The organism is Acidovorax sp. Leaf73 (assembly GCF_916855635.1).
Lineage (GTDB): Bacteria > Pseudomonadota > Gammaproteobacteria > Burkholderiales > Burkholderiaceae_C > Acidovorax > Acidovorax facilis.
This window is the reverse complement of sequence record NZ_CAKASI010000002.1, coordinates 56,126-171,468: the sequence shown is the minus strand read 5'-3', so window position 1 is coordinate 171,468 and position 115,343 is coordinate 56,126. Positions and strand designations below refer to the sequence as shown.

The following is a 115,343-nucleotide window of genomic DNA, read 5'->3' as shown; positions in this document are numbered from 1 at the left end:
GCCAGGCTGACCTCCTCCCCACCACCAGCCCACAGCCTCGAAGCTCTCTGGGGCTGCCGCCGCGTGGTTTCAGAAAAATCCGCAGAAAACAGCGACATGCATTGACTTGCCTATTGATATGCATGATGATGCACATCAACGATGCATTTAATGCACTATTATTCCTGTTAGCAGATGGATGGAGACCCCATGACCACACCCGCCCCCACCCGCGTGGACTACCGCACCGATCCCACCCAATACCGCCACTGGGCGCTGGCCGTAGACGGCCCGGTGGCGCGCCTGTCGCTCGACATCGCCGAAGACGGTGGCATCCGCCCCGGCTACAAGCTCAAGCTCAACAGCTATGACCTGGGTGTGGACATCGAGCTACACGACGCACTCAACCGCATCCGCTTCGAGCACCCCACGGTGCGCACAGTCATCGTCACCAGCGCCAAGGACCGCATCTTTTGCTCGGGCGCCAACATCTTCATGCTGGGTGTCTCCAGCCACGCCTGGAAGGTGAACTTCTGCAAATTCACGAACGAGACGCGCAACGGCATCGAGGATTCGTCCAAACACTCGGGCCTGAAGTTCGTCGCCGCCGTGAATGGCGCATGCGCGGGCGGTGGCTACGAGCTGGCCCTGGCCTGCGACGAGATCGTGCTGGTGGACGACCGCTCGTCGGCCGTGTCTTTGCCTGAAGTGCCGCTGCTGGGCGTGCTGCCCGGCACTGGCGGCCTGACCCGCGTGACCGACAAGCGCCATGTGCGCCACGACCTGGCCGACATCTTCTGCACCAGCGTGGAAGGTGTGCGCGGCCAGCGCGCGGTGGACTGGCGCCTGGTGGACCGCATCGCCAAGCCCGCGCAATTTGCCGCCGCCGTCGATGAAACCGCCGCACGCCTGGCCGAAGGCAGCCCCCGCCCCACCAGCGCGCAGGGCGTGGCCCTGACCCGCGTGGAGCGCGAAGAAAGCGCCGACAGCCTGCGCTACGCACACGTCAGCGTGGACATCGACCGCACCCGCCGCACCGCCACGCTCACGCTGAAGGCCCCCACCGGCGCGCAACCCACGGACATCGCTGGCATCGAAGCCGCAGGCGCCGCCTGGTGGCCGCTGGCCCTGGCGCGCCAGCTGGACGACGCCATCCTGAACCTGCGCACCAACGAGCTCGATATTGGCACCTGGCTGCTCAAGACCGAAGGTGATGCCCAAGCCGTGCTGGCCAGCGATGCCGCGCTGATCGCGCACCAGGACCACTGGCTCGTGCGCGAAACCATTGGCGCACTGCGCCGCACCTTTGCGCGGCTGGATGTGTCGTCGCGCAGCCTGTTTGCGCTGGTCGAATCCGGCTCGGCCTTCGCAGGCTCGTTGGCAGAACTGGCGTTTGCGTCCGACCGCACTTACATGCTGGCCCTGCCCGATGATGCCGAGCGCGCACCCAAGATCACGCTCAACGAGTTCAACTTCGGCCTGCTGCCAATGGTGAACGACCAAAGCCGCCTGCAACGCCGCTTTTACGAAGAAGCCACGCCCATGGAGGCAGCCCGCTCGGCCGCCGGCAAGCCACTGGACGCCGATGCCGCGCTTGCGCTGGGCCTGGTCACCGCCGCCCCGGACGACATCGACTGGGACGACGAGATCCGCATCGCCATCGAAGAACGCGCGGCGATGTCGCCCGACTCGCTCACCGGGCTGGAGGCCAATCTGCGCTTTGCCAGCAAGGAGAACATGAACACCCGCATCTTCGGCCGCCTGACCGCCTGGCAAAACTGGATCTTCAACCGCCCCAACGCTGTGGGCGACAAGGGCGCGCTCAAGGTCTACGGCACTGGCCAGAAAGCTGGCTTTGATCTGAACCGCGTCTAGCCCCAACCCCGACCGTTCGGTTTTCCATCCAACGAGGAGACATCCATGAGCACCATCAACTACAGCGAGAAGATCCCCAACAACGTCAACCTCGGCGAAGACCGCACGCTGCAGCGCGCGCTCGAAGGCTGGCAGCCCAACTTCATCAACTGGTGGGACGACGTGGGCCCCGAGGGCTCCACCAACCACGAGGTGTACCTGCGCACCGCCGTGAGCGTGGACCCCAACGGCTGGGCGCAGTTCGGCCACGTGAAGATGCGCGACTACCGCTGGGGCATCTTTTTAAACCCCGGTGACACCAACCGCGAAATACACTTTGGCGACCACAAGGGTGAAAAGGCCTGGCAAGACGTGCCCGGCGAGCACCGCGCCAACCTGCGCCGCATCATCGTGACGCAGGGCGACACCGAGCCCGCCTCGGTCGAGCAGCAGCGCCACCTGGGCCTGACGGCGCCCAGCATGTACGACCTGCGCAACCTGTTCCAGATCAATGTGGAAGAAGGCCGCCACCTGTGGGCCATGGTCTACCTGCTGCACAAGCACTTTGGCCGCGATGGCCGCGAAGAGGCCGAGGCACTGCTGCAGCGCACCTCGGGCGACGTGGACAACCCACGCATCCTGGGCGCGTTCAACGAGAAGACGCCCGACTGGCTGGCGTTCTTCATGTTCACCTACTTCACCGACCGTGACGGCAAGTTCCAGCTGGCAGCGCTGGCCGAGAGTGCCTTCGACCCGCTGGCGCGCACCACCAAGTTCATGCTGACCGAAGAGGCGCACCACATGTTTGTGGGCGAAAGCGGCATCTCGCGCGTGCTCAGCCGCACCGCGCAGGTGATGAACGACCTCAAGACCGACGACCCCGCCCGGGTGCGCGCGGCCGGCGCCATCGACCTGCCTACCATCCAGCGTTACCTGAACTTCCACTACAGCGTGACCATCGACCTGTTCGGTGCCGACCAGTCCAGCAACGCCGCCACGTTCTATAGCTCCGGCCTCAAGGGCCGCTACGAAGAGGGCAAGCGGAGTGACGACCACATCCTCAAGGGCCAGACCTACAAGGTGCTGGAAGTTGTCAACGGCCAGTTGCAGGAGAAGGAAGTGCCCATGCTCAACGCCTTGAACGAGGTGCTGCGCGACGACTTCATCAAGGACTCGATGGCGGGCGTAGGCCGCTGGAACAAGGTGCTGGAAAAGGCCGGCATCCCCACGCGCCTGGCCGTGCCACACAAGGCCTTCAACCGCCAGATCGGGGCGCTGGCGGGCATCAAGATGTCACCCGACGGCCGCGTGGTGAGCGAAGCCGAATGGACAGCCCGCAAGGCCGAGTGGCTGCCCACGCCCGAGGACTTTGCCTTCGTTGCCTCGCTGATGGGGCGCGTGGTGGAGCCCGGCAAGTTTGCGGGCTGGATCGCGCCGCCGGTCATGGGCATCAACCGCCAGCCCGTCGATTTCGAATACGTGCGGTTTGGTTGATCCCCCTGAGCCGCTGCGCGTTTTCCCCCCGAAGGGGACGCCTCCAGCGGCCCGGCAAAGCCGGTTCCGCGGTGGCACTGGCATCAGGTCGCGCCACTGCTTACCGCTGCGCGCAATGGCTCAGGGACATGGCACCGGAACAACTGTTGGAAGAAGAATATGGGCATGACCACCACCACGCTGATCGACAACGGCATCCTGAAGCAGCACCTGATCGACCCCGAGATCTGCATCCGCTGCAACACCTGCGAGGCCACCTGCCCGGTGGGTGCCATCACACACGACGACAACAACTACGTGGTGCGCGCCGATGTGTGCAACGGCTGCATGGCCTGCATCTCGCCCTGCCCCACCGGCTCCATCGACAACTGGCGCACCATGCCGCTGGCGCGCGCTTACAGCATCGAAGAACAGCTCACCTGGGAAGAACTGCCGCCCGAACTCACGCCCGATGAACTGGCTGCCGAGGGTGTGGCAACGTCGACCTGCGATACAAAGCTGCCGTCCGCACCGGCTGCACCGACCACGCCCATGGAGCCGGGTACGCAGGCGTTCCGCTCGGCGCAATACGGCGCCACGGTGCCACCCTGGTCGGCCGCTCACCCCTACACCAACCTGTTCCCCCCGAGGAGCCCCACCACCGCCACCGTGGTTGGCAACTTCAACTGCACCGAGGCGGGCTTTGAGAGCGAGACGCACCACGTGGTGCTCGACTTCGGCAGCATGCAGTTCCCGGTGCTGGAGGGGCAGTCCATCGGCATCATCCCGCCCGGCACCGACGCGCTGGGCAAGGCGCACCACGCGCGCCAGTACTCCATCGCCAGCCCGCGCAATGGCGAGCGGCCCGGCTATAACAACCTGGCGCTCACGGTAAAGCGCGTGACCACCGACCACGACGGCAACGCCGTGCGCGGCATCGCTTCCAACTTCGTGTGCGACCTGAAAGTGGGCGATAAGGTCCAGGTGGTGGGGCCGTTTGGAAGCTCCTTCCTGATGCCCAACCACCCGCGCTCGCACATCGTGATGATCTGCACCGGCACCGGCAGCGCCCCCATGCGCGCGATGACCGAATGGCGTCGGCGCCTGCGCAGCAGCGGCAAGTTTGAAGGCGGCAAGCTCATGCTGTTCTTCGGCGCACGCACGCAGCAGGAGCTGCCGTACTTTGGCCCGCTGCAAAACCTCCCCAAGGATTTCATCGACATCAACCTGGCGTTCTCCCGCACCGCCGGGCAGCCCAAGCGCTATGTGCAAGACCTGATGCGCGAGCGCGCCGCTGACCTGGCAGCGCTGCTGCGCGACGGCAACAGCCACTTCTATGTCTGTGGCCTGAAGAGCATGGAAGAAGGCGTGGTTATGGCCCTGCGCGACATCGCCAGCGAAGCCGGCCTGGAGTGGGACGCTGTGGGCGCCGCACTCCAGCGCGAAGGACGGTTGCACCTGGAGACCTACTGAGCTGCATCGCCGCCGGTCCGTAGGCCGGCGGCACGGGAAGTGCGCTGGTGGTGGTGCGCCTCCAGGTTGGTCGGATTGCGCATCAAATTTTGAGTGCAATAGGGCCCTAGCGCTTGATGGATAATCGCAAACAGCTATTATTTTTATAGCATTTAAGCCATCCACCACGCTCGCAGCAGTTGCGCATAGTCAGGCGAGAAATGACCGGCGCACTTTAGCGCACGCGCCCCGCACTTCCCGCCAGCACAGCCAAAGCGCCACGCTGCACTATCCAGAAGAATCCCACGCACCTTTGCGCGCCTCGCAAGATGCAGAAACCTGGTGTGCGTTTGCTTACGGCAGATGGAAAAAGGACGACCCGCCTATAGGACAGGGACTACAGAAATTGCCCTGGTGCATTTTGAGAATGAATTCACACACGGCCCCCGTGTGCAATTTTTCTTTTCTTTCACCAGGAGATATCAATGTCCAGCAACAACCCTCAAGGCCAGAACCAGCACACCGACAACAACGACTCCCAGCGCAAGAACCAGGGCAGCCGACAGGCCGAGCAAAGCAACGACCCATCCGGCAACCGTCAGCAGGGGCAGAACGACCCTTCGGGCTCCAGCGGCAATCAGGGAAGCCGTGAGCAACATGGCGATTCTTCCCGCCGCACACCCCAGAACCAGCGCTGATCCGTCGAGCGGCGCCTTGCCGTGAGACTGATACAGGCCAAACGGGCGCACGCCAAGCCGCAAGCCGGCGGTGGGGCGTCCGCCTTGTGACCTCGGGCCGCGCTGCCTCCACCTCGGAAGCAGCGCGGCCTTACTTTTTGCCTCTGTTGCGGCCTTCATTCAGCGCGCCACACCACTGCGCTTCGTTTTTCTTTCATTCATTGAGCCAGCACCCTCTGCCATGAACACATCCAAAACGCCCCCTTCCGACGCAGCGGTCCACGCAACGGTCCAGAAGCAGAGGCGGATCCAGACCGAGCAGGACCGCCACGACACACACCAGCCTCCAAAGAGCAAGGCACAACCCACGCAGGGCAAAGGCAGTCCAGCGGCACCGGGGCCGGGTCACGCGGAATCGGCACCTCCGCTGCCCGACCAGCACCTCACCAAACCGGGCCTGGAGGCGGACATGGAACTCAAGCCCCAGTTCGAGGCAGCCCATTACCGGGGCAGCGACAAACTCAAAGGGTTCTCTACCCTGGTCACCGGCGGTGACTCGGGCATTGGCCGCGCGGTGGCCGTGCTGTTTGCCCGCGAGGGCGCGGACGTTGCCATTGCGTACCTGGCGGAACATGAAGATGCCGAGCAGACTCGCCAGCTGGTGGAGGCCGAAGGCGGCCGGTGCATTCTGATCCCCGGCGACGTCAAAGACGCTGCGTACTGCGCGGATGCCGTGCTGCAGGTGGTCACCGCTTTTGGCAAGCTCAATGTGCTGGTCAACAACGCGGCATTCCAGGAGCATGCGGCATCCCTGGAAGATCTGACGGCCGAGCGTTTTGACGAAACGTTCCAGACCAATATCTACGGCTACTTCCACATGGCCAAGGCAGCCCTGCCCCACCTGCACCGGGGTGACTCGATCATCAACACCGGCTCCGTCACCGGGCTGCGCGGCAGCAAGGAACTGATCGACTACTCGGCCACCAAAGGGGGCATCCATGCGTTCACCAAGGCCCTGGCCCACAACCTGGCCGACCAGGGCATCCGAGTGAACGCCGTCGCGCCCGGGCCGGTGTGGACACCCCTCAACCCGGCAGACAAGGCCCCAGAGGACATCGCGAAATTTGGCGCAAAGACCCACCTGGGACGCCCGGCCCAGCCTGAGGAGATTTCACCCGCCTACGTGTTCCTTGCGGCACCATGCTGCTCCAGCTACATCACCGGCACCGTGCTGCCGATCACGGGCAATGCCGGAGACGGCGCGTGAAGAGAGCACCGCCGCGCGTCACGCCAGATCCCGGGTAGCCAGCGGTTCAATCCCGGCCCATTCCTCATCAGTGAACAGGCGCGAGCGGGTATGGAAAGCCTTGCCGGTGCTGCCTTCCAGCGAAAACGTGCCGCCGTGCCCGTCGATCACATCCAGGATGAGCTGCGTGTGCTTCCAGTATTCGTACTGCGATTTACCGATGTAAAACGGCGCACCGCCCACATGCCCCAGCAAGACATCCCCCGCCCCAATGGTCAGATCGGTAGGCAGATAGCAGTTGGCGGCGCTGTTGTCGCAGCAGCCACCCGACTGGTGGAACATCACGCTGCCATGCTGCGCCTGCAGCTGCGCAATCAGCGCAAGCGCTGCGTCGGTGGCGATGACTCTTTCGACCATGGTGCTCTCCTGATGTGCCAACGCAAAAACTGCTGCAGAGCGACTCTGCCGCAGCGCCACCAGCGGTTCACAGGCCGTTCCTGGCTAGGCGTCTCTCCCGCAGACAGTAGCAACGCTACGGCAAGAGAGAGCAACGACGCCAGGGACGGTCTGTGGACCGCCACCCCGATCAGAAGAAGCCGAGTTTGTTTTCTGAGTAGCTCACGAGCAGGTTCTTGGTCTGCTGGTAGTGGTCCAGCATCATCTTGTGCGTCTCGCGCCCGATGCCCGATTCCTTGTACCCACCAAACGCTGCGTGCGCCGGGTACGCGTGGTAGCAGTTGGTCCACACGCGCCCGGCCTTGATCGCGCGGCCCATGCGGTAGGCCACGTTGCCGTTGCGGCTCCACACCCCGGCGCCCAGGCCGTACAGCGTGTCGTTGGCGATCGCCAGGGCCTCGGCCTCGTCCTTGAACGTGGTCACGGCCAGCACGGGGCCGAAGATCTCCTCCTGGAAGATGCGCATCTTGTTGTGGCCCTTGAACAGCGTGGGCTGCACGTAGTAGCCGCCTTCCAGGTCGCCGCCCAGGTGGGCCTGGCCGCCACCGGCCAGCACTTCGGCGCCTTCCTGCTTGCCCAGGTCGAGGTACGACAGGATCTTGGTGAGCTGCTCCTTGCTGGCCTGCGCGCCCATCATGCTGTCGGTGTCGAGCGGGTTCTGGTGCTTGATGGCGGCCACGCGCTTCAAGACACGTTCCATGAACTTGTCGTAGATGGATTCCTGGATCAGCGCACGCGACGGGCAAGTGCAGACCTCGCCCTGGTTGAACGCGAACAGCACCAGGCCTTCGACGGCCTTGTCCAGGAAGGCGTCGTCCTTGTCCATGATGTCGGCGAAGAACACATTGGGGCTCTTGCCACCCAGCTCCAGCGTGGCGGGGATGAGGTTGTTGGCGGCGGCCTGCGCGATCACGCGGCCGGTGCTGGTGGAGCCGGTGAAGGCGATCTTGGCAATGCGCTTGCTGGTGGCCAGCGGCATACCCGCCTCGCGGCCGAAGCCGTTGACGATGTTGAGCACGCCGGGCGGCAGCAGGTCAGCGATCAACTCGGCCAGGATCAGGATGGAGATGGGCGTGGACTCTGCAGGCTTGAGCACCACGCAGTTGCCCGCGCCAATCGCAGGGGCCAGCTTCCAGGCCGCCATCAGGATGGGGAAGTTCCACGGAATGATCTGGCCCACCACGCCCAGCGGCTCCTGGATGTGGTACGCCACGGTGTTCTCGTCGATGTTGGAGAGGGCGCCTTCCTGCGCGCGCACGCAGCCTGCAAAGTAGCGGAAGTGGTCCACGGTGAGCGGGATGTCGGCGTTCAGCGTCTCGCGGATCGCCTTGCCGTTGTCCACGGTTTCGGCATAGGCCAGCAGCTCCAGGTTCTGCTCAATGCGGTCGGCAATTTTCAGCAGGATGTTGCCGCGCGTGGCGGCGTCGGTCTTGCCCCAGGCATCGGCAGCGGCATGCGCGGCGTCCAGCGCCAGCTCGATGTCTTCGGCAGTGGAGCGGGCGGCCTGGGTGTAGACCTTGCCGTTCACGGGCGAGATGACATCGAAATACAGGCCCTTGACCGGGGGCACAAATTGGCCGCCGATGAAGTTGTTGTACTGGGGCTTGTAGGCGATCTTGGCGCCAGCGGCGCCGGGGGCTGCGTAAACGGTCATTTTGTCTGTCTCCGGTGGATTTGTGGACATCTGGTCGGCACACCGCGCCGCCAGATAGAGGACATGACTCAAAACCCGTGCCAACCTGCCCCACCTGCTAAGTGTTTGATTTTTATGGCTTTGTTTGCGCGTCCGCAAGAATGCACAACCCATCGGCCGCTAAGGTGTCCGCTCCAGAACGCGACACCTGTCACGAAATGGAACAGTTGAAGCGGCCCCTCAGCGCTTGCTATTGCCCTGGCCTCTGGCCACCGCCATACTGGCTTTCAAACAGGGCGCGTTCATGACGCCCGGGCAGGAGACAAACACCATGCGATCCACTTCCACATCTGTGGCACTGCGGCAAGCCCGCCAGCACCTGCTGGAATCAGGCCAATGCCCCATCGGCCTCGTGGACGAGCGCCTGGCACGGTCGTGGCAGCGCAGCCTGGACAGCGGCCTGCTGCCCACCGGGCGACTGGGCAACCCCGACAACCTGGAACACCAGGCCTTGCGGCAGTTGCGCGGCCACCACCAAGAGCTGCTGGCGCATTCGCGCCCCGTGATGGAGTACCTGTTTGAGCAGGTACGCGACAGCCAGAGCGTGGTGGTGCTGGCCAGCCCCTGCGGCACGCTGGTGGACACCTGTGGTGACGCCTACTTTCTGGGCAAGGCCGAACGGGTGGCTCTGACCAGCGGCGCCTCGTGGCACGAAAAGCAGCGCGGCACCAACGCCATCGGCACCGCGCTGGCCGAAATGGCGCCCGTGGAAGTGCACGGCGCAGAACATTTTCTGGAGCGCAACGGCTTTCTGACCTGCGCCGCCGCACCCATCCTGTCTGCCACCGGGCAGATACTGGGCATTCTGGACATCTCCAGCGAACACAGCCGGGGCAACCCCCACACGCTGGGGCTGGTCAGCACCGCCGCCCACATGATCGAAAACCGGCTGCTGGTGTCGAGCAGCCAGCGCCATGTCCGCCTGCACCTGCACACGCACCCCGAGGGCATTGGCACCGTGGCCGAAGGCATCGCGCTGGTGTCGGAAGACGGCTGGCTGGTGGGCGGCAACCGCAGTGCGCTGGCGCTGCTGCGCATTTCGGTGGCGCAGCTGGGCAGCATCTCGCTGGACCAGATCCTGAACGTGGACCTGCAAGAGCTTCTGGCGCGCCACCACCGCCGACCCGACGCGCCGCTGTCCTTGCGGCGGCACGATGGCGCCCCGCTTTTTGGGCTGCCAGTGCCCGACAAGCGCACGGTGCGGACCCTGGCGCCATCCGCGCCCGCCCGCCCGCCAGAGGATGCGCTGGCCCAGCTGGACACCGGCGATGCCCGCTGGCGCGCAGCGGCCGCCAAAACACGGCGCATTCTGGGCAAGCCCATCGCCCTGCTCATCCAGGGCGAATCCGGGGTGGGCAAGGAGTGGTTTGCGCGCAGTGCACACCAAAGTGGCCCGCGCCGCGACGGCCCCTTCATTGCCATCAACTGCGCCGCAATGCCCGAGTCGCTGATCGAGTCCGAGCTGTTTGGCTACAGCCCCGGCGCGTTCACCGGCGGCCGGCGCGAGGGGCGCCTGGGCCTGCTGCGCGAAGCCCATGGCGGCACGCTGTTTCTGGATGAGATTGGCGACATGCCACTGGCCCTACAGACGCGGCTGCTGCGCGTGCTGCAGGAGCGGCAGGTGGTTCCACTGGGCAGCGCGCAGCCGGTGGCCGTGGACTTTGCACTCATCTGCGCCTCCAACCGCAAGCTGCGCGAAGAGGCGGAGCAGGGGCGGTTTCGCACCGACCTGTACTACCGGATCAACGGTCTGGCGGTCGAGCTGCCCCCCCTGCGCGAGCGCACCGACTTCGAAGCGCTAAGCCATCGCATGCTCCAGGACATTGAACCCGCCCGCCCCCTGCGCCTGGACCCTTCGTTGACGGCAGCGCTGGAAAAATACCGTTGGCCGGGCAATCTGCGCCAATGCGCCAGCGTGCTGCGCACCGCCTGCGCCATGCTGGACGCGCACGAGGAGATGGTGGAATGGCACCACCTGTCGGATGACTTTCTGGAAGAACTGCAAAGCGCGGATCGTTTTTCCACGCCCTCCACTACGGAGCGCCCTCCGCAAAACCTGGATGAGCTGTCCCAATCGGCCATCCAGCAGGCGCTGGAGAGCTGCCGGGGCAACATGAGCCACGCAGCGCGCACCCTGGGCATCAGCCGCCAGACGCTGTACCGCAAGCTGGCCCTGCGCAAGGAGCGGCTCGCCGCCCCTGATGTGCAGCACTCCGCCCGGGGCTTGTTGTCAGGGCGCTGACGTTCAGGCCAGCATCAGGCGCTGGCCCGCATGCTGCCCCGATTCCAGTGGCTGGGCAACGCCGGAGAGCTTGAACGTTGCGACCGTTTCCACCAACATCCTCGACTGGGTGCTCAGGCTGGAGGCTGCTGCGGCCATCTCCTCCACCAGCGCTGCGTTTTGCTGGGTGGCCTGGTCCATCTGGTTCACCGCCACATTGACCTGATTCACCCCTTCGCTTTGCTCGGTTCCGGCCGCGCTGATTTGCGCCACCGTCTCCGTCACCCGCTCAATGGACGAGACCACCTCTTTCATGGTCTGCCCGGCGGTGCCGACCAGCACGGTGCCAGCCTCAACCCGCTCGACACTCGTGGCAATGAGCGTTTTGATCTCCTTGGCGGCCTCCGCAGAGCGTGCCGCGAGGCTGCGCACCTCCGAGGCCACCACGGCAAAACCCCGTCCCTGCTCACCCGCCCTGGCAGCCTCCACGGCCGCATTCAGGGCCAGGATGTTGGTCTGGAACGCGATCCCGTCAATGACACCGATGATTTCGGAAATCTTCTTGGAGCTTTCGTTGATGCCGCTCATGGTGTCCACCACTTTCGACACCACATCGCCCCCTTGCTTGGCCACCGTGGATGCACTCTGGGCGAGGGCATTGGCCTGGCGTGCATTCTGCGCATTGTTTTGCACCGTGGAATTGAGTTCCTCCATGGCGGCAGCGGTCTGCTCCAGCGCACTGGCCTGGTTCTCCGTCCGGGTGGAAAGGTCGCTGTTGCCGATGGATATCTGCGCGCTGGCCGCCGCCACGGTTTCCGAACCACTGCGCACCTGGCTGACGATGCGGGTCAGCGAGTCCTGCATCACGGCCAGCGCTGCCAGCAGGGGGCTGAATTCATCCTGCGACGCATCCACCACCGCCGTGGTGAGGTCGCCATTGCGCACGCGGTCGGCCACGGCTTGTGACTCGGCAACCCGGCGCAGGAGGGTAGCGCCGATGTGCCACGAAAACAGCAGCAACCCGATAGCCACCACCACGACGGAGCTCACCAGCGCACGCAAGGTCAGCTTGACGTCCCGCCCAATCTCGGCAAGGCTGGCATCGAGCAGCTTGGACTGGTGTTCCTTCTCCTTGGCAAGAACGGCCAGCACCACATTGCGCGTAGGTATCGTGGACGCGACCAGGAAGTCAAACGCTGGCTCCTTCTTTCCTTCCTTGATCAACTGCAGGTTCTGTTCGGCAACCCGCCAGAAAGCTTCCAGTCCTTGGGTCAATTCGGCACTCAGTGCCTTTTCCGATGCCGAATTTACTGCTTGCTGGAAGCCCGCAAGGTCTTTGTCAATCAGGCGCCTTTTCTCGCCGATATCTGCGAGCGTGGCGGCCAGGTCTTCGGGTGTGCGGACCAGGATGGCATGGCGAACCTGCAAGGAAACCCGGGTGACGTTCAACTCCATGGCACTGGCCTGAAGCTGGCGCGGCACCTCTTCCCGAGCCACCAGTTCGGTCTGGTGATTGACCTCACCCAGATAGATCCAGGCCAGTACGGCGATCCCGGCCAGTCCTGCAATCAGCAGGAAGGAAATGGCATGAAGACGTCTGGCAATGCTCATGGTGTCACCTCTGCAAGGAAGAAATCTGCGTTGCGGCGGCGCTCTAGCACTGCCCCCTGGGCTTCGTACCAATTGCGACAATTTGCAACGAACCGGGCATCTTGGCGGATTGAACGCGCTTCTCGAATGCGGGTCAATGGGGCCGCCCCTGCATGGCGGCAAGCGGGTCTTCAGGGGTCACAGGGCGAGGGGCTATGCTTTACCCATGAGCCCCCGCAAGACCTTGTTGATCGTTTACCACTCGATGACGGATGGCACGCGCCAGATGGCAGATGCAGCACGGGCAGGCGCTTGCTCCGACAAGGATGGGGCCGTTCAAGTGCGACTGCTGCATGCCGCACAGGCTGGCGCCGCAGACGTGCTGGGCGCGGATGGGTTCATTTTTGCCACCCCGGAAAACCTTGCAGCCATCAGCGGACAACTCAAGGATTTTTTTGACCGCAGCTACTACGCCGTGCTCGACCACGTCAATGGCCGCCCCTATGCATGCCTGGTCTGCGCGGGCAGCGATGGGCACAACGCGGCCCGGCAGATGGAACGCATTGCGACCGGCTGGCGTCTGCGGGCCATCGCAGAGCCCCTCATTGTCTGCACCCACGCGCAGACGCCAGAAGCGATTCTGGCCAGGAAGAGCATCTGCAGCGATGAACTGGAACGCTGCCGAGCCTTGGGCGAAGCGATGGCGCAGGGTTTGGCGCTGGGCGTTTTTTAGGCGGGCCACTGCGCCCAGAAACCTGGTGGGCTAGGCTCAGCGCACCACCTGAAACGCGGCACGCGCCGCCGAGTCCCGCTCCAGCTGGCGTGCAATATTGCCGCAGACCAGATCACACAAGGCATCGACCGACTCATCGGTCAGCCGGTAGTACACGCTGGTCCCGCGCCCCTCGCGGGCCACAAGGCCGTGTTTGGTCATCAACGACAGATGCCTGGAGACATTGGCCGCCGTGTAGCCACATTGCTGCGCCAGGTCTCCCACGTTTTTCTCTCCGTCCCGCAGCAAATTGAGGATGCGCAGCCGCGTGGGTTCGGCAAGAACCTGGAAGTAGGCAGCGACCTGCTCAAGGGCTTCGGGGGGCATTTCTTTCATCGCGGGATCTCCGTGCATTGGGAACACATGATACATTATTGACTAATTAGCTGATTAGTTAAATAATCAATCTCACAAAGATTCCCTGGAGCCGCCATGAAGTCCCTGACCCTGTTGACCGCAGCGCTTTCCCTGGCCGTGTCCGGCGCCTGGGCGGCCGGCGACACCGCTGCGCAGCCGGTCGCCACCTTTACCGTCAAGCCCGCTGCCGCCCAGCTGGCGAGCAGTGTGGACGCCCAGGTCGAGGCCGTGCGGGACGCCACCCTCTCCGCCCAGGTACAGGGTGCGGTGATCAGCCTCTCTGCCAAGGCGGGCGACCGCGTTACGGCGGGCCAGGAGCTGGCACGCATTGATGCGCTCGCAGCGCAACAGAACGCCGCTGCCAGCGCGGCCCAGGTGGACGCCGCGCGCGCCGCCCAAAACGTCGCGACCAAGGAATACGAGCGCCAAAAGCAGCTGTTCCAGAAGCAGTACATCAGCCAGGCCGCGCTGGACCGGGCAGAGGCCCAGTGGCGCGCCAGCCAGTCGCAGGTGCAGGCCCTGCTGGCGCAGGCAGGTGCGGCCACCACGCAATCGGGCTTCTACGTCATCAAGGCGCCTTTTGCGGGCGTGGTGGGCCATGTGCCCGCCACCCTGGGCGACATGGCAATGCCGGGCAAACCCCTGCTGACCGTGTACGACCCTTCGCTGATGCGCGTTACCGCCCATGTCGGGCAGCAACAGGCCGCCACGCTGCGCGATGGAGGCACTGGCGAGCTGCAGGTCGAAATTCCGGGGGTCTCCGCTTCGCGCATCGCGGTCCCGGCATCCAAAGTGCAGGTGCTGCCCACCGTGGATGCACAAAGCCACACGGTGCAGGTGCGCGTAGAGCTTCCAACCAGCGTGGTGGGCGTGGCACCCGGCATGTTCGCCCGCTTGTGGCTGGACGCTGGCAAGGGCACTACCTCACCGACAGCCGCTGCCGTGGGCCCGCTGCTGGTACCCGCCAGTGTGGTGGTGCGGCGCGCGGAAATGACGGGCGTCTACGTGCTGGACGGCCAGGGCCGGCCGCTGCTGAGGCAGGTGCGCCTGGGGCGGCCCGCTGGCGACATGGTGGAGGTGTTGAGCGGCGTGCGCGCAGGCGACCGCATTGCACTCCAGCCCCAAGCTGCTGCCAAGGTGCGCTGACATGAGCACCCCCAAAAATCCTTCTCCGCTCGGAATCTCCGGGCGCATCGCCGCCTTGTTTCAGGGCGCGCAAATCACACCCTTGCTGGCTGTGGTGGCGTTTTTGCTCGGCGTGTTTGCCGTGCTGGTCACCCCCCGCGAGGAAGAGCCCCAAATCGACGTCACCATGGCCAATGTCATCGTGCCGTTCCCCGGTGCCTCCGTGGCAGATGTGGAGCAAATGATTGCGACGCCCGCCGAACAGGTGCTGTCGCAGATGCAGGGCACGGAGCACGTAACCTCGGTGTCCCGGCCCGGCGTGGCGGTGATGACGGTGCAGTTCAAGGTGGGCGTGCCACGCACCGAGGCGCTGGTGCGCCTGCACGACACCTTGCGCAGCAATGCCGACTGGCTGCCCAAGGGGCTGGGGGCCCTGGACCCGATCATCAAGCCCAAGGGCATCGACGACGTGCCCGTGGTGACGCTCACCCTGCACAGCCGCGACGAAACCTCCGGTGCCTTTGCGCTGGAGCGCGTGGCCCACAGCCTGGAGGCCGAGATCAAGCGCGTGCCCGGCACCCGCGAAGTGCAGACTCTGGGCGGCCCGGGCCGCGCCGTGCTGGTGCGCATGGACACCAACCGCATGGCAGCCACCGGCACCACAGTGGACGACCTGCGCCGCGCCTTGCAGTCGGCCAACATGGGGCTACCCGTGGGCGAGCTGCTGGGCGGCGACCGAACCATTCAGCTGGACAGCGGCCCCGTTCTGGCGCGCGCCGATGAGGTGGCCGACCTCATGGTGGGCGTGCGCTCGGGCAAGCCGGTGTTCCTGAAAGATGTGGCCGATGTTCAGGACGGCGCCTTGCCCGCCAGCCGCTACGTCTGGCATGGGGTTCCACGGCGCACCGCCAGCACCGCCAGTACCAGCGGCGAAGCCCCGCAGAGCGCCGTGGACGAATACCCGGCCGTGACCCTCACGGTGACCAAGAAGGCGGGAGAGAACGCCATCGACGTCGCCAATGCGGTGATGCAGCGGGTCGAACAACTGCACAACACCGTGATTCCCGACGGCGTGGAGGTGACGGAAACCCGCAACTACGGCGCCACCGCCAACGACAAGGCCCAAAAGCTCATCCAGAAGCTGCTGTTCGCCACAGCGTCGGTGGTGGCACTCGTCTTCCTGGCCCTGGGCCGCCGCGAGGCCGCCATCGTGGGCGTGGCCGTGGTGCTGACGCTCACGGTGACGTTGTTTGCGTCCTGGGCTTGGGGCTTCACCCTCAACCGGGTATCGCTGTTTGCGCTGATTTTCTCGATCGGCATCTTGGTGGACGACGCCATTGTGGTGGTGGAGAACATCCACCGCCACCAGCTGCTGCACCCCGGACGCAGCCTCAAGGACATCATCCCCCACGCGGTGGACGAGGTGGGTGGCCCCACCATTTTGGCCACATTCACCGTGATTGCTGCCCTGCTGCCCATGGCGTTTGTGAGCGGCCTCATGGGCCCCTACATGAGCCCCATCCCCATCAACGCCAGCATGGGCATGCTGCTGTCGCTGGCCGTGGCGTTCGTCATCACCCCCTGGCTGGCCCGGCTGTGGATGAAGGAGCACACTGGCCATCCACCAGGGCATACCAGTCCGGTGCACAGTGGGCTCAGCGCTCGCATCGCGCCCACCTTCGAGCGGGTTTTCAGCCCCTTGCTGGATGACACCCAAGGCCGGCGCAATCGCCGCTGGCTGGGGCTGGGCGTGGCGGCACTCATTGCCTTGTCGGTCGCTTTGCCGGTGCTCGGATGGGTGCAGCTCAAGATGCTGCCCTTCGACAACAAGTCCGAGTTTCAGGTGGTGGTGGACATGCCTGCGGGTACGCCAGTTGAGCACACCGCCGCCGTGCTGCACGAGCTGGGCGCACACCTGGCCACCGTGCCCGAGGTGACCGACTACCAGGCCTACGCAGGCCTCTCCGGCCCCATCAACTTCAATGGACTGGTGCGGCAGTACTACCTGCGCTCGGGGGGCGAAGTCGGTGACATCCAGGTCAATCTGGTGGACAAGCAACACCGCAAGGACCAAAGCCACGCCATTGCCATGCGGGTGCGCCCCGCCTTGCAAGAAATCGGCAAGCGCCATGGCGCCAATGTGAAGGTGGTGGAAGTGCCTCCCGGCCCGCCTGTGCTATCGCCCATCGTGGCCGAGGTGTATGGCCCCGAGGCCGATGGCAGGCGCGAAGTGGCGCGTGCTGTGCGCGCCGCGCTGGCCGCTACCGAAGGCATTGTGGACGCCGACGACAGCAGCATTGCCGACGCCCCCCGCAAGCTGCTCATCGTGGACCGGCGCAAGGCGTCCCTGCTGGGCATTCCCCAGCAGGCCATCGTGAGCGCGCTGCATGCGGGGCTGAGCGGCGAAGCCACCACCTGGCTGCGCGACACCAGCAAATACCCGGCGCCCGTGCTTTTGCAATTGCCCGCAGAAAGCCACGGCGACCTGGAGGCACTGTTGCGCCTGACGGTCCGGGGTTCGCAAGGCCAGTTGGTCCCCATCCGCGAGCTGGTCACGGTGAGCGACACCCTGCGCGAACAGCCCGTGTATCACAAGGACCTGTTGCCGGTGAATTTTGTGGTGGCCGACATGGCGGGCCGTGTCGACAGCCCGCTGTACGGCATGTTCCAGGCGCGCAGCGCGATTGCCCGCATCGTGGCGCCTGATGGCGGATCGGTGCAGGAATACTTTGTCCGCCAGCCTGCGGATGCCCTGCGGGGCTACGCCATCAAATGGGATGGCGAATGGCAGATCACGTTTGAGACCTTCCGCGACATGGGCGCTGCCTACGCGGTGGGCCTGATCCTGATCTACCTGCTGGTGGTGGCGCAGTTTGGCTCCTACCTCACGCCACTCATCATCATGGCGCCCATCCCGCTGACCATCATCGGCGTGATGCCCGGCCATGCCTTGCTGGGCGCGCAGTACACGGCCACCAGCATGATCGGAATGATTGCCCTGGCGGGCATCATCGTGCGCAACTCCATCCTGCTGGTGGACTTCATCAACCTGCAGGTGCGCGAGGGCGTACCCCTGAAGACGGCCATCGTCCACTCGGCCATCACCCGTGCACAGCCCATTGTGCTGACGGGGCTGGCGGCCATGATCGGCGCGTTCTTCATCCTGGACGACCCGATTTTCAATGGCCTGGCCATTTCACTGATCTTCGGCATCTTTGTTTCCACCGTGCTCACGCTCGTGGTGATTCCCACCCTGTACTACGCAGCGTACCGGGACCGCAGCGCGCGCAGCAGCACCAACGGTGCCGGTCCCGCCAACCCACCGGACAACAGCCCCTCAGAGGCTTTCGTTCACCACGGAGCGCAGTGAACAGCGCACCGAACGCACTGAACGAACGATCGGGCAACCATCCTTCAACCACAGGAGACAACCATGGCACATGTAGTGATTATTGGAGCGGGTATCGGGGGCATGCCGGCTGCGTACGAAATGCGCAGCAAGCTGCCACGCGAGGATCGGATCACAGTGATCAGCGCGGTGGACTACTTCCAGTTCGTGCCCTCCAACCCCTGGATCGCCGTGGGCTGGCGAAAGCGCGATGACATCGTCCTGCAGATCCGCCCCTTACTGGAGCGCAAGGGCATTGATTTCATCGCCCAACCGGTGAAATCCATCGATGCTCCGGGCAAAACCGTCATGCTGGAGGACGGAAGCACCGTGGCCTATGACTACCTGGTGATCACCACCGGCCCCCGGCTGGCGTTTGAGGAAGTGCCTGGTTCTGGCCCTCTGAACGGGCACACACATTCGGTGTGCTCCGTGGACCACGCCGAGCACTTCTGGCGCGACTACCAAAAGTTTCTGGAAGCCCCCGGCCCCATCGTCATTGGCGCCATGCCAGGCGCGAGCTGTTTTGGCCCGGCCTACGAGTTCGCATTCATCGTTGCAGCGGACCTGCGCAAGCGCAAGCTGCGCCACAAGGCGCCGATCACCTTTGTCACCAGCGAGCCCTACATCGGCCACCTGGGCCTGGGCGGCGTGGGCGACAGCAAGAGCATGCTGGAGAGCGAGCTGCGCAGCCAGGACATCAAGTGGATCCACAACGCGCGCACCACGCGGGTTGAGGCGGGCAAGATGTTTGTCGAACAGCTGGACGACAAAGGCCAGGTGCACCAGCAGCACGAGCTAGGCTTCAAGCTGTCGATGATGCTGCCAGCCTTCAAAGGGGTTGATGCCGTGGCGTCCGTGCCCGGGCTGTGCAACCCGCGCGGGTTCGTGTTGATCGACGAGCACCAGCGCAGCAAGGCCTACCCCCACATCTTCTCGGCTGGGGTCTGCGTTGCGATTCCGCCCGTCGAGGTGACACCCGTGCCCACCGGCGCACCCAAGACGGGTTACATGATCGAGACCATGGTCTCGGCCATCGTGCACAACATTGCCGCTGACATCGCGGGCCAGCCCGCCACCGCCACCGCCACGTGGAACGCCATCTGCCTGGCCGACATGGGGGACACCGGCGCGGCCTTTGTGGCCCTGCCGCAGATGCCGCCGCGCAACGTCAACTGGTTCAAGAAGGGCAAATGGGTGCACCTGGGCAAGATTGCTTTCGAGAAGTACTTCCTGAACAAGATGAAGTCGGGCAATTCCGAGCCCATCTACGAGAAGTACGTGCTCAAGCTCCTGGGCATCACCCGCCTGCACGAGCAAAAGCCCCATTGACCGGCGCGGGACCACGCCCCCACCCCCAGTTTCTATCGTTTCTTAACAAGGAGTTCATCATGACAACCTGGCAAATCGTTCGTTTGGTCGCAGGCACCTTCATCCTGCTTTCTCTGGCGCTGGGCATTCCCGGCAGCCCTGTTTTTGTGAGCCAGTGGTGGCTGGCCTTCACGGCGTTTGTGGGCGTGAACCTGCTTCAGAGCGGGCTCACCAAGTGGTGCCTGATGGAGACCATCTTGCGCAAACTGGGCGTGCGCCCAGGCTGCTAAGGAGGACCACGCCATGCGCAAACTCCTCCTGAGCGCTGCCTTGCTGGCCTGCGGCATGGGTGCAGCCCAGGCGGCAGATTTGCACGAGGCTTGGCTGGCCGCACGGCAGCAACACCCGGACATGGCAGCAGCGACGGCCACACGTGCCGCAGGCGAGGCCCGCCGCGTGCAGGCCAGCCGTTTGTGGAGCCCTTCCGTGACGGCCCAGGCCGCGGCAGGCGCGATGGGCTCACAGACCTCCGCCCAGGGGGCCGCGTTTTCCATGCCAGGGACGCCACAGACCTCTGGGGTGGGTTTTGACACCTCGGTCCGCAGCGGCCCGGGCACACGCTGGGGTGTGGAGGCGCGCATGCCGCTGTACAACCCCGAGCGCAGCGCACAGGGGCGCCAGCTGCTGCTGTCCGCCGATCTGGCAGAACTGCAGGCCGCCTCGGTGCAGCAACAGCTGATGCTGCGAACGGCCCAGCAATACTTCTCGGCCGTGCTGGCGCAGCAGCAGCGCGCGTTGCTACTGCGCCAGCAGGAGGCAACCGATCAGGCTCTCAAAGAGGCGCAGGACCGCTTTGCATTGGGGGACTCGCCGATCACGGATGTGCGCGAAGCCGAGGCGCGCGCGCAGGCCAACGCTGCACTGGTGCAAGCAGCCGATGTTGAGATGCAGATTGCGCGCCAAGCTCTGGCGCAGACCACAGGCTGGAATCCTGCGCAACTGCCCCCCCTGCACCTGCCCGCCTCGTCGGGCAACGAAACCACCGCCTTGCGCGATGGCAAACCCCTCGCGCCCCTGTCTCACTGGCTGGATCTCGCCGCGCGCGACAACCTCCAGGTGCGCACCCAGGCGCAGGCCCTCGCACTGGCCGAGCAAGAGGCAACCAAGGCGGCGCGTTTTGCCAGCACCAAGGTGGACCTGGTGGCCCAGGCGGGTGGCGACCACCTGTCAGGATCAGGCCGGTGGGGCTCGGCCAGCAACTCCGCACGCCAGTACATGGTGGGTGTGCAGATCCAGGTGCCGCTGTACACCGGTGGCCAACTTGATGCGCGCCAGCAGGAACTGCTGCGCATTCAAGACAAGGCACAGGCCGACCTCGACAGCGCCCGGCTTGCCGTCGCCCAGCAGGTACGCACCAGCTGGCTGCACCTGCAGGCTGGGGCCGCCCGGATCCAGGCCCTGGAGTCGGCGCTCAGGTCGGCCCAGGTTCGGCTGCAGGCGACCCAACTGGGTCGCCAGGTGGGCGACCGCACCACACTGGATTTGCTGCAGGCACACAATGACGCGATGCAGTCGCAATCCAACCTGCTGGGGCACCAGACCCGCATGGCGCAAGAACGCCTGCAGTTGATGGCTTTGGCGGGCCAGCTCGACGAGGCCGCGTTGCAAGCGGCCACCGACACAGCGCACATGCTGGCCCCGCCCACACCTTGAACGCCTCCAACCATGCCCTCATCCCTCACCCCGCCAGCGCCATGAACCCCCACCCCGCCCCCACGCTTCCCCTGGTCGTCGATGTCCGTTCGCCCGGCGAATTCGCAGCAGGCCATGTGGCTGGCTCCATCAACCTGCCGCTGGACAGCCTGGCCCAGCAAGCCGCTGCAGCGCTGCCGCACCGCGACCAACCGATGGTGCTTTGCTGCCTTTCGGGCGCTCGCTCGGGCATGGCAGTCCAGTGGTTACGCACGCAAGGCTATAGCCAGGTGTCCAATGGCGGCGGTGTGAGCAGCGTGGCCCTGCAGCTGGGCCGCCCCATCGAACGCGACTGATGGGATCAGGCGCTTGCCACCGCCACACTCGGAGCATTGTGTCCATCGAACCTGCAACAGGAGACCCCCGTGAAGCCCCAGATAGAAGCCTTCTTTGACGACGCGACCTGGACCGTGAGCTACGTGGTGTTTGACGAACCCGGGGGCCACTGCGCACTGGTGGATTCGGTGCTGGACTACGACGCAAAATCAGGCCGCACCCGCACCCATTCTGCGGATCGCCTGGTAGCTTTCGTCCAGAGCAAGGGGTTGACCGTGCAATGGATTCTGGAAACCCATGCCCATGCCGACCACCTGTCCGCCGCGCACTACCTTCGCAGCAAGCTGGGAGGGAAAATCGCCATCGGAGCCGCCATCACCCAGGTGCAAGAGGTGTTCAAAGCCATCTTCCACCTGGAGCCAGAGTTCCACCCGGATGGCCGTCAGTTCGACCACCTGCTGCACGACGAAGAAGTGTTTTCTATTGGCCACCTCGAAGCCAAGGCGCTGGCCGTGCCGGGCCACACCCCTGCGTGCATGGCGTACCAGATCGCAGACGCCGTGTTGGTGGGCGACACCCTGTTCATGCCCGACGTCGGTACCGCGCGCTGCGACTTCCCGGGTGGCAATGCGCACACGCTGTACCAGTCGGTGCGCAAGCTGCTCAGCCTGCCCGCACAGACCCGCCTTTTCATGTGCCACGACTACCCCCCCGCGGAGCGCGCCCCGGCCTGGCAGACCACGGTCGCCGATCAGCGCGCCCACAACATCCACGTGCACGACGGCATGACCGAAGCGGCATTCGTTGAACTGCGCACCCGGCGCGATGCAACGCTCGACATGCCCGTTCTCATCCTGCCCTCGGTGCAGGTCAACATCAGGGCCGGGGCGATGCCCCCGGCAGAAGACAACGGCATGACCTATCTCAAGATTCCCGTGAACGCGCTGTGACACGCTATCCACGAGCCCCCTCAGAAGATCCCGGAGATTTCCATGAGCAACGAACAAGTCACCGTTGAGCTGGTCCAGCAAAAGGACTACCGCTTTGACATCCATTTTGGCGGCACCGTCCCCCACCTGATCGGCGATGAACCCGCCCCGTTGGGCTCGGGCAAGGGCCCATCGCCGGTGCAGCTGCTTTGCGCAGCGGTGGGCAACTGCCTGAGTGACTCCCTGCTGTTTGCGCTGCGCAAATTCAAACAGTCACCGGAGCCCTTGCGCGCCACCGTGGTGGCCCAGGTGGGCCGCAACCCAGAGGGACGCCTGCGTGTGCTGCGCATGGACGCCACCTTGCAACTGGGCGTACCTGCCACACAACTGGAACACCTGGACCGCGTGCTGGGCCAGTTCGAAAGCTATTGCACGGTAACCCAGAGCGTGGGGCAGGGCATTCCCATCGTGCTGAAAGTGCTGGACGCCAACAACGCCGTCCTCAAATGACACCACGGCATATCCACCGTCACACCGTACTAAAGGAAACACCCGATGAAAACAGCCCACGATCTCGTGGCTGCGGCGAAAGCCCAGGTCCATGAAGTCCCCATCGACCAAGCCGATGAAGCCATCCGACTGGCCGATGTGCTCATCGACGTGCGTGAGGCCGATGAGTACCAGGCCGGACACATACCCGGTGCCATCCACGCCTCGCGCGGCGTGCTGGAGTTCAAGCTCAGCAGCACGCCTGCACTCACCTCGCGCGATCTGAAGGTGGTGCTGTACTGCAAGACCAGCGGGAGGGCCGCCTTGGCAGCCTGCGCCATGCGCGACATGGGCTACCTGCAGGTGCAGTCCATCGCAGGCGGCTTTGACGCCTGGGCTGCGGCGGGCAAACCCGTGGCGTCTCCCGAGCCACCGTCTTTCGACTGATTCGGTGGTGCATCAGCCATGCGCCACCTCCTGTGCAAGAAAGGTCCCGCCCCCGGGGCCCATGCGTAACCCAAAGGAATTGTCATGAACGTCAACGTTGGAACCATTGTTCGCGTGCTGCGCATCGTGGCAGGCTTGGTGCTGATTGCCTTGGCTGCCACCAACACTGTGGGATGGTGGGGCTGGTTGGGCGTTGTCCCCTTGGCCACCGGCCTGTTCCGCTTCTGCCCCGCCTACACACTGCTGGGCATCAACACCTGCCCCTTGAAAAAGTAGCCAGACGCGGCAAACGCTGCGCGTGCGGTGCAGGCATTTCCCGTACGTGCAGCACTGAGCACTTGTCTACGATCTAGCCGGAGATCGTGAACAGACGCTTCGACAATTTGGCCCCACACATCAGGCCGGGCCACCAACTGCGCACAACGGGCTGCGGAAGGGCTGGCGCCCCGTGCAAAGATCACCTGCACCACCACCGGCGGGTGCATCACCAAGGCTTTGACTGACGCTGAGCAGTTCCACAGCTCCACGCTTTCCCGGCGTCGCAGGCCCGGGCACCAGAGCTTCTCCCCGTAAAACCCAGTGGGTGAAATACGCCCATGGGCCTCCAATCCCTGCATACCCCCTCCCTGCGAAGCGCTTCTTGGCGTAGCAAATCAATTGTTTCAAATACTGGAACAGTTAGTTTGCGACTGGATAGTTTTTCTCTGAACAGCACCGGCGTACAGTTCAACCCATCGATGAGCCGAACCCGCAAGGCGACTCACCGAACCCGGTTTGAAGTAGTTTTCAGCATCCGCTTTTGGCGCTTTGTTCCGGCTTTTTTTGAGACGCTTTTTATCCAAGGATTTGCACCATGAACACGACTGCCCGTTTCCTCTCTATCGCCGCTGTTGCTGCTTTCGCCTCTTTCGGCGCCCACGCAGATGAAGCCGATGGCTCGCAATTTGCGCTCCAGTTCGACACCAACCGCACCCGTGCTGAAGTGCAAGCGGAAGCCGCCACGGTGGCCCAGACCCGCAGCCAGGAACCCGCTGGCTCGCGCGTGGTGACATACACCTCCACGGCTGACCGGGCTGCAGTGCGTGCCCAGGCAGCCGAAGCCCTGCGCACCGGCAAGATTCCCCACGGCGAATTCAGCGCCATGTAATTGACGCAGTTGCGGGCCTTCCCATGGCGGTGGCACTTCGCGGGTGCTGCTGCCATGGGGAGTGTTTTCCTCACTGTCAGGCAAGCAAACTGGGCTCCCACTGGGAGCCCTTTTTGTTGCTACACCTATGCCTCGGCAAGCAGCTGTCTATCCCTGCGCGTTTTGCGCATCCGGCGCGGGGACCGAGGATGAAGGCGGTTCCCACGGGGCTTCCTTCTTTGCTCTTGCCAGCATCTCCGAATCGCAACGCAATTATTCTGGGCAACTAAAGTCGTAACCCACTGCCAAGCATCCTTGCAGCCCAGGCGCCCTGCTCAACCAAGTGGCTGTCAACCTAAAGTCGCAAGCCCTTCCAAGAGCGCTGCAGCAATCACTCAAATACGGGTTCGATAAGTCAGCGCTTTCCGTTCGACAGTCTCAATTGCGGCCCACAGTGGCAGCTACCCCTACGGCGCTCCTGATCCATCTCACTGCACGCTCACGAACCTCAGGCGAGAACTTGTGCGTCTTCTTCATGGCTCAATCCTCTCAGAGTGTTGAGTCTCCTCAGAACCAGGGACGATTCACGTAGAGTCAATGCGCCCTTCTAAGTCGTGGTCTGCACATGCAGGCGACTGGACTTACAGCGGTGCAAGGCGTTGTAGTACTCCAGGCGCCGGCCGTTGGCGCCATAGGCGATGGATTCGATGCGCAAGAGCGGCTCTGGGGTCTCCAGCTGCAGCAGCCCGCAGGTCTCAGCATCGGGCAGCACGGCGTCAATCCAGCGCTCGGCGCGCACCAGACGCACACCGTACTGGCGGCGCAGCACGTCGTACAGCGAGCGGTCGTCCAGGCGCATGCGGTGCAGGCCGGGTGCCAAGTCGGCGGGCACCACCGTCTCGACCAGCAGGCGCAGCTCGCCGTCCACGCTGCGCAGCCGCTTCAAGGCCACCACCTGGGTATCGTCCGTGAGGCCCAGTGCGCTGATCTCCTGCGGAGTGGGGTCTCGCAGCTGCTGGGACAGGATCTGGGTGCGCACCGAGCGGCCTTTGCGCTCCATTTCGTCGGAGAAGCCGAGCACGGTGGAGACAAAATCCTCGTCGCGCTCGCGCGCCGCGACAAACGCGCCGCGGCCCTTGATCTTGTAGATCAGGTTGTTGCGCACCAGGTCGGCCAGTGCCTCGCGCACAACGATGCGCGAGATGCCGAATTGCTCGCCGAGTTCGGCCTCGGAGGGCAGCTTGGCGCCGATGGCCAGTTCGCCCTGCAGTATCTGCAGACGCAGGGCATCGCGGAACTGCGCCCACAGGGGCGATTCGGAGTTGCGGTCGAGCAGGGGCTGGAGTTCGGTCGGTGCATTCACGTCAGGACGGGCTCAGGGCCGGATGGATGGTCAATGGTGCATGGAAGGCCGGCGCTGCCGCATCGGTATCGGGCGCTGCCGTGGCCAGGCGCACGCCATGGCGTTCGCGCAGCGCGCTGGCGCAATTGTGCAACTCCTGCCGTTCGCGCCCGGCATCCCAGCCCAATGCCTGCCCGGCAATGCCGGCCATTTCGGCCAGCGCCGCGTCCGTGACGAGGCCACGGATGGCCAGCAGCGTGCGGCGGATCACCAGGTCGTCGAGGTGGATCACACCGGTTTCGGTGCACAGCCAGGCCACTTCCGCCACCGAGTAATCGGGGGCATGCTGCAGCGGCTCGTCACCCGCCACCTTGAAATGCTGGGCCATGCGCAAGGCCTGGGAGCCGTAGCGGCGCAGCAGCGCCTGGGCGCGGGCACGCGCCAGGCCAGCATCCTTGGCAATGCGGTCGATGAAGCGCTCGGTCGCCTGCGCGCCCTGTGGCATGTCGGTGCCGCCGCCAATGGGCAACTGCCGGGTCGAGGCGGTGCGCGCTCGCCCCAGCAGGCGCAGCACCTCGTCGGTGGCCTCCTCGGCCAGCGCGCGGAAGGTGGTCCATTTGCCACCCACCAACCCCACCACCGGGATGTCGCGCGATGGCGAGGGTGCATCGATCACCACCGAATGGTCGCGCGAGATCTGCCCTGGTTTGTCGGCGTCCGAGCGTGCCAGCGGCCGCACGCCCACATAGGTGTAGACCACGTCGCGGCGGCCGAAGGCCAGGTTGGGGAACACCTCGCCCAGCACGTCCAGCAGGTAGTCCACCTCGGCCGGCTCGGTGGCGATCTGGTCGGGGTCGTCCACCGGGATGTCGGTGGAGCCCACCAGCACCCGATCCAGAAACGGGTAGACGATGCATACGCGCCCGTCCAGCGCCTCAAAGTAAGCCATGCGCCCGCCCAGCGCGTCGCGCAGCAGGGGGTGGTCGAGCACCAGGTGCGAGCCCTTGGTGCCCATCACGCGCGGCCCCGCGCCGCCCAGCAACTCGGTGCTGCGGTCGAGCCAGGCGCCGCTGGCATTGACCACGGCATCGGCCGTCACCTGCACCACTTCGCCCGTGACTTCGTCGCGCAGCGTGAGGGTCTTGCCCGCACAACCCATCACACGGCAGTGGTTGCTGGCCGCCGAACGCGGCTGGTCGCGGCAGGCGTCGCGCACCAGCTCCAGCACCAGCCATTCGGGGTGGCTGATCCAGGCGTCGAAGAAGGTCGCCGTCCACCGCACGGCCGCGCGAAATAGCAGGCGGTCCGCCGGCTGCACACGGCTGATGTGGTGGTTGGGCATCACGCGCTGGCGACGGCCCAGCAGGTCGTACAGGCGCAGCCCAGCGGCCACGGCGAGCAGGCCGCGCGTGCGCTGGGGCGGCGTGCGGCCCAGGAACTTGAGCGCGCTGCTCATCAGCCCGCCAAAGAAGCTCGACAGCGGCACCACGGTCTTGAGCGGCTGCACCAGGTGCGGGGCGTTTCGCAAGAGCAGGTTGCGCTCGCGCGTGGCCTCGGCCACCAGCGAGAAGCTGCCGCTTTCCAGGTAGCGCAGGCCGCCGTGGATCATGCGCGAAGGCGCGCTGCTGGCACCGGCGCTGAAGTCGCCCTTGTCGACGATGAGGCAGTCCACGCCCTGCAGCGAGAGGTCGCGGAACACGCCCACGCCGTTGATGCCGGCACCCACGATCACGGTGGAGAAGTGGCGGCCGGCCACGGCGGCCGGGCGCACGAAAGGCAATGGTGAAAGCGGGCTCATGGCAAGGCCTCCACGCTCTGCGCGGGTGTGGTGGCAGGGGTGCAGGCAAGCGCTGGCAGTGGCGGGGCAGTGTCTGGCGATGTGCCCGCCAGATGGCCGAAGACAGGGGACATGGTGGCTATCAGTTCGTTGAAGGCGGCGTTGAACTCCGCATGGGCCCGCGCCTGGCTGGCGTCGGGTTCGACCGTGTCGCAGGGCGCGCGCAAGGGGTGGGTATCGATGCCCTGCGACATCGCGGCGTAGATCGCCGCACCGCGCGCACCGGTCTCGTCATCGGCACAGCGCTCCACCGGATGCCCGAGCAGGCCCGCGAGCAGGCGCACCAGGCGCGAGTCGCTGGCACCGCCGCCCAGCACGGTGGAGGCCGACACCGGCAGCCCCCCAGCCGCCAGGCGGGCCGTATGGCGCGCATGCAATGCAGCCACCGCATCGACCACGGCACGCGCCATGTCGCCGCGTGTGTGGTGGCTCTTGAGGCCGACAAAGCCAGCCGACACGCCAGCGCCGCCATTCACGAACGGCAAAAAGCGCAGGCCCCCGGCACCGAACGGCACCGACATCGCCAGATCGACCACGGCCCGCGCATCGGGCAGGCCCAGCACGCCGGCCAGCCAGGCGATGTTGGCCATCGACGAAGGGCTGTTCTCCATGTACAGGCGCCGCTCGCGCGGCCCGAAATTGACGACCGCCACCACGTCGGGACGGGGCCCCACCGCCGGGCCGATGACAGCATTCACGCACCAGGTGCCCAGCACCGACACCGCGCGGCCACGCTCTTCGGCGCGGATGGCCGTCATCGACGCCAGCAGGTCGATGGCGCCCATGGCCACGGGGATGCCCGCAGGCAGGCCATGCGCCTCGGCAGCCGAGGGCTGCAGCCTGCCGATCACCTCGCCGCTAGGCACCAGCGGCCCGAAGGCTTGCGGCGACAGGCCGGCGATGCCCGAGGCCGCAAAGGCCAGCGGCGACCAGGTGCCCGTGGCCACCGAGAGCAGGCCTGCGGTGCTGGCATCGCTGGCGTCGGTGGCGATCTCCCCCGTGAGCAGAAAGCCCACGTAGTCCTTGGCGAACATCAGGCGCTGCAGGGCGCCGCTGCGCAGCGCGCCGCTGCCCAGCAACTCGGCCGCGATCACGGTGGGCTGGCCCGGCCAGGGCTGGCAGCCGACGTCGGCGCGCAATTGCGGGCCATGGCTCTTTGCCAGGGACTCTGCCCGCGCGCCAGCGCGCTGGTCGGTCGAGGCCACGGCGCGGCCGCCGGCCAGTTCATTGCGGGCATCCAGCGCATACAGGCCCGCACCGTGCCCGGTACAGCCGATGGCTTGGACATCGGCCACCCGGTTGCCAAGCTGGTGCGCCACGTCGCGCAGCACGGCGGACAGGGCCAAGCGGATCATGGATGCGCCCACCTCGCAGCCGCCACCGGGCAAGCGGTCGTGCTGCAGGGGCAGGCGGGACAGGGCCACGGTGCGGCCGCTCGCGGCCTCCAGGGCCAGGGCTTTGAGGCTGCTCGACCCGAGGTCGATGCCGATCAGTAGTTGGGTCTTCATGTCATAACAGCTTCCGCCGAACCAGACGGCATATCCAGTAGTGTTTCCCCTAACTATCTGGCGATTCGATCCAAGATTACATTCTACCTGTCATAACAACTGTCGTGACAAAAAGCACCCCATCGCAGCCCTGGAGAAAGCAGCACCCCATGCTGCACCGTTCAACAAGAGGAGACAAAAAAATGAGGCGTAATTTCCTGAAGTCCGCAGCCGCCGCCGGTATCGGCCTGGCCGGCACCAGCGCATTCGCGCAGCAACCCGCAGCAGCCCCCGCTGCAGCGGGCGGCCTGCGCGGCAACCCCAGCGACGTCTACGTGATGAACGTGATGGTCTCGGGCGTGGAATACTGGTTTCCGGTCTACGAAATGATGAAGCAGTTGGGCCGCACGCTGGGCGTGCGCACCCGCTACACCGGCACGCCGGAGTACGACGTGAACAAGCAGCTGGCGTCGTTCGAGCAGGAGCTGGCCCGCAAGCCCGCCGGCATCCTGCTGCACCCCATGAACCCCGACCCGTTCATCGAACCCATCAACCGCGCCGCGGCGATGGGGATCCCGGTGGTCACCTTCGCAGCCGACTCGCCCAACTCCAAGCGCACCTCCTTCATCACCTCGGACAACGAGCGCGAAGGCGCGCAGGCGGCCGATGCGATCGCGGCATCCCTGAACGGCAAGGGCGAGTTCGCCGTGCTGGAGAACCCCGGCCAGGACAACCACGACCGCCGCATCGCCGCCTTCATCAACCGAATGAAGACCAAGCACCCCGGCATGAAGCTGGTAGGCCGCGCCGCGAGCAACCAGGATCCCAACAAGGCCTACCAGGCCGTGCAGAGCCTGGCGCAGGCCAACCCCAACCTGGGCGCCCTGTTCATGCCCGAGGCCAACTCGGCCCTGGGAGCGGCCCAGGCCAAGGTGGAGACCAAGAAGAACATCAAGGTGATGTGCTGCGACGTGAACGCCAAGATCCTGGACATGATCAAGTCCGGCGATGTGTTCGGCGCCATCAACCCCAACCAGGGCATGCAGGGCTACATGGGCATGATGATGCTGTTCCTGGCCAAGAACCCCGGCCTCATCGACCCGATGAACGACGCCAAGCGCAACGGCACCAACCCCATGGCCGTGCCCTTCCTGGACAACGGCCTGGCCGTGGTCAGCAAGGCCAACGCCGACGACTTCTACTGGGACAAGTACCTCGCCCGCCGCGGCACCAAGGGCATCAGCGAGTGAGCACCACCACCATGGGCGCTCCCCTGCTCGCGCTGCGTGGCATCTGCAAGCGCTTCGGCGCTTCGCATGCGCTCTCGGGCGTGGACTTCTCGCTGCAGTCGGGCGAGATCCACGCCCTGTGCGGCGAGAACGGCGCGGGCAAGTCCACGCTGATGAACATCATCGATGGCATCCACCAGCCGGATGCGGGCGAGATCCTGCTCGACGGCCGCGTGGTGACCATCGATGGTCCGGCCCAGGCCATGCGCCTGGGTATCGGCCTGGTGCACCAGGAAATCGCCCTGTGCGCCGACGCCACCGTGGCCGAGAACATCTTCATGCCCGAGATCAATGCCGGCCGGCAGGCATGGATGGACTACGCCGGCCTGAACGCGCGCGCCGCCCGGGTGCTCCAGCGGCTGGGCCAGGACATCGACCCCGCGGCCTGCGTGGGGGACCTGCCCATCTCGAGCCAGCAGCTGATCGAGATCGCCAAGGCGCTCACGCTCGACTGCAAGGTGCTGATCCTCGACGAGCCGACCGCCGCCCTCACCGACAACGAGTCGGCCGCCCTCTTTCGGGTGCTGCACGACCTCAAGGACCAGGGCATAGCCATCATCTACATCAGCCACCGCATGGCCGAGATCTTTGCGCACTGCACGCGCGTGACGGTGCTGCGCGATGGCCGCAACGTGCATTCGGGGCTGCTGGCCGAGCTTGATGCCGACGGCCTGGTGCGCCGCATGGTCGGGCGCGACCTGGGCAACTACTACCCGCCCAAGCAGCAGGACGCAGACCGCGGCGAGCATGTGCTCGAAGTGGGCGACCTGGCCGACGGCGAGCGCGTGCACGGCGTCTCGTTCACCGTGCAGCGCGGCGAGATCCTGGGCATCGCCGGGCTCATGGGCGCCGGGCGCAGCGAGCTGGCGCAGACCTTGTGCGGCCTGCGCCCCGCCACCAGCGGCAGCGTATGCCTCAACGGCAAGCAGCTCTCCATCCGCAAATACAGCGACGCGCTGCGCGAAGGCATTGCCTACCTCAGCGAGGACCGCAAGGCCGCAGGCGTCTACCTGGACCTGCCGATCGCGCAGAACATCGCCTCCATGGCGCTGGTGCGGGTGAGCTCGCGCTTCGGCCTGCTGCAGCGTGCGACCGAGCACCGGCTGGCGCAGGAGCTGGGCGCGCGCCTGAAGCTCAAGTCCGACGGCGTGCAGATCGAGGTGGCCAGCCTTTCGGGCGGCAACCAGCAGAAGGTGGCCATCGCCAAGCTGCTGGCGACCAACCCCGCGGTGCTGCTGATGGATGAGCCCACGCGCGGCGTGGACGTGGGCGCCAAGTCGGAGATCCACCACATCCTGCGCGACCTGGCCTGCCAGGGCGTGGGCGTGGTGGTGATCTCTTCGGAGCTGCCCGAGATCATCGGGCTCTGCGACCGGGCCCTCGTCATCCGCGACGGCCGTGTCGCGGGCGAGGTGCAAGGCGAGGACATGACGGAAGAGGCCCTGCTGCGGCTGGCCTCGGGACTGGAACGACAACAAGAGGAGATGGCATGAATCACCCCGCACAACTGGATGCCGGCAGCGTGGCCGGCCTGCAGCCCCTGCGCGAGAAACCCCAGGGAGGGCCCGGCAAGCCGGGCGGAACCAGGCTGACCAGCATGCGCGAGATGGGCCTTCTGGTCATCATCCTGGTGCTGTGCATCGGCATGAGTTTCGCCTCGCCCTACTTCCTGACCTGGGACAACATCCGCGCCATGCTGCTGTCGTTTTCCATCGAGGGCATCGTGGTCGTGGGCATGACCATCCTGCTCATCGTGGGCGGCATCGATCTGTCGGTGGGCTCGGTGGTGTGCTTTGCGATGGTGGTCACGGGCAAGCTGTTCCTGATGGGGTTCGACCCCTGGACGGCCGGGCTCATCGCGATCGCCGCCAGCGCGCTCATCGGCGCCATGATCGGCGGCTGCGTGGTGCGCATCGGGCTCAACCACTTCATCGCCTCGCTGGCCTTCATGGTCATCGTGCGTGGCCTGTGCCTGGCGCTCACCCAGGGCACGCCGCAGTCGCTGTTCTCGCTGCCGGCCTCGTTCAAGTTCATCGGCCAGGGCACGCTGTTCGGTATTCCGGCGGTGATCCTGATCTTCCTTTTCATCGTGGTGGTCAGCGACTTCGTGCTGCGCCGCGCCAGCCTGCTGCGCCGCGTGTTCTACACCGGCAGCAACGAGAAGGCGGCGCTGTACTCGGGCATCCGCGTGGGCCACGTGAAGTTCTGGGTCACGGTGCTGTGCGCGGCCTCGGCCGGCCTGGCCGGGGTGATCTACACCGCGCGCTTCGGTGCGGCCACGCCGACCTTCGGCGTGGGCATGGAGCTCAACGTGATCGCCGCCGCCGTGATCGGCGGCGCCAGCTTGAAGGGCGGTTCGGGCACGGTGCTCGGCGCCGTGCTGGGCCTGGCCCTGCTATCGGTGGTGACCAGCTCGCTGATCCTGCTGGACGTATCGCCCTACTGGCAGGACGTGATCAAGGGCCTGATCCTGCTGGCCGCCGTGACCATCGACCACCTCATGAACACCCGAAAGACCAAGCGATGAATGCCGTGATGATGAACGCAGCGATGAAGACCACCACCCTGGGCACCTCGGGCATTCAGTGCTCGGCCATTGGCCTGGGCACCTGGGCCATGGGCGGCTGGATGTGGGGTGGGCAGGACAGCGCCGCCGCCACCGAGGCCATCCACGCCTCGCTCGACGCCGGGGTGACGCTGATCGACACCGCGCCAGCCTATGGCCTGGGGGCCTCCGAGCAGCTCGTCGGCGCCGCACTCAAGGGCCGCCGCCACGAGGCGGTGATCGCCACCAAGTGCGGCCTGGTCTGGCATACGCAGCAGGGCACGCACTTCTTCGACGAGGATGGCCACCCCGTGCACCGGCACCTGGGCCGCGCATCGATCTTCCACGAGGCCGAGGAGAGCCTGAAACGCCTGCAGACCGACTACATCGACCTGTACATCACCCACTGGCAGGACAGCACCACGCCAGTCGAAGAGACCATGGACGCCCTGCTCGACCTCAAGAAGCAGGGCAGGATCCGCGCCATCGGCGTGAGCAACGTGGATGCGCCGACCCTGGCCGAGTACCTGCGCCATGGCCCCGTGGATGCCGCGCAGGAGCGCTACAGCCTGATCGACCGCGAGATCGAGCAGACCCTGCTGCCGCTGTGCGGCCGCAACAATGTCGCCATCCTGGGCTATTCCTCGCTGGCACTGGGCCTGCTGGCCGGCCCCATCGACCCGGCGCGCCAGTTCACGGGCGATGACCAGCGCGCCAGCAATCCGCGCTTCAGCGCGGCCAACCGCGCCCGGCTCAAGGCCTTCTTCGACGAGCTGGAGCCCCTGCGCCGACAGTTCGGCTGTTCCTTCGGCCAGTTGATGATTGCCTGGACGCTGGCCAATGGCAGCGTGTCGGTGGCGCTGTGCGGCGCGCGCACGCGGGCGCAGGCCACCGAGAACGCGACTGCAGGCGCGCTGGAGCTGCCCGAGGAGGCCGTACAGCGCATCGACGATGCCGCAAGCGCCCATCTGAAGGCCCTGGCCTGACCCGTATCCATCCCACAACCCAAGGACTTCTTCGTATGTCGAAAGACAAGACCGCACGCCTGAACCGCCTGCTCACCAACGGCCGCTGCCTGGACATCGCGCTCGACCATGGCGTATGCAATGAGCCGAGCTTCCTCAACGGCCTGGAAGACATGCCCCAGGTGATGGACAAGCTCGTGGCCGCCGCGCCCGATGCCATCCAGCTCAACTACGGCCAGGCCGACCTGCTGCAGGACCGCCCGGGCCACAACAAGCCGGCGCTGGTGATGCGCATCGACATGGGCAACCCCTACAACGCCACCGCCCACCGCGTGATGTGGGCCCTGCTGCAGAACGAGCACGACCCGGTGCTGCCGGCTGTGCAGCGCGATGCGGCCTGCGTGGTGGTCAACCTGTTCATGCTGCCCAATGAACCCGACCTGTTCCGCCAGTGCGTGCAGAACATCGCGCGCGTGCGCGCCGACTGCGACCGCTACGGCATGCCGCTGATGATCGAGCCACTGGTGATGCGCCCGCACAGCGAGCAAGGCGGCTACATGGTCGATGGCGACGCCGAGAAAATCGTCACCCTGGTGCGCCTGGCGCGCGAGATGGGTGCCGACATCGTCAAGGCCGACCCGACCACCGACCCCGCCGAATTCCACCGCGTGGTGCAGGCCGCGCGCTGCCCGGTGCTGGTGCGCGGCGGCGGCCGCGAGGACCTGCAACAGGTGTTCGCACGCTCGCGCGTGCTGCTGGACCAGGGTGCCGTGGGCATGGTCTACGGCCGCAACGTGTACCAGCACGCGAAACCATCGGCCGTGGTCGATGCGCTGATGGCCATGATCCACCGCGGCGCCAGCGCGGCCGCCGCCTGGGACATCTACAGCACGGGAACGCACGCATCCTGACGCAGCGAAAGCACCACGCGCAGGAGGCTGCGCGCTGAAGAGCACAGAAAAGAAAAACAGAGAGGGAGCCCAGGAGAAAGAGCCCTGCGGCCGGTGGGGGTGATGCCACCGGCCGGCGTGCCTGCGCGCGCCTTCGAAAGGCTGTCGGAAAGATCGAGGAAGAAGGTTCACCAAGAACCACACACAGGAGACGACGATGAAAATCCGGTATTACCTGATGGCACTGCTGTTGCCGTTCGCCACCTTGCTCACGCATGCGGCGATCACGGGGGTCAACCCCATGACCACCCTCACCACCATGGCGGCTGCGGTCACACAGGCCGCCGAGGTTCCGCTGCCGCTGCAGGGGCCGGGCCTGGGCAATCTCACCTACACCTCGACCGAGCTGTTCAAGCCGGTCTCCATGATCACCCGCGCCTCGGGCGACGTGCCGGCCACCTACCCCGGCCGCAAGGACTACGGGCTGAACGTGGGCATCATGCTCAACGGCTATTTCCTGACCTCCTTCGCACCCGACAGCGGCCTAGGCCCCGGCGGATTTTTGCTCTACGACGTGTCCAACCCGCGCGCCATCGTGCTCGTCAAGAAGATCTACGAGCCCGAGGGCCGTACAAAGGAGTTCCGCGAGGCGCACGCCTTCGGCACGGCCAAGATCAATGGCCGCCAGTACGTGGTGGTGCCCAGCATCAAGGGCATCGAGTTCTGGGACTTCACCGACATCAACAACATCCAGCAGGTCAAGAAGCTGGCGCTGCCCACCGTCAATGGCGGCGACTACGCCAACGTGGCCTGGCAGCTGTGGTGGCAGGCCCCTTACGTCTACGTGGCCTCGGCCAACGACGGCGTCTACATCGTCGATGCCAGCGACCCGGCCAACGCCGTGATCGCAAATCGCGGTGCGGGCAAACCCAACCCCGTTCCCACCGGCGAGCTCGGGGGCTTTCGCGTCGGGCCCATCTTCACCATGGGCAACCACATGGTGCTGACCTCGATGGACAACACCGATGGTTTTGCCAGCCTGGACATCTCCGACCCGCTCAACCCCAAGGTGCTGGACAACGTGGGCTCCAACCCCAACTACTACGCCACCTGCTTCGACGGCAAGAATCTGCATGCTTCGGCGCGCGGTGGCGGCGCCAAGATGTACAGCTACGACCTGTCCGACCGCACGCGGTTCGTGGTGGAGGACAACCGCCTGGTCATCGACGAGCAGCTGTACTGCGGCATGCAGGACCACTACGTGTTCCAGGGCGCGCAGTTCAAGGTGCACAAGGTGGACGTGAGCAACCCACTCAACCATGTCGAGGTGGGCCAGGGCAGCCTGTTCGCCACCAACGACCCCGAGTACTCGCACTCCGACCACGGCCAGGTGGCGCCCATGGGCAACCTGCTGTTCATCGGCAACGACCACGGCTCGGGCAGCGGCTTCATCGTGCACCAGACAACACGCGACACCACACCGCCTGCGGTCAAGCAAACATCGCCCACCCAAGGCGCCAAGCAGCAGGCGCTGACCTCGCGCATCGGCGTAGGTCTGACGGACAGCATCCTGCCCGAGAGCGTGAACGCGAGCACCTTCATCGTGCGCCCTGTCAATGGCAACACTCTGCAAGGTACCTACAGCGTGCAACTGGGCATCATCAATTTCCACCCCGCGCAACCCCTGGCAGCAGGCACCACCTATGAAATCCTGCTCCCCGCAGGCGGCGTGAAAGACTATGCAGGCAATGCCATCGCCAGTCAGTACCGTTCCGTGTTCCACACCGGCAACGCCACCGACATCAGCCTGATGAACCACTGGCCTCTGACCAGCGGGCTTGCCGATGAGATCAGCGCCAACAATGGCACGGCCTCGGCAGCCGACCAGTTCGGCAGCATCGGCCTGAATTTTGCGCAGCGCACCGGCGGCGTGCAGCTCAAGAACGATGGTGTGGCCACCGCCCTGGGTGGCACAGCCTCGCTGGCGTTCTACATGAAGACCACGCAGAACGGTTCGGCCACCGCCTGGACTGCGCCCGGCATCTTCGGGCGCGACCAGTCCGGCGGCGCGGACGACGTGTTCTGGGGCTGGATCGACAACACCGGCCGCATGAACCTCTCGGTGGGCAACGCGGCGGGCAACAACCCCGGCACCCGCTCCACTGCTGCGGTGAACGATGGCAACTGGCACCACGTGGTGATGACGCGCGACGCGGCCTCAGGCGCACAGACGCTGTACATCGACGGCGCCAAGACCAGCTCGACAGGCCTCACCGGCACCAAGGGCCTGTCCAACAAGTTCGCGCTGCTCGGGCAGATCCAGGGCAACGCCGACTTCTTCCGCGGAAGCCTGGCCGATGTGCGCATCTACGGGCGTGTTCTCAGCGATGCCGATGTCGCGCAGCTGCGCTCGCAGGCCATCATAGGCGATGCGGGCGTGAGCGGCGGGCCGCAGCTGGTGAACGGGCAGATGAACTTCGCCCCCACCCGGCTGGGCGGTGGCACGGGCGTCACCTACCGCTGGAACTTCGGCAACGGCACGCAGACCGCCTTCTCGTCCCAGGCCAACACCACCTACAGCTACAACCGCCCCGGCCACTACACCGTGACCCTGACGGTGCGCGACGCAGCGGGCCTGGAGACCTTCTACACCTACAACGTGACGGTGACCTTCCCGACCACGGCCACGGCACCCACGCATTCAAGCAACATCGTCGGCGACGCCAACAGCATCTACACGGTGAACCCGGACAGCGGCACGGTCGCGGCCATCGACGCCACGGCCCTGACCAAGCGCTGGGAAACCCGCGTGGGCGACGAGCCCAAGACCTTGGCACGCGGGCCGGACGGCCGCCTCTGGGTCACCGTGCAGGGCGAGGACAAGCTCGTAGCCTTGAACCCAACCGATGGCAGCATCTCCGCAACCATTGCACTGGCCTACGGCAGCGGCCCTTATGGCGTGGCGTTCACCCCCAACGGCAGCAAGGGACTGCTCTCGCTGGAAAGCAAATCTACCCTGCTCACCTTCGATCCGGCCAACGGCAGCATCACGGGAACACTGGCGCTCGAAGGCGACCTGCGCGGCATTGCAGTGGCGGCAGACTCTCAAACTGCCTACATCACACGCTTCAAGTCGACGATGACGGGCGGCCAGTTGCACAAGGTGAATCTCAATGGCATGCAACTGCTGTCCACCATCGCTCTGCCTGTGGACACGACTACAGTGGACACCGAGAACAGCGCGCGCGGCGTGGCCAACTACCTGAGCCAGGTGGTGATCTCGCCCGATGGCTCGCGCGCAGTGCTGCCGGGCAAGAAGGACAACATTGTGCGCGGGCGCTTCCGCGACGGCAACGACCTGCTGCACGACCAGACGGTGCGCTCCATCCTCTCGCAGGTGGATCTGACCCAGGCCACGCACCTGCTGCCAGAGCAGATCGACTTCGACGACCGGGCCCCCGCGCGCGCCGCCCTCTTCTCCCCGGCGGGTGACTACCTGTTCGTCGCGCAGATGGAGGGTAACAACATCGCCATCGTCGATGCCTACACCCGCGCTGTGCGCGGCGAGATAAAGGCCAGCAGCGCGCCGCACGGTTTGTACCTGGACGCCACACGCAAGCGATTGTTCGTGAACAACTTCCTCGCGCGCTCGGTCACCGTGCACGATGTGGCTGACGTGCTGGCCTCGCGCAGCGCGGCAGCCGTGTTCCTGCAGAACATCGCCACGGTGGCGCAGGAGCCTATGGCAGCGGCCGCTCTGCGCGGCAAGCTGATGTTTTACAACGCCGCAGACCGGCGCATGAGCAAGGACAACTACATGTCTTGCGCGAGCTGCCACGCCGACGGTGGCGACGACGGCATGGTCTGGGATTTCACCCAACGCGGCGAGGGCCTGCGCCGCACCATAAGCCTGCAAGGCCGGCGCGGCACCGGCCACGGCAAGCTGCACTGGAGCGCCAACTTCGACGAGGTGCAGGACTTCGAGAACGACATGCGCAGCGCCTTCGGCGGCACCGGCTTCTTGAGCGACGCGGACTTTTCCGCGACCAGCGACCCACTGGGCACACCCAAGGCCGGCCGCAATGCGCAGCTTGATGACCTGGCCGCCTACCTGGCATCGCTCAACAAGTACCTGCGCAGCCCGGCGCGCGCCGCCGATGGCAGCCTCACGGTGGAGGCTGCGCGCGGGCAGACCCTGTTCGCAAACGCCAACTGCGCCAGTTGCCATGCGGGCGGGACTTTCCAGGATGGACTTCGGCACGATGTGGGCAGCATCCAGCCCTCGTCAGGCAAAGGGGCGAACCAGCCACTGGCCGGTGTGGGCTTTGACACGCCCACCCTGCTGGGCAGCTGGACGGCCAAGTCCTACCTCCACAACGGGCAGAAGGCCAGCGTGCTGGATGTGATCACCGATGGGCACGGCAACGCCGCCGGCTTGCCCGCCGCCGACCAGCAGGCACTGGCTGCCTACGTGCGTTCGCTGGACGCCACGGCCGAGTACACCACCCGCCTGCGCTCCAACCACAGCAACCTGTGCGTCAACATCCGTGGGGCCTCGGCCAATGCTGGTGCAGTGGCCATCCAATGGCCCTGCGGCACGGCCAACAACGAAACCTTCACGGTGCGCAGCGGGGCAGGCGGCTATGTGCAGTTGGTGGCGCGGCACAGCAACCTGTGTCTGGCGCAGGACAGCGCCGCAGCGAGCGGCGCCAGCGTGGTGCAGCTGGCCTGCAGCGCGGGCAACACGGCTCAGTGGTCGCTAGTGAGCTCTACTCTACGCAACCGCGCCTCAGGCGCTTGCCTGGACGTGCCCAACAGTGCGACGGCGCAGGACACTCCCCTTCTGACCTGGACCTGCAACGGCGGCAACAACCAGAACTGGGTTCAATTGCCCTAACCAATCATTGCGCCAGGGACCATGCAACAGCTGTGGAGAGGCAAATAGCAACGCTGCGTGGAACCCGGGCGCTCGCGACGGGCTGTTTTCAGCATCTTGATCGTGAGAATCAACTCTGTACCCTGAAAATCAAAACAGCAAAGATGCCGAGTTCTGGTGCGTATGGTTTCCAAATGGCAAAGGTTGCTTGGGAGTTGGGGAGTTGCTTCAGGCGGATGGTGACCGACGTGATTCAGGTCTGGCTGGGTGTGTTGAATCACCCGACACAGGGGCTGGAGCAGGCGGAACCCATTTTTAGGAGGGCGCTACGGCCCCTGTTTAGAAGCGACTTTCACGCACATCGCGAAACACAGGATGGACCCAACGATCGTTTTGCAGCGGGTGCAGTCGCTCATATCCGCTAGCCGAACTAGCGCTATCTGAGACCAAGCGGTCATCGGGTTCGGACGCCGCGCGCTTGTTCGGTCGGTCGCTTAACAAGACGCTGCACCCATTGTGCACAAAGTCTCCGGGCCCTCGCCGCGGGCGTTCCTGAGTGATCCGTTCCGAGCTGTTGCAATCACTATGTGTTCTTGTTGGTCTTAGTCACAATGGTCTTCTTCGCACGGCCTTTCTTGGTGGCTGCCCGGAAATCTTCCGGCGTCGTCGCATCAATTCCGATGACGCGCAGGTAGCGCGTTCGGTCCTTGGCCTCGAGTTGCTGCGCCTTATCCGTCAGGATCGCCAGGACCTGCTGGAAGTTCAGCTTCTTATTCGTGGCCGGGTCAGTCCACTCGCGCCCCTTGGTCTGCAAGACCAGCACCAGGAAGCCAGTGGTCGCCTTTCGGTGGCGCATGTACTGGCCAACCAGCTGCTTCTCCAACGCGACCAGGTAGTCGGCCAGCGTCCAGCGCTCCGACATCTTCAGTTCGATGGAGGCTCGCCAATCGTCCTTGCTGCACAGGATGTCTCGGCGCTTCGCCTCGGCGGTGTGGGATTCGACGGTCACGGAGTACCGCGCGCGAGCATGATGGTTCAGCTCGCTGGCTAGGAGCTTCTGGAAGTGCGCTTCCAGCGCCATGCCCGCCTTCTCGCCTTCCTCTCCCTTCTTGTTGACTCGCGTGAAGTCGAGCTCACTAAAGAAGCTGCGCAGGCTGTGCTCACCGCGTTCGACGTCGTACTTGACGGCTCGAAGGTCTGCATCCACGGCCATCGCGAACGAGGTCGTACCGGTGACATCCCCACGGAAGTTCTCCTCGAACTTCGGGTAGTTCACCTGCGCCAGGGGCTCCCGAGCGAGCTGCCTCTCACGAAGTTCGAACTGCGTCTTCTTGATGTACTCGATAGTGAAGTCGCCGGCGGGAAGAACCTGCCGGATGCGCTCCAGCGCGCTGTACGCCGCTTGCGACGTAGCAGCGGCGATTCCGCTGATGATTACGCCGCGGAATCGCTCTGCGTTGTCCCGAGCGCCCGGGCTGTAGGAAACGCCCTCCGGCCTGTCCACGTCGTCCTTCGGGTCGACCGCCCACCTCGTCCACAGGTAAAGGTCTTCAAGCGCCAAGATGCCGTGGTCGCTCTCCATGGCAATTCGCCCAGCGATGCCCTCGCGGTCACGACCGAACGCAGCGGCAAGGTCAAAGATGAACGTTTTGACGGCCATCGGGTCCAACGGCCCCCAGGCGTTCACGGCATTGCGCCACCGCAATGGACTTTGAATGAACCAGCGGGTGGCCCAGGTCAGCGCATGTTCGCGCTGCGCCCGCAGGGCCTCATCCACTGGATCAGCCAGGGGCGAACAGTAGGCCGCCTTCATCTTCTGAAGCGCCAGGCGCTCAAAGTCATCTCGCGGGACCTTGCCTGGCACCGACAGCGCCGCCTTGAGCAACCGATTCACCACGTAGTCGCGCGATGGATTCACGCTTGCCAGGTGGGTCCATGCAAGGCCGGCGAGCGCCTCTTGGACCTGTGGAGGTGCGTCAGGAATGGATGCCAGCAGGTCCTCGGCATGCTCCCTAGAAGTGGCGCCGTTCGCTGCCTCGCCCGCGATTGCAACCAACTCAGGAACGGAGACGGCGGGATATGCCTCGACGAGGGGCCAGAACCACTTCGGATAGCCGTTGATTTCGAGGAGCGCATATCGAAGGGCCCGGCGAACTTCCGCGTCGGTGAGGGCGGGGAGCGCCATCCCATCCGCAAGCTCAAGCTTGAGGCCCTGCAGGCCAGCTGCAGTGATGTGGAAAGTCGAGTTCGGCTCGCTCTCTTTGAAGGTCGGGGCTTTGTCGCGCCACAGGCGACTCATGCCTTGTCGGGTAGCCGCAGCAATCTTCGCGCCGGCGGCCTTCTCGAACGCCTCGAAGTCGACCTCACCGTATCTTGACGTGCGATTCGTCTGAAGCAACCACCCGGCGATCCACTCAAGCGCCAGGGTATCCGTTCCGGCAGCCAGGGCGCTCAAGCGCTCGGTGAGCTGCCGCTTCGCCTTGGCGCCGACGGTGAGCTTCTCGCTCTTCGGCTTGACCGGTTTAGGCGTCGGCTGCTGTGCGAAGGCTTGCGCGCGTTGAGCCTGCCACTCCGCGTACACGCGGGTGAGCTGCGCGTCGTTCACTTGAACTACATCCTCGGGCGTGTAGGTGGTGGGTCGGCGAAAGCCAACGACCGCCAGCAGCAGATCGTCGTCATTAAGCTGCCTCTCGAGGGTGGCCCGCAGAACTGCGAGGCGCACGGCCGCATTCGCCTCTACCGCTGACCTCAGCTCCTCGATTGCGCTGCTCTGCAGATAGCGGTCGTGGATGTCACGGGTCACGACCAGGTACAGGCGAGCGACCTTGACCGCCTGGGCGCCATCGGTCCGCACCACCAAGGCTTCGAGAACCGTGGCAACGAGGTCGACGTACTGCTGATCCTCGCGGTTGCGCTTTTGAGTCACCTCCCTCTTCACCATGCGCACAACGAGCCCGCGCGCCAGCTGATACAGCTGGTCGTCCGTTGCATCGGCCAGCATGCTTCCCTTCTCAAGGGAGTAGGAAAGCTGGAACCCGCGCGGCCCGGCCAGGAACTGGTTGTCGACCATCACGGCGACATCACGAGGCGAGAAATAGCTCCATCCCAGTTCTCGCAACAGGAGGCTGACGACGCCTTCGCGCACAGTGGTGCTCACCACCGCAGCGGCGGCGAGAGCAGCAAGATCGGCGGGCCGACGCAATGCAAGGAAGTAGCCGACGTCGCTGCTGTCAGAGAGGACGAGGTCGAACTTGGACCCGTGACGCTTGAGAAGCTTCGCCCGCAACGGCTCGATCTTGCACGCGGTAGCAATGTCGAGCAGGACGTCGCGCGCCCAGTAATTGTCCTGGTACTGGTCGTACAGGCTAGCGATGGTACCGGCCAATCGGTCTGGCCCGGCCTGCCAGAAGTTCTCAGACGTCAACCGGAACATGGTGCGGCCGATGTGGTCGCCCTTTTCCACCAAGCGCTTGATGCTCTCTGTCAAAGCGTCCTGCGCAGCCTTGGTCGGGACGGCCGGATTGCGCAGGTCACCGAAGAACGCCAACGCCTGCGGGTCTTTCTGCACGATGACCTCGCGGCAATGCGCGTTCAGCGTGGCGAGCCATCCCGCCATCGGCAAGAAGGCGCGCTGCACACCTTGCTCGCCGCTGGTCGCAGCCCAGGTGAAGTTCTCGAGGAGCCGCTCCGCCTGATCCGGCGAGTCCACCAAGCCGGCGAGCCGTTTGGCCGCGAGGAACGGCGCGAGCTCATCGGGATAGACCTTGACCTGGTGGAAGCCCGCGTCGATGAAGAGCTGGGAGTTCAAGAGGGCCTTGATGCCTGCCTCGTGAAGCATCGGAGACGCAATTAGCCGGGCTGACAAGGCCGTTTCAGGAATAGCCAGGGTCGCCTCGGGCATCTCGATGTTCACCAGCTGGCACACAACCGACGCTGAGGCCAGGCGCTGAGCCGCACCGGTCAGGACCTCCTGTGCAGGGCTGCCAGCGTCAACGAGCCGATGGTCGGCCCCACGCAGGGTGCCGATGGCGTTCACGACGCGCTCGAACACCTCGGTCAAGGATTCTGGCGGGCTGGCCACCATGTTGATGCGAGCAAGGATGTCCAGGCCGCCCGGGCTGCGGACGAAGCCCGACAAGCCGCGCTCATTGGCAATCTCGATCAGTTGCTTGGCATCCAGCGCTGGGTATCGCCCCGTGAGGTACACGGCAGCCTGGTGGTGTTCCAGATGAGCCATGGAGAACAGGCGCAGCGGCACTGGCTCCGGCGCCTCGGCTTCCACTGCTACGCTGGCCGCACCGCCAGTACCGAGACCACTCGGTCCGCCCGAGCTCCCGATAGTCTTCGGAGCCTGCTTAGAAAGCAGCTCCGAGAGCTTCTCGAAGACGCCTGCAGTGAGGACGGCCGGCCGCGTCGAAATCACCCACCGAACATGCTCGTTCGGCCAGCTCAGTTCGTCGGCAACGTCTCCGACGAGGTGGCTGATGCTCTCGTCCTTGCCGCCGGCGGCGGCCTCGTCCAACGAGTCGACAAACACCGTAATGGGGCCGACTGGCGCAGCCTTCCACACGCGATAGGCGTCGCGGTCATCGCCAGTCAATGCCTTGTCGAGACTGCCGCGATCCGCGAGTTGGCGCAGCGCGATGAACACGGCGGTCTCGCCATTCGCACGCAGTTGCGCCGCCTGCTGGCGCATTTCGGTGGTCTTCCCGAAGTTTGCTGCTGCAACGATGACGCTGCTGCGATTCTCGAGCACTTTGGCCCACGCCACCTGCTTGCCACGTAGCTGCGCAGCGATGAGTTCGTCCTGGTCGTAGCTTTCTCGCTCGACAAAACGTCGATTCAAATCGTAGTAAGCCAATTCGCCCTCCGCTGTTTGTATCTGTTTTATGCGGGAGCAGTTTAGTCACATGCAAACACTCTGAATTGCATCAGCGGCCCACGCGCATCGAGTGCTCGATTTTTCTGTGCAGCGGTCAAACTTGCCGCTGTCCATCGGTTGACCGGTGAGGAAAAAAGCGGTCGCTCGGCCTATCGGCGGCGAGTGACTCCGAGCAGCCTGATTCAGACGTTGACATGACTCGGGTAGAACCGATGCATGGCAGCCCTCTCCATGCCTGCAGCGCAATGGCCCACTGCAGAGTGCTGATACGTGCCAGTCGAGTGCGCCCAATCTCATAGTCAATTGAACGGATTGGTGGCAAGTCTGCCGGACTCAATGATCAGCCAAGCCCCTACCACCTGCCGATGGCAGTCCGAACAGCATGCGACCTAGCGCGTTTCGGTTCTGCAAGGTAGCTTTGTGGGGATCTGATGTTTGTCAGAGGAGGAGGAGCTCCTACGCCGAGCAACTCCGATTGGCACGGGGCCCTGGTCCGGTCGGTCAAGCAGATGTGGCGCGTGTGGTCACGTTGCAGTGGACTCCGTGGTCAAGTGCACCTGGTTTTTGCAGTTGGCTGTGCCGGTGCCGTTCCGGGGGTAGGCGGGCTAGTCCCAAGCTGAGCTTTCTTCATCCTCGATCAAAGCGCAGCGTGTCCTTGGAACCCCTCTTCACCACAATGCGACGAGTTCAGAAGTCAATGCACGACGTATTGGAGTTAGTGATGATCAATTTTTACAGCGAGTGTCCCGTCCACTCTCTCGCAGACTGCAACTTCAAGCTGGTGTTGACCTGTTGCCTGAAACACATCCCAAACGGCATCTGCGATGGAGTTGTGGTGCCCGACTACGAGCTCAAGAAGATGCGTGAAAGTCGGACAGGGGCTATTTTCACTTGGACGAATTTCTATACAAAGCTCTTCACCGCCCGTTCTGCACACCATTTGGACATGGTCGCTCAGCTGCATTTGCTGCTGTTGCATATACCCCCGGACGGATTCCAGACCAGCACCCGGATCCTCCTCGCCGACGACCGATGAGTTTGCATCAACAACTGACTGCATTTTGTATACCCAGCAAATGTCCCCAGAGATCGCTGTTATGGACTTTCGATGTTGTGTGCCAATTGCATCTGTGCTCTGTTCGCAACAAGTGGACGGGAAATGGTTTCTCCGGCAGGCATCGCCAGTTACGCGCCGTAGTCCAGAATAATTCCTTCTGCCGGGAAATCAGAAAAGGGCTCGAAGCTGCAGATATTTTGCTCGCGACGTCGCCCTTGTACATTCGTTTGAATTCTCAGTTTCGGTCAGCACGGGGAGGACGACTTGCCGATGCTCCTGCATTCGACTGTGCAGGCGCAGCAGGGTTGGCAGAGTTGGACGTTGAGCCGGAACTGCCCATATCAGATGAAGATGCAGGAGTCCCGGTGTTGGAGTTTCCTTGAGTACCAGTACTTCCCATGGGTGTGCTCTGAGAGCTTTGCTGGCCTGCCCCAGTGGCTGGGTTTGGATTTGCAGTAGTCGGCGGATTGCTCTGTGCGGTTGCAAGGCTGATGAGGGAAAAGGATGTAAGCACAGCAGCCGCAGCTTTTAGGGATTTCAAGGTAGACATTTGATAGCTCCTATGAAGTAGATCGCTAGCACGATTGCTAGGTACCCTCAGGCTAAAAGACTCCGAGGGTTAAAGCGTCATCCGAGCTCTGCTCGCCTTGTCGGACAGTTGCGTATGCCTGAGAGGCCGGCTATCGATTTGCCGTGTCGAGCTACTAGCGCTGCTGGAGAAATGAGAGCCGAACACCTCATCAGCCTGCGGCGTCTCAGTCAGTACGTACACGACCGCACCACTCACCCTCGCGTCGGATTGGGCGGGGGAGTTGGGTTTAGGTGCGGATCTCCGTATTGAACGAATGGCGCATCAGCTACTTTCGGGGGGGGGCGCCCCGGCGATGGGAGAAGCACAGAACGGCGCGCAACGCCCATGTTCTGCGAGGTCGCCAAGCTCGACTTACGCAAGACTTTTCTTCAGCCGTCGTCGGCGGCCCCTCCACACATCCAACCGGTATCGGCTGGAATGTTTCCGCCCTAACCTTGAAAGGCGGTCTTATCGCTCACTTGCAGATTGTCTTTGCGTCTTGCTACACCGAGTGCTCCTTCTTACACCACATCGCCCTGGGCTCACAAGCCTATAGGAACTGACCTACAAAACGCTCTGTTGCGCCCACCGAACATGAACTTCACACGACCCACCCATGGTGTTCGTGTGCAAATTTTCAACCACTTCACAAGGAGTCAACTATGGGCTACAGAGACAGCGACGATAGCAACTTTTCCCATCACGGCATGGGCAGAGATGCCGATGACACGCGGCTCGGCGAGCGCAGCAACCACCAGGGCTACAGCAGCGATGATCAACGAAGCGGTACCGGCGGTTATCGCCGGGAGTTCGAGACACGCGGCGCCCGCTATGACCAAGAACGCTCGGGTCAAGAGCGCTACGGGCAGCAGGGTTATGGCCAATATGGCATGAGTCGTGATAGCGGGAACTTCCGCAGCGAGTCGCAGGGATATCCATCTCCAAGAAGCCGAGACTGGGGCGGCTCGTATGGCTCGCAAAGCCGCTCCGCCTACAACCAAGACGCCGACCAACAACCGCATGCGTGGAGTGCGCCGTTTGACAATCAGGGCTTTCGCGATCAAGGTCGCTTCACTTCGTCCTATCGTGATGGGGACCGAGAACAGGGCGGCAAGGCATACGGTTTCATCCGCGGTTCAATGCCCGCGCAGCAGAGCCAAGGCTACCGTGATCCCGATTATCAGCAGTGGCGAGATGAGCAGCTACGCATGCTGGACGATGACTACGACACTTGGCGCAAGGAGCGTTACCAGAAGTTCTCAGACGACTTCAGCCAGTGGCGGACTACCCGCAACACCGGATCGTCGGGTCAGCAGCAAGGGCAGCAGAACCAGAAGAACTCTGGTTCTAACACTGCACCCGGCAGCGGCGCCAGCGGCTCCCAGGGGAATACCCAAAAGTCCAAAGATGCGACTTGATCGTTGCGGTTGACTCAGCCCGTGCTGATGCTGACTGTTGGGCCAGGCGGAAGAATTCGCTACTGCCTGGCCCATTCACAGACCCGACTGGAGCTCTTCTCGCCGTTCTACCTCACACCTGATTTAAGGACGCAACATGCAAACCGTATCTGATGTTATGACCCGAGGCATACGCACCATGGCTCCCAGTGAAACTGTGACGGCGGCCGCGCAAGCAATGCGTGAGTTGGACGTTGGTGCCCTGCCTGTCTGCAATGGAGCCCGCCTAGTGGGTATGGTCACCGACCGCGACATTGTCGTGCGGGGGGTGGCACAAGAGCTCGTGCATGCACCGCTTAGCGAGGTCATGTCCGAGGGCTTGTTGTATTGCAAGGAGGATGACACCGTCGCGGCGGCGCTGGAGACTATGCGCAGCCAGCAGGTGCGTCGGCTTCCGGTGGTAGACAAGGATCAGCAACTGGTGGGCGTGGTATCGCTGGGTGACTTGGCCACCAAGGGTGAGGAGGACACAGACACCATGGACGCGCTGCGAACCATCTCCGAGCCGTCAGAACCGTATCGCGGTGGTCTGTCTGCGGCCAGCGGCGCTGCAGGAGGCGGGCAGACGGATTGACTTTGTCTGCCCTCCCTGCATCGTGAGTCCCTATCGAGATTCCCTTGTTGGGGCAGAAATGCGTGATCCTCTGAGTTTCTTACTGTCAGCCTCCAACTCGAGATAGCACTACCGCAGTGTTGGTCCAGAAGCCAAGCCTTCCCTCGCGTGACCGAGCATTTCCGACATCCACTTCACCAGCATTTCTGTGTAAGCGTTGCTCCATTCTTTCTTAGAAAGGCTATGGTCGGCTTCAGGAATCATCCGGTGTGTCATGGATCGGGTCTTGAGGAAAGCTGCTAGATAATTCTCGATCACTGTGTGGGGGACGATGTGATCGAGCTCCGACTCCACCAGCAGAACATCCCCTTTGAAAGCGGCGCTTGCCGCAAGGGCTCTGTTGCTATTGGCTGGAAGTTCCAATGCCCGATAACGGGCAATTTCCTGCCGATCAAGATGCTGTTTCGACGTCAGCCACTCATCGTCCTTATATAAGGCGGGGGCGCGCAGGGCCATCCAGCGCACGGGCCGAATAGCGCTGAGGATCGAGGCCAGGTAGCCACCGTAGCTGCTTCCTACCAACACAACAGACTCTTCGTCGACGGCGGGATGGCCTACGAGAGTGTCGTACGCCGCCAACATGTCGTTGAGATTGTCCTCGCGGGTCACGATGTCACGTTGTACCCGATCGTTCGCATGGCCACGCAAGTCAATGGTGAGACAAATGCATCCCAGAGCGGCAATGGCGTGAGCCCGTGCCAAGTACTGCTCCTGGCTTCCGTCCCATCCATGCACCAGCAAAACGCCGGGGACGATTGTGTCGGGCGCGACCAACGTTCCAGCAATGGTTCGATCTCCTGTGGGAATCTTTATGGTCCTGTGTCGTGTAGTCATCGGTTTTCCACCAGCGCATACTTTGTCAAAAATCCCGCTTCAGGATCCTCTCCCTGGAAATACTTCACGGCACCGTCTGGAAGTGGCACAAGAGGGCCAAATATTTCGACACACTTTGTGTGAACCAGCATGAGACTTGGGTCCTCATGAAAAGCCTCCAGCGCAGCGATCTCGGCGCCCGTCGCGCCTCCCATGCGCCAAGACTGTTCAAGGACACCAGAGCACCACTGGCCCATGGCGTTCGGGCCTTGCGCGACGTCGTAGTTGATACGCGAAGAAAAAAATCCTGGAAAACAACCCCTCACCGCCTCGTCGTAGGTGAGCGCCTGTTCCACAGCGATGCGCTCCGCGCCCGGTGCTAGGGTTTTCAATAGATCACCGAAATCCCCACGCACGACCGTTAAGTCAGACCCTCCATATGTCACTACACCTGCATTGTTCTCGGTGAGGTGCTGCTTACCGTAGTAGCTAGCCAATATGCCAGCAACTCGAACTTGCCCGACACTCAGTGTCTCGACCGCTGACAGGTTGTGTTCAAGCACTAGGCCAGGCCCTCGCAATGCTTGAACCGGCGTTTGTGACAGGCATGCATTCAACTCTTTGAGGCCTTTCACTACTACCTGTCCATGACCCCCTGTCTCTGCGACTGGCTTCAGTCGAACCGGGCCCAGTGCCAACAACTCCCTCACGGCCTCTGTAGCGTCAGAACGAGAAAACGCTGTGTAACCCGGTAGCACTGCGTCACGTACCAACTCGTGAAATTGAGGATTCCACCCTTCAGGGCGTTTTGAGTTGGGTGAGACCAATGGATGCGTAATCGCCTTTGAGGCGATAAATGCGTGAGGTACGACACCTCCGAACAAATCGTCCTCACCATGAAGTCCAATGCTCTTAGCCAGCTCCAGACCCACCACTGTTTCGCTTGGGATGAGATAGGTACGGGCGGGCCACAGCGCCTGGGGAAGTTCATCACTCACTCCGCAGCCTTTCATGTGCGCTATCCGGCGAGCTACTTCGGCCCGAGTCGCAATTTCGTGATGACTCGTATGTCCTGCCAACCCTCGTGTAAAGGGCATCACGACTTCCCGCGTTCCCCGGATGTCTTGTCGAGCGACCGGGAGGTGGCTTCGAGCAGCTTTCTCAAACATGAGAAATCTCCGCGATTAAAGGTCAGAAGCGAAAGGGGCATTTTGGGCTTCAAAGTTCACGATGCCATCGTATTTTTGGAGGGAAGCGCCTCGTGTAGGACGAGCGAGCAAAGAATGCGTGGCCAGTCGCTCCAGTGACGCGGGATATGCCCAGGGGCCGAACTTCAGCGGAGCCCATCAGCCACTTTTGGCCCTGGGCTGGGCGGTCTCCCCTGCGACGACCAGGCGATGTCGGTGTTCAGCGCGGACGATCTGATGGAGCACACCCGCAGGATCCGTTTCGTGGGCGAAAGCACGCACTTCCTCCGTCTTTTCATCCGGGATACCGTTCTTCTCTGCCATATGCACTACAAGCCGCATGAGCGCCGTAATTTCTCGTTCTGAGAGTAGATTCATCTGGAGGTCCAAATGGTGTCTACGTTCACTCTCCGCTGCTGCCATGTTCTGACTGATGAGAATCAAAACTGACAGAAAAATCGCTTCGAGCGACACTCCAAATAGCAGCAGGGTGTATGGAAAAGGATCGAACTTAACGATGAGCTCGTTGAACACTATCCAACCAATAAAAATGAAGGCGTTTAGAGCCAGAAAGCCCACCGTGCCGCATGCCTGAGTTACCTTCGCTACAGCCCGGTAAAGAAGCTGAGTGTTGTTCCTTCGAACGTCCTCGGCGCATAGGATGTTCTCGATATTTCGATAAGTGACTTGCGCAATGTGATCATTGACGTGGTCCACAGAATCTCCTTGAAAATTGGCCAACCCGAAGCCACCAGTTTTTTGAAGTCAAACGCCAGGGGATCCGAATGTCCCTTATAGATCGTTGGGAACTGCATCGTCGATAGACAGGAATGAGGTCGATGTAGGCGAAAGTCGTAGGCAAACGTGGGTGGCCAACAAGGCTCAATGTCCGTACTCCCGACAGTCCGGAGCAATGTGATCACTCCAGCTTTGAATCGGTGATGACCTACACGCTCGATTGAAAGATTCCTGCTCCCGGACGCTGGGTGCATGTCCTACGCTGATGTGACGTTCTGGCAATGGTGGAGGTCACTCCAATGAGAAAGCAAAGTGCAGCGCAAATACCCTCTTGTGAGAATTGCGAGCGCCGGGTTCTTGCGTTCACATACGAAAATTTTCTTGCCTTCACGCACGCGTGTGAGGCTCATACGCAAAGTACCCCAGAGGGCCGCATTGAACGCACCGCAAATCAGGTGACAACGCAACGGCGGCCAGCATTGTTATTTCGGTCCACGCGTTGAGGAGGCCTATATGTCGAAGACCCATCGCTCCGGTTCTGTACTTCTCAAACCCCGTCAACTGAAGCGAATGCGGCAGTGGGAAGCGTTGCAGCGTCCCCGGCGCGAAATGTTTCCGTACCCAGAGCCCGAGCCGCCACGGTGGAAACCGCTGGGATGATTTTTTAGCGCTACGGTGGAGGGGCAAGCCACACGGTCTAGTTGTATCGCTAAGCACTGATTGCCATGCACGCTCGGTGATCCCATTTATGCGCTTGAATGTCTCTTCCTCCACCAGTCCCTAGACGCATTTCGACTAAGTGCCTTTCAAGGAGTTGATATATGAGTTACGACAAAACTATTCACGACGGCGCGTTCATCAGATTGGGGGAGCCTTACGAGCTGCGCGGCTGGCCCCACTGTTGGATGGCGGTGGTGGCAGTCGTGCCCTCGGGCGGCGCAGTCAACAATTACCTTGTTTCCCAGTGAGCGGCGTCATGGCAGAAGACCGGGGCCAGGCACCCACATCTACCCGCACCATGTGGAAAGGGGCTATCAGCTTTGGCCTCGTACATATCCCGGTCGGGTTGTATTCGGCCACCGCGAGTTCGGGCGTTGATTTTGACTGGCTCGATAAACGCTCTATGCAGCCAGTAGGGTACAAGCGAATCAACAAGATCACTGGCAAGGACATCGCCAGCACCGACATCGTGAAGGGCGTGGAGTACGAGGAAGGACGCTACGTCGTTCTTTCACCCGAAGAGATCGCAGCTGCTTTTCCGAAAGTCACCCAGACCATCGAAATCGAAGCGTTTCTTGACGCTGATGAGATTCCGTTTGTGTATCTTGAGCGGCCTTACTACACCGCTCCACTCAAGCGGGGCGAGAAGGTCTACGCCTTGCTCCGCGAAGCGCTCCGCAAAAGTAACAAGGTAGGTGTGGCCAAGGTCGTCATCCAGTCCAAGCAGCACCTCGCCGTGCTCATACCTTGTGGTCGGGCGCTCATATTAAATCTCCTTCGCTGGGGCGGCGAAATTCGATCATTCGAGCAATTGAATCTGCCACCTTTGGACCCCAAGACCGCAGGTATCAAAGATGCTGAAATGGCTATGGCCGTGCAGCTTATCGATGACATGACACAGGCATGGGATGCGGACAGCTTCCGCAACTCCTTTGCTGACCAAATCAATGCGCTGGTGGAGAAGAAGGCCTCAGCCGGAGACATCGCCGATGTTGCGAAGGTGGAGAGCAGCCCGCCGGCATCTGCAGGCGCCGAGGTGTTGGATCTCACTTCGCTCCTGAAACGTAGCCTGGCGGGAAAGTCTTCCCAGTCGCCGGAGAAATCGCGCAGTCTGTCGACAGGCAAAGCCAAGGCATCCGTGACTCGGCTTCCGTCCACGCCCGCCAAGAAAGCTGCTGCCAAGAAGCCCCTTGCCAAAAATAAAAGCGCCCCGTCCGCCAAGCCCACAAAACCCGCCTCCAAAAAAACTGGCCGACGCGCCGCATAACGAACCATGGCTATGAAGGACGCTCTCGATGCGTATAAGAAGAAACGCAACTTCAGCATCACGCCAGAACCTGTAGAAGGTGGGGCCCCTGGTATTGAAGCGCTGCAGTTCGTCATTCAGAAGCACTGGGCGAGTCGCCTGCACTATGACCTGCGGCTGGAAATCGAGGGAACGATGAAGAGTTGGGCGGTTCCGAAAGGACCGAGCTTTGACCCGGCAGAAAAACGTATGGCGGTGCAGGTGGAAGACCATCCCATTTCGTACAACAGCTTTGAAGGCGAGATACCGCCCAAGCAGTACGGTGCAGGCCGAGTCATCATCTGGGACCGAGGCTATTGGGAGCCTCAGGGTGATCCCGCGGAGGGCTATCGCAACGGCAAGCTCAAGTTCAAGCTTCATGGACACAAGCTGCAGGGACACTGGACTTTGGTGCGCATGCACGGCCGTAGCGGCGAGCGCCAGCCCCCTTGGCTGCTCATTAAGGAGCGCGACGGACTGGAGCGTTCTGCACAGATTTTCAGCGTAGTAGACGAAATGCCGGACAGCGTGGCAGCCATCCCGCCGCCCTTGCCGCCTAAGAAGGGCGACACAGTGCCGCAGCAAGATAAACGATCAACAGGAAAACCCGTCCGAACTCGGCCCAGCGCCCCACCAAAGACCTCGAAAAAAGCCCCCGTAGTGCCCCTCCCCACCAAACTCTCTCCCGAGCTCGCCACACTGGTGGAGGGCCTTCCCGCAGATGCGGAAGAATGGATCTGGGAGCTGAAGTTTGACGGCTACCGTTTGATGGCGCGCGTTGAGGATGGCAAGGCGCGCCTGTACACCCGCAATGGCAACGACTGGACTGCTAAGTTGCCGCACCTTGCGCAGGCGGTTGCCAGCCTGCCACTGAAATCAGGATGGATCGATGGCGAGGTATTGATGCCCGATGCACAGGGCATCCCGGATTTTCAGGCGCTGCAAAACGCTTTTGATGGCGAGTCTACGGACAAGCTGGTTTTCTACGTATTCGATTTGCCCTATGCGGACGGCGACGATCTGCGCAGTCTTTCGCTCATGGAACGCCGAGAGCAACTTGGCAAGGTTATTGGTGCGTCTTCCTCGGACCACATCCGCTTCAGCGAGGCTTTTGATGTCCAGCCCTCGGACTTAGTCTCTTCGGCTTGCCAACTGGGTTTTGAAGGCGTCATCGGCAAGCGAAAAGACAGTGCATACGTGTCGCGTCGCACCAAGGACTGGATCAAGCTCAAATGCAGCCATCGTCAGGAGTTTGTGATTGGCGGATACACCGATCCCCAGGGTTCCCGCTTCGGGTTTGGTTCATTGTTGCTGGGTGTGCATGACGATGATGGCACCTTGCGCTATGTGGGCAACGTGGGCACGGGCTTCAGTCAGCAACTGCTGACGGATTTGCATGCAAAACTGCAGAGGATCAAGGTATCGAAAAACCCGTTTGAGAACGCCAGGGCGGTCGACAAGAAGGCGCACTGGGTCACTCCCCGGCTTCTTGCAGAGGTGTCCTTTGCGGAGTGGACCCATGAGGGTCGCATTCGCCACGCGGTGTTCAGGGGCTTGCGTAGCGACAAAACCCCCAAGTTCATCCCGCAAGAAAAGCCCCAGCCACTCAGCAAGACCACCCCAGCAGCCGACTCGGCTGTGGGCAGCGTGCGCGTGTCCAATGCGGACCGCATCATCGATCCGTCCACCGGCATCACCAAGATGGACCTAGTGCGCTATTACGCCACCGTGGCACCGCTGTTAATGCCCCACCTCAAAGCACGGCCAACTTCACTGGTCCGCGCACCCGATGGGATAGACGGGGACCTGTTCTTCCAGAAACATTGGGATGTTGGGCGCGCAAAGGGGGTGAGCGGCGTGCGAGAGCTTGCGCAAGCGCTATACCCGTCTCACCCGCCCTTGCTAGAGGTGAGCAGCCTGGAGGGCTTGCTCTCAGCTGCGCAAATGAATACGGTGGAATTCCACACCTGGAATGCCCGCAAAGACAAGATAGACCGCCCCGACCGCATTACCTTTGACCTGGATCCCGGAGAAGGAGTGCTGTGGGAACATGTGCAGGAGGCCGCCACCTTGGTACGCGTGATGCTCACCGAATTAGGCTTGCCAGCGTTTCTCAAGACCAGTGGCGGCAAAGGTCTGCATATCATTGTGCCCATCAAGCGCTTGCACGACTGGGACACCGTCAAAGGCTTCAGCCATGAGGTCGTTCAACACCTGGCACGCACCATCCCGCAGCGGTTCGTAGCCAAGAGTGGCCCGAAAAATCGCGTGGGCAAGATTTTTGCGGACTATCTGCGCAATGGACTTGGCGCTACCACCGCCAGCGCCTGGACAGCCCGAGCCCGTCCTGGGATGGGGGTGTCGGTGCCAGTATCGTGGGAAGAGCTAGGCAGGGTCACCGGTGGTGCGCACTGGAACGTTCAATCTGTCGGGCGCAGACTGCGCACCGGTAACGGACCGTGGCGAGACTATGGCGGAGCTGCCGTCTCTTTGTCTGCGGCGATCAAGGCACTCGGTCGCCTCCCCTAAAGCAGATAGGGGTCGCCGAAAGGACGGAGCTTTCTCCATTCTCCGCCGGGTGAAGGAGACATCTCTGACTGAATACGTCCTACAACCAGGCGACAGCAATGAGAACAGACTGACCGATTACTTTCAGGAGAGCTCCATGGCCAGGCGCATTCCTGATAAGGCTGGCAACTGAAACCTCGGATGGCCCACAGGTGTTCATGCTATGACTTCCAGGACCACCATTCTTGACAGGGCTCACCAGCACTCTCTGAAGGCAAGCCCGACGATTCTAGTATTGGTGGATTTCATCAACCCCATGCACTTTCCGGGCGCGGAGAGCTTGCTCAAGCGTGCGTTACCTGCTGCCAGGGCCACAGCACAGCTTAAAAAACGTTTGGCGTCCAAAGGTGTTGCCGCCATCTATGCCAATGACAACTACGGGATTTGGCATTCAGATTTCAAACAGCTGGTGACGGCCTGCCAAGCTCTGGCCGGGGCTCGTGGCGAGATTGCCACCTTGCTTGCCCCCCAACCGCGCGACCTAACAATCCTGAAGCCTCGCCATTCTGCATTTCACTCAACCCCGCTGGACCATCTTTTACACCAGCTGAAGGCACGCGAATTGATCGTAGTGGGCTTGGCTGCGGACATGTGTGTCCATCTGACGGCGATGGACGCCTACATGCATGGGTACAAAGTCTGGGTGCCGAGCGACTGCACCGCTGCGGAGAAAGACACCTCGAAAGCCGCAGCCCTGCGCCAGATGTCGCGTGTGTTGAAGTGTTCTATAAGAAGAGCCAGATAGTCGAGCTTCGTGCTCCATGGCTCCCCCCAGGCACGGTCCGCAAACTATCAGCGATAGCGATACCCTCGCTATTTACTGTCCAACGCTTTTTGTCGAGATTGCAACCATCGCAGGGACGATGCCATGGGGCATCTTCGGAGCCCGTGAGTCTCCGAATCCGCAGTCGTCATTCGACCCAAGAGTTCGCTTGTCCATGAGTGGAGTGGGGTAAACGATTTATTACATAGCGTTGCGGACAACTACATAAAAATTTCTCGCTTCCAGACGTTTTTCGAGGAGATGCCTGTGCCTTTCGAGTACCTGCGGGAGATCGCTCAAGCTCAGTTGCCGATCACCGTTGAAGATGAGGAGAGCATTGACAAGCTTCGGGTGTTGCGCGCTGCCGATCTGGTGTCCGTTTTGCTGCCACACCCGCTCTCCGGCATACACCATGCGCGCGTGCTAGCACTAACACCAAAGGGACGTGAGGCGCTCGCTAGAGAGCACGAACCTCTGCAGCCCTAGTATTGGGCGCGACAGTGGCAGTTTTCAGGGGCCCCTCGCAGCTCTTGCACATTGTGTCCCTGCAATCTGGGCTGCTGCCCTGCGCAGATGAACGCGGTTAAGTTTCACACCTGAAAGGTCGGTGAAGACAAAATTAACCGACCGACCGACCGACCGACCGACCGACCGCCTCACCGTTGACCTAGACCCAGGAGAAGCCGCTTTGGTACGGGTGATTCGTAAGGAACTGGGCTTGCCTAACGGCGTCAAGGGACTGCACATGGATGTCCATCAAGCGCCTGCAAAAGTGGTCCTCAAATGCGGGCGGGCAAGATTTTGCGGATTATCCGAGCAACAGCTGGGTACCACCGCCGCCAGTGCCTGAGCAGCCTGCGCTTGTACTGGGGATGGGCGTGCCTGACTTGAAACCGGCAGTTAGGACCGGGCTCAGATGTGAAGCGGGGCAAGGTGACCGAATTTCTTGATATCCGAGGGCTCGTTGCGTAGACTGACCGTGACGCACCCGCACTCTTGCGGAAGCGAGGAGAGGCAGTTGCAGATCGCATCCCTGAACATTGTGGCTGTTTCGGACAACCCGAGTGACGTCGAGTTAGTTGCGCAGCTTCTGCAGCGAGCGGCTCTGAATCCCGAGATCCGAGTTGTGGATTCCGAAAAGAGCTTGCGCTCTGCCCTGCAGGACCAGTTACCCGAATTAATCGTTTCGGATTTCAAGTTGCCTCAATTTAGTGGATTGGATGCCCTTCTAGTCGCCAGGGATGTTTGTCCCGATACACCCTTCATTTTGGTGTCAGAGGTCTTCGGTGAGGACCACGTCATCCATGCGCTCAAAAGCGGTGCGACCGACTACGTCCTGAAGCACGATCTTGCAAGGTTGGCCCCAGCTGTGCGTCGCGCGTTGGGGGATGCGCAGTCAGCGCTTGAGCAGCGGAGAACGCTGGAAGCATTGCGTCACAGTGAGTTGCGGTTCAGACTCGCAGCGTCCACGGGCGATGTGTGGGACTGGGACATCGAAACGGGGTTGGCCCAGATTTCGCCGCAGTGGAAGATGCGTTTGGGCTATAGCGAAGAAGATGTCGAGAACACCGCAGAGGGATGGCTTGCGCTTCTAGAACCCGCCGACCGAGTGCGAGTCCTCGCTGCATTCTCCGCACATATCAGGAACCATGTTCCCTATGACGTCGAATATAGAGCCTTGGCAAAGGATGGTAGCTATCGCTGGTCCCACGCCAAGGGACAGGCGGTCTGGAACGCACACGGACGCGCCACCTACATGGCAGGCTCAGTGGTTGATATCACTGAACGCAAGAACGCTGAAATTAAGGTCCAGCGGCTCAATAGGGTCTACGCTGTGCTCAGCGGAATCAACTCACTCATCGTACGAACCCAGAATCGGGAAGAACTTTTCCAGGAGGCCTGCAATATCGCTGTCCATGCAGGAGGCTTCAAGCTCGCATGGATCGGTCTTGTGGATAACGATTCGCAGCGCGTAGCCGCTGTGGCATGGTCCGGGGCGGGGGAGGACTATATCGAACACATCCCAATGGGAATGCGCGTCGAGCAGGAGAGCGAGTACGGAATAGTCGGGCAGAGCATCCGAAAAGGTTTCACAATCCTCGTCCAGAACACCGCCAAAGATGAGCGGATTGTGCTCAAACAGCAGGCGCTCGACCGTGGCTTCGCAAGTTTCGCCGTTCTGCCGCTCTCCATCGCGCAGCAATCCATTGGGGTATTGGTGCTGTATTCCGAAGAAACACACTTTTTCGATGACGAAGAAGTTCTTTTGCTGGAGGAGCTGGCAAACGACATTGCGTTTTCGCTGGATCATTTAGAGAAAGCGGAAGAGCTCAACTATCTTGCCTACTACGACGCACTCACCGGTTTGCCCAACAGGAGTCTGCTTCAAGATCGCATACGCCAGTTGACGCAGAACAACCCCGAGAGTTCTTCGAAGATGGCGTTGCTGTGGTTCAACGTAGACCGCTTCAAGAACGTCAATGACACGCTAGGAAGGCACGTGGGCGATGTACTGCTCAAGCTCGTGGCCTTGCGCCTTTCGGAGGTTGTTGGCCGTACAAACCAAATAGCCAGAATCGGTGCCGACCAGTTCGGGGGTGTTCTTACACACTGCGGGTCGCCTTCGGATGTCGCACATTTTTTGCGTGAAAAAGTACAGCCGCAAATCGACAAACCTTTTCTCGTCGAAGGTAAAGAGCTGTATCTGACTTTGCGCGCAGGAATCGCGATGTTTCCTGAGGATGGGCATGATGCGGATGTCTTGCTCACCAATGCTGAAGCCGCTTGCCGCGAGGCCAGCGCCAGCCAGGGTCGATACCAGTTCTATGCCACCTCGATGAACACTCGGGTGCGCAATCAGTTGAGCATCGAAAGCAAGCTGCACAAGGCGCTGAAGAGCGATCAATTCCTCTTGCACTATCAGCCGAAGGTTGGGTTGCATGATGGAAAGATTACGGGCATGGAGGCGCTAATCCGCTGGCAAGATCCCGAAGTCGGCCTGATACCCCCAGCACAGTTCGTTCCCATCTTGGAAGAAACCGGCATGATCGGTGAAGTGGGGCAATGGGTCATCGAACGGGCTCTTGCCGACCATGCGCAATGGTGCGCCCTGGGGCTCGTACCCCCACGAATCGCGGTCAACGTGTCGGCGGTCCAGATGAGGCGAGCAGATTTCGCGGATGCTGTTCGCAAGAAACTCCAAGCCTTCAATGCAAGCATTCTGGACATAGAAATCACGGAAAGCCTGTTCGTGGAGGACGTGGCATCGTGCGTGCAGTGTCTGAGGAAAATGCGCGAATTCGGTGTTCGCGTGGCGGTTGACGATTTTGGTACGGGCTATTCTTCGTTGGCCTACCTTAAGAAGCTGCCTATCGACTATTTGAAGGTCGATCAGAGCTTCGTCAAAGATGTTATTTACGACCCTGATGCTGCTGCAATTTGTATTGCCATCATTGATCTGGCCCACAATCTCAAGCTCAAAGTGATTGCCGAAGGGGTCGAGACAGAAGCCCAGATGAACTACCTGCGTCGCAAACACTGCGATGAGATACAAGGGTATTACTTCAGCAAGCCCTTATCCATGCAGGACATGGGACAGCTGCTTCATACCGGAGCTTGTATTCCGGTTCCGCGAGAGCCTGATGCTCCGGTGCGAAGAATTCTGGTGGTCGATGACGAGCCGGGCATTCTTTCAGCTCTAAGACGCGTACTGCGGCGGGATGGATATGAAATCCTGGCCGCTTCGAGTGCAAAAGAGGGCCTGAGAATCCTCGGTGATCACGATGTGCAGGTGATTTTGTCGGATCAGCGGATGCCAGAAATGTCCGGCACGGAGTTTTTGTCCCGCGTCCGTGATCTTTATCCAGAAACGATTCGGATCATCTTGTCAGGGTACACCGATCTTGAGTCTATTGCGGACGCGATCAATCGCGGATCCATCTACAAGTTCCTTACTAAACCCTGGGACGATGATTTGCTGCGCGAGAACATTCGTGAGGCATTCAATCATCATGACTCTTTCCGCAACAGAGCCATACCGCGATTAGATTCTCTTTAGCTGGGGCAGGTTGGGCTTGCTCGTACGCTCCAAGATGTTGGCGCCAACATCAAACGGACCATTGATGCCGATCCAGCGTTGACCTTTAGTAGCCTGCCGCAAGTAGAGTGATAGTGTGAGTTCCAAGTACACGAGGTCCGAGCGGAGGGCGCACGGATTGGCCAGACGCGCTAGCGACTACCGTGATGGGTTCTCCTGCGCTTACGCGACTGAGCTCCAAGATGTGGGGCCGGTTTCTTCAGGATGAGCTGAATGACTATTGTCGTCCGCAGCGAACGCTGTTTCGCAAAAACAAACTCTGAGGGCTATAGCTCCCAAAAAAGGAATCGATCAACTTCGGATCTGCTGCCCGGGATGCCCTTCGTGATCCCACAGCTTCCGGTGATCTAAGGCCCACAGCTTAGCCGCCCCCGGTGAGAATTTTGTGCTCCGTCAACTCAAATCTCGGTCTGTTCGGATAGCTCAAGAGCATCGTCGACCTCAATGCCAAGATAACGGACAGTTGACTCGATCTTTGAGTGGCCCAGGAGGAGCTGGACTGCGCGTAGGTTCTTTGTTCTGCGGTAAATGAGCGTAGCCTTGGTGCGCCGCATGGAGTGCGTTCCATACTCTGTTGGATCCAAGCCAAGCTGCAACACCCAGCGCTCAAGAATTCGGGCGTACTGACGCGTCCCGAGATGCGGCGACTTGTGAAGTCGGCTCGGAAAGATAAAGTCTTCTGATTTCAGCTTGGCGGTCTTGATCCATTGCTGAAGCGCTTCGCGAGTGGTCGCCGTCAGCTCGAACTGGACGGGGTGATGAGTTTTGTGCTGCATGACCGTTGCTCGTGAAGCGACTTGGTCGCCATGGCAAACATCGCGGACTTTGAGGGCGACCAGGTCGCACCCGCGTAGCTTGCTGTCGATTCCCAGATTGAAGAGCGCAAGCTCGCGCACCCGGTTCTCCATCTGTAGGCGCACGCGCAGCGCCCAGATGTCTTTGGGCTTGAACGGCGCCTTCTGACCAACGATCTTTCCCTTGTTCCAGGGCTCGCGATGAACGACGGCTGCAACGGATTCCATGATGGTCTCCCATGGAGTGGGGGGACAAAGACCATGCGCCTTCTAGACGCCGTTGTCCACGAGTGACCACGGTAGCTGTGTCAGTTCTTGCGGTGCAGAAAAACGCCCAGTGATGTTCTTCACTGTCTGCTCTCGATCGCAGCAGTCGTTCAACGACTGCATGTTGTGCGACTGCAATCAGCCTGAAGCCGCCGCGTTGGCGGTCTGTGGTGCAGCGATTGCCGCTGCTCATAGTCGAAACGCTTCCTAATGGTCACAGTTGCATACCTGCCATCCGAGCATCGACGCGGGGGATAGTCCAGTGACGGGTTTCAGGTGTGCAGCGGGTAACGACCATCAAGTGCAGGCAGATAGATAGGTCGCTGGATGTCTGCTGTAACGTTGTACGAGCAGACGACCCAAAGCGGATAGGCAGCTTTGGGTCGTCTGTGCGGGTTACAGCCCCAGTTCGGTGAGTCCGGGGTGGTCGTCGGGACGACGTCCAAGCGGCCAGTGGAATTTACGCTCCGACTCCTTGATGGGCATGTCGTTGATACAAGCGTAGCGACGGCGCATCAGGCCATCGGCCTCAAACTCCCAGTTTTCGTTTCCGTACGACCGGAACCAGTTGCCAGCGTCGTCATGCCACTCATAGGCGTAGCGAACTGCAATTCGATTCCCCTCATGTAGCCAGAGCTCCTTGATGAGTCGGTAGTCAAGTTCCTTCTTCCACTTTCTTTCAAGGAGAGCCTGGGCTTCGGCTCGGTTGTTGGCGAACTCGGCACGATTGCGCCACTTCGTATCCAGCGTATAGGCCAAGGCAACCTTGGCGGCGTCGCGTGTGTTCCAGCCGTCTTCCGCCAAGCGAACTTTCTGTACGGCGGTTTCGTGGGTGAACGGGGGCAGGGGTGGGCGTGATTCCATGATTGACCTCTATGCAAGTATGTAGAACGATCTGTCTACATACTGAATGCTATTCGATGTAGAACGATCTGTCTACAATATCTGCATGAACCCTGAAAAACCATCTTTTGCTGCGCTGCCTCCACGGGAGCGAATCTTGGTAGCCGCCCATGAGCTTTTTTACAGCGAAGGAATCAGGGCGACAGGTGTTGACCGAATCATTGATCGCTCGTCGGTCAGTAAGGTCACGTTCTATCGCCAGTACGCGAGCAAAGACGAGTTGATTCGGGCCTACCTGGATTACCGACACCAAGAGTGGATGTCGTGGTTCAAGAGCAGTCTGGCGCAAGAGTCCCGTGACGGCGCGAATGCGGTTGAGGCGCTACTCCGTACGCTGAGAGGCTGGTTTAGTCAGTCCCACTTTCGAGGCTGCGCGTTCCTGAATGCCGCGGCTGAGCTGGGTTCTGCCGATCCAGGCATCCTGGAAGTTGTGCGCCAGCACAAAAAGGAGATGGGATGCGTTTTGGATGAGTTGTTCGGCAGCCCTGCTGTCTCTGCAGGCCCGTCGCTGTCACTGGCCGTGGACGGCGCTATCGTCCATGTACAGATGGGCCAACCACTTGAGCAAGTGCTTGGGAGCCTCCAAGTCATCGTCGAAAGAATCGCTGCGAGCTAATGCCGCGTGTGAACTCTGCAGCGTCAGCTTTATATGGGTCTGGCCGGCCGGCTTCAACGGTGCACTGTGTGACCGCTTTTTGCCGAGGCTGACGTTTGTCAAGCCCGCCAGGAAGCCGAAGCTCGGCGGCAATCCCGCGTCGCTGGCATGGGACTCAGGCAGGGTGGTGACTTCGGTCGGTTGAGGCTCGTAGCCTGCTGCCGCTGGCGCATGACCGCGCCGGACTCATGGGCACGTTCTACCTGCAAAGCTACCTGGTTAACGGCCTGCCCACTATGGTTGCAAGTTGTCTGGCTCAACGGACTCCGTTGCTCACGGCCGTGCATGCTCAGGGCGCCGTGATCGCTGCATGGGTCACTATTTCACTTTGGCAGACGCGGCAACGCGCCTAAGTCATTACCTGCGCCTGCTTTTGTGCTTCGCGCCATTGGCGTGGTGGCATGCCGATCTGGGCGCGGAAGGCGCGGGAAAACGCCGTCTCGCTGCCGTAGCCCACGGCATCGGCTACCTGCAGCAGCGACTGGCCCTGGCGCAGCAGGCGCTGGGCAATGGCCATGCGCCAGTTCTGCAAATACACCCCGGGCGTGCAGCCCACCGTGTCGCGAAAGCTGTTGGCAAACACACTGCGCGACATGCCGCACAGCGCGCCCAGTTCCTCCAGGCTCCAGGCATTGGCGGGAGACTCATGCATGGCCACCAAGGCCAACCGCAAGCGCGGATGGGCCAACCCCGCCAGCATGCCTCCCTGCACCTGACTGCGTTCCATCAGCTGTCGAAGCACCTGGATCAGCACCACCTCAAACAAGCGGTTCAGCACCGTAGTGCGCCCACAGCGCTGGGCAAAGGCTTCATCGAACAGCAACTGCAGCACCACGGCGGCATCGGGCATATCTTCCAGTGGCAGGCAGACCACGTTGGGCAACGCATCGGCAATGGAGTTGTTCATCCCACCGGCAAACACCAAGTTCGCACAGACCATGTCGGCACCCGAATACGCATTGCTTTCAAAACGGTGCGGCATGGGCCGTGGGTAAAGCAGCAGGCTGGGGGTATCGATTTCCAGCTGCTCACTCCCGTGGTAGACGGTGAGCGGGCCACGGCGTATCAGGTGCATCTGTCCCATGTTTTCCTTGGCAGCCAGCCAGTGGCTGCCGCACAAGGTACCAGCATGAAACATCTCGGCCGTGACCGAGAAGTGATTGAGCAAGGCTGCCAAGCGATCCACCATAAAAATACCGAAAGTCAAGAATCAAATACTAATCATCATAAATCGTATCGCTGAACGCGAGAAACTTCTTCCTGTCGCAACGCAGTACTGAACTGCACCCCACGCAGGAGTTGAAAACCATGTCCCTCGCCAAAGTGCTCTACACCGCCTCTGCCACCACCACCGGCGGCCGCACCGGCCAAACTGTTTCCTCGGACGGTGCCCTGGCCGTGCAACTGTCCACGCCCCGTGAACTGGGCGGTGCCGGCGGCAGCGGCACTAACCCCGAGCAGCTGTTTGCCGCTGGCTATTCGGCCTGCTTCTTGAGCGCACTGCAGTTTGTGTCCCTGCGCAATAAGAAGGTCTTGCCCGCTGACACCCGCATCACCGGCGAAGTCGGTATCGGCCCCATCCCCACGGGTTTTGCCATCCAGGTACAGCTGACCATCCGCGCCCCCGGGATGGAACGTGCCGTGATCGAAGACCTGGTGAAGCAGGCACACATCGTCTGCCCTTACTCCAACGCAACCCGCGGAAACATCGACGTCACCCTGGTGATCGCCGACTAAGCAGCGCCCCTGTTTATCCATTACTTCCTCACCCCGACCTCAAATCTTCAGGAGATCACAATGAACGCGTTTGTCCGTACTTCTGCCATCGCTCTGCTCGCCGCAGCCGCCCAACTCGTGGCCCAGGCTGCGCCCACCACCTCCCACACCGCACCCGCTCCGGTCGAAGCATCTGCCCGCACGGCTAGCACCATTACCACCGTCGATGGCGTGCAGCTTTACTACAAGGACTGGGGTCCTAAAAACGGCCCAGTTGTCACCTTCAGCCACGGCTGGCCCTTGAGTTCGGACAGTTGGGAGTCGCAAATGATCTTCCTGGCATCCAAAGGTTACCGCGTGGTGGCGCACGACCGCCGTGGCCATGGCCGCTCCAGTCAACCATGGGATGGCAATGACATGGACCACTATGCCGACGACCTGGCCGCCGTGATCAATGCACTGGATCTGAAGGACGTGACCTTGGTGGGCTTTTCCACAGGCGGCGGCGAAGTGGCACGCTACATCGGTCGCCACGGTACGGCCCGCGTCAAGAAGGCCGTACTGGTCAGTTCCGTGCCACCGCTGATGCTCAAGACGGCCGACAACCCTGGCGGTCTGCCCATCGAAGTGTTTGATGGCATCCGCAAGGCCGCGCTGGAGAACCGCTCGCAGCTGTATCTGGACATTGCCTCCGGCCCCTTCTTCGGCTTTAACCGACCAGGCGCCACACCCAATCAGGGCCTGATCCAGTCCTTCTGGGTGCAGGGCATGCAGGGGGGCCATAAGAACACCTACGACTCGATCTCGGCGTTCTCGGCCACGGACTTCCGCGCCGACCTCAAGAAATTCGATGTGCCTACCTTGGTGATCCATGGCGATGATGACCAAGTGGTGCCGATTGACGCCGCTGGCAAGGCAGCAGCTGCGCAGATCAAGGGCGCACAACTGATTGTCTACCCCGGTGCACCGCATGGTTTGACCGATACGCACAAGGACCGTCTGAATCAGGATCTTTTGCACTTCCTGGCTCAATAAAACTTGAGGCCAAGGCTTAAATTTTTAAGCCTTGGCCTTGCTTGTATTTATGTTGCTAGGTAAAAAATTTGATATGCGAATCGACCATGTTTGTAGATAGTGCGTGATGTCGACATGGGCAGCAAAAACAGCTGCTTGGCGGACGGCAGCAATGGGGCAGCACACGCCTGTAGCGGCTGTCTTCCGTTTGAATACGCGGTGAACCACGCAAGCGATTGAACGGTCTTCAATGTGAAGCTGCCCATCGAGGCTGACGGCGCTCAAAGGCTGGTGTTGCTGATTGCTGCCGCTCAGGCGCAGTGCCATGAATGACTCAGATCAGCCTCTTGCGGTCTTTGGACATCTAACGCCTGCCTAGACCGCAAGACTTCTCGCAAAACCCCAAAAAAAGAGCGCTCGTCTTGAGCGCTCTGTTTTGTATAGCAACACGTCCAATCTAGGCCAAGTCCACGTTCCCATGTATAGGTCTTCTTCACCCGTTGAATTCGAGTTTACGACTTTACAGTTACAAATGACCGCCCCGCAAACCCGCATGAATGCTAGAGGCCTGTTTACGACTTTATTTGCGAGTTTACGACTTTAATTACCCGGATTATCCGACGAACTTTATTTCTTGTAATCAAAAATCCCCTTACCCTGCGCGTCACTCCACCGTGACACTCTTCGCCAGATTTCTGGGCTTGTCCACATCCGTCCCCCGCGCACACGCGGTGTGGTACGCCAGCAGCTGCAGCGGCACCACGTGCAGCAGCGGGCTCAAGGGGCCGTAGTGCTCGGGCATGCGGATGACATGGATGCCGTCGCTGCTTTCAATGCGGGTGTCGGCGTCGGCCAGCACGTAGAGCACGCCGGCGCGCGCACGCACTTCCTGCATGTTGCTCTTGAGCTTTTCGAGCAAGGTGTCATTGGGCGCCACGGTGACCACGGGCATGGCACTGGTGACCAGGGCAAGGGGGCCATGCTTGAGTTCACCGGCCGGGTAGGCCTCGGCGTGGATGTAACTGATTTCCTTGAGCTTCAAGGCGCCTTCCAGCGCAATGGGGTAGTGCAGGCCCCGGCCCAAAAAGAGAGCGTTTTCCATCCGGGCAAAGTCTTCGGCCCAACTGATGATTTGTGGCTCCAGCGCCAGCACGGCCTGCAAGGCCACGGGCAGGTGGCGCATGGTTTTGAGGTGGGCGGCTTCTTGCTCGTCGCTCAAACGGCCTTTGGATTGGGCCAGCGCCAGCGTCAGTAAAAACAAGCCCGCCAGCTGGGTGGTGAAGGCCTTGGTGCTGGCCACACCGATCTCGACACCGGCGCGCGTGATGTACGCCAGCTTGCATTCGCGCACCATGGCGCTGGTGGCCACATTGCAGATGGTCAGCGTGTGCTGCATGCCCAGGCTCTGCGCGTGGCGCAACGCGGCCAGGGTGTCAGCGGTCTCGCCAGACTGGCTGATGGTGACAACCAGGGTGCGTGGGTTGGGCACGCTGGTGCGGTAGCGGTATTCGCTGGCCACTTCGACTTGCGTGGGGATGCCCGCGATGTCTTCGAGCCAGTATTTGGCGGTGCAGCCGCTGTAGTAGCTGGTGCCGCAGGCCAGGATCAACACGCTGTCGATTTCCTTGAACACACGCCAGGCGGCGGCGCCAGGTTCGCCATGCTGGCCCGCGCCGTCGAACAGCTCGGGCACGATGCCTGCCAGACCTTCGAGCGTGTCGGCGATGGCACGCGGTTGCTCGAAGATTTCCTTTTGCATGTAGTGGCGGTAGGGGCCCAGCTCGGCCGCGCCGCTGTGGGCCAGCACGGTGCGCACGGGGCGCTGTTCGGGCGTGAGTGCGGCACCGTCCTTGCGCACGATCCAGTAGCGGCCCAGCTGCAGGTCCACCAGGTCACCCTCTTCCAGATAAACGATCTGGTCAGTGACGCCCGCCAGGGCCATGGCATCGCTGGCCAGAAAGTGCTCTGCGCCCCCGTTTCCAACCCCCAGGATCAGCGGCGAACCAGCGCGTGCACCCACCACGCGGTGCGGTTCGTCCTTGTGCATCACGGCGATGGCGTAGGCGCCATGCAGTTCGGCAACGGTGGCCTGCACGGCGTCGAACAGGTCGCCGCTGTAGTGGCTGTCCACCAGGTGGGCGATGACTTCGGTGTCGGTCTGGCTCACAAACACATAGCCGCGTGCCTGCAGCGCCTTGCGCAGTTCTTCGTGGTTCTCAATGATGCCGTTGTGCACCAGGGCTACGCGGCCTGCGCTTTGGGCCTGCGCGTCTGCGCCAGTGCCGTGGCTGAAGTGCGGGTGGGCGTTGTGCACTGCGGGCGCGCCATGGGTGGCCCAGCGGGTGTGGGCAATGCCGGTGGCACCGTCGATGTGTTCGGTGGTCACCTGCTCCAGCAACTCAGCCACGCGGGCGGTGCTGCGGGCGCGCTGCAGGCCCGCCGGGCGCGCTGCATCGAGGCTGGAGGCATGTACCGCCACGCCGCAGGAGTCATAGCCCCGGTATTCAAGCCGCTGCAGGCCCTGGACGAGGATGGGAACGATGTTGCGCGTAGAGACCGCGCCGACGATGCCGCACATGGTGTTTGCCCTTGGGTTGGATTCGATGGGCGGATCGTACGCAGCGTCGAGAAAAATTATCGATTTATATTTCAATGAAATTGAACTTAAATTTCATCAAACGCAATGTATGAAATTTTTATTCAATTTATAGAAAATCATGGAATCCATATCACTCGACAGCACAGACTTGCAGCTGCTCAACCTGCTGCAAACCGACGCGGCGCAGAGCAACCAATCCCTGGCCGAACAGGTGCATGTCTCCCCGCCCACCTGTCTGCGCCGCGTCAAGCGCCTGCACGATGCCGGTCTGATCGAGCGCCAGGTGGCCATCCTGCAGCCCGACCGGCTGGCGGCCATTCAGGGCCACGGGCTGGCCTGCATCGTCGAGGTGTCGCTGGACCGCCAAGGCGCCGAACAGCTTGACGCGTTCGAAGCCCGCGCCGTGGCCGACGACGCCGTGCAGCAATGCTGGCGCGTATCGCCCGGGCCGGACTTTGTGCTGGTGGTGCACACACGGGACATGCCGGGATACCTGGCGCTGTCGCAGCGCCTGTTCACGGGCGATGCCAATGTGCGCAACGTGAAGGCCTTCTTTGCAACCCGCAGGGCGAAATTTGGCACAAAAGTGCCTCTAGCGCTTGATCAGAAATCGCAAACAGCTATTTAATTCATAGCAAATGGTTGACAGCCCCTTTGCATGCAGTTGTCCCAGTCCTCTTGCCTTCCCGCCGCATCGGCATAGAGTGGTTGGACACACAGGAGCCACGCCGCATGGAGTTCAAGGACTACTACCAGACGCTGGGGGTCAGCCCCACCGCCACGGCCGACGAGATCAAGAAGGCCTACCGCAAGCTGGCGCGCAAATACCACCCCGACGTGAGCAAGGAGCCCGACGCCGTGGCGCGCATGACGGCGGTGAACGAGGCCAACGCCGTGCTCTCCGACCCGGAAAAACGCGCCGCCTACGACTGCCTCGCGCAAGAACCGAGCACGCAGCCGGGGCAGGACTTCCGCCCGCCCCCGCACTGGGATGCGGGGTTCGAGTTTTCGGACGGCGCGGGCACCCATGGCGGCCCAGATGGCGCTCCGGGCGACTACAGCGACTTTTTTGAACAACTGTTTGGCCGCGCCGCCCGGGCGCGTGGCGCGGGGCGCAGCGAACACACCAGCGGAAGACAGCCCCCCACCCAGCGCGGCGCAGACCACCACGCCCGCATCGAGCTGGACCTGGCCGACGCCTACCAGGGCGCCGAACGCACCCTCACGCTGCAAAGCGCGCACCAGGCCGATGATGGATCGCTGGTGCGCGACGAGCGCCACCTGGCCGTGAAGATCCCGCAGGGCGTGCGCGAAGGACAGCTCATCCGCCTGGCTGGCCAGGGCAGCCCGGGCTGGGGTGGTGCACCGGCGGGCGATTTGTTTCTGGAGGTGCTGTTCAAGCCCGACCCGCGCTGGCGCGCGGAGGGCCGCGATGTCTACCTGCCGCTGGTGGTGGCCCCCTGGGAGGCCGCCCTGGGCGCCTCGGTCGAGGTGGGCACGCCGGGCGGCTCGGTCATCGAGGTGGCCGTGCCCGCAGGCTGGAAGGCGGGGCGCAAGCTGCGCCTGAAGGGCCGGGGCATTCCGGGCACACCACCGGGCGACCTCTATCTGGAACTGCACCTGGCCCTGCCACCGGCCACCACCGATGCCGAACGCGCTGCGTACGCCGCGCTGGCCCAGGCCTTTCCCCACTACAACCCGCGCGCTGCGCAAGGAGCCCAGCCATGAGCGCCCACTCCCCCACGCCCCCCGCAGAACTGCTCGACGATGGCAGCGCCGCCCTCACGCTGGACGCCCTGGCCCGCGCCTGCCGCATGGATGCCGACTGGGTGGCCGCGCGGCTGCAGGAGGGGTTGCTGCAGGCTGGCACCGAAGGCGAAGGCGACCGCTCGGCCTGGCGCTTCAGCGGGGCCACCGTAGTGCGCGCCCGGCGCATTGCCCACCTGGAACTCACCTTCGACGCCGATCCGCACCTGGCCGCGCTCACGGCCGACCTGATCGAGGAAGTCACCGCCCTGCGCCAGCAACTGCAGCACCTGAAAGGCCGTTGAACGCAGCAGAGCACGACGGAACACTGGGGGGCCACGCCGCAGCACCTGGTCATTTCATGCTGGCATCGCCCCACAGGGGCATGTAAGCTCCCCCCAGCCCCTTCGCGAGCCCGCCCCCCCAGAGCGCAGCACGAGCGGCATCACCCTATCCATCCATGCCCACACCCCGCCGCCAGATGCCCCGCCGCATCTACCCCCTGCGCATTCTGGGCATGGGGCTCGGTGGCATGGTGGTGGGCGTGGTGCTGTGGGAGCGCCACGCCAGCGTCACCGCCTGGCTGGCCATGGTGCTGCCTGCTTTTGTGTGGCCCCATGTGGCCTACCTGATCACACGGCACAGCGCCGACCCCTACCGCGCTGAAACCCGCAACCTGCTCATTGACTCCGCACTGGCCGCCAGCTTTGTGCCGTTGATGCACTTCAACCTGCTGCCCAGCGTGTTGCTGCTGACACTGACCATGGTGGACAAGATCACCACCGGCATCCGCGGGCTGTGGGCGCGTGCGCTGCCCGCCATGCTGGTCGGAGGGCTGGCGGGCGTGGCGCTGGCCGGCCTGCACTGGGCGCCGGAAACCTCCATGCGGGTCATGGTTGCCTGCCTGCCGGTGATGGCGCTGCACACGCTGTCGGTCAGCATGGTCAGCTACCAGCTCATCCGCCAGTCGGCAAGGCACAACCAGATGCTGGACGAACTGCGGCGCGTGGATGCGCTCACGGGCCTGTTCGGGCGCGGCCACTGGCAAGAGCAGGCCGAGGCGGCGCTGCGCCGCCACCACGCCAGCAACGAACCCGCCTGCATGCTGATGCTGGACATTGACCATTTCAAGGAAATCAACGACGCCCATGGCCACACCGTGGGTGACGAGGTGATCCGCGCGCTGGCCCATGTGGTGCGCGGCAACGTGCGCGCGGGCGACTGCGCGGGGCGCTACGGCGGCGATGAATTTGCCATCGTGCTGCCGGGCATGCTCGCCAAGGACGCGCTGGCCATTGCCCACCGCATCCGCGAGCAAACCGAAGGCGTGCGCCTGCGCAGCCTGCCCGGCGTGCGCATCACCAGCAGCATCGGCGTAGCCCCCGCCGACCACCGCCACAGCAACCTGCGCGCCTGGATCGACGCCGCCGACGCCGCGCTGTATGCCGCCAAAAACGGTGGGCGCAACCGCGTGGCGGGGTGCATGGAGCCAGCGCTGGCGCCTGCGGTGTAGCAGCCCAGAACCGGTTCCAGAACACCACATTCGCCGCCCCGTGCCAGCATGACCCCCGCGAACGATCCGCAGCCTGCTTCTTACCGCCGCCACGGTGGCATCTGCCCCGCGTCGGAGCGGCTGACCTACCGCCGCATCTACCCGTTGCGCATGCTGGGCATGGGCCTGGGTGCCGTGTTGCTGGGCAGTGTTCTGCACGACAACCAGTCTCCGGCGTGGATGTGGTGGTTGCTGGGGGTCACCGCGCTGGTCTGGCCCCAGCTGGCCTACCTGCTGGCCCGGCACAGCGCCGATCCCTACCGGGCCGAAGTGCGCAATCTGCTGATTGACTCGGCCATCGCTGGCATGTGGGTGCCGCTGCTGCACTTCAACCTGCTGCCCTGCGTGGTGATGGTCCTCATCACCACCTACGACAAGTTCAGCACCGGCATCAAACGCCTGTGGCTGCACTCCCTGCCCGGCATGGCGGGCATGTGCCTGCTGATGACCTTGCTGCTGCGGCCCGAGCCGCGCCTGGAAAGCTCGCTGCTGGTGGTGGTGTGCACCCTGCCCCTGCTCATCGTGCATGGGTTGGCGGTCAGCACGTCCAGCTACCGGCTGATCCGCACGGTGGCGCGGCAAAACCGCGAGCTGGAGAGCCTGCGCCGCACCGACGCCCAGACCGGCCTGGTGGCCCGCAGCCACTGGCAGGACCAGGCCAAGCTCAGCCTGGAGCGGTTTCACGCCAGCGGCAGCCCCGCCTGCCTGCTGATGATCGACATCGACCACTTCAAGTCCATCAACGACCTGCACGGACACACCGTGGGGGACGAAGTGATCCACGCCGTGGGCCAGGTGATCCTGGACTGCGTGCGCGCACACGACCACGCAGGCCGCTACGGCGGGGACGAATTTGCGGTGGTGCTCAGCGGCACCCGCGCAGCCGATGCGCTGGCCATCGCCGAGCGCATTCGCAGCCGCATCGCGGCCCTGCACCTGCGCGACCAGCCTGATTTGCACCTCACCAGCAGCATCGGCCTGGCAGAAGCCGCGCCCCACCAGGCGGGCCTGCGCGAGTGGATCAATGACGCCGACACCGCCCTGTACCGCGCCAAAAACGCCGGGCGCAACCAGGTGGCAGACCATGAAGCGCAGACATCCCACGCGGCACCACCTGCGCCGGTGGTGCAGACCCATTGAACACGGAAGGGGGTTTGCTGCACCTGCTGAGCCCGGGGCGCTGACAACGCTGCGGGACCCAGGAATCAGCATAAAAATTGCCGCCAGCGATTATCCATCAAGCGCAAAAAGCTATATTTTTAATAGCAAATTGTCAAATCCTTGCTCACCCCGGCCAGCACGCACGCACCGTGCAGCCACCGCCCGGCACCGCCGTGGCACTGATCTGCGCGCCATGGCGCTGCGCCACCGCGCGGCACAGCGCCAGCCCCGCGCCCACGCCGTCAAACTCTGTCTCGCGGTGCAGGCGCTGGAACACGCCGAACAAGCTGCCCGCGCGCGCGGGGTCAAAGCCCACGCCGTTGTCTTGCACCGTAAAAGCCACCTGGCCTGCGGGTGCCGCATCCGCCGACACCGTGATGCACGCGTGCGCCACGGGGCGGGTGAACTTGAGGGCATTGCCCAACACTTGCACCAGCAGCTCCTGCAGCAGCGTGGGGTCCGCCTGCAGAGTGGGCAAATCCGACGCAATGCGCCACTCCACCGCCCGCCCGGCCTCGGCAGCGGCCAGCGCGGCGCGCGCCTGGGCGATGGCACTGCCCAGCGGCACACGCTGCAGGCGCAGCGGCGCGCGGCTGGCGCGCACCAGGGCTTGCAGGCCGTCGATCATCAGCCCCATGCGCCGGGCAGACTGGTCCATCGTGGCCAGAAAACCCAGCGCCTCCTGCACCTCGGCACCATGCACCACTTCGGGCGGCAGGTCGCCCAGCACCTCGCGCACCAGCGTGCCGTACGACGTCACGTGCCGCAGCGGCGCGCGCAGGTCGTGCGACACGGCGCGCAAGAACGCCTCTTGCGCAGCGGCCATGTCGGCCACCTGCTGCTGGCTGCGGGCCAGTTCGGCGCGCAATCCCTGCAATTGCTGCAGCTCGTCCCCGGCGCTGGCGTCTGGTTCGTTCATGGCTTGGGCTGTTTGGCGGGCCTCGCCCAGTTGGCAATGCTCACCTGCTTGCCCCGTGCCACACTCAGCGCCCCCGGCGCCGTGCTCTTGGTGATGGTGCTGCCACCACCCACCGTGCCGCCTGCGCCAATCGTCACCGGCGCCACCAGCACACAGTTGCTGCCCACATGCACATCGGCCTCGATCACCGTGCGATGCTTGTTGGCGCCGTCGTAATTGGCGGTGATGCTGCCTGCGCCGTAGTTCACGCGCTCGCCCACCGTGGCGTCGCCCAGGTAGGCCAGGTGGTTGGCCTTGGCACCATCGGCCAGGGTGGAATTCTTCACTTCCACAAAGTTGCCGATGTGCACCTCGCGGCCCAGTTGGGCGCCGGGGCGCAGGCGGGCAAAGGGGCCGATCAGCGCGCCCTCGCCCACGGTGGCGCCCAGCTTTTCGCCGTCGATGTGGGTGTAGGGGTGGATCACCGCGCCTGCCGCGATGCGCGCATTGGCAATGCAGCAGTTCGCGCCAATGCTCACGCCCTCGCCCAGCTCCACGCGGCCGGTGAAGACGCAGTTCACGTCGATCTCCACGTCCTGCCCGCAGACCAGCTCGCCACGCACGCCGGTGCGGGTGTCGTCGCGCACATCGAACCGGGCCGGGTCGGCCAGGCGCACGCCCTGCTCCATCAGCGCCCGCGCCTGGCGCAGTTGGTGCGCACGCTCCAGCTCGGCCAGTTGCAGCGGGCTGTTGACGCCTGCTACCTGCAGAGCGTCGGTGATGCGGTGGGCCACCACGGGCACACCGTCGGCCACGGCCATGGCGACGATGTCGGTGAGGTAGTACTCGCCCTGCGCGTTGTTGTTGGTCAGCCGCGCCAGCCAGGGCGTGAGCAACCGCGCGGGCACGGCCATGATGCCGCTGTAGACCTCGGTGATGGCGCGCTGGGCGTCGCTGGCGTCCTTGTGTTCGACGATGCCTTGCACGGCATCCGATGTATTGCGCACGATGCGGCCGTAACCGGTGGGGTCGGGCAGGGTCACCGTCAGCAGGGCCAGCTTGCCACCTTCGCTGGCAGCCACCAGGGCGCGCAGGGTGTCGGCCTGGGTCAGGGGCACATCGCCCGAGAGCACCACCACCGTGCCGTCTTCGCGCAGGTGCGGCACGGCCTGCAACACGGCATGGCCCGTGCCCAGCTGGGGTTCCTGGCGCACGAATTTGAGGTCAAAAGAGGCGCTAGCGCTTGCTGCACCTGCGGTAGCTGCTTCTACTTCTGTAGCGCCATGGCCGGTGATGACGATGGCGCTGCGGGCCTGCAGGTGCGCAGCCTGGTCCAGCACGTGGTGCAACAAGGGGCGGCCAGCAAGGCGCTGCAGGACCTTGGGCAGGCGGCTTTTCATGCGCGTGCCTTTGCCGGCCGCCATGATGAGGATGTCGAGTGAGGTCATGAAAGAGGAGATGGGTGGGCGCTGCAAAAGCCCGGCACGCGGGCATGGCGTGGATTATCGGCTGCAGCCAGCTGGGCGCAAAAAGCTATTAAAACAATAGCTATTCGCGCTACCTATCAAGCGATAGAGGCCATTTCTCTCAGATTTCTGCCGCAGCAGACAGCGTTTTACAGCAACGGCATCAGCCGGGGCGGCGTGTCGTAGTACTCGGCGATGCGCGCGAGAGCCCGGGTGTTAAGCAGGCGCAAGCGGCCGTTCTTCAGCTCGTGCAGGCCCAGCAGCGACAGGCGCCGCAGCGTCTTGTTGGTGTGCACCAGCGACAGCCCCAGGGCGTCGGCAATGTGCTGCTGGTTGAGCGGGAACGCCACTGTGCCGTCCTCCACCAGCCCGATGCGGTCGAGCCGTCGGTACAGGTGCATGAGCAGCATGGCCACGCGCTCGGTGGCGTTGCGGCGGCCTGCGGTAAGCAGGTTGTCGTCCACATGGCCTTCTTCGTGGGCCGACAGCCAGGTGATGTCGTAGCCCAGGCGCGGGTGCTCGCGAAACAGCGCCCACAGGCTGTCGTTCTGGAACACACACAGCGAACAATCGGTCAGCGCCTCGATGCCATGGGTGGAGACATCGCCAAACTCCTGCTGCAGGCCTACCAGGTCGCCAGGCAGCAAAAAATTGAGGATCTGGCGGCGCCCGTCGCTCATGGTCTTGTAGCGAAAGGCCCAGCCCGAATACAGCGTGAACAGCTTGGCGTTGGTCTGGTTTTCGCGCACCAGCGCGCCGCCTGCTTCTACGGCCAGGCTGTCGGTGCGAAAGCCTTCAATGAAGTCCAGCACCTCGGGCTTCACGGCGGTGAAGGCGCCGGTCTTGCGCAATCTGCAATCGTGGCACGTTGGAGGGCAGACATGGGCGGGCAGGGTGGCGTTCATGGTGGCGCAATTCTCATCGATTCACATTTGGCGACAGCACCACAACGCGCCGGGTGGCGCAGCAGTTACATCTATGTCTTTTGACATTGTGCAACCGCCGTGTGCCCCCTACATTGGGCCTCACTTATGAACGTATCCCCCGCCCTTTACGAGGTCCTCTACGTGAGCACCCTCGCCCCCGAGCAACCGCTGAGCGTGGTGGCCGAGATTGCCGGGCGAGCGCGCCAGGTCAACGCGGAGCTGGACGTGACGGGATTGCTGATTTTTGACGGCCAGCGTTTTTGCCAGCAGCTCGAAGGTCCGCAGAAGGCGGTGCTCAAACTCATCGAACGCATCCGCAACGACCCCCGCCATGTCAACGTCGAGGTGCTGCACCACGGCCCGCTGGCGGGCCGGCGTTTTCAACACTTCAGTCTGGCATTCAGCACCGTGGAAGACGAGGATGCACTCGCCCGCATGGAGAAATTGGATGGGGATGCAGCCCTGGCCGCCTTCGAAGCCGTGCGGGGCGAACTCGTCCACTGAGACCGCCCCCCCCACAGCACGGGGCAGACACCAGACGTCAAGCGGCTACCGGCCAGCGCCGCAGGACCAGCGTGGCGTTCACGCCGCCAAAACCAAACCCGTTGAGCATGGCGTGGGAGAGCGCCATGGGCCGGGGCCGCAGCGCCACCAAGTCCAGCCCCTCGGCCAACGCATCGGGCGTGTGCAGGTTCAGCGTGCCCGGCACCACCTGGTCGCGCAGCGCCAGCGTCGTGAAGATGGCGGCCACCGCGCCCGCCGCCCCCAGCAGATGGCCCGTGGCCGACTTGGTGGAGCTGATGGCCACCTGTGACCCCGCGCCAAACACACGGCGAATGGCGGCCAGCTCGCCCCGGTCGCCCACCCCGGTGGACGTGGCGTGGGCGTTCAGATGCTGCACGTCCTGCGACGTGAGGCCTGCCTGCGCCAGCGCTGCCAGCATGCTGCGCGCTGCGCCGTCACCGTCTTCGGGGCCGGAGGTGATGTGGTACGCGTCGGCCGACGTGCCGTAGCCCACCAGCTCGGCCAGCGGCGTGGCTCCGCGCGCGAGGGCATGGTCCAGCGCCTCGATCACCAGCATGCCCGCGCCCTCGCCCATCACAAAGCCGTCGCGCTGCGCATCGAACGGGCGCGATGCCTGCTCAGGGGTGTCATTGAACGCCGTGCCGAGCGCCTTGGCCGCTGCAAAGCCGCCCAGACTCACGCGGTCAATGGCCGCCTCGCTACCGCCGCACAGGGCCACATCGGCCTCGCCGCTGCGGATCAGGCGCGCTGCGTCGCCAATCGCCTGCACGCTGGCGGCGCACGCGGTGACCGGCGCCCCCAGCGGCCCCTTGAGGCCATGGCGAATCGACACCTGCCCTGCGGCCAGATTGACGAGGAAGGAGGGCACCGTGAACGGCGACAGGCGCTGCGGGCCGCGCGTGTCGGTGGTGCGCACCGCCTCGGCAATCGCGCCAAAGCCGCCAATGCCCGAAGCGATCACCGTGGCCGTGCGCTCGCGCGCACGCTCATCGGCAGGCGGCCAGCCAGCCTGCGCCAGCGCCTGCTGCGCCGCGCCCAGCGCAAAGGGGATGAAGCGGTCCATCTTGCGCTGGTCCTTGGACGAGACGATGGCGTCCACATCCCAGCCGCCTTCGGGGTCTTGCGCCACATCCGGCACCTGCCCCGCCACCTTGGCGGCAATGCCGTCCGTGACCGCGTCCGGCAGGCGTGACAGGCCCGAGCGCCCGGCCAGCAGGCGCTGCCAGACCAGTTCCACGCCGCAGCCCAGCGGCGACACCAGGCCCATGCCCGTGACCACAACGCGCCGCATCAGGCCACCGCCTTGTCGCGGCACACACCACTCCACACCTGGGCACCACGGCCGCCAGGGATCATTTTTTTCATGCATTCACCTCGTCAGACAAATTAGGCGCAGCACCAAGAACCGGTTCTGGGACGCTGCATCGACGCGCGGAAAGGGCCCGCGCCTTTATGATTGCAGCCATCATCATAAAGGCACAACCGCTTTTTGCGTACGCTCGCAATCAATAAGAGGCTCCCATGAAGGTTTCCAAAGCACAGGCCGCAGAGAACCGGCAGGGCATCCTGGATGCAGCCTCCCGCCTGTACCGCGAGCGGGGGCTGACCGGAGTGGGCGTGGCCGACATCACGCGCAACGCCGGGCTCACCCACGGCGGGCTGTACCGGCATTTCGCCTCCAAGGACGCGCTGGTGCAGGAGGCGTGTGCGCGGGCGTTTGACTGGTCGATGACCCCGCTGGAAGGCGCCACACCCCACACCACCGTGGGCGAGCGCATCCAGCGCTACCTCTCGCCCCAGCACCGCGACGCGCCGGGCACCGGCTGCCCCGTCGCCGCGCTGGCGGTGGACGCCGCACGGGCGGGCGGTGGGCTGTCGGAAGTGTTTGCCGAGGGCATCGAGCGCAACATCCAGCGGTTTGCCCAGTTGTTGGTCGACAGCAGGGCCGAGGCAGGCAGCGCAACCGTGCGGTCACAAGACCGGGATTGCGCGATACAAGTGCTGGCCACCATGGTCGGCGGGCTGGTGCTGGCCCGAGCCACCGCTGCGGCGCAGCCCGCGTTGTCGGATGAACTGCTGACAACGCTGCAGACCCAGCTGATTGGGCTGTTGGGCGAAGAGCCGCGCTGACGGTCTGGTGCTTGCCCCGTTCGCTATTAAAAAAAGAGCTGCTACCGCTTGATGGACAAGCGGTAGCAGCTCTTTTGACTCTAACCCCACACCCAACCGAGGCGACCGAGCGCCTCAGATCAGGTCAGGCGCAGCAGGCATCGCCCCAGGCGGGAGCCCCGTTGCCAACGGACGCACGGCGCCACCAGGATGCGGGGCGGGCACTGGCGGCATCGCCATCCACCCAGCGGTACTGCAGACGGCGGCCGTTCAGCGGCTCGACCACCACAGACTGGCCCGCAGCCACGGGCAGCGACTGCCCTGCGCACAGGAACACGTCGCTGCTGTCGCCCAGGCCCTTGCCCAGCGTGACCCAGGCCTGGCCTTCGGCAATGCGCAAAGTCATTGCAACCTTGGGTGCCAGCGTGACAGCAGCGCCCGCTGCCACGTTGCCGGTGCTACCAGCGACCGCGCCCAGCGCGCGGGAAGATGCAAACAGATGAAGAGCGTGAGAGGTTGTCATGGTGTTCTCCGGGTAAACCCTAATAAGACCGTATGGTGCGCGGCTTGCAGAACAACGTCCAATGAAAAGCACGGCACCTATTGATGCTTTTCCTGCATATACGCTTCAAGCGGGCTTGCGCTGTAGCGGTGCTGCTATCCGATGCAGAGCAAACCGGGCCAGACCGGCGGCGAACCGGCCGCCTGCACCCGTCACATCGGCCAGCGCCGCACCCAGGGCGCGCCCGCTTTGGCCCAGTGCCTGCACCAGGTCGCGCAGCGGCTGCACCACGCCACATTCCCAGTCGCGGGCGGCCAGGCTGGCGGGCTGCGCCGTGGCGGGTGCCACCACGCTGTCCCAACGGAAAGCCACGGCCTCAGCGTTGCCCCGGGGGTTCCAGGCTTCCATCACCACATGCTGGCCCGGCGCAATGGTCAATTGCTCCCCAGCCCGCAGCACATGATCGGCCGCCGCACCCGGCAAATCCGCCAAAGACCCGCTCAGGGTGAGCCAGACCTGCCCCTGCGCAATCTGCAATACACCATGGGTGTGCGGCCGCAGCGACAAGGCCCGGCCTGTGGCCAGTTTCCAGCAACCGGCCGCACGACGGCCAGCCAGGGCGGCGTGGACGGATTGTTGCGATTCCAGAACGTTGCGGGGGGACATGACAGGCTCCTTGGCTTCAGTAAAACGTGTTGAGGAGCCTGAATGGTGCGCCTTCCACCGTACACAGTCCAATGAAAACGCGGTACGCTATTCATTCCGTCAACGCATGAATCGCCCTCCAGGACACCTGCCATGGCCTCTGCCGAATATTCCCCCGCCGTCCTTCGCACCCGCCCCGTGGCCACCGGGCACTGGCGCGCCTTTCTGGCCGTGGCCAAACACCTCAACTTCCGCGCCGCCGCCGACGAACTGGCGCTCACCCAGTCGGCCGTAAGCCGCCAGATCCAGGCGCTGGAGGAAGAAGTGGGCGTGCCCCTGTTTCTGCGCCACACCCGCGCGGTAGAGCTGACCAGCGCGGGCGCGCAGCTGCAGCGTGCCGTGGGCCCGGCGCTGGAGCGCATGGACGCCGCCGTGCGCCTGGTGCGTCAGACGGCCGGGCGACGCAGTGTGGCCATCACCACCTGGGCCAGCTTTGCATCGATGTGGCTGATCCCGCGCATGGAGGAGTTTCAGCGCGACAACCCCGGCATCGACATCCGCATTGATGCGAGCGACGTGCAGGTGGACCTGGAAACCTCGGACGTGGACCTGGCCCTGCGCTACGCCATGCCCGCCGGCGCCACGCAAGGCGGCATCCGCCTGTTTGGCGAGCAACTGGCCGTGGTGGCCAGCCCCTGGCTGCTCAAGAGCGGCAAACCGCTGCGCACGCCGGCCGACGTGGCGCAGTTCACCCTGATCGAGGCAGGCGACGCCCACCGCACGCACTACCTGGAGTACCTGAGCTGGCGCCGCTGGTTCGACACGCGCGACCTGACCAAGCTGCAACCCCAGCGTTGGCTGTACTTCAACTACGCCCACCAGATCGTGCAGGCCGCGCTGGCCGGCCAGGGCCTGGCACTGGCGCGCATGCCGCTGATTGCCGATGCGCTGGCCGCTGGCGACCTGGTGGAGGTGCTGCCCGGCCACCGCATCGACTCGCCGCTGGCCTATTGGCTCATGGTGGGGCCACGCAGCGCGCAGCGGCCGGAGATCAAGGCCTTCTGCGCCTGGCTGCAGGTGCAGGCCGAGGCCACCCGCCAGGCAATTGGCGATGTGCCCGATCCGGATTTGAACGACAACCTGGACGGGGCCTGATGAAGAAAGCGCTGGGCCTTGCGGCTTCAGCGCTTTTATTTTGATAGCTGCCAGCGCTTATTCGACAAGCGCTGCCGGCCAATCTGAGTTAAAAATCAGGACAAAGTCACTCTTGCGAACTTGCGCTTGCCCACCTGCACCACGTAGGTGCCCGCAGCCAGCTTCAAGCCCTTGTCGCTGACCACGCTGCCATCCACACGCACGCCGCCGCCGTCGATCAGGCGGTTGGCCTCGCTGCCCGAGGGCGCCAGGTTGGCCTGCTTGAGCAGCGCTCCAATGCCCAGCGGTGCGCCGGACAGGCTCAGTTCGGGGATGTCATCCGGCACACCGCCCTTGCTGCGGTTGATGAAGTCCTGTTCGGCCGCATCGGCCGCCGCCGCGCTGTGGAAGCGCGTGGTGATCTCCTTGGCCAGCATCACCTTGGCATCCTTGGGGTTGCGCCCGCCCTCCACCTCGGCCTTGAGCGCGGCGATCTCGGCCAGGCTCTTGAACGACAGCAGCGTGTACCAGTCCCACATCAGGGTGTCGCTGATGGACAGCACCTTGGCGAACATGGTGTTCGCCTCTTCGGTGATGCCGATGTAGTTGTTCTTGGACTTGGACATCTTGTCCACGCCATCGAGCCCCACCAGCAGCGGCATGGTGAGCACACACTGCGGCTCCTGGCCATATTCCTGCTGCAGATGGCGGCCCATGAGCAGGTTGAACTTCTGGTCGGTGCCGCCCAGCTCCAGGTCGCTCTTCAAGGCTACGGAGTCATAGCCCTGCATCAGCGGGTACAGGAACTCGTGCACCGCAATGGACTGGCCGGTGGTGAAGCGCTTGTGGAAGTCGTCGCGCTCCATCATGCGCGCCACGGTGTAGCGCGAGGCGAGCTGGATCATGCCGCTCGCGCCCAGGGGTTCGCTCCACTCGCTGTTGTAGCGAATCTCGGTCTTGGCCGGGTCCAGCACCATGCTGGCCTGCTTGTAATAGGTCTCGGCGTTCACCTTGATCTGCTCGGGCGTGAGCGGCGGGCGCGTGCTGTTGCGGCCCGAGGGGTCGCCGATCAGGCTGGTGAAGTCCCCGATCAGGAAAATCACCTGGTGGCCCAGATCTTGCAATTGCCGCATCTTGTTCAGCACCACCGTGTGGCCGATGTGGATGTCGGGAGCCGTGGGATCGAGCCCGAGTTTGATGCGCAGCGGCTGGCCTGTGGCCTCCGAGCGCGCCAGCTTCTTGACCCATTCGTCCTGCGGCAGCAGCTCTTGCACGCCACGCAGGGAGATTTCGAGGGCCTGTCTTACACCATCAGAGACCGGGGTTGTTGTAACAGCAGATTGATTCATAAGGGTTTTTTGGGATGTCTAGACAGCATGCACCGCTATACTTCAGCCCACATTGCTTGAGGCGGATTCTAGTGGGACCGCTGTTTCGACCTGTTTTTGACCATTCTGTCGAACGGCTGCAGCCTGACAGTCTGTGCTCCATGCCTTGCCCCGCGCCAGCGCCGGGGAAGTGTCACGGATTCACTCTCACCCTGGGGATAGACCATTGATTCACGGCTTGACCACCGCCAGCTCGGCTTTGCTTGACCGGCTGTCCCGCACGATCCAACAACATCCCAAACGCATCACCGCCGCCGTCGCAGCCATCCTGCTGACGGGTGGTGGGGGCGCATTCGCTGTGGCGTCCTTTGCGCCGGACCCGGCCGAGTTGCCGGTGCGCATGGTGAGCTACCCCGTTGAATCGCTGGCAGAAAACCTCGTGCTGGGCGAGCTGGAAGCCCCGGGCTTTTCGCTGTTCCGCTCCGAACAGGTGCGCTCCAGCGACACCCCCGAGTCGCTGCTGCAGCGCATGGGCGTGGCCGACCCGGCCGCCGCTGCATTCATGCGTGGTGACACTCCTGTGCGACAAAATGTGCTGGGCCGCACCGGCCGCATCGTGTCGGCAGAAACCACGGACGACCACCGCCTGATTCGCCTGACGGTGCGCTGGGTGCCGGACGACAGTGGCAACTTCCGCCGCCTGATCGTCGAGCGCACGGGCGACAACAAGTTTGCGACGCGCATCGAAACCGCCAAGATGACGACCAACAGTCGGCTGGCGGGCGGCATCATCCACAGTTCGCTGTTTGCCGCCACCGATGCGTCCAACATCCCCGACGCCGTGGCCGTGCAGATGGCCGAGCTGTTCTCGGGCAACATCGACTTTCGCCGCTCCCTGCGCAAGGGCGACCGCTTCTCGGTGGTGTACGAAACGCTGGAAGCCGATGGCGAGCCCCTGTCCAGTGGCCGCGTTCTGAGCGCCGAGTTCGTGAATAACGGCAAGACCCATGAGGCCGTCTGGTTCCAGGAACCCGGTGCCGCCAAGGGCGCCTACTACACGCTGGACGGCGAAAGCATGCGCCGCGCGTACCTCACCTCGCCGGTGGAGTTCTCGCGCGTGACCAGTGGCTTCAAGATGCGCCTGCACCCCATCCTGAAGACCTGGCGCGCCCACCTGGGCACCGACTTCGCCGCGCCCACCGGCACCGCAGTGCGCACCGTGGGCGATGGCGTGGTGGAGTTTGCAGGCGTGCAGAACGGTTTTGGCAATGTGGTCTTCGTCAAGCACCGCAACCAGCACGTCACCGTGTATGCCCACCTGAGCCGCATCGACGTGCGCCAGGGACAGTCGGTCGAACAAGGCCAGACCCTGGGCGCCGTGGGTGCCACAGGCTGGGCCACCGGCCCGCACCTGCACTTTGAGTTCCGCGTCAACGGCGTACACCAGGATCCGCAGACCATCGTGGCCCAGAGCGAGGCCGCAGCGCCAGTCTCAGCGGCTTCGCGCCCTGCGTTTGACCGCCTGGCTGCCAACATGCGCATCCAGCTGTCGGCCGCTGCACAGATCGAACAAGCCAGCGCAGAGTGAAGTGAAGCCCCCCCTGAGTCGCTTCGCGCCTTCCCCCCACGGGAGGATGCCGCCAGCGCACGCAAGCGAAGCGCCGCATACGCGGCGCGGCGGCCCATGCGCGGCAGCCATTGGCCTCGGCCGCGCCGCTTGCCCGGGCCTTGGGGCCCCTGAACCTGAGGCTCTTTCGTCCACGCCTTCACAGTCCACACGGCTCCTGTGAGTGCATCCGAGCTGTACATCGGCCTGATGTCGGGCACCTCGCTCGATGGCATCGACGGAGTGCTGGCCGATTTTTCCGGCTCGCACTGCGTGGTCACCCACCATGCCAGCGCGCCCTTCGCGCCCGAACTGCGAGCCGAACTGATGGCCCTCAACACTTCGGGCACTGACGAATTGCACCGCGCCGCGCTAGCAGGCAACGCCCTGTCGCGGGCCTACGCGCAGATTGTGCAAACGCTGCTCAAGCGCAGCGGGCAGCCAGCATCCTCCATCCGCGCCATCGGCGCCCACGGGCAGACGGTGCGCCACCGCCCCCAGGAATTTGATGGCACGGGCTACACCCTGCAGCTGGGCAACCCAGCCCTGCTGGCGGAGCGCACCGGCATCACCGTGGTGGCCGATTTCCGCAGCCGTGACGTGGCGGCAGGTGGACAGGGTGCACCCCTGGTGCCAGCGTTTCACCAGGGGGTTTTTGGCCGCGCGGGTGAAACCGTGCTGGTGCTCAACATCGGCGGCATCTCCAACCTCAGCGTGCTGGGCGCCGACGGCAGTGTGCTGGGCTTTGACTGCGGCCCCGGCAACGCGCTGATGGACTTCTGGTGCCAACGGCACACCGGCCAGGCTTTCGACGCAGGAGGCGCGTGGGCTGCCAGCGGAAAGGTGCTGCCGGAGTTGCTGGCATCGTTGCTGGACGAACCCTTTTTGCACAAGCCACCCCCCAAGAGCACGGGGCGCGATCTGTTCAACCCCGCATGGCTCGCCCACCACCTAGCGCCGTTCGCACAGGCAAACCCTGCCGACGTACAAGCGACCCTGACCGAATACACCGCCCGCACATGTGCAATAAGCGCAAACAGCTACAAAAGAAATAGCCAAACGATGGCAGTTTGCGGCGGCGGCGCACTCAATGCCCATTTGATGGCACGGCTGCAGGCAGCCTGCCCTGGCGTGCAGGTCACCGCCACCGATACCCTGGGCCTGCCCGCATTGCAGGTGGAGGCTGCGGCCTTTGCCTGGCTGGCACGGCAGGCGCTGCACGGACGGCCCGGCAACCTGGCCAGTGTGACCGGCGCTGCGGGAGCCCGTGTGCTGGGCGCTGTTTACCCAGCCTGAAAAAACAAAAACCGCCCATGCGGGCGGCTACGTGGTAAGAGGTCAGGTACAGAGCGGTGTGTACCACCTGACCCCTACCCTCTCCGTGTCAGGCAGAGAAGCTGGAGCCACAGCCGCAGGTGGTAGTGGCATTGGGGTTCTTGATAACGAACTGAGCCCCTTGCAGGTCTTCCTTGTAGTCGATCTCGGCGCCGACGAGGTATTGGTAGCTCATGGCATCGATCAACAGCGACACACCGTTCTTCGTCATGGTGGTGTCGTCTTCATTGGTGATTTCATCAAAGGTGAAGCCGTACTGAAAACCCGAGCAACCGCCACCTTGCACAAAAACGCGCAGTTTCAGGTCAGGGTTGCCCTCTTCGGCAATCAGGTCCGCCACCTTGGCCGCCGCGCTGTCCGTAAACAGGATGGGGGCAGGCATTTCGGTCTGGATGTTTTCGGCAACAGCGCTCATGGGGTACTCCGGGTTCAAAGTTTGCGGTGAATAGTACTGCAGTCTTCTCGGGAATTCAGTTCACTGCCCGTTTGACGCTAACTTCAGTGGGGGCTTTTCCTCCACCAGCACAGCCACCGGGCACATCTGCCCGGCAATCACGGCGCCCTGGTGCATCTCCAGCGCCTTGTAGTGCACATTGCCGGTGATCTTCGCCTTGGGCTGCAGCTCCAGCAGTTCGGCAGCGTGCACAGGCCCCACCACCTGGCCATTGACGATCACATGGTCGGCATGCACCGCCCCCTCCACGCGCGCCGTCTCGGAAATCACCAGGATGCTGGGCTGCTCCGAACCCGCACGGATGTCCCCCACCACCTCGCCATCAATGCGCATGCCTTCGGCAAAGTGCACATCTCCCTCGATCCGGGTGCCCTGGGCGATCAGGCTTTTGATCGGCGGCTGCTTCTTGCGGGAAAACATGGGTGAAAACTCCTCAATGCGCATGCTCCAACCCGGAGCATACAAACGGAAAACGACGGGGCAGAAAGCCCACGGAAAACGGCTACGGCGCGAAGCCCCGCACACATCACCCCTGCCTGCCTGCCACAACGACCGGCGCAGGGCTGCATGGGGCCTTGCAGCAGGCTGGATGAGGCTCCCCGGAGGGGCCTTCCCAACCCTGCCGCCGGACTAGTCGATGGTCATCGCCTGCACGGCGCGAACCGCAGAGCCCTCCAGCACGCGCGCGGTCACGGTTTTTACCACGGCGCTGGGGGGCAGATCGAGCACACCCTCAATGCGCCGGTACTGCTTGACCTGCAGCGGCTGTCCCTGGGCTGGCTGGGTCTGGGTCCAGGGCTTGCCATCCTGGGTGCCCGTCAGAACCAGTTCCAGCCGGCCATTGAATTCGGGGGCATTGCGCGTCGCCTGGATCACCAGGACCTGCCAGCGCAGCTGCATTCCCCCCAGCACCTCGGCCTGCAAGCTGCGGATTGCGAGCCCTTCGGTCTTTGCCGCAGGAATCAGCTTTTCAAAAAACCCCAGGTCTTCGCGCAGCGTGCGGTTGTCGGCCTCCAGCTGGCGGACCTGCGCCATCAAACTCTCCTTGGCAGACCGCTCGGCGACCAGCAAGCTCTCGGCCGTGTGGGCCACTGTCTGTTGCTCCTGCCCCTCGGCGCGCAGGCGGTCCACCTCGGCCCGCAGCTGAAGCAATTCGTCCCGGGAGACGGTATCCAGACCTGCAATGGACTTTCCAAACTCGAAGGCCCAAAGGGCTACTGCCGCACAGAAACCAAAAACCACGGCCAGGGCCAGCCAGCGAAGGGGCCAGGGCAAGGCACTGCGGATGGCCACCCTCGGGGCGCTGATCGTCAGTCGGCGGCGCAGAAGGCGAAGGCGCATGGTGAGAAGGGGTGAAACATCAGGATGGCTCGGAGAAAAGAGCGCACCTTAAACGAAAAAACCGCCCGAAGGCGGTTTTTTGTTCTGTAAAGCAGTCCGAGGAAAGCTTCGCAGGGAGAAGGATGCCAGCCCAAAAGCCGCCATCCCTCCAGAGCCCAACCAGCTTAACGCTTGGAGAACTGCTTGGCGCGGCGTGCGGAATGCAGACCGACCTTCTTACGCTCGACTTCACGGGCATCACGCGTCACGAAGCCAGCTTGGCTCAGGACGGGCTTGAGGGATGCGTCGTAGTCGATCAAAGCACGGGTGATACCGTGGCGGGCAGCGCCAGCCTGGCCGGATTCACCACCACCGTGCACGTTGATCTGGATGTCGAAGGTTTCGACATGGTTGGTCAACGCCAGGGGTTGCTTGGCAATCATGATCGAGGTTTCGCGGCCGAAGTAGGACTGGATGTCCTTGCCGTTCACCGTGATCTTGCCGGAGCCTTTTTTCAGAAACACGCGGGCGACGCTGGACTTGCGACGGCCGGTGCCATTGTTCCATTCACCAATCATCTCAAGGCTCCTTAGATTTCCAGCACTTTGGGCTGCTGGGCGGTGTGGGGATGCTCAGCACCACCGTACACCTTGAGTTTCTTGATCATCGCGTAGCCAAGGGGGCCCTTGGGCAGCATGCCCTTGACAGCCTTTTCCAGCGCGCGGCCGGGGTGCTTGGCTTGCATGTCGCGGAAGTTCGTGGCCGTGATACCGCCGGGGTAACCCGAGTGGCGGTAGTACACCTTGTCCAGGGACTTGGTGCCGGTGACCTTGAGCTGGGCGGCGTTGATGATGACGATGAAGTCACCGGTATCGACGTGAGGCGTGTAAATGGCCTTGTGTTTGCCGCGCAAACGGAGAGCAACTTCGCTGGCTACTCGTCCGAGGACCTTGTCGGTCGCGTCAATCACAAACCACTCGTGCACAACCTCAGCGGGCTTTGCGCTGAAAGTAGTAGTCATGAGTTTTCTCTTCAAAAGAGGGTTTGGTGGGTCCTTTTCCACGGTCGGTGCTTCTCTGAAGGAAGCCTCTTAGGTGGCGTAAAGTCTTCGCCGCGGGACCACAAAAGCGCTGCGAAGCCCGCGATTATACGAATTTGCAGGCCTGTGGCGCAAGCCCGTAGCCGGAAAGCAGCCCACGGCCCCCTCACCCACGGCTAATTGGGGGTCTGCCGGCGGCGCTGCTCGTCGGCTTCGTAGCGGCGGCGGTTCTCCACGCAGATGGGCTGGTTGGCCTGGGATGGCTTCTGGCATTCCTGGTGGATGCACATGGGGCGTGCGAGGAAATTGGCATCTGCACAGGCCTCTTGCGGGCTGGGCACACGCGGTGGTGGCGGGCGAGGCTTGGGCTCGGTCACCACGGGGGGCGGTGGCGGGGGCGGCTCCTCATGCACCACGATCGGGGTCGGAGCCGGCTCAGGGGCGGCCCGTCGCGCACGAGTGGGGGCGCGCGGAGCAGAAGCAGGGACAAGTGCTGGCGCAGGCATGGATGCAGCAGCCACCGTATCGCTCGCAGCGCCGTCCACAGCAGCAGAGGCCGCTGCGGCCGGGTCCTGCAGCGCCGTCTCCATCACTGCAGGCGGCGGCGCTGCGGGCGGCTCTGCCATCTCGGTGATGATGTCGTCCTGCGGCGCCTTGCTGCTCTGGGCCCAGCGCAGGCCGGCGGCAGAAACCACCACGGCCACCACAGCCACCCCGAGCCACACCAGAACCGGCGAGCGCCGCGTGGTTTTCACCGCCTTGCCGTGGGGGCGGGCGATCTCCCGCTCCAATGGCTGTGGCCGATGGTCGGACGCATGGCGGGTGGTGTTCCCCGGCTGGTGGCCGCCCGCAGGATCGTCGTAGCGGGAGTCATCGACCACCACCGTGTCTCCTGCGTCGATGAAGACCGTATCACCCGCATCGGCAGCCACAGTGTCCGGGCCGCCCAGCATCACGGTGTCTCCGCCAACATTCGCTTCGCCCGCGGGAGTGGCACGCCCTCCGGCATCGTGGGCCACTCCGTTCCCGGTGGCGCGTTGCGCCTGGGCGTGCATCTCTGCCACGATGCTGGGTGCTGAGGTCACATCCACCGTAGGCGTTACCAAGCCCGGGCCCGGCTGATCGGCAGGCTCCACCCAGATATCCCCCAGGTCGTTCCGGAAGTCGAAGTGCTCGCTCCCCTCCGGCGCGGACGTCATCTCCATGAGCTGCAGGAACGCGTCGATGCTCTGCGGCCGGTCCTCCGGCTTGAGCGCCAGCGACTGCGCGATCGCCGCCACGAAAGGCGCGGAATACTCCACGCCAAACTGGCGCTTGACGGTTCTGGCCACGCGGGAGAACGACACCATGCGATCGCGGATGGAGCGCAACGTGGCAGGCAGCGGCGTGTCGTTGCACAAGCAGCCATGCACCACCGCAGCCAGGGAATACAGGTCGCTCCACGGGCCCTGGCGCAAATCCTCGTCGCCATCGGAATATTGCTCTATGGGCGCGTAGTTGACCTTGAGGACGGCGGTGTGTTTGCGGTCCTGGTCGTTGATCGCGTGCCGGGCAGCGCCCAGGTCGAGCAGCACCGGGGGGCCGATGTCCTGCAGAAAAATGTTGTCGGGCGAAATATCCCGATGCAGGGTCTTACCGTCATGGAGCACCCGCAGGGCACCCAGCACTGACCACAGCACCTTGCGCAGCCAGATCTCGGGCGGCGGGGTGCGCATCTGGGCACGGGCCTGCTTGAAGGTCATACCGCTGTAGAGGGGCATGACCATGTAGGCGGTGTTGTTCGCCTCCCAGAAGCGGAACACCTTGACCAGCGAAGGGTGGTCAAACTGCGCCAGCAGGCGCGCCTCACCCACAAAAGAGGCCAACCCGGCCTGGAAGGTCTGTTGGTCCGACGAGGATCTCACCCAGAGCGACTGGCCCTGCGCACGCCCCGCCAGCGCCGAAGGCATGTATTCCTTGATCGCCACGGCCCGGTGCAGGGAGTGGTCAAAGGCTTTGTAGACCATGCCAAACCCGCCAACCCCCAGGAGCGCAAGGATCTCGAACTCAGCGAGGCGGGTGCCTGGCGGCAGCGCATCCACATGGCTGACACCGCTGGCTGGGGCTTGGCTGGAACTTGCGATCATGGTGGAAAGGGTGTGGCGTGCGGGCTTGTTTCGACAGATATTGTGGGTGAACGGGTGCCAACACCGCTCCAAACGCAATCATGAAGCATGCCAGCACGCGCTACAGAAACAAAAGGCTTCCCGTCTGCCAAAAAAGTTACACACCCTGGTCAGAGATACGCCGATTGTGCCGCGCCATGGTTCATTGCCGCCCCCAGCCCATGACAAATTCGCATGGAACCATGAACCGGCGTCTGGTGCCCGCCACCCAGTGCAGCCACCCCTCGACCCGGCCCAGTGAGGCGACAGGGCGCACTCGTTACCATAGAGCCATGTTCAGTTATCGCCACGCCTTCCACGCAGGCAACCATGCCGATGTGCTCAAGCACACGGTCTTGATCGCCGCCTTGCAACACCTTACCGAGAAAGACGCGGCCCTCACCGTGCTGGACACGCATGCGGGCGCGGGCCTCTACCGGCTCGATGGCGACTACGCCAGCACCAGCGGCGAAGCTGCAGACGGCATCGTCCGCCTGTTTGCCCCCACGGCCCCAACCCTCACGCCGGCCCTGCAGGCCTATGTGGACATGGTCCGTGCCTTCAACCAGGGCAACACGCTGCGGGTTTACCCAGGCTCCCCGTTCATCACCCAGCGCCTGTTGCGCGACCACGACAAGCTCAAGCTCTTTGAGCTGCATCCCACCGACCTGCGCGCCCTGGCGGGCAACGTGGCCCAGCTCGAAGCAGGCCGCCAGGTGGCCGTGCTGCACGAAGACGGGTTCGAAGGGATCAAGAAATTCCTGCCTCCACCGGCCCGCCGCGCTTTGGTGCTGTGCGATCCCAGCTATGAAATCAAGAGCGACTATGCCAAGGTGCTCGATGTGGCGGCGGATTCGCTCAAGCGCTTTGCCACCGGCACGTACGCCTTTTGGTACCCCATCATCCCGCGCCCCGAGGCGCACGACCTGCCTCGCCGTCTCAAGACCCTGGCCACCAAGGCAGGCAAAAGCTGGCTGCATGCCACGCTGACCGTCAAGAACAGCAAGCTCACCGAAAACGCTGCTGGCGACGTCAAGCGCCCAGGCTTGCCAGCCAGTGGCATGTTTCTGATCAACCCGCCCTTCACCCTGAAGGCCGCGCTCAAAACCGCACTGCCACAAATGGTGGAATTGCTGGCCCAGGACAAACACGCCACGCACACCCTGGAATCAGGCGGCTGATGCGTCCAAGTGGCGGGTCGTTCTTACGGCCCATCCGCCCCCACGTCCTCACTCTTCAGGGCAGGTCGATTCTCCATTGGCCACAGGAAACACCTCCACCGGCTTGAGCCCCAGACCGTGCAGCCCCAGGGCAATGGCTGCAGCGCGGCTCAAGTCCACGATCCGGCCCCGCGCATGGGGCCCCCGGTCATTCACGCGCACCACAACCCCTCGGCCCGTGATCTGGCTGCGCACACAGATGAATGTGCCAAAGGCCAGGGTGGGGTGCGCAGCTGTCATTGCGTGCATGTCAAACCGCTCACCACTGGCTGTCTTGCGCCGGTGAAACCCAGGCCCGTACCAGGACGCGAGTCCGGTCTCTGGCGCCACCTCGTACCGGCCAGACTCCCCCGAAGGCGCAGCCCATGGAGCGTCAATGGGCTCACCAAGAGGTTGCACCTCCTCATCCAGCAGCCCCGCCTCGGCCAACGCGGCATCCACGGCATTCGGGGTGGAGGGCTCTGCCGTGTTACCGGCCCCCTCTGCCTGCGCAGCAGGCAACCACGCACAGTAGGCCGCAACCAGCAGGGGCAGCAGCCGCAGGTGGGCGCTAGCGCTTGCAGCGCTCCAAAAATGCTTCCTCAAACCGTCGCAGATCGTTTTTCTCTCCATCCGTCAAATCCGTTCTGGCGCGTTTGTTGGTAAGAATGCGGCGAGACTCGGCGCATTGCTGGGCGTGCCGCTCCTGCTGCTCCCTGGAAGCCTGTGCTGCGACCTGGGCAGACTTTTCGTCTTCCCGGCGCTGCTTGTCGCGGTGGCGGCGCTCCGCCGAAAGCCGTGAGTACGCATCCTGCTCCTCCTCCCGGCAATCGCGCCGGTATTCGCGCCGCATTCCTTCCACCACATCGGCCTTGATGCCCCGGCCATACGCTCCCCGGATGTTTTCATCCAGGGCCCGGCAGCGCGCGCTCAGATACTGATGGTGGTCCGGGGTTTCGGGCGATGACCGCACCGGCGAATAGCTGTCATAACGTGGCGATGAATATTGCGCCGGGGCAGGCCCCGCCACAGCGGCTGTGGTGCGGGCACCGTCAGGACATGGCCGCGACAGGACAAAGGTGTTCCCGCTATCGTCCCGGCAGTGGTAGCGGGTCTGCGCCTGAACGCCCGACATGCCCAACACCCACACACACAGCGCACACCATACCGCCACCCCAGCTCGTTCCATGACCACCATCCCCCTGCAAATGTTGCAAAGTGCTAATGGTAGCCAAGCCGTGGTCGTCAGATCCCCAGGCGGCGGCAGATTTCCAGAGTGGCCGCACTCTGGTTCATGGTGTAGAAATGCAGTGCGGGCACGCCCGCGCTGCGCAGCTGGTCACACAGATCGGTCACCACATCCAGCCCAAAGGCCTTGATGCTGGCCGTGTCGTCGCCAAACGCCTGCAGGCGCAGGCGTATCCAACGGGGAATCTCGGCACCGCAGGCGTCCGAGAAACGCATCAGCTGCGTGGAGCTTCCGATGGGCATGATGCCCGGCACCACAGGCACGTTGGCGCCCAGGCGCTGTGTATCTTCCACAAAGCGGAAATACGCATCGCTGTTGTAGAAATACTGGGTGATGGCCGAGTCCGCACCCGCCTGCACCTTGGCGATGTAGGCGTTCAGGTCTGCCTCGGGCGACTTGGCCTGGGGATGCACCTCGGGGTAGGCGGCCACTTCGATGTGGAAATCCCGGCCCGTCTCCGCGCGGATGAAGGCCACCAAGTCACTGGCGTACTGAAACTCCCCGCCCGCGCCGTAGCCGCTCGGCAAATCGCCGCGCAGCGCCACCAGGCGCTTGACGCCCATGGCCTTGAGCGTGGCGAGCTGCTCGCGCACGGACTGGCGTGTGGCACCAATGCACGAGAAGTGCGAGGCGGCGCTCACACCTTCGGCCAGGATTTCGCGCACCGTGCCGAAAGTGCCCTCCTGCGTGGAGCCACCGGCGCCGTAGGTCACCGAGCAGAAATCCGGGTGCAGCGCATACAGCTGCTGGCGCGCAGCCCGCAGCTTGTCCGCACCTTCGGGCGTCTTGGGTGGAAAAAATTCGAAACTCACCGGAAAACCAGTGCCCTGGGCATTGGCAGCAATCATGGTGCCCTCCTCGCATAAACAAAAAATTCATGGTTGCCGTCGCCGCCCTGGATGGGGCTGTCGAGCCAGGCCTGCACGGCCAGACCCAGTTCGGCGCAGCAGTCGCGGATGCGTTTTTCCACCACGGCATACAGGGCGGCATCCCGCACCACACCGCCCTTGCCAACCTGGCCGGGCTGCAGTTCAAACTGCGGCTTGACCAGCATGAGCAGGTGGCCGTCAGGGCGCAGGAATGCGGCGATGGCGGGCAGCACCAGGGTCAGCGAGATGAAGGACAGGTCTCCCGTCACCAGGTCGAACGCCGGTGTCGTGTCCACCCCCGCGCATTCGGCGCGGCGTCTGCGCTGGACGGGCAGTGTGCCCTGCGCGCGGGCTTCGGCGCGCTGGGCGCGCTCGGACTTGAAGGCTTCGATGTCCTGGTCCTTGGCGTCGCCGCTATCGTCGTAGGCTTCGTCCACCAGGCCGCCGTTGCGCATCCAGCTGTAGGGCGCCTCGGGCTGGGTTTCGTTATCTTCGTCGGCTTCGACGACTTCAGAGAGCGCCAGCTCGCAGGCTTCCTGCAGCGCCTGGGCGGTCAGCGAGCGCGCGTTCACGCCCTCCACGCAGACCACACGCAGATCGCTGCGCAGCCGCTCGTGCAGCTGGCCATGGCCCACGTCCACACCGATGACCTGCGCTGCGCCCTGCTGCAGCAGGCAATCGGTAAAGCCGCCGGTGCTCTGCCCCACATCCAGGCAGCGCAGCCCGGCCACGGACAGCCCCGTGGCCAACAAGGCGCCTTCCAGCTTGAGGCCGCCGCGCGAGATGTACTTGGCCTCGGCATCGTCCAGCAGCTTCACCTCGGCCACGGACGGGATGTCATCGCCGTTCTTGGTCACCTTCTGCCAGGGCGCCAGGGGTGACAGACGCCACTCCACGCCCGCAGCAATCAGCCGCTGCGCTTGCGAGCGCGTGGCCGCATGGCCCGCTTCCACCAAAAATACATCTGCACGCATGGCGCTCATCCTTTAACAGTCAAATCAGCCTCCAGCGCTTATCCACAAAGCGCAAGCAGCTATCACAATAGTAGCAACCACGATGCAGTGATCCACCAGCGCCCCGGCGGCACGCCGCCAAGGCGCGCAATGCGCCTGGGGCGCGGGATCAATAGCGGTAGGTGTCCGGCTTGTACGGGCCTTGCTTGGGCACGCCAATGTAGGCGGCCTGCTCGTCGGTCAGCTCGGTCAACATGGCGCCCACCTTCTTGAGGTGCAGACGGGCCACCTTTTCGTCCAGGTGCTTGGGCAACACGTAGACCTTGCCGTTTTCGTAGTAGTCGCTGTGGGTGAACAGCTCGATCTGGGCAATGGTCTGGTTGGCAAAGCTCGACGACATCACAAAGCTCGGGTGGCCCGTGCCGCAGCCCAGGTTCACCAGGCGGCCCTTGGCCAGCAGGATGATGCGCTTGCCGTCCGGGAAGATCACGTGGTCCACCTGGGGCTTGATCTCTTCCCACTCGTACTGCTCCAGCGTCGCGACCTGGATTTCGTTGTCGAAATGGCCGATGTTGCAGACGATGGCCTGGTCCTTCATGGCCTTCATGTGGTCGTGCGTGATCACGTCCTTGTTGCCCGTGGTGGTCACGAAGATGTCGGCCTTGTCGGCGGCGTATTCCATCGTCACGACCTTGTAGCCTTCCATCGCGGCCTGCAGGGCGTTGATGGGGTCGATCTCGGTCACCCACACCTGGGCGGAGAGGGCGCGCAGTGCCTGGGCGCTGCCCTTGCCCACGTCGCCGTAGCCGGCCACGCAGGCCACCTTGCCGGCAATCATCACGTCGGTGGCGCGCTTGATGCCGTCCACCAGCGACTCGCGGCAGCCGTACAGGTTGTCGAACTTGCTCTTGGTCACCGAGTCGTTCACGTTGATGGCGCGGAACATCAGCGAGCCCTTGGCCGACATTTCCTTCAAGCGGTGCACGCCGGTGGTGGTTTCTTCGGTCACGCCGATGATCTGGGCGCTCTTGCGGCTGTACCAGGTCGGGTCCTCAGCCAGCTTGGCCTTGATGGAGGCAAACAGGCAGGTCTCTTCTTCGCTGGTGGGGTTGGCGATCAGCGATGCGTCCTTTTCGGCGCGCTTGCCCAGGTGCATCAGCAGCGTGGCATCGCCGCCGTCGTCCAGGATCAGGTTGGGGCCTTCGCCTTCGGTGCCGGCGGGGCCAAAGTCAAAAATGCGGTGGGTGTAGTCCCAGTATTCGGCCAGGGTCTCGCCCTTGATGGCAAACACGGGCGTACCGGCGGCAGCAATGGCGGCGGCGGCGTGGTCTTGGGTGGAGAAGATGTTGCACGATGCCCAGCGCACTTCAGCACCCAGTGCCTGCAGCGTCTCGATCAGCACGGCGGTCTGGATCGTCATGTGCAAGCTGCCGGTGATGCGGGCGCCCTTAAGCGCCTGCTTGGCGGCGAACTCCTCGCGGATGGCCATCAGGCCGGGCATCTCCGTTTCGGCGATGCGGATTTCTTTGCGGCCCCATGCGGCCAGGCCGATGTCGGCAATGATGCAGTCGGTGTTGACCGGGGCGTTGACGCGTGCGTTCATGATGGTTTCTTGCTCCAAAGCATGTTTGAAAAACCACTGGTCGCGGGAGTGAAAAAGCTCACCACACGAGAAGTGGATGAGCGTCGTTGCTAGATGACTCCGAGCCTCACGCCCCGCCTGTGCTGGGGACGCTGCAACGCTCCTCGGATCGGCGGATTATAAACAGTCAGTGCGATTGCGCTCAGGCAAACTAGCGCCCCACCACTTTGTCGTCCTTCGATGAAAGCACCAACGCGCTGGCTCCTATTTACATCGGCTCTGCTAGTGCTGATCGCCTATCCGGTGCTTTTCAGCCACTGGACTGAAGCGCGCTTTCGCTGGGCCATCGCCAACGCCGCCGACGACAACGCGGTGGACTGTGGCCAAACCTCCACCAGGAAAGACCCACGGGATGTCGTGGAATGCGCACAAGCGGCAATTGCCGGCCGACACGCGTTCAAAGCGTCGTTTCGGCAACCGGCCCTAGATGCTCCGGGAGCTACGGGGCTGGCCAGCCCCGCCTCGGGGCAAGTCCGCAGAATTGTTTACCAGGGCAATCCTGGCGGCTTTTGCCTCTACTTTTGCGACCACACCATTCAAACCCAGCCCTGCCCTGAGCCGTCGATCCATGTAACGTCCTACGTCCCAGAGGCTCAGTTTTGGACCATCTCTGTGCGATGCGCCACCGACGCCTCCAGCCACCCACCCGGCGGCACGCAAAATCCCTGAAGCAACCACGCCGGTAAAATTCAGCCCCCTCAGCGTCAAACCCTGGTTTGCTACAGCCCCTTCGGGTTCATGCAACAGTCGCTACTTCAACTACTCGCCCCGGAACCTCTGTGTCTTACGCCCCCGAAACCCGGCGCCGCCGTACCTTTGCCATCATTTCCCACCCCGACGCCGGTAAGACGACGCTGACGGAAAAGCTGCTGCTGTTCTCGGGTGCAATCCAGATCGCGGGCGCCGTCAAGGGTCGCAAGGCCAGCCGCCACGCCACCTCCGACTGGATGGAAATCGAAAAGCAGCGCGGCATCTCGGTGGCCAGCTCGGTGATGCAGATGCTGTACCGCGAGCACGTGATCAACCTGCTCGACACGCCCGGTCACAAGGACTTCTCGGAAGACACCTACCGCGTGCTCACCGCCGTGGACTCGGCGCTGATGGTGATCGACGCCGCCAACGGTGTGGAAGCACAGACCCGCCGCCTGATCGAGGTTTGCCGCCAGCGCGATACGCCCATCATCACCTTCGTGAACAAGATGGACCGCGAAGTGCGCGACCCACTGGACATCATGGACGAGGTGGAGCGCGAGCTGGGCATGCCCTGCTGCCCCATGACCTGGCCCGTGGGCCAGGGCAAGAGCTTTGGCGGCATCATCAACCTGCGCACCAAGACCATGACGGTGTTCGAGTCCGGCAGCGAACGCCGCCCGCAGGACTTTGAAGCCATCCCCTTGTCGGACGAGGCGACTCTGCGCGCACGCTTTGGCGCCGAGTTCGACGCCGCGCTGGAGAGCATGGAACTGGCCGTGGGCGCATCGCCCGCGTGGGACCATGAAGCCTTCCTGGCTGGCAAGCTCACCCCCGTGTTCTTCGGCTCCGGCGTGAACAACTTCGGGGTGATGGAAGTGCTGGACGCCCTGGTGGACATGGCCCCTCCCCCCGGCCCGCGCGTGAGCACGCTCGAAGTCAACAAGCAGCCCGTCGTGAAGACCATCCAGCCCGAAGACGAAGGCTTTGCCGGGGTGGTGTTCAAGGTGCAGGCCAACATGGATGCCAACCACCGCGACCGCATCGCCTTTGTGCGTGTGGCCTCGGGCAAGTACATGCCGGGCATGAAGCTCAAGGTGCAGCGCACCTCCAAGGAGCTGCGCCCCACCAGCGTGGTGACCTTCATGTCGCAACGCCGCGAGGCCGTCGAAGAAGCCTACGCAGGCGACATCATCGGCTTCACCACCCACGGCGGCGTGCAGCTGGGCGACACCATCACCGATGGTGCCAACCTGCAGTTCACCGGCCTGCCCTTCTTCGCGCCCGAGATGTTCATGACCGTGGTGCTCAAGAACCCACTGCGCACCAAACAGCTCCAGCAGGGCCTGGCCCAGCTGGGCGAGGAAGGCGCGATCCAGGTCTTCAAGCCCGACGCAGGCGGCAACATGCTGCTGGGCGCCGTGGGCCAGCTCCAGTTTGAAGTGGTGCAGCACCGCCTCAAAGCCGAGTACGACGCCGACGTGCGCCTGGAAGGCTGCCAGTACACCGGCGCGCGCTGGATCACCGCCGACAACGCGGCCGACCTGCGCGCGTTCACCGACGCCTACCCGCTGCGGCTGGCGCACGACGCGGCAGACACGCTGGCCTACCTGTGCACCAGCCCATATGACGTGCGCTTGGCGCAAGAGCGGTTTCCGAAGATCCATTTCCACCCGCTGCGCGAGCATGCGGGGTTGGCGCTGCAGGGCGCATAGCCCGCACAAGAGGGGGAAATTCTTGCGCAATCAGCCGATCAATTTCTCCGCGGCGCCGCTTTGCACCAGGACTTGCATAGGCTCCACCATTTCCGCACTGGCCCTGGTCGGTGCGGACTTGCTGCTGCTGAAGACTTGGACCCGAGGGCGTGATGTGCCTAGGAGTGTGGGCAGCAGAAGGCATCGAAGCGAAACGTGCAAAAACCGAGGATCGCGTGGTGCTACCGACAAGCCCAGGGTGGGCCCCTGGGCGCAGGAGGTGGTACCACGCGGGACCCGTTTATCGCGCGTTGCAGCCGATGCTCCTTCTGCCGCCCGCACTCCTAGCCACAACACGCCTGCAGCGCTCAACTTCCTGCGTCATTGGCAATGGACGCTCCAGCATTGAAAGCCGCGCGCCACGCGCTGCGCGAACACATCGACCGCCATCCCTGGATCGAGTGTCTCAGCGCCACACTGCTTCTGTCTCTGCTCACCCTGCTGGTGCATGGCGCATCACTCCAGGGATCTTGGCGCTGGGATGACGGCGCTCACCTGAGCTACGCCGCCCAATACACACCCTGGCAATATTTCTTGGAGCCCCACGTTGCCCAGGGGCACTCCAGCGCCAATGTCGCTCCATGGAACCTGCTGTTCTACGACATCAACCTGAGCTTGTTCGGCATGGCCGCCACTGGCCACTACGCGCACTTGCTGCTGCTCGTGGGGCTGGGAGCCGCGTTGTTCTATGCCGTGTTGCGAGAGTGGGTGGAGCCCCTGCCCGCGCTGATCGGCGCCGTTGCGCTGTTGCTTGGCAAGCCCACTGCCCACATCGCGGCGGGCCTGATGCATGGGCACTATGCGACCGGCTTCGTGTTCGCCATGCTGTCGATACTGGGCTGGACCCGGTATCTCAAAGGCGGGCGCGGATACTGGCTGGGGCTGTCGGCCCTGGCCTACCTGCTGGCGACTACCTGCAAGGAAGTCTATGTACCCCTGGTCGTCCTCTTGCCCTTCCTGCCCGTGGGCACGTGGCCGCAACGGGTGCGCGCACTGATACCGTTTGTGCTGATTGCACTGGTCTACATAGGGTGGCGCTACCTGCTACTGGGGCGCCTCGTGGGCGGCTACAGCCAGGGAGTTTTCGATGCCAGCGAGGCCCTGCGCCAGTTGCTCCGGGTTCCCAAATTGCTCCTCGGCTCCAAACCGCCCGGCAACATCCTTGCCGTTGTATTTCTCGGCCTTCTGTGCCTTGCGGCTGTGAAGCGCCGCCTCCATGCGCCTGTGTTCTTCGTGTCCTTGGGCATCGTCCTGCTGCCGCTGATACCGCTGACGGCCTTTCCGGGAATTCACAGTCCGGACCGCTACCTGTTCGTGCCGTGGGTGGCGTTTTCAGCCTGCCTGGCGGTCATCTGGCCGCGAGAGACGCGCCCGGTTTTTGCCCTTGTCGGAGGCGCAGCGCTTGTTGCGGCCCTGGCAGGTGTGCACGCGCAGGAGAAACAGGCGCTCAGGCCTAACCTGGCGTATTGGGACACGCTGTACCGCTTTGCCCTGTCGCTCGACAAAGAGCGGCAGGCCATATTCGTAGTCCCAGAGTTCGGAGGCACCGATGATGGATACAAACGCTCTGTACTGACCCGCGCCAGAAACACCGCCGACCTGTTTGCGCCAAAGCCGCAGCCAGGCGATTTGCACGTCGTGGACGAAATGGGCCGTGGCCTGGAACAGGTCCCTTTGGCCACCCTGCAGCTATTCGAGTTCCGTGGCGGGGACATGGTGCCCATGCCCCCCGAAAGGGTCGCAGAAAAACTCCCGAGCCTGGCGCGTGGGCAACCTGCCCAAAGTGTCCGTTAGAAGCAGCCATCTCTTCGTCCACAGAAAAAGGTGCAAGCCCGAGCGACAGCCCTCCGCGACTTTCACCAACGCCCCCTCTCGCCATCCCCATGCCTTCTCGTTCCCCCATGCTTCCGTTGAGTACCTGGAATCCTCCCGCCCGCCTCGTCGGCCTGCTCACCGACATCGACGACACGCTGACCACGGAGGGGGTTGTGCCTGCGCACGTGGTGCAGGCGATGGAGTCGCTCAAGGCCCGGGGACTGGCCGTGATCCCCATCACGGGTCGCCCCGTAGGCTGGAGCGAGCCCTTTGTGGCAGCCTGGCCTGTGGATGCCATCGTGGCCGAGAATGGTGCTGTGGCCCTGCAGCGCTCTCTGGACAAGCGCGATGCGCTGTTAAAACGATATCAACAGGATGCAGCCACGCGCGCAGCCCATTTCGCCCGCATGCAGCAAGTGCTGGCTGACATCGAAGCCAGGGTGCCTGGCGCCCGCCGCGCGACCGACTCGCCCGGACGCGAAACGGACATCGCCATCGACCACAGTGAGTTCACACACCTGCCCCAAGAACGGATCGACCAATGCGTGGCGATCCTGCGCGCCGCAGGCATGAACGCCACCGTGAGCAGCATCCACATCAACGGCTGGTTCGGGGCGCACAACAAGCTGGAGGGCGCGCGCTGGATCGTGCGCGAGTTGCTGGGACGCGACCTCGACGCGGAGATCGACCGCTGGGTGTATGTGGGCGACTCGACCAACGACCAGCTCATGTTCGAGCACTTCCCCCACAGCGTGGGCGTGGCCAACATCGCGCGCTTTGTGCCACAACTGCAGCACCTGCCGCGTTATGTGACCCAGGGCGAACGGGGCGCGGGGTTTGCCGAAGTGGCACGGGCGATCCTGGCGGGTCTGGATCGCGGCGGGAGCTGAGCCTGAAGCAGCCTTGGCCGAGAAATTTGAATAAAAATACGGCCTAGCGCTTGATGGATTTGCGCAAATAGCTATATTTTTGATAGCAAAACTTCACAGTCTACGCCCTTCTCAGGCCTTGAGGAAGATGTCCGTATCTGGCGCAAAGCAGGCGTGCAAGGGCAGCAGCGCTCCGCCCAGCGCGCGGGCGTCCGAGCCCATGGTGCCCAGCTCCAGCCGGGGGGGCTGGTGCAGGCCTTCCCAGTTGTAGTCGGCCAGCGCGTGGCGGGCGCTCTCGCACAGGGCCTGCAGCAGCTCGGGGGCGGCGGCACCATCGACCACCACGGCGTCCAGATCCAAAAACGCGGTGGCCGAGACGATGCAGTGCGCCAAGCCCGCAGCCGCGCGTGCGATCCAGCCCCGGCTGTGTTCCAGCCACGGGGCCTGCAGCACGCGCTTGTCGTAGGCGGCCATGGGGTCGAGACCGTGTTCGCGAAAGCGCTGCTCCAGCTCCCACAGGGAGGCCTGGCTGATGAGCTGCGCGGGCGCCTGGCCCGGCTGGGCGGGTGACAGCGGCAGCGAGGCCACCGCACCCGCGTTGCCATGCAGACCGCGATGCAGGTGCGAATTGATGACCAGCCCGCCACCCACAAAGGTGTCCATGAACAGGTACAGAAAACTCGGGATGTCGCGCCCGCGCCCCTGCAGCAGCTCGGCCACGCAGGCGGCGGAGGTGTCCTTGGCAAAGCTCACGGGCAGCTCGGTCATCTGCTGCACCTGCTCGGCCAGGTCGATGTTGTTCCAGGCTTCGGACTGCGCCTCGGTCAGCCCCAGCATGCGGTGCCAGCCGCCGAGCTGGAACGGCGCGGCCACGCCCACCCCTACCACGCGCGAGCGCAGCGGGCCCAGGCCGTCGAGCAGCTGGTTCAGGTGCGTGCGGATCGCAGGCAACAGCACGTCGATGTCAGGGAAGGCGTAGTCGAGCACGATGCGCTCGCGCACATGGCCGGTGAAGTCCACCAGCAGCCAGTCGGCACTGCGGCGGCCGATCTTGATGCCGATGGCAAAGGCGCCGTCGGGGTTGAGACCAATGGGCACCGAAGGCTGGCCCACACGGCCGCGCACCGGGGCTTCGCGGCGCAGCAGCTGGTCTTCATCGAGCCGCGCAGTAATGAGCCCGATGGTCTGCGCCGTGAGGCCCGTGACCCGCGCCATCTCGGCCTTGGCGAGGCTGCCGTGAGTGCGCAGCGCCTGCAGCACCACGCGCTCGTTGAACTGGCGCAGCCCCACGTGGTTGGAGCCGCGCTGGCGCAGCAGCGCGGGGCTGGCGGCAGCGTTGTCAACGGCGGATGGAGAAGCGTCGGTGTCCAGCATGGTGATGAAACGATCAGGCGTTCAGAGTGTCGCCGATGACGCCCTTGCGCAGCAGGAAGTTGCCCCAGGGCTGCAGCTCGCCAGTGACGACGATGGCATAGGCCTTTTTGACGCGCTCGTAGAACGCAAAACGCTCCACGCCTTCGGCCTGCTCACTGGCCACGCCCTCGCGCGCCAGCACGTCCATGGTTTCGCGCTGCAGGGCTGAGCGGTAGGGCACCTCGGTGCCGCCCACCTGCATGTAGGCCACAGGATGCGGCACATCCTGCGCCAGCGGCAGCACGCTGGCCACCGCTTGCACGGCGCGCGCCATGCCGATACCGGGCAGGCGCAGCACGGGCTTGCCCGCGCCCAGGCTCATGGCGGTGAAGTTGGCGTCGGCCAGCACGATGGCGTCGTCGTGGCCCATCTCGGCCAGCACCTTGAGCAGGTCGGGGGTCAGCAGCGGGTCGATGTTTTTGAGCATGGCAGCGTCTTCAGGCAAGGCATTCAGCGGGCAGGTCGGTGGCCGCCATAGCGCCCGTCATCACGGCCACGGTGTCGCTCATGCTGATCTTCTTGGGGTTGACCACCGCCGCACGCTTGCCCAGGCGGGCGATGTGGATGCGGTCGGCAATCTCGAACACATGGGGCATGTTGTGGCTGATGAGGATGACGGGCAGGCCCTTGTCGCGTACGCGGCGGATCAGCTCCAGCACCATGTTGCCCTCCTTCACGCCGAGGGCGGCGGTGGGTTCATCCATGATGACCACATGGCGCGCAAACGCTGCGGCGCGCGCCACGGCCACGCACTGGCGCTGGCCGCCCGAGAGTGTCTCCACCGCCTGTGTCATGGAGCGGATGCCGACCTTCAGCTCGGCCATGCGGGCCACGCTTTCTTCGAGCATCTTTTTCTTGTCGAGCATGCGCAGCGCGCTGCCCAGCAGTCCGGGGCGGCGCAGTTCGCGGCCCAGAAACAGGTTCTCGGCAATGGTCATGGCCGGGGCCACGGCCAGGTCCTGGTACACGGTTTCGATGCCCGCGCGGCGTGCGTCGATGGGGCTCTTGAACTGGATGCGCTGGCCGTCGAGCAGGATCTCGCCTTCGTCGGGCACGGTGGCGCCCGACAGCGCCTTGATGAGGCTCGATTTGCCCGCGCCGTTGTCGCCGATCACAGCCAGGATCTCCCCGGCGCGCAGTTCAAAGTCGGCGCCATCCAACGCGGTGACCTGCCCGTAGCGCTTGACCAGGCCCTTGGCCTGCATGACCAGGGGGGCGTTCGTGGTGTGTGGGGAGGTGGTCATGATCAACGCACTCCTTTGCGCGAGAGTTGGTCGGTGGCCACGGCCAGGATCACGAGGATGCCGGTGACGAGGATCTGGTAGACCGACGACACGCCCATCAGCGTGAGTCCATTGCGGAACACGCCCACGATGAGCGCCCCCACCAGCGTGCCCAAAATCATGCCGCGCCCGCCAAACAGACTGGTGCCGCCCAGCACCACGGCGCTGATGGCGTCGAGGTTTTCGGTCTGGCCCGCGTTCGGGTCACCCGCGCCAGTGCGGGCCACCGACAGCACCGACGCGATGCCGTAGAACAGGCCCGCCAGCACATACACGCCCAGCAGCACCTTGTCGGTGGCAATACCGGTGAGGCGCGTGGCCTCGGGGCTGTTGCCCACGGCGTAGACATGGCGGCCCGGCGCGGTCTCGCGCAGCGCAAACCAGGTGACGAGGTACAGCACCAGCATGAGCACCGCGCCCCAGACGATGGCGGTCTGCCCCAGCTGGAAGGTGTTGCCCAGTGCGGTCATGCCAGCCGGGATGTCGGTGATGGTCTGCGCGCCCGAGTACAGCTGCGTGGCGGCAAACGCGATGTTGAGCGTACCCAGCGTGACGATGAAGGGCGGCAGCTTGATCTTGGTGACCAGCAGGCCGTTGATCAGGCCGAACAGCATGGTCACCGCCATGCCGCAGGCAATCGCCACGGGGGCCGAAAGGCCGTAGTCCGCCGCCATCTTGGTCATCACGATGCCGCCCAGAGCCATCACCATGCCACACGACAGATCAATGCCCGCCGTGAGGATGACCAGCGTCTGGCCGATGGCGATCACCGCCACCACCATGACCTGCTGCAGGATGAGCGCGAAGTTCTGCGCCGACAGGAAACGCTCGCTCTGCGTGGCAAAAAAGGCGCACGCCAGGATCAGCGCGATGAACGGCCCCAGCGTGGCCAGGGGCGGTAGTTTGGAAGCGGTCGAGGACATGGCGGCTCCGTGCGGGTGGACAAAGGGGGCGCTCAGAAAGCAGTTGACGGTTGGGAGCCGATCGCAAAACTCAGCGAAGCGGTTCTGGCTAGGCGCTGCGTCGCAGGCAGTACGGTAGTACGACAAGACGCAGCAACGACGCCAGAAGAGTTTTGAGAACGGCTCTTACTTGGCGCCCCAGCACAGGTCGGTGCCGGTCTTCACATCCTTGCTGTCCACGCCCGCCATGGGCTTGGCAGCGATCAGCGTCACGCCGGTGTCGGTGTAGCCGCTGACCTTCTTGCCGGTCTTGGCGTATTCCACGCCCGCCGCCACGCCCATGGCGGCCATGCGCAGCGGGTACTGCTGGCTGGTGGCGGCGATCACTCCCTTGCCCACGTCGGCGATGCCTGCGCAGCCACCGTCCACCGAGACGACGAGCACGTTCTTCTCCTTGCCTGCGGCCTTGAGCGCGTTGTAGGCACCGGCGGCAGCGGGCTCGTTGATGGTGTAGACGATGTTGATGTCAGGGTTCTTCTGCAAGCAGTTTTCCATGCCGGTCTGGCCCTTGGCGCGGTCGCCAAAGCTGTCGGCCATGCAGACCACTTCGGCGGGGCGCGACAACTCATTGCTCTTGGCATCGTTGGCCTGCAGACCAAAGCCCTTCAGGAAGCCGTTGTGCCGCTGTGCGCCCACGGGGTGGCCGGGGAACAGGTCCAGCGTGGCAATCACAGGCTTCTTGCCTGCAGCGGCGGCCTTGGCGTACTGGCCGATCAGCTCGCCCGCCTTGTAGTTGTCGGTGGCAAACAGCGCGTCCGTCGCATCCATGGGCTCGGTGGGGCTGTCGAGCGCAATCACCATCACGCCGCGCGCCTGCGCCTTTCTGATCGCGGGCACGATGGCCTTGGCGTCGCTGGGGGTGATGAGGATGGTCTTGGCACCTGCGGCGATCAGGTTCTCCATGGCCGTGACCTGGCCCGCGTTGTCGCCATCGGTCTTGCCTGCGGCCGACACCAGCTTGGCACCCAGCTTCTTGGCCTCGGCCGTGGCGCCCTCTTTCATCTTCACAAAGAAGGGGTTGGTCTCGGTCTTGGTGATGAGGCCGATGACGGGCTCGGACGTCTGCGCCTGGGCCAGGCCACAGGCCAGGGCGCCGGTGAGGGCAAGGGCAGAAAGCGCAAAGGCGGGGGTGCGTTGCATGGTGTTGTCTCCGGGTGTTGGGATGGCAGATTCCTGTCGGCCCCGTGCTGCGCGGCTGGCAGGTGAACCACTCTTGTCGGGTGGATGGGATCGAACTATAGTGGCCGACGAGTTAATAAATCAAGTGGATTTACTTATGGTTTTCCCTATCCAGTCCCCCGACTCCAGCCCCGCCCACACCGCACCGCCGCTGCGCGTGGCCACGGCGGGCGAGGCCTTGTTTGACCTGATCGAAGAGCCCGATGGCCGCCTCAAGCCCTGCGCAGGCGGCGCGGTCTACAACCTCACGCGCGCGCTGGGCCTGCAGGGCGTGGGCACGCTGTACCTCAACCCGCTGTCGGGCGACATGCTGGGGCGACAACTGGCACGCGGCCTGCACGACGCGGGCGTGGCCCTGGCAGCGCCCACGCCGGTGCTTGCGCCCAGCGCGCTGGCGCTGGCCGCACTGGATGCCGAGGGCAAGGCCAGCTACAGCTTCTACCGCGACGGCGTGGCCGACCGCCAGGTGACGGCCGCTGCGCTGATTGCCGCCTGCGCTGCTTTGCCCGACTTGCTGGTGGTGGCCACGGGCTGCCTGGCGCTAGTGGCACAGGACGCTGCCGTTTACCAGCCCTGGCTGGCAGCGCAGCGCGTAGCAGGCCGCATGGTGGTGGTGGATGCCAACCTGCGCCTGTCGGCCGTGGACGATGCCGATGCCTACCGCGCCAACGTGATGGCTGCCCTGCAGCACGCCCACCTCATCAAGGTGAGCGACGATGACCTGGAGGCGCTGGCTGTTCCGGGCGCCAACGCATTGGAGCGCGCCCGCTATCTGCAGCAGCAAACACAGGCCCAATGGCTCGCGCTCACGCTGGGGCCGGAAGGTGCCTGGCTGCTGCAGCGCGACGGCCTGGCCGTGCATGCGCGCGAAGAAGCGCCGATCACGGTGGTGGACACCGTGGGCGCAGGCGACTGTTTTCTGGCGGGTTTGATCACCGCCTGGCTGGCAGGGCCTGAGCGTGGGGAGGAAGCGCGGGCCAGAGGTGCGGAGGGCTTGACGGCTCCGGTCACCAAAGCCCGGTTGCGCGCCATGCTGCTCCACGCGCTGGCCAGTGCCGGCCACTGCGTGGAGCGCGCGGGCTGCACGCCGCCGCGTTACGAGGAAGTGCGCGAAAGGCTGGCGTTGCGGCGCTGAGCGACCGCAGCGGGCCGATAGCCCTTACTCAGCCGACTTGGCTGCCGGTTTACGGGCTCGGCTGCGAGGACGGGCAGCGGGTGCCTTGGCGGGTGTGGCGCCTTCTGCCTCGGCGGCGGAGGCCTCGGGAGCGGCAGTAGAGGACTCGGCACTTACCTCCCTCCCTCCAGCACGCGCGCTGCGCGCAAGGGGCGTGGCGGCCTTGCGGGGGCTGGCGCCGGGCTTTGCGCCGTCTCCACTGCGCGCGCGGCTGCGGCGAGGGGTGGCGGCTTCGGGGCCATCGTCCTCGGTGGATGCACCGCCTTCCGGCGTGTCCGCACCCTCTTCCACTTCGGAGCGCATTTCTTGCAGCGGGGTGGAGTCGATCACCGGCTCTGGCGGCGCAGCCTCGGGGGCAACGGACTGGCTGAAGTAGCGGCTGGCCGGACGCTCTGCAGGGGTATCGGCCTGTTCGGCCTCAAGGTGTTCGTGGCGCTGCGGGGAGCGCGTGTCTGCCCGGTCCGGGCCCTCACCGCGACGCCCTCGGCTGCGGCCCGATGGGCCCTGCTCTTCGCCGCCGTCCGAACGCAGGTCAGGCGCCGTCGCCACCGCATGGAAGTCGTGCCGTGTGGCGCCGCCCTGGCTGGCGCGCTCGCCCGCGCCCTCTGACCTGGCGGGCGCCGCTGTTGCGCTGGGCTGACCATGGCTGCGGAACACATACGCACCCGATTTTTCATCGCGCCCAAACTCCAGCAGCCCACGCGCCTGCGCTTCCTCCAGCAGGTTGCCAAAGGTGCGGAAGCCATACCGGCCTTCGCTGAAATCGGGCTTGCGACGCTTGATGGCCTCCTTGAGCACCGAGGCCCAGATCTTGCCGGTGTCGCCGCGCTCGGACAGCAGGGCTTCAAACGTTTCGGCCGCCAGCTCCACGCCCTGGGTCCGGCGCGCGTCCTGGCTTTCCTTTCGGCTGCGCTCCTCCTCGGGGCTGCGGCGTGGCGCGGGTGCCGGATTGCTGCCCGGGCTCTGGCGGCGGGCCTGGGCGCGCTGGTTCTCGCGCACCAGGTCGTCGTAAAAGATGAATTCGTCGCAGTTGGCAATCAGCAGATCGGACGTGGACTGCTTCACGCCCACGCCGATCACCTGCTTGTTGTTCTCGCGCAGCTTGGACACCAGCGGCGAAAAGTCCGAGTCGCCGCTGATGATGACGAAGGTGTTGACGTGCGACTTGGTGTAGCAGAGGTCCAGCGCGTCCACCACCAGGCGGATGTCGGCCGAATTTTTGCCGGACTGGCGCACATGGGGGATTTCGATCAGCTCGAAATTCGCCTCGTGCATGGTGGCCTTGAAGCCCTTGTAGCGCTCCCAGTCGCAATAGGCCTTCTTGACCACGATGGAGCCCTTGAGCAGCAGGCGCTCCAGGATGGGCTTGATGTCGAACTTTTCGTACTGCGCATCGCGCACGCCCAGGGCGACGTTTTCAAAGTCGCAGAACAGGGCCATGCTGATGCTGTCGGAGGGGGATGCCATATCGTGTGTGAGTTCCGTTCAATGCTGCGGATCATCACACGGAACGCATTGCGCCCTCCGAAGGGATGGCCTCAGGTGGGTTTGGCCAAGCCCAGTTTCTCTACCAGCGCCTTCTCGCGCGTGAACGTGTCCTGCGCAAACTTCTTGTACGCCGCCGTGCTCATGTACATCGGCACCATGTCATAGCGCGCCAGGGCCGTGCGATAGCTCTCCTGCTCCATGGCCTGCTTGAAGGCATCGTGCAGGCGCTTGACCACCGCATCGGGTGTGCCCTTGGGTACGCCGATGCCAAAGGGCGAGTTCTGCACCAGGTTCAGGCCCAGCTCCTTGAGCGTGGGCGCGTCGGGGAACTTGGCCAAGCGCTCGGCGCCCCAGGTGTTGAGCACGCGCAGCTTGCCCGCTTCCACCTGCGGCGCAAAGCCGGTGGAGTCGGCCGCCGCCATGATCTGCCCGCCCAGGATGGACTGCATGAGGTCGGCGCTGCCCTTGTAGGGAACGTGCAGCAGCTCCAGGCCCAGCTGCTGGGCGATGAGTTCCATGGTCAGGTGCGGGCTGGTCATGGTGCCGGTGGAGCCGTAGCTGAGCTTGCCGGGGTTGGCCTTGGCCCAGGCCACGAAGTGCGTCCAGGTCTTGAGCGGCGAGTCGGCGGGCACCACCAGTCCAAACGCGTAGCCTGTGACGTTGAGCACGTAGCTGATGTCCTTGACCGGATCCCAGTTGATCTTGGTGGTGTAGGGCAGGCGGAACACGCCCAGCGGAATCTGCGCCACCGTGTAGCCGTCGGCAGGCACGGTCTGCAGCGCCTGGGCAGGCAAGGTGCCGCCCGCGCCGGGCTTGTTTTCGACAATCACGGTCTGCCCGAGGATCTTGCTGGCGTTGTCAGCCAACGCGCGCATGGTGATGTCGGTGGGGCCGCCGGCCGGGAAGGCGATGATCAGCTTGATGGGTTTGTTGGGAAAGCTCTGGGCCTGCGCCAGGAACGCGGGGGCGGCGAGGCTGGCGGCTCCCCATTGGATGATCTGGCGACGTTGCATGGCGAAGCTCCTCAAAACGAAAGACAAAAGATTCGCTCATTGGACTGCAGCCCCTCGCGCGGGGCATGCAGGAAACCCCCTAGCCTCTGTCACCAAGGCGGCAGCGCGGCTGGGGCAGGATGGTTCCCGCAACGCGCCGGTAGCGCGCAACACCGCAGGCGTTTGTCACACTTTGTACGTGGACAGCAGCAGGCTGGTTTCCGTGTTGGCAATGCCCGGCGTGAGGCGGATGCGGCCCAGCGCCGCATCGAATGCCTCCAGGCTTTCGGCGCGCACCTCGGCCACGATGTCCCAGCGGCCGTTGGTGGTGTGCAGGGTGCCCACCGTGGGCTCACCGCGCAGCGCATGGATGACAGCGGGCGCCGCATTGCCCTCGACCGCGATGCTCATCCACGCACGGATGCGCTGGGGCTCCGAATCGGGCCGCAGCCGCACGGTATAGCCGACGATTACACCGCCCTCCTCCATCTTGTGCAAGCGGTTCTGAACGGTGCCGCGCGATACACGCAGCTTCTGCGCCAGCGTGGCCACGGGGGTGCGTGCGTCGGCGCGCAGGATGCTGAGGATTTCGCGGTCGGTGTCGTCCAGTTTGGTCATGGCAGGCTCTATAGCTGGCAGTTCGGCAATTTTCTGTGCATTGTGGCCCTGCAAGCTGGCACGGGCATTTCTTCCGCCCGGCGCAACGCGGACGACTTCTCACGCTGAATCTGGATCAAGAAGGCCGGCAGCGCCCGTCTAGAAAGCATCAAACGCCATCAAATTCATAGCGCTCGCATCACAACGAATCCGTGGGATGCGGGGCCTGCGCATCCAGCCGCGCATCGCAACCCACGCCCGATGCGATCCAGCGCCGGGCCAGCGCAGACAGTGCGCGCACAGCCCAGGGATGGGACAGGCCGGTGACACCACCGGGGTCAGCCACCATGCCACACCAATAGCGCTGGTCAGCATCGCTCCAGCGCAGGGCCGTGCAGGCCCCCTTGCGGCGCCGTGACACCAGCATCCCCAGCGGGCAGGGCTCCGCCAGGCAGCACAGCCCACAGCCGTTGCAGGGTGCGCCTTCTGCGGGCTTGGCGGGTGCTGCGGGATGCAACCACACCACGGTGGGGTGAGCAGGCAGTTGTTCGGGCATGGGGGTGCAAAGGGAACATGCGCGAGCGGCAAATGCCCCCCGCGCTCCACGGTGCATTGTGCGGCCCCATTACCGCCGCGCGACTGGCTGCGCGACCACAGGCCCCAACAAAAAAGCCCCCGCTGCGATCACAGCGGGGGCCAAACCGGTCGAAGGGACCGAGGAGGGAGACAAGTAAAGAGGGAATGAAACTGCCGCCGGATCAGCAGCCCAGCGGCCGGTTCGGGCGCATGGGCACGATGCCGGTGACGCGCAGGGTGGCATTCGAGCCGTCCGTGGCTGTCAACGTTTTCCCGCTGAAGCGCACCTGGTCGCTCTCGCGTACCACCGCCGTGTCAGTCGGCTCGCCGCTGGCGTATTCCTTGCCATCAAAGGTCAGGAAGACCTGGTGCAGGCCCGTCGCATCGGGGCGATACCGGATGTCGCCAAAGGCGGTGGCCGAAGAACCCACCTTGTTGGCCCCGTCAAAACGGAAAGCACACAACTCGGGCACCGAGCCGATGGGGTTTTCCTTGTCCACGCCGGTGAGGTTCAACGTGCCGTTGCCGTACACACCGTTAAGACCGTCCACCGTAGCGCTGGTCACGGTCAGCACACCGGGTTCGTTGCTGGGTGTTGGGTCATCGTCATTGCCGCCGCCGCAGGCGACCAGCAGCACAGAAGCAGCCGCAAGGGCAGTCCAGGTCTTGAGGAAATGAAAAGCGTTCATGGTGATGGGCGTCCGTAGATGTGGAAGGAAGGTGGGGAGCCGATCCCCTGCAACCCATCGTAGGAAGCCCCCCCCCCCGCAGCGCGTGCGCCATATTCCGCGTTGTGCGTAGGACATGGGCCGACAGGGGTGTGCGCCAACCAAATGGCTGGCATGGAGCCACCCCGCCTCTGCCGCCCGCCCCGCTCACATGTCTCAGCGCGCCAGCACCGCGGCCAGCGCCTTTCCAGTATGTGTGCCCGCCGCCACCACATCCTCGGGCGTCGCGGCTGCCACGATGCGCCCGCCTGCGTTGCCACCTTCAGGGCCCAGGTCCAGGATCCAGTCAGCCTCGGCGATCACATCCAGGTCGTGCTCGATCACGATCACGCTGTGGCCGCCGTCGACCAGGCGGTGCAGCACGCGGATGAGCTTGTCGACGTCGGCCATGTGCAGGCCCACGGTGGGCTCGTCCAGCACATACAGTGTGTGCGGCGCCTTCTGCCCTCGGCGGCCCACCTCGTCGCGCACCTTGGTGAGTTCGGTGACGAGCTTGATGCGCTGCGCCTCGCCACCGCTCAAGGTCGGCGACGGTTGGCCCAGCGTGAGGTAGCCCAGGCCCACGTCCTGCAAGAGCTGCAGCGGGTGCGCAATGCTGGGCATGGTGGCGAAGAAGCCCACGGCCTCGTCCACCTCCATCTGCAGTACGTCGCCAATGCTCTTGCCGCGCCAGGTCACGGCCAGGGTTTCGGGGTTGAAGCGCGCGCCGTGGCAGGTCTCGCAGGGCACCTTCACATCGGGCAAGAAGCTCATCTCGATGGTGCGCACGCCCGCGCCTTCGCAGCCGGGGCAGCGGCCTTCGCCAGTGTTGAAAGAAAAGCGCCCAGCCACATAGCCACGTGCCTTGGCCTCCAGCGTCTCGGCAAACAGCTTGCGGATGGTGTCCCAGAAGCCGATGTAGGTGGCGGGGCATGAACGCGGCGTTTTGCCGATGGGCGTCTGGTCCACTTCGAGCACGCGGTCGATGCTCTCGAAGCCCGACAGGCCCGTGCAACCGACCAGTGGCGGCGCCTTGCCCGCGTCCATGGCATCGCGCCCGGCCTTGGTACTGCGCTGCTGCACCCAGGCCTGCACATTGGCCAGCAGCACATCGCGCGCCAGGGTCGACTTGCCCGAACCGCTCACGCCCGTCACTGCCACCAGGCGGTGCAGTGGCACGGTGGCCGTCACGTTCTGCAGGTTGTGCAACTGCGCGCCATGCACCGTAAGCCAGCGCATGGCGGCACGTTCCTTGGCCTCGGTCAGCGCGTCTGCGGCCAGCGATGCGGCCTGGGCCGCGCGCTTCTTGACGGCAGCGCTCTGTCGGCCGGTAGGCGCCGCAGCTTCGGCACGGGCAAAGGCGGCCGTGGCCTCGGCACTGACCTCGCTGGCCGACATGCTGCGGCGCAGCTGCAGCGGATGCTTCATGGCGTGCAGCAGGTAGCGGCCGGTTTGCGAATCTTCGGCGCCCGTGATGTCGGCCACGCTGCCCTGCGCCACCAGGCGCCCGCCGCGTTTGCCCGCGCTGGGGCCAATGTCGATGATGTGGTCGGCGCGGCGGATGGTGTCTTCGTCGTGCTCCACCACCACCAGCGTGTTGCCCTTGTCGCCCAGCTTGTGCAGGGCGTTGAGCAGGATCTGGTTGTCGCGTGCATGCAGGCCAATGGTGGGCTCGTCGAGCACGTAGCAAACCCCCTGCAGGTTGCTGCCCAGCTGCGCGGCCAGGCGGATGCGCTGCGCCTCGCCACCGCTGAGCGTGGGCGCGCCCCGGTCGAGCGTGAGGTAGCCCAGGCCCACTTCTTCGAGGAATTCGAGGCGGCTCTGGATCTCGGGCACCAAGTCGCGGGCGATGTCGCCTTCGCGCTGGGTCATGCCGCCTTCGATGCGCAGGGTCTCGATCCAGCGGCGCACATCCGTCACCGACAGCGCGGCGATGTCGGTGATGCCCACCCCCGCAAACTTCACCGCGCGGGCCGTGGCGTTCAGACGCGTGCCGTGGCATGTGGGGCAAGCTGTGTCCTGCAAATCTTCCACCTCGGGCTCGGCAAAGGTCTGCTCGCGGCCCTTTTCCTTGTCGTCTTGTACCGAGTCGTCGAACACCTTGCGCTGGTCTTTGGTGAGCTTGACGCCCGTGCCCACGCAGTCGGGGCACCAGCCATGCTTGCTGTTGTACGAGAACAGGCGCGGGTCAAGCTCGGCATAGCTGGTGGCGCACACCGGGCAGGCACGCTTGGTCGAAAAGGCTTGCAGATGGCCAATACCGGCCGTGGGCAAGCCGCCCTCCATGGCCGCAGCCAGCGTGTCGATGCTGCTCAGCACATGCACCACGCCCTTGCCGTGCGTGAGCGCGTCGGCCAGCGCCTTGCGGAGCTGGGCTTCGTTCTCGGGCGACACATCCAGGCTGGCAACAGGCAGCTCAATAGTGTGCTCCTTGAAGCGGTCAATGCGCGGGAAGTTGGTGGTGGGCAGGAAGTTGCCATCCACGCGCAGATGCGTGTGGCCGCGCGGGCGGGCCCAGTCGGCCAGCTCGGTGTACACGCCCTTGCGGTTCATCACCAGCGGCGCGAGCAGTCCGATGTGCTGGCCACGGAACTGCGTGAGCAACTGCGCGGCGATGCTCTCGGGCGTTTGCGGCTGCACGGCTGCGCCGTCTTTGGTGCAGTGCTGGGTGCCCAGCTTGACGTACAGCAGGCGCAGAAAGTGCCACACCTCGGTGGTGGTGCCCACGGTGGACTTGCGACCGCCGCGCGAGAGGCGCTGCTCGATGGCGACAGTGGGCGGGATGCCGTACACGGCATCCACCTCGGGCCGACCGGCTGGCTGCACGATGCTGCGGGCATAGGCGTTGAGCGATTCGAGGTAACGCCGCTGGCCTTCGTTGAACAAAATGTCAAACGCGAGCGTGGACTTGCCCGAGCCGCTCACGCCCGTCACCACGTTGAACTTGCCACGCGGAATGTCCACGCTCAGGTTCTTGAGGTTGTGCTCCTTGGCGTTGACGATTTGTATAGCGTTTTTGGCTGCTGGCGCTTGATTCATATACGCGAGGCGCTCTGATTTTCGTAGCACAGCAGCTTTTTCGTGCACCGAGTGGCCGCCCACGCCCAGCGCCAGTTCGTAGTCGCGCAGCGCCTGCCCGGTGTGTGAGGTGGCATGGGCACGCACGTCCTCGGGCGTGCCCTCCGCCACGATGAGGCCGCCCGCGTAGCCGCCTTCAGGGCCCAGGTCGATGAGCCAGTCGCTCGCGCGGATCACGTCCAGGTTGTGTTCGATGACGATGAGCGAGTGCCCCGCATCGATGAGCTTGCGCAGCGCGCGCATCAACTTGGCAATGTCGTCAAAGTGCAGGCCAGTGGTGGGCTCGTCAAACAAGAACAGCGTGCCTTTGCGGGCGACGGACTGGCGCGATTTGGATGCGCTGCGCGCGGCCTCGGCCAGAAAGCCTGCAAGCTTGAGGCGCTGCGCCTCGCCGCCTGACAAGGTCGGCACGGGCTGGCCCA

97 protein-coding genes and 1 riboswitch (2 of these 98 running past the window's edge) are annotated in these 115,343 nt (G+C 63.7%); of the genes, 52 read left to right on the top strand and 45 right to left on the bottom strand.

Annotation, left to right across the window (positions count from 1 at the left end; all coding sequences use genetic code 11):
* From LPA35_RS07160 to LPA35_RS07135, 6 genes are all read left to right on the top strand, one after another.
* Nucleotides 1-10, top strand: the final stretch of a protein-coding gene (locus LPA35_RS07160) for a helix-turn-helix transcriptional regulator (protein WP_228896176.1). The gene continues 932 nt to the left of window position 1, outside the view; only the last 10 of its 942 coding nucleotides appear in the window; its start codon lies off the left edge, out of view; its stop codon occupies nt 8-10.
* 179 nt (nt 11-189) lie between these two features.
* Complete coding sequence (gene boxC / locus LPA35_RS07155; RefSeq protein WP_228896175.1) at nt 190-1,854, top strand: 2,3-epoxybenzoyl-CoA dihydrolase; 1,665 nt, start codon at nt 190-192, stop codon at nt 1,852-1,854.
* Between the two features lie 45 nt (nt 1,855-1,899).
* Nucleotides 1,900-3,327: a benzoyl-CoA 2,3-epoxidase subunit BoxB gene (boxB, locus tag LPA35_RS07150; protein WP_121508556.1), complete on the top strand. Its 1,428-nt coding sequence runs from the start codon at nt 1,900-1,902 to the stop codon at nt 3,325-3,327.
* A gap of 165 nt (nt 3,328-3,492) precedes the next feature.
* Complete coding sequence (boxA, locus tag LPA35_RS07145; RefSeq protein ID WP_228896173.1) at nt 3,493-4,779, top strand: benzoyl-CoA 2,3-epoxidase subunit BoxA; 1,287 nt, start codon at nt 3,493-3,495, stop codon at nt 4,777-4,779.
* Between the two features lie 464 nt (nt 4,780-5,243).
* The gene (locus LPA35_RS07140; protein WP_055395311.1) at nt 5,244-5,456 is read left to right on the top strand and encodes a hypothetical protein; all 213 of its coding nucleotides are present in this window, start codon (nt 5,244-5,246) and stop codon (nt 5,454-5,456) included.
* Between the two features lie 220 nt (nt 5,457-5,676).
* A complete protein-coding gene (locus tag LPA35_RS07135) occupies nt 5,677-6,702 on the top strand; it encodes an SDR family oxidoreductase (protein ID WP_228896171.1) in 1,026 nt (341 codons plus the stop codon).
* Between the two features lie 18 nt (nt 6,703-6,720).
* On the opposite strand, the gene LPA35_RS07130 is transcribed toward LPA35_RS07135, so the two are convergent.
* Together LPA35_RS07130 and LPA35_RS07125 are read right to left on the bottom strand one after the other, a co-directional pair.
* Nucleotides 6,721-7,098, bottom strand: a complete 378-nt coding sequence (locus LPA35_RS07130) for a DUF779 domain-containing protein (RefSeq protein WP_010466563.1) — start codon at nt 7,096-7,098, stop codon at nt 6,721-6,723.
* A gap of 169 nt (nt 7,099-7,267) precedes the next feature.
* Complete coding sequence (locus LPA35_RS07125; RefSeq protein ID WP_228896169.1) at nt 7,268-8,791, bottom strand: aldehyde dehydrogenase family protein; 1,524 nt, start codon at nt 8,789-8,791, stop codon at nt 7,268-7,270.
* Nucleotides 8,792-9,101: 310 nt separating this feature from the next.
* Here LPA35_RS07125 and LPA35_RS07120 point away from each other — a divergent pair, with 310 nt between their 5' ends.
* A complete protein-coding gene (locus LPA35_RS07120; protein ID WP_228896167.1) occupies nt 9,102-11,072 on the top strand; it encodes a sigma-54-dependent Fis family transcriptional regulator in 1,971 nt (656 codons plus the stop codon).
* A gap of 3 nt (nt 11,073-11,075) precedes the next feature.
* On the opposite strand, the gene LPA35_RS07115 is transcribed toward LPA35_RS07120, so the two are convergent.
* A complete protein-coding gene (locus LPA35_RS07115; RefSeq protein ID WP_228896165.1) occupies nt 11,076-12,662 on the bottom strand; it encodes a methyl-accepting chemotaxis protein in 1,587 nt (528 codons plus the stop codon).
* A 205-nt stretch (nt 12,663-12,867) separates the two neighbouring features.
* On the opposite strand from LPA35_RS07115, the gene LPA35_RS07110 reads away from it, so the two are divergent.
* Nucleotides 12,868-13,374 carry a flavodoxin family protein gene (locus LPA35_RS07110; RefSeq protein ID WP_228896163.1) on the top strand — a complete coding sequence of 169 codons (507 nt, stop codon included), beginning with the start codon at nt 12,868-12,870 and terminating at the stop codon, nt 13,372-13,374.
* Between the two features lie 36 nt (nt 13,375-13,410).
* Here the strand turns inward: LPA35_RS07110 and LPA35_RS07105 are convergent, their stop codons facing one another.
* A complete protein-coding gene (locus tag LPA35_RS07105) occupies nt 13,411-13,749 on the bottom strand; it encodes a helix-turn-helix transcriptional regulator (protein WP_055395322.1) in 339 nt (112 codons plus the stop codon).
* Between the two features lie 96 nt (nt 13,750-13,845).
* Between LPA35_RS07105 and LPA35_RS07100 the strand changes: the two genes are divergently transcribed.
* The 11 genes from LPA35_RS07100 (at nt 13,846) to LPA35_RS07050 (ending at nt 24,634) form a co-directional block, all read left to right on the top strand.
* A complete protein-coding gene (locus LPA35_RS07100; RefSeq protein ID WP_228896161.1) occupies nt 13,846-14,916 on the top strand; it encodes an efflux RND transporter periplasmic adaptor subunit in 1,071 nt (356 codons plus the stop codon).
* Between the two features lies 1 nt (nt 14,917).
* A complete protein-coding gene (locus tag LPA35_RS07095; protein ID WP_228896159.1) occupies nt 14,918-18,265 on the top strand; it encodes an efflux RND transporter permease subunit in 3,348 nt (1,115 codons plus the stop codon).
* A 63-nt stretch (nt 18,266-18,328) separates the two neighbouring features.
* The gene (locus LPA35_RS07090) at nt 18,329-19,615 is read left to right on the top strand and encodes an NAD(P)/FAD-dependent oxidoreductase (RefSeq protein WP_228896157.1); all 1,287 of its coding nucleotides are present in this window, start codon (nt 18,329-18,331) and stop codon (nt 19,613-19,615) included.
* A gap of 59 nt (nt 19,616-19,674) precedes the next feature.
* Nucleotides 19,675-19,884: a DUF2892 domain-containing protein gene (locus tag LPA35_RS07085; protein WP_228896155.1), complete on the top strand. Its 210-nt coding sequence runs from the start codon at nt 19,675-19,677 to the stop codon at nt 19,882-19,884.
* A gap of 13 nt (nt 19,885-19,897) precedes the next feature.
* Nucleotides 19,898-21,307: a TolC family protein gene (locus LPA35_RS07080; protein ID WP_228896153.1), complete on the top strand. Its 1,410-nt coding sequence runs from the start codon at nt 19,898-19,900 to the stop codon at nt 21,305-21,307.
* Complete coding sequence (locus LPA35_RS07075) at nt 21,304-21,642, top strand: rhodanese-like domain-containing protein (RefSeq protein ID WP_228896152.1); 339 nt, start codon at nt 21,304-21,306, stop codon at nt 21,640-21,642. Before LPA35_RS07080 ends, LPA35_RS07075 begins: the two co-directional genes overlap by 4 nt.
* A gap of 69 nt (nt 21,643-21,711) precedes the next feature.
* Nucleotides 21,712-22,572, top strand: a complete 861-nt coding sequence (locus LPA35_RS07070) for an MBL fold metallo-hydrolase (protein WP_228896150.1) — start codon at nt 21,712-21,714, stop codon at nt 22,570-22,572.
* Between the two features lie 42 nt (nt 22,573-22,614).
* Nucleotides 22,615-23,061 (top strand): OsmC family protein, encoded by a 447-nt coding sequence (locus LPA35_RS07065; protein ID WP_228896148.1) that lies wholly within the window; start codon nt 22,615-22,617, stop codon nt 23,059-23,061.
* A gap of 45 nt (nt 23,062-23,106) precedes the next feature.
* Complete coding sequence (locus LPA35_RS07060; RefSeq protein ID WP_228896146.1) at nt 23,107-23,487, top strand: rhodanese-like domain-containing protein; 381 nt, start codon at nt 23,107-23,109, stop codon at nt 23,485-23,487.
* A gap of 84 nt (nt 23,488-23,571) precedes the next feature.
* Entirely contained in the window at nt 23,572-23,763 is a 192-nt protein-coding gene (locus LPA35_RS07055; RefSeq protein ID WP_228896142.1) for a DUF2892 domain-containing protein, read from the top strand.
* 577 nt (nt 23,764-24,340) lie between these two features.
* The gene (locus LPA35_RS07050) at nt 24,341-24,634 is read left to right on the top strand and encodes a DUF4148 domain-containing protein (RefSeq protein WP_121508544.1); all 294 of its coding nucleotides are present in this window, start codon (nt 24,341-24,343) and stop codon (nt 24,632-24,634) included.
* A gap of 586 nt (nt 24,635-25,220) precedes the next feature.
* Here LPA35_RS07050 and LPA35_RS07045 read toward each other — a convergent pair.
* From LPA35_RS07045 to LPA35_RS07035, 3 genes are read right to left on the bottom strand one after another with little or no spacing between them, the layout of a single operon-like run.
* Complete coding sequence (locus LPA35_RS07045; RefSeq protein WP_228896140.1) at nt 25,221-25,976, bottom strand: GntR family transcriptional regulator; 756 nt, start codon at nt 25,974-25,976, stop codon at nt 25,221-25,223.
* A gap of 1 nt (nt 25,977) precedes the next feature.
* The gene (locus LPA35_RS07040) at nt 25,978-27,753 is read right to left on the bottom strand and encodes a glycerol-3-phosphate dehydrogenase/oxidase (RefSeq protein WP_228896138.1); all 1,776 of its coding nucleotides are present in this window, start codon (nt 27,751-27,753) and stop codon (nt 25,978-25,980) included.
* Nucleotides 27,750-29,300: an FGGY family carbohydrate kinase gene (locus LPA35_RS07035; RefSeq protein ID WP_228896136.1), complete on the bottom strand. Its 1,551-nt coding sequence runs from the start codon at nt 29,298-29,300 to the stop codon at nt 27,750-27,752. The genes LPA35_RS07040 and LPA35_RS07035 overlap by 4 nt, the downstream gene beginning before the upstream one ends.
* Before the next feature lie 182 nt (nt 29,301-29,482).
* Between LPA35_RS07035 and LPA35_RS07030 the strand changes: the two genes are divergently transcribed.
* From LPA35_RS07030 to LPA35_RS07005, 6 genes are all read left to right on the top strand, one after another.
* On the top strand, nt 29,483-30,529 hold the full coding sequence (locus tag LPA35_RS07030; RefSeq protein ID WP_007854385.1) for a substrate-binding domain-containing protein: 1,047 nt from the start codon (nt 29,483-29,485) through the stop codon (nt 30,527-30,529).
* Nucleotides 30,530-30,540: 11 nt separating this feature from the next.
* Complete coding sequence (locus LPA35_RS07025; protein ID WP_228896806.1) at nt 30,541-32,061, top strand: sugar ABC transporter ATP-binding protein; 1,521 nt, start codon at nt 30,541-30,543, stop codon at nt 32,059-32,061.
* A complete protein-coding gene (locus tag LPA35_RS07020) occupies nt 32,058-33,095 on the top strand; it encodes an ABC transporter permease (RefSeq protein WP_007854392.1) in 1,038 nt (345 codons plus the stop codon). The genes LPA35_RS07025 and LPA35_RS07020 overlap by 4 nt, the downstream gene beginning before the upstream one ends.
* Nucleotides 33,092-34,099 (top strand): aldo/keto reductase, encoded by a 1,008-nt coding sequence (locus tag LPA35_RS07015; RefSeq protein WP_228896135.1) that lies wholly within the window; start codon nt 33,092-33,094, stop codon nt 34,097-34,099. The genes LPA35_RS07020 and LPA35_RS07015 overlap by 4 nt, the downstream gene beginning before the upstream one ends.
* 35 nt (nt 34,100-34,134) lie before the next feature.
* Nucleotides 34,135-34,989 (top strand): class I fructose-bisphosphate aldolase, encoded by an 855-nt coding sequence (locus LPA35_RS07010; protein WP_228896134.1) that lies wholly within the window; start codon nt 34,135-34,137, stop codon nt 34,987-34,989.
* A 196-nt stretch (nt 34,990-35,185) separates the two neighbouring features.
* Nucleotides 35,186-39,865 carry a LamG-like jellyroll fold domain-containing protein gene (locus tag LPA35_RS07005; protein WP_228896133.1) on the top strand — a complete coding sequence of 1,560 codons (4,680 nt, stop codon included), beginning with the start codon at nt 35,186-35,188 and terminating at the stop codon, nt 39,863-39,865.
* A 562-nt stretch (nt 39,866-40,427) separates the two neighbouring features.
* Here the strand turns inward: LPA35_RS07005 and LPA35_RS07000 are convergent.
* Nucleotides 40,428-44,705 (bottom strand): hypothetical protein, encoded by a 4,278-nt coding sequence (locus tag LPA35_RS07000; RefSeq protein WP_228896132.1) that lies wholly within the window; start codon nt 44,703-44,705, stop codon nt 40,428-40,430.
* A 718-nt stretch (nt 44,706-45,423) separates the two neighbouring features.
* Between LPA35_RS07000 and LPA35_RS06995 the strand changes: the two genes are divergently transcribed.
* The 3 genes from LPA35_RS06995 (at nt 45,424) to LPA35_RS06985 (ending at nt 48,385) form a co-directional block, all read left to right on the top strand.
* Entirely contained in the window at nt 45,424-45,762 is a 339-nt protein-coding gene (locus LPA35_RS06995; protein WP_057228244.1) for a hypothetical protein, read from the top strand.
* Between the two features lie 1,254 nt (nt 45,763-47,016).
* A complete protein-coding gene (locus tag LPA35_RS06990; RefSeq protein ID WP_228896131.1) occupies nt 47,017-47,772 on the top strand; it encodes a hypothetical protein in 756 nt (251 codons plus the stop codon).
* A gap of 136 nt (nt 47,773-47,908) precedes the next feature.
* Nucleotides 47,909-48,385: a CBS domain-containing protein gene (locus LPA35_RS06985; protein WP_218299980.1), complete on the top strand. Its 477-nt coding sequence runs from the start codon at nt 47,909-47,911 to the stop codon at nt 48,383-48,385.
* 108 nt (nt 48,386-48,493) lie between these two features.
* On the opposite strand, the gene LPA35_RS06980 is transcribed toward LPA35_RS06985, so the two are convergent.
* From LPA35_RS06980 to LPA35_RS06970, 3 genes are all read right to left on the bottom strand, one after another.
* Complete coding sequence (locus LPA35_RS06980) at nt 48,494-49,258, bottom strand: S9 family peptidase (RefSeq protein ID WP_057228252.1); 765 nt, start codon at nt 49,256-49,258, stop codon at nt 48,494-48,496.
* Nucleotides 49,255-50,406, bottom strand: coding sequence for a DUF3182 family protein (locus tag LPA35_RS06975; RefSeq protein WP_057228254.1), 1,152 nt, complete (start codon nt 50,404-50,406; stop codon nt 49,255-49,257). Before LPA35_RS06975 ends, LPA35_RS06980 begins: the two co-directional genes overlap by 4 nt.
* Nucleotides 50,407-50,583: 177 nt before the next feature.
* Complete coding sequence (locus LPA35_RS06970) at nt 50,584-51,141, bottom strand: DUF1003 domain-containing protein (RefSeq protein ID WP_057228256.1); 558 nt, start codon at nt 51,139-51,141, stop codon at nt 50,584-50,586.
* 842 nt (nt 51,142-51,983) lie between these two features.
* Between LPA35_RS06970 and LPA35_RS06965 the strand changes: the two genes are divergently transcribed.
* The 6 genes from LPA35_RS06965 to LPA35_RS06940 all read left to right on the top strand — a co-directional run bounded on the left by LPA35_RS06965 (nt 51,984) and on the right by LPA35_RS06940 (nt 60,555).
* Nucleotides 51,984-52,130: a hypothetical protein gene (locus LPA35_RS06965; protein ID WP_158004173.1), complete on the top strand. Its 147-nt coding sequence runs from the start codon at nt 51,984-51,986 to the stop codon at nt 52,128-52,130.
* An 8-nt stretch (nt 52,131-52,138) separates the two neighbouring features.
* Nucleotides 52,139-53,149 carry a Ku protein gene (locus tag LPA35_RS06960; RefSeq protein ID WP_057228257.1) on the top strand — a complete coding sequence of 337 codons (1,011 nt, stop codon included), beginning with the start codon at nt 52,139-52,141 and terminating at the stop codon, nt 53,147-53,149.
* 6 nt (nt 53,150-53,155) lie between these two features.
* Nucleotides 53,156-55,696 carry a DNA ligase D gene (gene ligD, locus LPA35_RS06955; protein ID WP_057228259.1) on the top strand — a complete coding sequence of 847 codons (2,541 nt, stop codon included), beginning with the start codon at nt 53,156-53,158 and terminating at the stop codon, nt 55,694-55,696.
* 202 nt (nt 55,697-55,898) lie between these two features.
* Nucleotides 55,899-56,480, top strand: coding sequence for a cysteine hydrolase family protein (locus LPA35_RS06950; RefSeq protein WP_228896128.1), 582 nt, complete (start codon nt 55,899-55,901; stop codon nt 56,478-56,480).
* A 279-nt stretch (nt 56,481-56,759) separates the two neighbouring features.
* Nucleotides 56,760-56,984, top strand: coding sequence for a hypothetical protein (locus LPA35_RS06945; RefSeq protein ID WP_228896126.1), 225 nt, complete (start codon nt 56,760-56,762; stop codon nt 56,982-56,984).
* Nucleotides 56,985-57,516: 532 nt separating this feature from the next.
* Nucleotides 57,517-60,555 (top strand): EAL domain-containing protein, encoded by a 3,039-nt coding sequence (locus tag LPA35_RS06940; RefSeq protein ID WP_228896124.1) that lies wholly within the window; start codon nt 57,517-57,519, stop codon nt 60,553-60,555.
* A 437-nt stretch (nt 60,556-60,992) separates the two neighbouring features.
* On the opposite strand, the gene LPA35_RS06935 is transcribed toward LPA35_RS06940, so the two are convergent.
* Nucleotides 60,993-61,616 carry a tyrosine-type recombinase/integrase gene (locus LPA35_RS06935; RefSeq protein ID WP_228896122.1) on the bottom strand — a complete coding sequence of 208 codons (624 nt, stop codon included), beginning with the start codon at nt 61,614-61,616 and terminating at the stop codon, nt 60,993-60,995.
* Nucleotides 61,617-62,051: 435 nt separating this feature from the next.
* Nucleotides 62,052-62,519 carry a DUF1348 family protein gene (locus LPA35_RS06930; protein WP_228896120.1) on the bottom strand — a complete coding sequence of 156 codons (468 nt, stop codon included), beginning with the start codon at nt 62,517-62,519 and terminating at the stop codon, nt 62,052-62,054.
* A gap of 85 nt (nt 62,520-62,604) precedes the next feature.
* Here LPA35_RS06930 and LPA35_RS06925 point away from each other — a divergent pair, with 85 nt between their 5' ends.
* The gene (locus LPA35_RS06925) at nt 62,605-63,174 is read left to right on the top strand and encodes a TetR/AcrR family transcriptional regulator (protein ID WP_228896119.1); all 570 of its coding nucleotides are present in this window, start codon (nt 62,605-62,607) and stop codon (nt 63,172-63,174) included.
* A 388-nt stretch (nt 63,175-63,562) separates the two neighbouring features.
* Here LPA35_RS06925 and LPA35_RS06920 read toward each other — a convergent pair whose 3' ends face one another.
* The gene (locus tag LPA35_RS06920; RefSeq protein WP_228896118.1) at nt 63,563-64,402 is read right to left on the bottom strand and encodes an AraC family transcriptional regulator; all 840 of its coding nucleotides are present in this window, start codon (nt 64,400-64,402) and stop codon (nt 63,563-63,565) included.
* 119 nt (nt 64,403-64,521) lie between these two features.
* Between LPA35_RS06920 and LPA35_RS06915 the strand changes: the two genes are divergently transcribed.
* Both LPA35_RS06915 and LPA35_RS06910 read left to right on the top strand, forming a co-directional pair.
* Nucleotides 64,522-64,950 carry an organic hydroperoxide resistance protein gene (locus tag LPA35_RS06915; RefSeq protein ID WP_228896117.1) on the top strand — a complete coding sequence of 143 codons (429 nt, stop codon included), beginning with the start codon at nt 64,522-64,524 and terminating at the stop codon, nt 64,948-64,950.
* A gap of 60 nt (nt 64,951-65,010) precedes the next feature.
* The gene (locus LPA35_RS06910; protein ID WP_228896116.1) at nt 65,011-65,964 is read left to right on the top strand and encodes an alpha/beta fold hydrolase; all 954 of its coding nucleotides are present in this window, start codon (nt 65,011-65,013) and stop codon (nt 65,962-65,964) included.
* A gap of 24 nt (nt 65,965-65,988) precedes the next feature.
* On the opposite strand, the gene LPA35_RS06905 is transcribed toward LPA35_RS06910, so the two are convergent.
* Nucleotides 65,989-66,270, bottom strand: a complete 282-nt coding sequence (locus tag LPA35_RS06905) for a hypothetical protein (RefSeq protein ID WP_228896115.1) — start codon at nt 66,268-66,270, stop codon at nt 65,989-65,991.
* Between the two features lie 337 nt (nt 66,271-66,607).
* Nucleotides 66,608-68,521 (bottom strand): glutamine--fructose-6-phosphate transaminase (isomerizing), encoded by a 1,914-nt coding sequence (gene glmS / locus LPA35_RS06900; RefSeq protein WP_228896114.1) that lies wholly within the window; start codon nt 68,519-68,521, stop codon nt 66,608-66,610.
* Between the two features lie 139 nt (nt 68,522-68,660).
* Here glmS and LPA35_RS06895 point away from each other — a divergent pair, with 139 nt between their 5' ends.
* From LPA35_RS06895 to LPA35_RS06875, 5 genes are all read left to right on the top strand, one after another.
* Nucleotides 68,661-69,170: an Lrp/AsnC family transcriptional regulator gene (locus LPA35_RS06895; RefSeq protein WP_228896112.1), complete on the top strand. Its 510-nt coding sequence runs from the start codon at nt 68,661-68,663 to the stop codon at nt 69,168-69,170.
* 104 nt (nt 69,171-69,274) lie between these two features.
* The gene (locus LPA35_RS06890; protein WP_228896110.1) at nt 69,275-70,270 is read left to right on the top strand and encodes a DnaJ C-terminal domain-containing protein; all 996 of its coding nucleotides are present in this window, start codon (nt 69,275-69,277) and stop codon (nt 70,268-70,270) included.
* Nucleotides 70,267-70,593 carry a MerR family transcriptional regulator gene (locus LPA35_RS06885; RefSeq protein ID WP_228896108.1) on the top strand — a complete coding sequence of 109 codons (327 nt, stop codon included), beginning with the start codon at nt 70,267-70,269 and terminating at the stop codon, nt 70,591-70,593. The genes LPA35_RS06890 and LPA35_RS06885 overlap by 4 nt, the downstream gene beginning before the upstream one ends.
* Before the next feature lie 155 nt (nt 70,594-70,748).
* Entirely contained in the window at nt 70,749-71,801 is a 1,053-nt protein-coding gene (locus LPA35_RS06880) for a diguanylate cyclase (RefSeq protein WP_121421213.1), read from the top strand.
* A 48-nt stretch (nt 71,802-71,849) separates the two neighbouring features.
* The gene (locus LPA35_RS06875) at nt 71,850-72,980 is read left to right on the top strand and encodes a diguanylate cyclase (protein WP_228896106.1); all 1,131 of its coding nucleotides are present in this window, start codon (nt 71,850-71,852) and stop codon (nt 72,978-72,980) included.
* Nucleotides 72,981-73,125: 145 nt separating this feature from the next.
* Here LPA35_RS06875 and LPA35_RS06870 read toward each other — a convergent pair whose 3' ends face one another.
* From LPA35_RS06870 to LPA35_RS06860, 3 genes are all read right to left on the bottom strand, one after another.
* Nucleotides 73,126-73,920 carry an ATP-binding protein gene (locus LPA35_RS06870; protein ID WP_228896104.1) on the bottom strand — a complete coding sequence of 265 codons (795 nt, stop codon included), beginning with the start codon at nt 73,918-73,920 and terminating at the stop codon, nt 73,126-73,128.
* Nucleotides 73,917-75,347, bottom strand: coding sequence for a bifunctional UDP-N-acetylglucosamine diphosphorylase/glucosamine-1-phosphate N-acetyltransferase GlmU (gene glmU, locus LPA35_RS06865; protein ID WP_228896102.1), 1,431 nt, complete (start codon nt 75,345-75,347; stop codon nt 73,917-73,919). Before glmU ends, LPA35_RS06870 begins: the two co-directional genes overlap by 4 nt.
* 167 nt (nt 75,348-75,514) lie before the next feature.
* Complete coding sequence (locus LPA35_RS06860) at nt 75,515-76,270, bottom strand: Crp/Fnr family transcriptional regulator (RefSeq protein ID WP_121421217.1); 756 nt, start codon at nt 76,268-76,270, stop codon at nt 75,515-75,517.
* A gap of 126 nt (nt 76,271-76,396) precedes the next feature.
* Here LPA35_RS06860 and LPA35_RS06855 point away from each other — a divergent pair, with 126 nt between their 5' ends.
* On the top strand, nt 76,397-76,795 hold the full coding sequence (locus LPA35_RS06855) for a BLUF domain-containing protein (protein WP_055394662.1): 399 nt from the start codon (nt 76,397-76,399) through the stop codon (nt 76,793-76,795).
* 37 nt (nt 76,796-76,832) lie between these two features.
* On the opposite strand, the gene fabF is transcribed toward LPA35_RS06855, so the two are convergent.
* Nucleotides 76,833-78,107 (bottom strand): beta-ketoacyl-ACP synthase II, encoded by a 1,275-nt coding sequence (gene fabF / locus LPA35_RS06850; protein ID WP_228896804.1) that lies wholly within the window; start codon nt 78,105-78,107, stop codon nt 76,833-76,835.
* 230 nt (nt 78,108-78,337) lie between these two features.
* Here fabF and LPA35_RS06845 point away from each other — a divergent pair, with 230 nt between their 5' ends.
* Nucleotides 78,338-78,946, top strand: a complete 609-nt coding sequence (locus LPA35_RS06845; protein ID WP_121508510.1) for a TetR/AcrR family transcriptional regulator — start codon at nt 78,338-78,340, stop codon at nt 78,944-78,946.
* Nucleotides 78,947-79,070: 124 nt separating this feature from the next.
* Here LPA35_RS06845 and LPA35_RS06840 read toward each other — a convergent pair whose 3' ends face one another.
* Both LPA35_RS06840 and LPA35_RS06835 read right to left on the bottom strand, forming a co-directional pair.
* Entirely contained in the window at nt 79,071-79,448 is a 378-nt protein-coding gene (locus tag LPA35_RS06840) for a DUF2917 domain-containing protein (protein ID WP_121421219.1), read from the bottom strand.
* A gap of 105 nt (nt 79,449-79,553) precedes the next feature.
* Nucleotides 79,554-80,093 (bottom strand): DUF2917 domain-containing protein, encoded by a 540-nt coding sequence (locus LPA35_RS06835; RefSeq protein ID WP_228896100.1) that lies wholly within the window; start codon nt 80,091-80,093, stop codon nt 79,554-79,556.
* 132 nt (nt 80,094-80,225) lie between these two features.
* On the opposite strand from LPA35_RS06835, the gene LPA35_RS06830 reads away from it, so the two are divergent.
* Nucleotides 80,226-81,227: a LysR substrate-binding domain-containing protein gene (locus LPA35_RS06830; protein WP_121421221.1), complete on the top strand. Its 1,002-nt coding sequence runs from the start codon at nt 80,226-80,228 to the stop codon at nt 81,225-81,227.
* Nucleotides 81,228-81,322: 95 nt separating this feature from the next.
* Here the strand turns inward: LPA35_RS06830 and tyrS are convergent, their stop codons facing one another.
* On the bottom strand, nt 81,323-82,555 hold the full coding sequence (gene tyrS, locus LPA35_RS06825) for a tyrosine--tRNA ligase (RefSeq protein WP_228896098.1): 1,233 nt from the start codon (nt 82,553-82,555) through the stop codon (nt 81,323-81,325).
* Nucleotides 82,556-82,760: 205 nt separating this feature from the next.
* Between tyrS and LPA35_RS06820 the strand changes: the two genes are divergently transcribed.
* Both LPA35_RS06820 and LPA35_RS06815 read left to right on the top strand, forming a co-directional pair.
* Entirely contained in the window at nt 82,761-84,122 is a 1,362-nt protein-coding gene (locus LPA35_RS06820; RefSeq protein ID WP_228896096.1) for a M23 family metallopeptidase, read from the top strand.
* A gap of 198 nt (nt 84,123-84,320) precedes the next feature.
* Nucleotides 84,321-85,436: an anhydro-N-acetylmuramic acid kinase gene (locus LPA35_RS06815; protein ID WP_255669575.1), complete on the top strand. Its 1,116-nt coding sequence runs from the start codon at nt 84,321-84,323 to the stop codon at nt 85,434-85,436.
* 88 nt (nt 85,437-85,524) lie between these two features.
* Here the strand turns inward: LPA35_RS06815 and erpA are convergent, their stop codons facing one another.
* From erpA to LPA35_RS06785, 6 genes are all read right to left on the bottom strand, one after another.
* Nucleotides 85,525-85,890 (bottom strand): iron-sulfur cluster insertion protein ErpA, encoded by a 366-nt coding sequence (gene erpA / locus LPA35_RS06810; RefSeq protein ID WP_008907234.1) that lies wholly within the window; start codon nt 85,888-85,890, stop codon nt 85,525-85,527.
* A gap of 60 nt (nt 85,891-85,950) precedes the next feature.
* Nucleotides 85,951-86,349 (bottom strand): polymer-forming cytoskeletal protein, encoded by a 399-nt coding sequence (locus LPA35_RS06805; RefSeq protein WP_055394679.1) that lies wholly within the window; start codon nt 86,347-86,349, stop codon nt 85,951-85,953.
* Nucleotides 86,350-86,559: 210 nt separating this feature from the next.
* Nucleotides 86,560-87,270: a DUF6776 family protein gene (locus LPA35_RS06800; RefSeq protein ID WP_228896095.1), complete on the bottom strand. Its 711-nt coding sequence runs from the start codon at nt 87,268-87,270 to the stop codon at nt 86,560-86,562.
* Between the two features lie 164 nt (nt 87,271-87,434).
* Nucleotides 87,435-87,827, bottom strand: a complete 393-nt coding sequence (gene rpsI, locus LPA35_RS06795; protein WP_005798582.1) for a 30S ribosomal protein S9 — start codon at nt 87,825-87,827, stop codon at nt 87,435-87,437.
* Between the two features lie 11 nt (nt 87,828-87,838).
* A complete protein-coding gene (gene rplM / locus LPA35_RS06790; protein WP_008907237.1) occupies nt 87,839-88,270 on the bottom strand; it encodes a 50S ribosomal protein L13 in 432 nt (143 codons plus the stop codon).
* Between the two features lie 194 nt (nt 88,271-88,464).
* Nucleotides 88,465-90,414, bottom strand: coding sequence for a serine/threonine-protein kinase (locus LPA35_RS06785; RefSeq protein ID WP_228896093.1), 1,950 nt, complete (start codon nt 90,412-90,414; stop codon nt 88,465-88,467).
* A gap of 311 nt (nt 90,415-90,725) precedes the next feature.
* On the opposite strand from LPA35_RS06785, the gene LPA35_RS06780 reads away from it, so the two are divergent.
* A complete protein-coding gene (locus LPA35_RS06780) occupies nt 90,726-91,613 on the top strand; it encodes a 23S rRNA (adenine(2030)-N(6))-methyltransferase RlmJ (RefSeq protein ID WP_228896092.1) in 888 nt (295 codons plus the stop codon).
* 48 nt (nt 91,614-91,661) lie between these two features.
* Here the strand turns inward: LPA35_RS06780 and LPA35_RS06775 are convergent, their stop codons facing one another.
* The 5 genes from LPA35_RS06775 to ahcY all read right to left on the bottom strand — a co-directional run bounded on the left by LPA35_RS06775 (nt 91,662) and on the right by ahcY (nt 96,305).
* Complete coding sequence (locus tag LPA35_RS06775) at nt 91,662-92,237, bottom strand: septal ring lytic transglycosylase RlpA family protein (RefSeq protein ID WP_228896090.1); 576 nt, start codon at nt 92,235-92,237, stop codon at nt 91,662-91,664.
* Nucleotides 92,203-92,766 carry a hypothetical protein gene (locus tag LPA35_RS06770; protein ID WP_121422876.1) on the bottom strand — a complete coding sequence of 188 codons (564 nt, stop codon included), beginning with the start codon at nt 92,764-92,766 and terminating at the stop codon, nt 92,203-92,205. Before LPA35_RS06770 ends, LPA35_RS06775 begins: the two co-directional genes overlap by 35 nt.
* Before the next feature lie 110 nt (nt 92,767-92,876).
* Entirely contained in the window at nt 92,877-93,728 is an 852-nt protein-coding gene (gene metF, locus LPA35_RS06765; RefSeq protein ID WP_121421226.1) for a methylenetetrahydrofolate reductase [NAD(P)H], read from the bottom strand.
* On the bottom strand, nt 93,725-94,723 hold the full coding sequence (locus LPA35_RS06760) for a TlyA family RNA methyltransferase (protein WP_228896088.1): 999 nt from the start codon (nt 94,721-94,723) through the stop codon (nt 93,725-93,727). Before LPA35_RS06760 ends, metF begins: the two co-directional genes overlap by 4 nt.
* A 148-nt stretch (nt 94,724-94,871) precedes the next feature.
* Nucleotides 94,872-96,305 carry an adenosylhomocysteinase gene (ahcY, locus tag LPA35_RS06755; protein ID WP_228896085.1) on the bottom strand — a complete coding sequence of 478 codons (1,434 nt, stop codon included), beginning with the start codon at nt 96,303-96,305 and terminating at the stop codon, nt 94,872-94,874.
* A 71-nt stretch (nt 96,306-96,376) separates the two neighbouring features.
* A riboswitch (S-adenosyl-L-homocysteine riboswitch) is annotated at nt 96,377-96,456 on the bottom strand.
* A 667-nt stretch (nt 96,457-97,123) separates the two neighbouring features.
* Between ahcY and LPA35_RS06750 the strand changes: the two genes are divergently transcribed.
* From LPA35_RS06750 to LPA35_RS06740, 3 genes are all read left to right on the top strand, one after another.
* A complete protein-coding gene (locus tag LPA35_RS06750; protein ID WP_228896083.1) occupies nt 97,124-98,749 on the top strand; it encodes a peptide chain release factor 3 in 1,626 nt (541 codons plus the stop codon).
* A gap of 369 nt (nt 98,750-99,118) precedes the next feature.
* Complete coding sequence (locus tag LPA35_RS06745) at nt 99,119-100,582, top strand: hypothetical protein (protein WP_228896081.1); 1,464 nt, start codon at nt 99,119-99,121, stop codon at nt 100,580-100,582.
* A gap of 107 nt (nt 100,583-100,689) precedes the next feature.
* A complete protein-coding gene (locus LPA35_RS06740) occupies nt 100,690-101,493 on the top strand; it encodes an HAD-IIB family hydrolase (RefSeq protein ID WP_228896800.1) in 804 nt (267 codons plus the stop codon).
* Nucleotides 101,494-101,604: 111 nt separating this feature from the next.
* Here LPA35_RS06740 and LPA35_RS06735 read toward each other — a convergent pair whose 3' ends face one another.
* The 5 genes from LPA35_RS06735 to LPA35_RS06715 form a co-directional block, all read right to left on the bottom strand.
* Nucleotides 101,605-102,846 carry an ROK family transcriptional regulator gene (locus LPA35_RS06735; protein WP_228896079.1) on the bottom strand — a complete coding sequence of 414 codons (1,242 nt, stop codon included), beginning with the start codon at nt 102,844-102,846 and terminating at the stop codon, nt 101,605-101,607.
* Between the two features lie 13 nt (nt 102,847-102,859).
* The gene (locus LPA35_RS06730) at nt 102,860-103,312 is read right to left on the bottom strand and encodes an RbsD/FucU family protein (protein WP_057270393.1); all 453 of its coding nucleotides are present in this window, start codon (nt 103,310-103,312) and stop codon (nt 102,860-102,862) included.
* 10 nt (nt 103,313-103,322) lie between these two features.
* Nucleotides 103,323-104,129 carry an ATP-binding cassette domain-containing protein gene (locus tag LPA35_RS06725; RefSeq protein ID WP_218301639.1) on the bottom strand — a complete coding sequence of 269 codons (807 nt, stop codon included), beginning with the start codon at nt 104,127-104,129 and terminating at the stop codon, nt 103,323-103,325.
* A gap of 2 nt (nt 104,130-104,131) precedes the next feature.
* On the bottom strand, nt 104,132-105,091 hold the full coding sequence (locus LPA35_RS06720; RefSeq protein WP_055393070.1) for an ABC transporter permease: 960 nt from the start codon (nt 105,089-105,091) through the stop codon (nt 104,132-104,134).
* Nucleotides 105,092-105,256: 165 nt separating this feature from the next.
* Entirely contained in the window at nt 105,257-106,270 is a 1,014-nt protein-coding gene (locus tag LPA35_RS06715; RefSeq protein WP_228896077.1) for a sugar ABC transporter substrate-binding protein, read from the bottom strand.
* Nucleotides 106,271-106,406: 136 nt separating this feature from the next.
* On the opposite strand from LPA35_RS06715, the gene LPA35_RS06710 reads away from it, so the two are divergent.
* Entirely contained in the window at nt 106,407-107,444 is a 1,038-nt protein-coding gene (locus tag LPA35_RS06710) for a PfkB family carbohydrate kinase (RefSeq protein WP_228896075.1), read from the top strand.
* 24 nt (nt 107,445-107,468) lie between these two features.
* Here LPA35_RS06710 and LPA35_RS06705 read toward each other — a convergent pair whose 3' ends face one another.
* The 6 genes from LPA35_RS06705 to uvrA all read right to left on the bottom strand — a co-directional run.
* Nucleotides 107,469-108,950, bottom strand: a complete 1,482-nt coding sequence (locus LPA35_RS06705) for an NYN domain-containing protein (RefSeq protein WP_228896072.1) — start codon at nt 108,948-108,950, stop codon at nt 107,469-107,471.
* A 71-nt stretch (nt 108,951-109,021) separates the two neighbouring features.
* Nucleotides 109,022-109,984: a tripartite tricarboxylate transporter substrate binding protein gene (locus LPA35_RS06700; protein WP_228896071.1), complete on the bottom strand. Its 963-nt coding sequence runs from the start codon at nt 109,982-109,984 to the stop codon at nt 109,022-109,024.
* A gap of 165 nt (nt 109,985-110,149) precedes the next feature.
* On the bottom strand, nt 110,150-110,581 hold the full coding sequence (locus LPA35_RS06695) for an Lrp/AsnC family transcriptional regulator (RefSeq protein ID WP_055393104.1): 432 nt from the start codon (nt 110,579-110,581) through the stop codon (nt 110,150-110,152).
* Between the two features lie 178 nt (nt 110,582-110,759).
* Nucleotides 110,760-111,116 (bottom strand): hypothetical protein, encoded by a 357-nt coding sequence (locus LPA35_RS06690; RefSeq protein ID WP_121421235.1) that lies wholly within the window; start codon nt 111,114-111,116, stop codon nt 110,760-110,762.
* Nucleotides 111,117-111,318: 202 nt separating this feature from the next.
* On the bottom strand, nt 111,319-111,825 hold the full coding sequence (locus LPA35_RS06685) for a hypothetical protein (protein ID WP_228896069.1): 507 nt from the start codon (nt 111,823-111,825) through the stop codon (nt 111,319-111,321).
* A 195-nt stretch (nt 111,826-112,020) separates the two neighbouring features.
* On the bottom strand, nt 112,021-115,343 hold the 3' portion of the coding sequence (gene uvrA, locus LPA35_RS06680; protein WP_228896067.1) for an excinuclease ABC subunit UvrA. The gene runs 2,551 nt beyond the window's last position; only the last 3,323 of its 5,874 coding nucleotides appear in the window; the start codon falls outside the window, past its right edge — the gene reads right to left on this strand; the stop codon is at nt 112,021-112,023.

Bases quoted from the DNA above. Each gene is read 5' to 3' on its own strand.
- LPA35_RS07115 (WP_228896165.1), bottom strand. From the start codon at position 12,662: ATGAGCATTGCCAGACGTCTTCATGCCATTTCCTTCCTGCTGATTGCA.
- LPA35_RS07050 (WP_121508544.1), top strand. From the start codon at position 24,341: ATGAACACGACTGCCCGTTTCCTCTCTATCGCCGCTGTTGCTGCTTTC.
- LPA35_RS06960 (WP_057228257.1), top strand. From the start codon at position 52,139: ATGGCAGAAGACCGGGGCCAGGCACCCACATCTACCCGCACCATGTGG.
- LPA35_RS06740 (WP_228896800.1), top strand. From the start codon at position 100,690: ATGCTTCCGTTGAGTACCTGGAATCCTCCCGCCCGCCTCGTCGGCCTG.
- LPA35_RS07060 (WP_228896146.1), top strand. From the start codon at position 23,107: ATGAAAACAGCCCACGATCTCGTGGCTGCGGCGAAAGCCCAGGTCCAT.
- LPA35_RS06945 (WP_228896126.1), top strand. From the start codon at position 56,760: ATGCCTGTGCCTTTCGAGTACCTGCGGGAGATCGCTCAAGCTCAGTTG.
- LPA35_RS06845 (WP_121508510.1), top strand. From the start codon at position 78,338: ATGAAGGTTTCCAAAGCACAGGCCGCAGAGAACCGGCAGGGCATCCTG.
- LPA35_RS06860 (WP_121421217.1), bottom strand. From the start codon at position 76,270: ATGAACGCCACCCTGCCCGCCCATGTCTGCCCTCCAACGTGCCACGAT.
- LPA35_RS06705 (WP_228896072.1), bottom strand. From the start codon at position 108,950: ATGGCATCCCCCTCCGACAGCATCAGCATGGCCCTGTTCTGCGACTTT.
- LPA35_RS07015 (WP_228896135.1), top strand. From the start codon at position 33,092: ATGAATGCCGTGATGATGAACGCAGCGATGAAGACCACCACCCTGGGC.
- LPA35_RS06890 (WP_228896110.1), top strand. From the start codon at position 69,275: ATGGAGTTCAAGGACTACTACCAGACGCTGGGGGTCAGCCCCACCGCC.
- LPA35_RS07030 (WP_007854385.1), top strand. From the start codon at position 29,483: ATGAGGCGTAATTTCCTGAAGTCCGCAGCCGCCGCCGGTATCGGCCTG.
- LPA35_RS06830 (WP_121421221.1), top strand. From the start codon at position 80,226: ATGGCCTCTGCCGAATATTCCCCCGCCGTCCTTCGCACCCGCCCCGTG.
- LPA35_RS06985 (WP_218299980.1), top strand. From the start codon at position 47,909: ATGCAAACCGTATCTGATGTTATGACCCGAGGCATACGCACCATGGCT.
- LPA35_RS06910 (WP_228896116.1), top strand. From the start codon at position 65,011: ATGAACGCGTTTGTCCGTACTTCTGCCATCGCTCTGCTCGCCGCAGCC.
- LPA35_RS06760 (WP_228896088.1), bottom strand. From the start codon at position 94,723: ATGCGTGCAGATGTATTTTTGGTGGAAGCGGGCCATGCGGCCACGCGC.
- LPA35_RS06875 (WP_228896106.1), top strand. From the start codon at position 71,850: ATGACCCCCGCGAACGATCCGCAGCCTGCTTCTTACCGCCGCCACGGT.
- metF (WP_121421226.1), bottom strand. From the start codon at position 93,728: ATGATTGCTGCCAATGCCCAGGGCACTGGTTTTCCGGTGAGTTTCGAA.
- LPA35_RS07080 (WP_228896153.1), top strand. From the start codon at position 19,898: ATGCGCAAACTCCTCCTGAGCGCTGCCTTGCTGGCCTGCGGCATGGGT.
- LPA35_RS06935 (WP_228896122.1), bottom strand. From the start codon at position 61,616: ATGGAATCCGTTGCAGCCGTCGTTCATCGCGAGCCCTGGAACAAGGGA.
- LPA35_RS07100 (WP_228896161.1), top strand. From the start codon at position 13,846: ATGAAGTCCCTGACCCTGTTGACCGCAGCGCTTTCCCTGGCCGTGTCC.
- LPA35_RS06925 (WP_228896119.1), top strand. From the start codon at position 62,605: ATGAACCCTGAAAAACCATCTTTTGCTGCGCTGCCTCCACGGGAGCGA.
- tyrS (WP_228896098.1), bottom strand. From the start codon at position 82,555: ATGAATCAATCTGCTGTTACAACAACCCCGGTCTCTGATGGTGTAAGA.
- LPA35_RS06990 (WP_228896131.1), top strand. From the start codon at position 47,017: ATGGGCTACAGAGACAGCGACGATAGCAACTTTTCCCATCACGGCATG.
- LPA35_RS07020 (WP_007854392.1), top strand. From the start codon at position 32,058: ATGAATCACCCCGCACAACTGGATGCCGGCAGCGTGGCCGGCCTGCAG.
- erpA (WP_008907234.1), bottom strand. From the start codon at position 85,890: ATGAGCGCTGTTGCCGAAAACATCCAGACCGAAATGCCTGCCCCCATC.
- LPA35_RS06870 (WP_228896104.1), bottom strand. From the start codon at position 73,920: ATGAACGAACCAGACGCCAGCGCCGGGGACGAGCTGCAGCAATTGCAG.
- LPA35_RS07065 (WP_228896148.1), top strand. From the start codon at position 22,615: ATGAGCAACGAACAAGTCACCGTTGAGCTGGTCCAGCAAAAGGACTAC.
- boxC (WP_228896175.1), top strand. From the start codon at position 190: ATGACCACACCCGCCCCCACCCGCGTGGACTACCGCACCGATCCCACC.
- LPA35_RS06730 (WP_057270393.1), bottom strand. From the start codon at position 103,312: ATGCTCAAAAACATCGACCCGCTGCTGACCCCCGACCTGCTCAAGGTG.
- LPA35_RS07095 (WP_228896159.1), top strand. From the start codon at position 14,918: ATGAGCACCCCCAAAAATCCTTCTCCGCTCGGAATCTCCGGGCGCATC.
- LPA35_RS07135 (WP_228896171.1), top strand. From the start codon at position 5,677: ATGAACACATCCAAAACGCCCCCTTCCGACGCAGCGGTCCACGCAACG.
- LPA35_RS06695 (WP_055393104.1), bottom strand. From the start codon at position 110,581: ATGACCAAACTGGACGACACCGACCGCGAAATCCTCAGCATCCTGCGC.
- boxA (WP_228896173.1), top strand. From the start codon at position 3,493: ATGACCACCACCACGCTGATCGACAACGGCATCCTGAAGCAGCACCTG.
- LPA35_RS06735 (WP_228896079.1), bottom strand. From the start codon at position 102,846: ATGCTGGACACCGACGCTTCTCCATCCGCCGTTGACAACGCTGCCGCC.
- LPA35_RS06720 (WP_055393070.1), bottom strand. From the start codon at position 105,091: ATGTCCTCGACCGCTTCCAAACTACCGCCCCTGGCCACGCTGGGGCCG.
- LPA35_RS06840 (WP_121421219.1), bottom strand. From the start codon at position 79,448: ATGACAACCTCTCACGCTCTTCATCTGTTTGCATCTTCCCGCGCGCTG.
- ligD (WP_057228259.1), top strand. From the start codon at position 53,156: ATGGCTATGAAGGACGCTCTCGATGCGTATAAGAAGAAACGCAACTTC.
- LPA35_RS06700 (WP_228896071.1), bottom strand. From the start codon at position 109,984: ATGCAACGTCGCCAGATCATCCAATGGGGAGCCGCCAGCCTCGCCGCC.
- LPA35_RS06905 (WP_228896115.1), bottom strand. From the start codon at position 66,270: ATGGCACTGCGCCTGAGCGGCAGCAATCAGCAACACCAGCCTTTGAGC.
- LPA35_RS06920 (WP_228896118.1), bottom strand. From the start codon at position 64,402: ATGGTGGATCGCTTGGCAGCCTTGCTCAATCACTTCTCGGTCACGGCC.
- rpsI (WP_005798582.1), bottom strand. From the start codon at position 87,827: ATGATTGGTGAATGGAACAATGGCACCGGCCGTCGCAAGTCCAGCGTC.
- ahcY (WP_228896085.1), bottom strand. From the start codon at position 96,305: ATGAACGCACGCGTCAACGCCCCGGTCAACACCGACTGCATCATTGCC.
- LPA35_RS07025 (WP_228896806.1), top strand. From the start codon at position 30,541: ATGGGCGCTCCCCTGCTCGCGCTGCGTGGCATCTGCAAGCGCTTCGGC.
- glmS (WP_228896114.1), bottom strand. From the start codon at position 68,521: ATGTGCGGCATCGTCGGCGCGGTCTCTACGCGCAACATCGTTCCCATC.
- LPA35_RS06710 (WP_228896075.1), top strand. From the start codon at position 106,407: ATGGTTTTCCCTATCCAGTCCCCCGACTCCAGCCCCGCCCACACCGCA.
- LPA35_RS06745 (WP_228896081.1), top strand. From the start codon at position 99,119: ATGGACGCTCCAGCATTGAAAGCCGCGCGCCACGCGCTGCGCGAACAC.
- LPA35_RS07140 (WP_055395311.1), top strand. From the start codon at position 5,244: ATGTCCAGCAACAACCCTCAAGGCCAGAACCAGCACACCGACAACAAC.
- LPA35_RS07040 (WP_228896138.1), bottom strand. From the start codon at position 27,753: ATGAGCCCGCTTTCACCATTGCCTTTCGTGCGCCCGGCCGCCGTGGCC.
- LPA35_RS06855 (WP_055394662.1), top strand. From the start codon at position 76,397: ATGAACGTATCCCCCGCCCTTTACGAGGTCCTCTACGTGAGCACCCTC.
- LPA35_RS06980 (WP_057228252.1), bottom strand. From the start codon at position 49,258: ATGACTACACGACACAGGACCATAAAGATTCCCACAGGAGATCGAACC.
- LPA35_RS06930 (WP_228896120.1), bottom strand. From the start codon at position 62,519: ATGGAATCACGCCCACCCCTGCCCCCGTTCACCCACGAAACCGCCGTA.
- LPA35_RS06685 (WP_228896069.1), bottom strand. From the start codon at position 111,825: ATGAACGCTTTTCATTTCCTCAAGACCTGGACTGCCCTTGCGGCTGCT.
- LPA35_RS06965 (WP_158004173.1), top strand. From the start codon at position 51,984: ATGAGTTACGACAAAACTATTCACGACGGCGCGTTCATCAGATTGGGG.
- LPA35_RS06725 (WP_218301639.1), bottom strand. From the start codon at position 104,129: ATGACCACCTCCCCACACACCACGAACGCCCCCCTGGTCATGCAGGCC.
- LPA35_RS06885 (WP_228896108.1), top strand. From the start codon at position 70,267: ATGAGCGCCCACTCCCCCACGCCCCCCGCAGAACTGCTCGACGATGGC.
- LPA35_RS07055 (WP_228896142.1), top strand. From the start codon at position 23,572: ATGAACGTCAACGTTGGAACCATTGTTCGCGTGCTGCGCATCGTGGCA.
- LPA35_RS06690 (WP_121421235.1), bottom strand. From the start codon at position 111,116: ATGCCCGAACAACTGCCTGCTCACCCCACCGTGGTGTGGTTGCATCCC.
- LPA35_RS06800 (WP_228896095.1), bottom strand. From the start codon at position 87,270: ATGCGCCTTCGCCTTCTGCGCCGCCGACTGACGATCAGCGCCCCGAGG.
- LPA35_RS06895 (WP_228896112.1), top strand. From the start codon at position 68,661: ATGGAATCCATATCACTCGACAGCACAGACTTGCAGCTGCTCAACCTG.
- LPA35_RS07120 (WP_228896167.1), top strand. From the start codon at position 9,102: ATGCGATCCACTTCCACATCTGTGGCACTGCGGCAAGCCCGCCAGCAC.
- LPA35_RS06805 (WP_055394679.1), bottom strand. From the start codon at position 86,349: ATGTTTTCCCGCAAGAAGCAGCCGCCGATCAAAAGCCTGATCGCCCAG.
- LPA35_RS06880 (WP_121421213.1), top strand. From the start codon at position 70,749: ATGCCCACACCCCGCCGCCAGATGCCCCGCCGCATCTACCCCCTGCGC.
- LPA35_RS06975 (WP_057228254.1), bottom strand. From the start codon at position 50,406: ATGTTTGAGAAAGCTGCTCGAAGCCACCTCCCGGTCGCTCGACAAGAC.
- fabF (WP_228896804.1), bottom strand. From the start codon at position 78,107: ATGCGGCGCGTTGTGGTCACGGGCATGGGCCTGGTGTCGCCGCTGGGC.
- LPA35_RS07090 (WP_228896157.1), top strand. From the start codon at position 18,329: ATGGCACATGTAGTGATTATTGGAGCGGGTATCGGGGGCATGCCGGCT.
- LPA35_RS06915 (WP_228896117.1), top strand. From the start codon at position 64,522: ATGTCCCTCGCCAAAGTGCTCTACACCGCCTCTGCCACCACCACCGGC.
- LPA35_RS06835 (WP_228896100.1), bottom strand. From the start codon at position 80,093: ATGTCCCCCCGCAACGTTCTGGAATCGCAACAATCCGTCCACGCCGCC.
- LPA35_RS06715 (WP_228896077.1), bottom strand. From the start codon at position 106,270: ATGCAACGCACCCCCGCCTTTGCGCTTTCTGCCCTTGCCCTCACCGGC.
- LPA35_RS07130 (WP_010466563.1), bottom strand. From the start codon at position 7,098: ATGGTCGAAAGAGTCATCGCCACCGACGCAGCGCTTGCGCTGATTGCG.
- boxB (WP_121508556.1), top strand. From the start codon at position 1,900: ATGAGCACCATCAACTACAGCGAGAAGATCCCCAACAACGTCAACCTC.
- glmU (WP_228896102.1), bottom strand. From the start codon at position 75,347: ATGACCTCACTCGACATCCTCATCATGGCGGCCGGCAAAGGCACGCGC.
- LPA35_RS07110 (WP_228896163.1), top strand. From the start codon at position 12,868: ATGAGCCCCCGCAAGACCTTGTTGATCGTTTACCACTCGATGACGGAT.
- LPA35_RS06785 (WP_228896093.1), bottom strand. From the start codon at position 90,414: ATGATCGCAAGTTCCAGCCAAGCCCCAGCCAGCGGTGTCAGCCATGTG.
- LPA35_RS06780 (WP_228896092.1), top strand. From the start codon at position 90,726: ATGTTCAGTTATCGCCACGCCTTCCACGCAGGCAACCATGCCGATGTG.
- LPA35_RS06995 (WP_057228244.1), top strand. From the start codon at position 45,424: ATGCACGACGTATTGGAGTTAGTGATGATCAATTTTTACAGCGAGTGT.
- LPA35_RS07085 (WP_228896155.1), top strand. From the start codon at position 19,675: ATGACAACCTGGCAAATCGTTCGTTTGGTCGCAGGCACCTTCATCCTG.
- LPA35_RS07005 (WP_228896133.1), top strand. From the start codon at position 35,186: ATGAAAATCCGGTATTACCTGATGGCACTGCTGTTGCCGTTCGCCACC.
- LPA35_RS06770 (WP_121422876.1), bottom strand. From the start codon at position 92,766: ATGTCGGGCGTTCAGGCGCAGACCCGCTACCACTGCCGGGACGATAGC.
- LPA35_RS07010 (WP_228896134.1), top strand. From the start codon at position 34,135: ATGTCGAAAGACAAGACCGCACGCCTGAACCGCCTGCTCACCAACGGC.
- LPA35_RS07125 (WP_228896169.1), bottom strand. From the start codon at position 8,791: ATGACCGTTTACGCAGCCCCCGGCGCCGCTGGCGCCAAGATCGCCTAC.
- LPA35_RS07035 (WP_228896136.1), bottom strand. From the start codon at position 29,300: ATGAAGACCCAACTACTGATCGGCATCGACCTCGGGTCGAGCAGCCTC.
- LPA35_RS07105 (WP_055395322.1), bottom strand. From the start codon at position 13,749: ATGAAAGAAATGCCCCCCGAAGCCCTTGAGCAGGTCGCTGCCTACTTC.
- LPA35_RS06950 (WP_228896128.1), top strand. From the start codon at position 55,899: ATGACTTCCAGGACCACCATTCTTGACAGGGCTCACCAGCACTCTCTG.
- rplM (WP_008907237.1), bottom strand. From the start codon at position 88,270: ATGACTACTACTTTCAGCGCAAAGCCCGCTGAGGTTGTGCACGAGTGG.